General features: G+C 69.2%; 87 protein-coding genes, 1 tRNA gene, 1 rRNA gene, 3 pseudogenes and 1 riboswitch (1 of these 93 running past the window's edge). Of the genes and pseudogenes, 47 read left to right on the forward strand and 45 right to left on the reverse strand.

All coding sequences use genetic code 11. From position 1 onward, the window contains the following. Positions 1-138 precede the first annotated feature (138 nt). The 3 genes and pseudogenes from rrf (at position 139) to ACTZQ5_RS11580 (ending at position 1,851) form a co-directional block, all read left to right on the forward strand. Positions 139-253: ribosomal RNA gene (gene rrf / locus ACTZQ5_RS11570) — 5S ribosomal RNA — on the forward strand. A gap of 117 nt (positions 254-370) precedes the next feature. Next, positions 371-447 (forward strand) — tRNA-Met (locus tag ACTZQ5_RS11575). Between the two features lie 312 nt (positions 448-759). After that, a pseudogene (locus ACTZQ5_RS11580) lies at positions 760-1,851 on the forward strand (IS3 family transposase). 132 nt (positions 1,852-1,983) lie between these two features. Here the strand turns inward: ACTZQ5_RS11580 and ACTZQ5_RS11585 are convergent. The 6 genes from ACTZQ5_RS11585 to pelA form a co-directional block, all read right to left on the reverse strand. Next, positions 1,984-2,721: a PEPxxWA-CTERM sorting domain-containing protein gene (locus ACTZQ5_RS11585; protein ID WP_443585343.1), complete on the reverse strand. Its 738-nt coding sequence runs from the start codon at positions 2,719-2,721 to the stop codon at positions 1,984-1,986. Between the two features lie 756 nt (positions 2,722-3,477). Then, on the reverse strand, positions 3,478-4,491 hold the full coding sequence (locus ACTZQ5_RS11590; RefSeq protein ID WP_443585344.1) for an AI-2E family transporter: 1,014 nt from the start codon (positions 4,489-4,491) through the stop codon (positions 3,478-3,480). Beyond that, positions 4,488-5,306 carry a YihY/virulence factor BrkB family protein gene (locus ACTZQ5_RS11595; RefSeq protein ID WP_443585345.1) on the reverse strand — a complete coding sequence of 273 codons (819 nt, stop codon included), beginning with the start codon at positions 5,304-5,306 and terminating at the stop codon, positions 4,488-4,490. Before ACTZQ5_RS11595 ends, ACTZQ5_RS11590 begins: the two co-directional genes overlap by 4 nt. Before the next feature lie 14 nt (positions 5,307-5,320). Continuing rightward, positions 5,321-5,524: a hypothetical protein gene (locus ACTZQ5_RS11600; RefSeq protein WP_443585346.1), complete on the reverse strand. Its 204-nt coding sequence runs from the start codon at positions 5,522-5,524 to the stop codon at positions 5,321-5,323. A gap of 17 nt (positions 5,525-5,541) precedes the next feature. Further along, positions 5,542-5,889 (reverse strand): lysozyme inhibitor LprI family protein, encoded by a 348-nt coding sequence (locus ACTZQ5_RS11605; RefSeq protein WP_443585347.1) that lies wholly within the window; start codon positions 5,887-5,889, stop codon positions 5,542-5,544. A 215-nt stretch (positions 5,890-6,104) separates the two neighbouring features. Next, positions 6,105-7,385, reverse strand: a complete 1,281-nt coding sequence (gene pelA / locus ACTZQ5_RS11610; RefSeq protein WP_443585348.1) for a pectate lyase — start codon at positions 7,383-7,385, stop codon at positions 6,105-6,107. A gap of 270 nt (positions 7,386-7,655) precedes the next feature. Here pelA and ACTZQ5_RS11615 point away from each other — a divergent pair, with 270 nt between their 5' ends. The 7 genes from ACTZQ5_RS11615 to ACTZQ5_RS11645 all read left to right on the forward strand — a co-directional run bounded on the left by ACTZQ5_RS11615 (position 7,656) and on the right by ACTZQ5_RS11645 (position 21,054). Beyond that, positions 7,656-8,597, forward strand: a complete 942-nt coding sequence (locus ACTZQ5_RS11615) for a pectinesterase family protein (RefSeq protein ID WP_443585349.1) — start codon at positions 7,656-7,658, stop codon at positions 8,595-8,597. Positions 8,598-8,626: 29 nt separating this feature from the next. Next, positions 8,627-12,217 carry a TonB-dependent receptor domain-containing protein gene (locus tag ACTZQ5_RS11620; RefSeq protein WP_443585350.1) on the forward strand — a complete coding sequence of 1,197 codons (3,591 nt, stop codon included), beginning with the start codon at positions 8,627-8,629 and terminating at the stop codon, positions 12,215-12,217. Positions 12,218-12,300: 83 nt separating this feature from the next. Further along, on the forward strand, positions 12,301-13,554 hold the full coding sequence (locus ACTZQ5_RS11625) for a family 43 glycosylhydrolase (protein ID WP_443585351.1): 1,254 nt from the start codon (positions 12,301-12,303) through the stop codon (positions 13,552-13,554). Continuing rightward, on the forward strand, positions 13,551-15,161 hold the full coding sequence (locus tag ACTZQ5_RS11630) for a family 43 glycosylhydrolase (RefSeq protein ID WP_443585352.1): 1,611 nt from the start codon (positions 13,551-13,553) through the stop codon (positions 15,159-15,161). Before ACTZQ5_RS11625 ends, ACTZQ5_RS11630 begins: the two co-directional genes overlap by 4 nt. Further along, entirely contained in the window at positions 15,158-17,770 is a 2,613-nt protein-coding gene (locus ACTZQ5_RS11635; RefSeq protein WP_443585353.1) for a glycoside hydrolase family 3 C-terminal domain-containing protein, read from the forward strand. The genes ACTZQ5_RS11630 and ACTZQ5_RS11635 overlap by 4 nt, the downstream gene beginning before the upstream one ends. A gap of 18 nt (positions 17,771-17,788) precedes the next feature. Next, positions 17,789-18,604 carry a rhamnogalacturonan acetylesterase gene (locus ACTZQ5_RS11640; protein WP_443585354.1) on the forward strand — a complete coding sequence of 272 codons (816 nt, stop codon included), beginning with the start codon at positions 17,789-17,791 and terminating at the stop codon, positions 18,602-18,604. Between the two features lie 14 nt (positions 18,605-18,618). Further along, positions 18,619-21,054, forward strand: coding sequence for a glycoside hydrolase family 95 protein (locus ACTZQ5_RS11645; protein WP_443585355.1), 2,436 nt, complete (start codon positions 18,619-18,621; stop codon positions 21,052-21,054). Positions 21,055-21,141: 87 nt separating this feature from the next. Here the strand turns inward: ACTZQ5_RS11645 and ACTZQ5_RS11650 are convergent, their stop codons facing one another. Continuing rightward, positions 21,142-22,164: a substrate-binding domain-containing protein gene (locus tag ACTZQ5_RS11650; RefSeq protein WP_443585356.1), complete on the reverse strand. Its 1,023-nt coding sequence runs from the start codon at positions 22,162-22,164 to the stop codon at positions 21,142-21,144. 292 nt (positions 22,165-22,456) lie between these two features. Between ACTZQ5_RS11650 and ACTZQ5_RS11655 the strand changes: the two genes are divergently transcribed. Together ACTZQ5_RS11655 and ACTZQ5_RS11660 are read left to right on the forward strand one after the other, a co-directional pair. Next, entirely contained in the window at positions 22,457-25,141 is a 2,685-nt protein-coding gene (locus tag ACTZQ5_RS11655) for a glycoside hydrolase family 31 protein (protein ID WP_443585357.1), read from the forward strand. A gap of 218 nt (positions 25,142-25,359) precedes the next feature. Continuing rightward, positions 25,360-26,877 (forward strand): annotated as a pseudogene (locus tag ACTZQ5_RS11660) (acyl-CoA synthetase). Positions 26,878-27,000: 123 nt separating this feature from the next. Here ACTZQ5_RS11660 and ACTZQ5_RS11665 read toward each other — a convergent pair. Both ACTZQ5_RS11665 and ACTZQ5_RS11670 read right to left on the reverse strand, forming a co-directional pair. Then, positions 27,001-27,687, reverse strand: a complete 687-nt coding sequence (locus tag ACTZQ5_RS11665) for a nitroreductase family protein (protein ID WP_443585358.1) — start codon at positions 27,685-27,687, stop codon at positions 27,001-27,003. Beyond that, positions 27,684-28,592 (reverse strand): annotated as a pseudogene (locus ACTZQ5_RS11670) (NAD(P)/FAD-dependent oxidoreductase). Before ACTZQ5_RS11670 ends, ACTZQ5_RS11665 begins: the two are co-directional and overlap by 4 nt. A 169-nt stretch (positions 28,593-28,761) precedes the next feature. On the opposite strand from ACTZQ5_RS11670, the gene ACTZQ5_RS11675 reads away from it, so the two are divergent. From ACTZQ5_RS11675 to ACTZQ5_RS11690, 4 genes are all read left to right on the forward strand, one after another. Next, complete coding sequence (locus ACTZQ5_RS11675; RefSeq protein ID WP_443585359.1) at positions 28,762-30,993, forward strand: glycoside hydrolase family 3 N-terminal domain-containing protein; 2,232 nt, start codon at positions 28,762-28,764, stop codon at positions 30,991-30,993. Positions 30,994-31,119: 126 nt separating this feature from the next. Further along, entirely contained in the window at positions 31,120-33,777 is a 2,658-nt protein-coding gene (locus tag ACTZQ5_RS11680; protein WP_443585360.1) for a TonB-dependent receptor, read from the forward strand. Between the two features lie 56 nt (positions 33,778-33,833). After that, the gene (locus ACTZQ5_RS11685) at positions 33,834-35,885 is read left to right on the forward strand and encodes a glucosidase family protein (protein ID WP_443585361.1); all 2,052 of its coding nucleotides are present in this window, start codon (positions 33,834-33,836) and stop codon (positions 35,883-35,885) included. Beyond that, positions 35,882-37,366, forward strand: a complete 1,485-nt coding sequence (locus tag ACTZQ5_RS11690) for a tryptophan halogenase family protein (RefSeq protein WP_443585362.1) — start codon at positions 35,882-35,884, stop codon at positions 37,364-37,366. Before ACTZQ5_RS11685 ends, ACTZQ5_RS11690 begins: the two co-directional genes overlap by 4 nt. On the opposite strand, the gene ACTZQ5_RS11695 is transcribed toward ACTZQ5_RS11690, so the two are convergent. From ACTZQ5_RS11695 to ACTZQ5_RS11710, 4 genes are all read right to left on the reverse strand, one after another. Continuing rightward, positions 37,363-38,061: a DUF6445 family protein gene (locus tag ACTZQ5_RS11695; protein WP_443585363.1), complete on the reverse strand. Its 699-nt coding sequence runs from the start codon at positions 38,059-38,061 to the stop codon at positions 37,363-37,365. The two genes, ACTZQ5_RS11690 and ACTZQ5_RS11695, sit on opposite strands and share 4 nt — an antisense overlap. A gap of 107 nt (positions 38,062-38,168) precedes the next feature. Beyond that, positions 38,169-38,918 (reverse strand): PEPxxWA-CTERM sorting domain-containing protein, encoded by a 750-nt coding sequence (locus ACTZQ5_RS11700; RefSeq protein WP_443585364.1) that lies wholly within the window; start codon positions 38,916-38,918, stop codon positions 38,169-38,171. Between the two features lie 37 nt (positions 38,919-38,955). Next, positions 38,956-39,834 (reverse strand): PEPxxWA-CTERM sorting domain-containing protein, encoded by an 879-nt coding sequence (locus tag ACTZQ5_RS11705; RefSeq protein ID WP_443585365.1) that lies wholly within the window; start codon positions 39,832-39,834, stop codon positions 38,956-38,958. A 228-nt stretch (positions 39,835-40,062) separates the two neighbouring features. Then, positions 40,063-40,716, reverse strand: a complete 654-nt coding sequence (locus ACTZQ5_RS11710) for a glycosyltransferase family 2 protein (protein WP_443585366.1) — start codon at positions 40,714-40,716, stop codon at positions 40,063-40,065. 139 nt (positions 40,717-40,855) lie between these two features. On the opposite strand from ACTZQ5_RS11710, the gene ACTZQ5_RS11715 reads away from it, so the two are divergent. Continuing rightward, complete coding sequence (locus tag ACTZQ5_RS11715) at positions 40,856-41,053, forward strand: hypothetical protein (RefSeq protein ID WP_443585367.1); 198 nt, start codon at positions 40,856-40,858, stop codon at positions 41,051-41,053. 28 nt (positions 41,054-41,081) lie between these two features. Further along, entirely contained in the window at positions 41,082-41,750 is a 669-nt protein-coding gene (locus ACTZQ5_RS11720) for a UPF0149 family protein (protein WP_443585368.1), read from the forward strand. Between the two features lie 193 nt (positions 41,751-41,943). Here ACTZQ5_RS11720 and ACTZQ5_RS11725 read toward each other — a convergent pair whose 3' ends face one another. After that, entirely contained in the window at positions 41,944-42,753 is an 810-nt protein-coding gene (locus ACTZQ5_RS11725) for a hypothetical protein (protein ID WP_443585369.1), read from the reverse strand. Between the two features lie 203 nt (positions 42,754-42,956). On the opposite strand from ACTZQ5_RS11725, the gene ACTZQ5_RS11730 reads away from it, so the two are divergent. Genes ACTZQ5_RS11730 through ACTZQ5_RS11755 form a run of 6 tightly spaced genes read left to right on the forward strand, consistent with a single transcriptional unit; the run spans position 42,957 to position 48,965 of the window. Then, positions 42,957-43,628 carry a DUF4129 domain-containing protein gene (locus ACTZQ5_RS11730; RefSeq protein ID WP_443585370.1) on the forward strand — a complete coding sequence of 224 codons (672 nt, stop codon included), beginning with the start codon at positions 42,957-42,959 and terminating at the stop codon, positions 43,626-43,628. Then, on the forward strand, positions 43,625-44,845 hold the full coding sequence (locus ACTZQ5_RS11735) for a hypothetical protein (protein ID WP_443585371.1): 1,221 nt from the start codon (positions 43,625-43,627) through the stop codon (positions 44,843-44,845). The genes ACTZQ5_RS11730 and ACTZQ5_RS11735 overlap by 4 nt, the downstream gene beginning before the upstream one ends. After that, positions 44,842-45,798 carry an AAA family ATPase gene (locus tag ACTZQ5_RS11740; protein WP_443585456.1) on the forward strand — a complete coding sequence of 319 codons (957 nt, stop codon included), beginning with the start codon at positions 44,842-44,844 and terminating at the stop codon, positions 45,796-45,798. Before ACTZQ5_RS11735 ends, ACTZQ5_RS11740 begins: the two co-directional genes overlap by 4 nt. Further along, entirely contained in the window at positions 45,795-47,105 is a 1,311-nt protein-coding gene (locus ACTZQ5_RS11745; protein WP_443585372.1) for a DUF58 domain-containing protein, read from the forward strand. Before ACTZQ5_RS11740 ends, ACTZQ5_RS11745 begins: the two co-directional genes overlap by 4 nt. Beyond that, positions 47,102-48,124 carry a stage II sporulation protein M gene (locus tag ACTZQ5_RS11750; RefSeq protein ID WP_443585373.1) on the forward strand — a complete coding sequence of 341 codons (1,023 nt, stop codon included), beginning with the start codon at positions 47,102-47,104 and terminating at the stop codon, positions 48,122-48,124. The genes ACTZQ5_RS11745 and ACTZQ5_RS11750 overlap by 4 nt, the downstream gene beginning before the upstream one ends. Further along, a complete protein-coding gene (locus ACTZQ5_RS11755) occupies positions 48,102-48,965 on the forward strand; it encodes an RDD family protein (protein WP_443585374.1) in 864 nt (287 codons plus the stop codon). The genes ACTZQ5_RS11750 and ACTZQ5_RS11755 overlap by 23 nt, the downstream gene beginning before the upstream one ends. A 22-nt stretch (positions 48,966-48,987) precedes the next feature. Here the strand turns inward: ACTZQ5_RS11755 and mepK are convergent, their stop codons facing one another. Further along, on the reverse strand, positions 48,988-49,503 hold the full coding sequence (gene mepK, locus ACTZQ5_RS11760; RefSeq protein ID WP_443585375.1) for a peptidoglycan L,D-endopeptidase MepK: 516 nt from the start codon (positions 49,501-49,503) through the stop codon (positions 48,988-48,990). 236 nt (positions 49,504-49,739) lie between these two features. Between mepK and ACTZQ5_RS11765 the strand changes: the two genes are divergently transcribed. Continuing rightward, positions 49,740-51,146, forward strand: coding sequence for a L,D-transpeptidase family protein (locus ACTZQ5_RS11765; protein ID WP_443585376.1), 1,407 nt, complete (start codon positions 49,740-49,742; stop codon positions 51,144-51,146). Between the two features lie 24 nt (positions 51,147-51,170). On the opposite strand, the gene ACTZQ5_RS11770 is transcribed toward ACTZQ5_RS11765, so the two are convergent. Next, complete coding sequence (locus ACTZQ5_RS11770; RefSeq protein ID WP_443585377.1) at positions 51,171-51,656, reverse strand: metallophosphoesterase family protein; 486 nt, start codon at positions 51,654-51,656, stop codon at positions 51,171-51,173. Then, the gene (locus ACTZQ5_RS11775; protein WP_443585378.1) at positions 51,653-52,777 is read right to left on the reverse strand and encodes an SPL family radical SAM protein; all 1,125 of its coding nucleotides are present in this window, start codon (positions 52,775-52,777) and stop codon (positions 51,653-51,655) included. Before ACTZQ5_RS11775 ends, ACTZQ5_RS11770 begins: the two co-directional genes overlap by 4 nt. A 114-nt stretch (positions 52,778-52,891) precedes the next feature. On the opposite strand from ACTZQ5_RS11775, the gene ACTZQ5_RS11780 reads away from it, so the two are divergent. Next, positions 52,892-53,467 carry a GDSL-type esterase/lipase family protein gene (locus tag ACTZQ5_RS11780; protein ID WP_443585379.1) on the forward strand — a complete coding sequence of 192 codons (576 nt, stop codon included), beginning with the start codon at positions 52,892-52,894 and terminating at the stop codon, positions 53,465-53,467. Between the two features lie 60 nt (positions 53,468-53,527). On the opposite strand, the gene ACTZQ5_RS11785 is transcribed toward ACTZQ5_RS11780, so the two are convergent. Next, complete coding sequence (locus tag ACTZQ5_RS11785; RefSeq protein ID WP_443585380.1) at positions 53,528-55,072, reverse strand: tryptophan halogenase family protein; 1,545 nt, start codon at positions 55,070-55,072, stop codon at positions 53,528-53,530. A gap of 262 nt (positions 55,073-55,334) precedes the next feature. Between ACTZQ5_RS11785 and ACTZQ5_RS11790 the strand changes: the two genes are divergently transcribed. Continuing rightward, the gene (locus ACTZQ5_RS11790) at positions 55,335-58,745 is read left to right on the forward strand and encodes a TonB-dependent receptor (RefSeq protein WP_443585381.1); all 3,411 of its coding nucleotides are present in this window, start codon (positions 55,335-55,337) and stop codon (positions 58,743-58,745) included. Positions 58,746-58,811: 66 nt separating this feature from the next. Here ACTZQ5_RS11790 and ACTZQ5_RS11795 read toward each other — a convergent pair whose 3' ends face one another. Continuing rightward, positions 58,812-59,810 (reverse strand): helix-turn-helix domain-containing protein, encoded by a 999-nt coding sequence (locus tag ACTZQ5_RS11795; protein ID WP_443585382.1) that lies wholly within the window; start codon positions 59,808-59,810, stop codon positions 58,812-58,814. Positions 59,811-60,103: 293 nt separating this feature from the next. Next, the gene (locus ACTZQ5_RS11800) at positions 60,104-60,361 is read right to left on the reverse strand and encodes a hypothetical protein (RefSeq protein ID WP_443585383.1); all 258 of its coding nucleotides are present in this window, start codon (positions 60,359-60,361) and stop codon (positions 60,104-60,106) included. A 147-nt stretch (positions 60,362-60,508) separates the two neighbouring features. Between ACTZQ5_RS11800 and ACTZQ5_RS11805 the strand changes: the two genes are divergently transcribed. Beyond that, positions 60,509-62,275: a hypothetical protein gene (locus tag ACTZQ5_RS11805; RefSeq protein ID WP_443585384.1), complete on the forward strand. Its 1,767-nt coding sequence runs from the start codon at positions 60,509-60,511 to the stop codon at positions 62,273-62,275. A 13-nt stretch (positions 62,276-62,288) separates the two neighbouring features. Here the strand turns inward: ACTZQ5_RS11805 and ACTZQ5_RS11810 are convergent, their stop codons facing one another. The 4 genes from ACTZQ5_RS11810 to ACTZQ5_RS11825 form a co-directional block, all read right to left on the reverse strand. Further along, on the reverse strand, positions 62,289-64,631 hold the full coding sequence (locus tag ACTZQ5_RS11810) for a xanthine dehydrogenase family protein molybdopterin-binding subunit (protein ID WP_443585385.1): 2,343 nt from the start codon (positions 64,629-64,631) through the stop codon (positions 62,289-62,291). After that, positions 64,628-65,629, reverse strand: a complete 1,002-nt coding sequence (locus ACTZQ5_RS11815; protein ID WP_443585386.1) for an FAD binding domain-containing protein — start codon at positions 65,627-65,629, stop codon at positions 64,628-64,630. The genes ACTZQ5_RS11810 and ACTZQ5_RS11815 overlap by 4 nt, the downstream gene beginning before the upstream one ends. Next, positions 65,626-66,132, reverse strand: coding sequence for a 2Fe-2S iron-sulfur cluster-binding protein (locus ACTZQ5_RS11820; protein WP_443585387.1), 507 nt, complete (start codon positions 66,130-66,132; stop codon positions 65,626-65,628). The genes ACTZQ5_RS11815 and ACTZQ5_RS11820 overlap by 4 nt, the downstream gene beginning before the upstream one ends. Before the next feature lie 93 nt (positions 66,133-66,225). Beyond that, the gene (locus ACTZQ5_RS11825) at positions 66,226-66,636 is read right to left on the reverse strand and encodes a hypothetical protein (RefSeq protein WP_443585388.1); all 411 of its coding nucleotides are present in this window, start codon (positions 66,634-66,636) and stop codon (positions 66,226-66,228) included. A 105-nt stretch (positions 66,637-66,741) separates the two neighbouring features. On the opposite strand from ACTZQ5_RS11825, the gene ACTZQ5_RS11830 reads away from it, so the two are divergent. Continuing rightward, positions 66,742-67,542, forward strand: a complete 801-nt coding sequence (locus ACTZQ5_RS11830; protein ID WP_443585389.1) for a SirB1 family protein — start codon at positions 66,742-66,744, stop codon at positions 67,540-67,542. A gap of 84 nt (positions 67,543-67,626) precedes the next feature. Continuing rightward, positions 67,627-68,913, forward strand: a complete 1,287-nt coding sequence (locus tag ACTZQ5_RS11835; protein WP_443585390.1) for an Hsp70 family protein — start codon at positions 67,627-67,629, stop codon at positions 68,911-68,913. Positions 68,914-68,956: 43 nt separating this feature from the next. Here the strand turns inward: ACTZQ5_RS11835 and paoC are convergent, their stop codons facing one another. The 10 genes from paoC to ACTZQ5_RS11885 form a co-directional block, all read right to left on the reverse strand. Beyond that, entirely contained in the window at positions 68,957-71,176 is a 2,220-nt protein-coding gene (gene paoC, locus ACTZQ5_RS11840) for an aldehyde oxidoreductase molybdenum-binding subunit PaoC (RefSeq protein WP_443585391.1), read from the reverse strand. Between the two features lie 5 nt (positions 71,177-71,181). After that, a complete protein-coding gene (locus ACTZQ5_RS11845; protein ID WP_443585392.1) occupies positions 71,182-72,132 on the reverse strand; it encodes an FAD binding domain-containing protein in 951 nt (316 codons plus the stop codon). After that, on the reverse strand, positions 72,129-72,767 hold the full coding sequence (gene paoA, locus ACTZQ5_RS11850; protein ID WP_443585393.1) for an aldehyde dehydrogenase iron-sulfur subunit PaoA: 639 nt from the start codon (positions 72,765-72,767) through the stop codon (positions 72,129-72,131). The genes ACTZQ5_RS11845 and paoA overlap by 4 nt, the downstream gene beginning before the upstream one ends. A gap of 72 nt (positions 72,768-72,839) precedes the next feature. After that, a complete protein-coding gene (locus ACTZQ5_RS11855; protein WP_443585394.1) occupies positions 72,840-73,841 on the reverse strand; it encodes an XdhC family protein in 1,002 nt (333 codons plus the stop codon). A gap of 150 nt (positions 73,842-73,991) precedes the next feature. Beyond that, positions 73,992-74,579 carry a nucleotidyltransferase family protein gene (locus ACTZQ5_RS11860; protein WP_443585395.1) on the reverse strand — a complete coding sequence of 196 codons (588 nt, stop codon included), beginning with the start codon at positions 74,577-74,579 and terminating at the stop codon, positions 73,992-73,994. After that, the gene (locus ACTZQ5_RS11865; RefSeq protein WP_443585396.1) at positions 74,576-75,511 is read right to left on the reverse strand and encodes an XdhC family protein; all 936 of its coding nucleotides are present in this window, start codon (positions 75,509-75,511) and stop codon (positions 74,576-74,578) included. The genes ACTZQ5_RS11860 and ACTZQ5_RS11865 overlap by 4 nt, the downstream gene beginning before the upstream one ends. 117 nt (positions 75,512-75,628) lie before the next feature. Then, positions 75,629-77,452 carry an alpha/beta hydrolase family protein gene (locus tag ACTZQ5_RS11870; RefSeq protein WP_443585397.1) on the reverse strand — a complete coding sequence of 608 codons (1,824 nt, stop codon included), beginning with the start codon at positions 77,450-77,452 and terminating at the stop codon, positions 75,629-75,631. An 11-nt stretch (positions 77,453-77,463) separates the two neighbouring features. Further along, positions 77,464-78,375, reverse strand: a complete 912-nt coding sequence (locus ACTZQ5_RS11875; protein ID WP_443585398.1) for an amino acid--[acyl-carrier-protein] ligase — start codon at positions 78,373-78,375, stop codon at positions 77,464-77,466. Position 78,376: 1 nt separating this feature from the next. Beyond that, positions 78,377-79,588: an acyl-CoA dehydrogenase family protein gene (locus tag ACTZQ5_RS11880; RefSeq protein WP_443585399.1), complete on the reverse strand. Its 1,212-nt coding sequence runs from the start codon at positions 79,586-79,588 to the stop codon at positions 78,377-78,379. After that, complete coding sequence (locus ACTZQ5_RS11885) at positions 79,578-79,829, reverse strand: acyl carrier protein (protein ID WP_443585400.1); 252 nt, start codon at positions 79,827-79,829, stop codon at positions 79,578-79,580. Before ACTZQ5_RS11885 ends, ACTZQ5_RS11880 begins: the two co-directional genes overlap by 11 nt. Positions 79,830-79,965: 136 nt before the next feature. On the opposite strand from ACTZQ5_RS11885, the gene ACTZQ5_RS11890 reads away from it, so the two are divergent. Both ACTZQ5_RS11890 and ACTZQ5_RS11895 read left to right on the forward strand, forming a co-directional pair. After that, the gene (locus ACTZQ5_RS11890; protein ID WP_443585401.1) at positions 79,966-81,621 is read left to right on the forward strand and encodes an FAD-dependent oxidoreductase; all 1,656 of its coding nucleotides are present in this window, start codon (positions 79,966-79,968) and stop codon (positions 81,619-81,621) included. Continuing rightward, positions 81,621-82,550, forward strand: a complete 930-nt coding sequence (locus tag ACTZQ5_RS11895; protein ID WP_443585457.1) for an NAD-dependent epimerase/dehydratase family protein — start codon at positions 81,621-81,623, stop codon at positions 82,548-82,550. The genes ACTZQ5_RS11890 and ACTZQ5_RS11895 overlap by 1 nt, the downstream gene beginning before the upstream one ends. Here ACTZQ5_RS11895 and ACTZQ5_RS11900 read toward each other — a convergent pair. The 4 genes from ACTZQ5_RS11900 to ACTZQ5_RS11915 are packed head-to-tail and all read right to left on the reverse strand — an operon-like array spanning position 82,511 to position 87,455. Then, on the reverse strand, positions 82,511-83,803 hold the full coding sequence (locus tag ACTZQ5_RS11900) for a lipopolysaccharide biosynthesis protein (protein WP_443585402.1): 1,293 nt from the start codon (positions 83,801-83,803) through the stop codon (positions 82,511-82,513). The two genes, ACTZQ5_RS11895 and ACTZQ5_RS11900, sit on opposite strands and share 40 nt — an antisense overlap. Positions 83,804-83,816: 13 nt before the next feature. Continuing rightward, positions 83,817-85,460, reverse strand: coding sequence for a glycoside hydrolase family 44 protein (locus ACTZQ5_RS11905; RefSeq protein WP_443585403.1), 1,644 nt, complete (start codon positions 85,458-85,460; stop codon positions 83,817-83,819). Beyond that, the gene (locus ACTZQ5_RS11910) at positions 85,457-86,719 is read right to left on the reverse strand and encodes a hypothetical protein (RefSeq protein ID WP_443585404.1); all 1,263 of its coding nucleotides are present in this window, start codon (positions 86,717-86,719) and stop codon (positions 85,457-85,459) included. The genes ACTZQ5_RS11905 and ACTZQ5_RS11910 overlap by 4 nt, the downstream gene beginning before the upstream one ends. A gap of 1 nt (position 86,720) precedes the next feature. Further along, positions 86,721-87,455 carry a polysaccharide biosynthesis/export family protein gene (locus ACTZQ5_RS11915; protein ID WP_443585405.1) on the reverse strand — a complete coding sequence of 245 codons (735 nt, stop codon included), beginning with the start codon at positions 87,453-87,455 and terminating at the stop codon, positions 86,721-86,723. Between the two features lie 137 nt (positions 87,456-87,592). Here ACTZQ5_RS11915 and ACTZQ5_RS11920 point away from each other — a divergent pair, with 137 nt between their 5' ends. Both ACTZQ5_RS11920 and ACTZQ5_RS11925 read left to right on the forward strand, forming a co-directional pair. Beyond that, the gene (locus ACTZQ5_RS11920; RefSeq protein WP_443585406.1) at positions 87,593-89,626 is read left to right on the forward strand and encodes an exopolysaccharide transport family protein; all 2,034 of its coding nucleotides are present in this window, start codon (positions 87,593-87,595) and stop codon (positions 89,624-89,626) included. An 88-nt stretch (positions 89,627-89,714) separates the two neighbouring features. Beyond that, on the forward strand, positions 89,715-90,725 hold the full coding sequence (locus ACTZQ5_RS11925; RefSeq protein ID WP_443585407.1) for an aldo/keto reductase: 1,011 nt from the start codon (positions 89,715-89,717) through the stop codon (positions 90,723-90,725). Between the two features lie 20 nt (positions 90,726-90,745). Here ACTZQ5_RS11925 and ACTZQ5_RS11930 read toward each other — a convergent pair whose 3' ends face one another. After that, positions 90,746-91,018, reverse strand: a complete 273-nt coding sequence (locus ACTZQ5_RS11930) for a hypothetical protein (RefSeq protein WP_443585408.1) — start codon at positions 91,016-91,018, stop codon at positions 90,746-90,748. 107 nt (positions 91,019-91,125) lie between these two features. Here ACTZQ5_RS11930 and ACTZQ5_RS11935 point away from each other — a divergent pair, with 107 nt between their 5' ends. Together ACTZQ5_RS11935 and ACTZQ5_RS11940 are read left to right on the forward strand one after the other, a co-directional pair. After that, positions 91,126-92,643 (forward strand): tryptophan halogenase family protein, encoded by a 1,518-nt coding sequence (locus ACTZQ5_RS11935; RefSeq protein WP_443585409.1) that lies wholly within the window; start codon positions 91,126-91,128, stop codon positions 92,641-92,643. 431 nt (positions 92,644-93,074) lie between these two features. Continuing rightward, a complete protein-coding gene (locus tag ACTZQ5_RS11940; RefSeq protein ID WP_443585410.1) occupies positions 93,075-95,672 on the forward strand; it encodes a TonB-dependent receptor domain-containing protein in 2,598 nt (865 codons plus the stop codon). Between the two features lie 72 nt (positions 95,673-95,744). Here ACTZQ5_RS11940 and ACTZQ5_RS11945 read toward each other — a convergent pair whose 3' ends face one another. From ACTZQ5_RS11945 to cobU, 5 genes are all read right to left on the reverse strand, one after another. Then, positions 95,745-97,955, reverse strand: coding sequence for an alpha-galactosidase (locus ACTZQ5_RS11945; RefSeq protein ID WP_443585411.1), 2,211 nt, complete (start codon positions 97,953-97,955; stop codon positions 95,745-95,747). Beyond that, the gene (locus tag ACTZQ5_RS11950) at positions 97,952-99,112 is read right to left on the reverse strand and encodes a glycoside hydrolase family 68 protein (protein ID WP_443585412.1); all 1,161 of its coding nucleotides are present in this window, start codon (positions 99,110-99,112) and stop codon (positions 97,952-97,954) included. Before ACTZQ5_RS11950 ends, ACTZQ5_RS11945 begins: the two co-directional genes overlap by 4 nt. Further along, positions 99,109-101,250, reverse strand: a complete 2,142-nt coding sequence (locus tag ACTZQ5_RS11955; RefSeq protein ID WP_443585413.1) for an alpha-galactosidase — start codon at positions 101,248-101,250, stop codon at positions 99,109-99,111. The genes ACTZQ5_RS11950 and ACTZQ5_RS11955 overlap by 4 nt, the downstream gene beginning before the upstream one ends. After that, a complete protein-coding gene (locus ACTZQ5_RS11960; RefSeq protein ID WP_443585414.1) occupies positions 101,247-102,587 on the reverse strand; it encodes an MFS transporter in 1,341 nt (446 codons plus the stop codon). The genes ACTZQ5_RS11955 and ACTZQ5_RS11960 overlap by 4 nt, the downstream gene beginning before the upstream one ends. A 179-nt stretch (positions 102,588-102,766) precedes the next feature. After that, positions 102,767-103,321 (reverse strand): bifunctional adenosylcobinamide kinase/adenosylcobinamide-phosphate guanylyltransferase, encoded by a 555-nt coding sequence (gene cobU / locus ACTZQ5_RS11965; RefSeq protein ID WP_443585415.1) that lies wholly within the window; start codon positions 103,319-103,321, stop codon positions 102,767-102,769. Between the two features lie 25 nt (positions 103,322-103,346). After that, positions 103,347-103,549, forward strand: a riboswitch (cobalamin riboswitch). A 159-nt stretch (positions 103,550-103,708) separates the two neighbouring features. On the opposite strand from cobU, the gene ACTZQ5_RS11970 reads away from it, so the two are divergent. From ACTZQ5_RS11970 to ACTZQ5_RS12020, 11 genes are read left to right on the forward strand one after another with little or no spacing between them, the layout of a single operon-like run. Next, positions 103,709-105,619: a TonB-dependent receptor plug domain-containing protein gene (locus ACTZQ5_RS11970; protein WP_443585458.1), complete on the forward strand. Its 1,911-nt coding sequence runs from the start codon at positions 103,709-103,711 to the stop codon at positions 105,617-105,619. Beyond that, positions 105,619-106,599, forward strand: a complete 981-nt coding sequence (locus ACTZQ5_RS11975) for an aminotransferase class I/II-fold pyridoxal phosphate-dependent enzyme (protein ID WP_443585416.1) — start codon at positions 105,619-105,621, stop codon at positions 106,597-106,599. The genes ACTZQ5_RS11970 and ACTZQ5_RS11975 overlap by 1 nt, the downstream gene beginning before the upstream one ends. Next, a complete protein-coding gene (cobO, locus tag ACTZQ5_RS11980; RefSeq protein ID WP_443585417.1) occupies positions 106,596-107,207 on the forward strand; it encodes a cob(I)yrinic acid a,c-diamide adenosyltransferase in 612 nt (203 codons plus the stop codon). The genes ACTZQ5_RS11975 and cobO overlap by 4 nt, the downstream gene beginning before the upstream one ends. After that, positions 107,207-108,010, forward strand: a complete 804-nt coding sequence (locus ACTZQ5_RS11985) for an ABC transporter substrate-binding protein (RefSeq protein WP_443585418.1) — start codon at positions 107,207-107,209, stop codon at positions 108,008-108,010. The genes cobO and ACTZQ5_RS11985 overlap by 1 nt, the downstream gene beginning before the upstream one ends. Continuing rightward, on the forward strand, positions 108,007-108,969 hold the full coding sequence (locus ACTZQ5_RS11990; RefSeq protein WP_443585419.1) for a FecCD family ABC transporter permease: 963 nt from the start codon (positions 108,007-108,009) through the stop codon (positions 108,967-108,969). Before ACTZQ5_RS11985 ends, ACTZQ5_RS11990 begins: the two co-directional genes overlap by 4 nt. Beyond that, positions 108,966-109,736 (forward strand): ABC transporter ATP-binding protein, encoded by a 771-nt coding sequence (locus ACTZQ5_RS11995; RefSeq protein WP_443585420.1) that lies wholly within the window; start codon positions 108,966-108,968, stop codon positions 109,734-109,736. The genes ACTZQ5_RS11990 and ACTZQ5_RS11995 overlap by 4 nt, the downstream gene beginning before the upstream one ends. Further along, on the forward strand, positions 109,733-110,644 hold the full coding sequence (cbiB, locus tag ACTZQ5_RS12000; RefSeq protein WP_443585421.1) for an adenosylcobinamide-phosphate synthase CbiB: 912 nt from the start codon (positions 109,733-109,735) through the stop codon (positions 110,642-110,644). Before ACTZQ5_RS11995 ends, cbiB begins: the two co-directional genes overlap by 4 nt. Then, a complete protein-coding gene (locus tag ACTZQ5_RS12005; protein WP_443585422.1) occupies positions 110,632-112,092 on the forward strand; it encodes a cobyric acid synthase in 1,461 nt (486 codons plus the stop codon). The genes cbiB and ACTZQ5_RS12005 overlap by 13 nt, the downstream gene beginning before the upstream one ends. Continuing rightward, entirely contained in the window at positions 112,089-113,105 is a 1,017-nt protein-coding gene (gene cobT, locus ACTZQ5_RS12010) for a nicotinate-nucleotide--dimethylbenzimidazole phosphoribosyltransferase (RefSeq protein ID WP_443585423.1), read from the forward strand. Before ACTZQ5_RS12005 ends, cobT begins: the two co-directional genes overlap by 4 nt. Further along, entirely contained in the window at positions 113,102-113,878 is a 777-nt protein-coding gene (locus ACTZQ5_RS12015; RefSeq protein ID WP_443585424.1) for an adenosylcobinamide-GDP ribazoletransferase, read from the forward strand. The genes cobT and ACTZQ5_RS12015 overlap by 4 nt, the downstream gene beginning before the upstream one ends. Then, positions 113,875-114,486 (forward strand): histidine phosphatase family protein, encoded by a 612-nt coding sequence (locus ACTZQ5_RS12020; RefSeq protein ID WP_443585425.1) that lies wholly within the window; start codon positions 113,875-113,877, stop codon positions 114,484-114,486. The genes ACTZQ5_RS12015 and ACTZQ5_RS12020 overlap by 4 nt, the downstream gene beginning before the upstream one ends. On the opposite strand, the gene ACTZQ5_RS12025 is transcribed toward ACTZQ5_RS12020, so the two are convergent. Continuing rightward, positions 114,420-115,343 carry the 3' portion of a phospholipase D-like domain-containing protein gene (locus ACTZQ5_RS12025; protein ID WP_443585426.1) on the reverse strand. It continues 246 nt past the right edge of the window, so only the last 924 of its 1,170 coding nucleotides appear in the window; the start codon falls outside the window, past its right edge — the gene reads right to left on this strand; its stop codon occupies positions 114,420-114,422. The two genes, ACTZQ5_RS12020 and ACTZQ5_RS12025, sit on opposite strands and share 67 nt — an antisense overlap.

Genomic DNA, 115,343 nt, shown 5'->3' on the forward strand with positions numbered 1-115,343 from the left:
GTACGTCAAAAGTGCACGCATCGATTTTGAACCAGACCAAGGTAACCGGAACGCCCGCGAATTCGAGCGGACCGGCCACCACGGTCCAACCGCAGCAAAGTACCACTTTGCTGCGCAACCCCTGCACACGCTTCATTGCCTGGTGGCTATAGCGTCGGTGTCCCACCCGATCCCATCCCGAACTCGGCCGTGAAACCCGACTGCGCCAATGGTACTATCGCCTAAGCGATGGAAGAGTAGGTCGTCGCCAGGCATTGAAGCGATGTGCAGGTAAGAACCCATTCACGATTACCCCGGATACCCCCGGGAAACGCCCAAGCCGTACGTCAGCACGCCCCATACGCTTGCCGCCGTAACGCACAAACCATGACGCGGGGTGGAGCAGCCCGGTAGCTCGTCAGGCTCATAACCTGAAGGTCACAGGTTCAAATCCTGTCCCCGCAACCATTTCGAAAAGCCCGCAAGTCGAATGACTTAGCGGGCTTTTTCGTGTTTTGAATCCGTCGCGTTTGTCGACACGTGCAGCTGTAAAAATAGTCGATTCGAGGCACCGTAAGATCAATGGGTTAGCTACCAGCCTATAAAGCGCCCAGCCTGTCCAATTATTCTTTTCCCGAACATTCGCACCCGATCTGCGCTGCGCCGATCGAACCCGAGGTCAGCGACCAAGAGTAGGATCGTTGACGTCCTCCCTGTTTTTTCATCCATGTTGAGTGATAGTTTCCGGCCCTTTGAAGCCTGCGGGCAAGGAGCTGGGACATGAAGAAGACGAGGCACACCGAGGAGCAGATCGCGTTTGCGCTGAAGCAGGCGGAAACGGGTACGTCGGTGGCGGAGGTGATCCGCCGGATGGGGATCTCGGAGCAGACATTCTACCGCTGGAAGAAGGTGTACGGCGGGCTTGGCGTAGGCGAGCTGCGGCGCCTGAAGCTGCTCGAGGAGGAGAACCGCAAGCTGAAGCAGCTGGTCGCCGACCTGAGCCTGGACAAGCACATCCTGCAGGACGTTCTCGCAAAAAAGCCTGACGCCTGGACGACGGCGCGAGCTGGTTGCGCACGTCCAGGCGTCCCATGGTGTCAGCGAGCGGCGCAGCGGCTCGGCGTTGGGCGTCGACCGGTCGTCGGTGCGCTACGTGTCGCATCGGCCGGATCAGGCGCCGCTCATGCTGCGCATCCGTGATCTGGCCGCGACGCGGACGCGATATGGCTACTTCCGTATCTACATCCTGCTGCGCAGGGGGGCGTGAACCACAAGCGGGTCTACCGGCTTTACCGGGATGATGGACTGAGCCTTCGGCTCAAGAAACCCCGTCGCAACGTCAGTGCTGCCAACCGCGACCGGCAACCTGCGGCTCTGGCAGCAAATGAGATGTGGTCGATGGACTTCGTCTCGGACGCGCTGTCCGATGGCCGTCGGTTGCGGGCGCTCACTGTGGTCGATGCGTTCACCCGCGAGGCGCTGGCGATTGACGTCGACCAGGGCATCAAGGGTGAGCAGGTGGTCGAGGTGATGGCGCGGATCTCATCGATCCGCGGCGCCCCCCGGACCATTCGGGTGGACAACGGGCCGGAGTTTATATCAAAGGCGCTCGATCGCTGGGCCTACGAGAACGGCGTCACGCTGGACTTCAGCCGGCCGGGCAAACCAACGGACAACGCCTTCGTAGAGTCGTTCAACGGCCGTCTTCGGGACGAGTGCTCGAACACGCACTGGTTCCTGTCGCTAGAGGACGCTCGGGCAAAGATCGAGGCCTGGCGGCGCGACTACAACGAGAGCCGTCCTCACACATCGCTTGGCTGGCTGACGCCGGTCGAATATGCTGCTGCCGCGGCCAAGATCGCGGTCGAATGATCGCCGGAAACTCACCCTCTACCTGGATGAGAAACCGGGGGACCCTCACACCTAGACATACCAACAAAGATCTTGAGCGGGAAAACGGGGGCCGCATGCCATCGCATGCGGCCCTTTCCGCGTGGACGCGCCTCAGGCGTAGGCGGCTTTCGACGACTTCCGACGATAACGCATCGCACCGCCCAACATTCCGAAGCCGATGATCATCATCGCCCAGGTCGCCGGTTCCGGCACTGCTGCGGAGAACGAGACATTGTCGAATTCGAACGACTGATTGCCGTTGCCGATGTTGGAGAAGCGGATGCCGTTATAAGCCGTGCCGTTCGTGCCGGTGAAGGTCACGCGGCGATTGATGTCGCTGGTCTGGGCATTGCCGCGCGGCGGCGCTGCGCCGTTCGGGTCGTTGTACATCTGGGTGCCGTCGAACGACTGGATCACGTTGCCGCTGGCATCCAGCAGGTCGACCAGATTGTAATTGTCCAGGGTGCCGACGAAGAAGCTGATGCTCGAGAAGAGCTGTCCACCCATGCCCGCCAGCGTCAGCGACGAGGGCGCCGCACCGACCGCGAAGTAACCGTTGCCGTCATAGGGGGTCGGCGAATACGCGTAAGCGCCGTAGGGCGTGGTGCCGTTCGGGGTGACGACGGTGCGCGAGGCCGAAGGGCCGATGAGGGTCGCGATCAAGCCCTTCGAGTTCGCTTCGAATGCCGTGCCGGCTTCCTGGTCGAAGGTCATGTTCACCGTAGCGCCCGGAACCGCCAGGTGATTGGTGCCGTTCGCCGCAACCGACGTGATGGTCGTGGCAGCAAGCGCAGGGCCCGCGGACAACAGGCCGATCGCTACGCAAACCGCATTACAGACTTTGTTCATCGTCATCCTCCTTTGAATATCCCGTCACTATAAAGCGCCTGGCGCAAAGAGGATCATCAATAAAGCGTTAATATGGATGGATTGGGAGAGTGAAAGGGGTAAGGCGATGAAAAACAGGAAATAAAACTTTTGTCCCAAACTGGGGCAGCAAGCATCGCCTCCGGGTCGCCGGTAAAAACTGGAACGCAATCGATGAAAGAATGGCGGTTCGAGTCGCGCCGAAGCTGTCGGCGGAAATGATCTGCTTCGACGAGCGGTGGTCCTGCCTCGCGAGGCACGGCAAGTTCAAGCTGCATAGCGGGCGGGGCCAAACGGCATCGACTTGCTTCGGTCGCGGCGGGTATCGCTTGCGAGATATATTGGCAAATACCTATAGCAAGTTACTGTGTAATCGAATAAAACATCGATAAAGGTGAGCCTGTTCCACGCGCGTGATAACCGGCTGCGGCGGGCGCCGACCCAACGACGCCGGTGATCGATGCGACCAACCTCACGGCCGAGCACCGCAGTCTGGCGTCACTGCCTGTCAATGCTGGCCGGTCAGACGCGGCGGACGGCTGCCGAGTCGGCCATCGCCACCCGCAAGCTTGCCGAAGGCCGGTCGGTGCCGTGACGCGTGTCGGCGGATGCTTGCGCCGGCCGGCGCTCCCGGTCCGTCCAACCCGCCCGATTTCGCCCGCCCCCACGTGTACCTGAACGCGCATGCGCCTTGGCGGTTCGTGTGGCCTTTCCGCGATCGCGAACGGCGCGACGAATTCAAGCGGACAGCAGTTTCGCGATCCAGCGGCTGCGATCGAACTGGCTGCAGATGATGGCGAGGGCGGCGGTCAGCGGCACCGCGATCAGCGCCCCGGCGATGCCCCACACCCAGCTCCAGAAGGTCATCGCGATGATGATCGCCAGCGGGGACAGCGACAGCTGTTTGCCCTGAAGCAGCGGATAGATGACGTTGCTGATCGTCATCTGCAGGATGACGAAGCCTGCGAACACCAGCGTCGGCATCTGCCACCCGCCGAATTGGACGAAGGCGAAGATCACTGGGGGCACGATGCCGACGATATTGCCGATGACGGGCACGAAGTTGAGCAGGAAGTTGAGGATACCCCAGACCAGCACCAGCTCCAGCCCCGTCATCCACGACCATAATGACGAGGCGACGCCGGTCAGGATGCTGGTGGCGAGCGTGGTGCCGAGATACCGGCGGATCTGTCCCGATATCTCCTCGCCGACCGACAGCATGTCCTGCCGCGCGCCGCCCCCGAACATCTCGTAGAGCTTGCGGCGCAGGCGCGGCACCTCGGGCAGGCCCAGCATCACGACGATGCCGATGAAACCGACATAGGTCACGAAGCCGTAGACGCTGCTCGCCAGCATCTGGACGATCGCCATGATCCGCTGGCGGTCGATCGTACCGGACAGCGGCACGCCCCGTTCCGACGCCCAGTTCGCCAGATGTCCATATCCCGCCTGCAACCGGTCCCATTGCGATGCAAGCGCCGCGATGACCTGCCCGATCGACAGATACACCGCCGCGGCGAACGCCACGAGGATCGCGACGAGCGCGAGCAGCGTGAGCGTATAGGCCAGCCAGGACGGCATGTAGCGCGACAGGCCGCGCTTCAGCGGCCACAGCGCCGCGACGATGATCGCCGCGAAGGCGATCGGCATGATGACCGTATATCCGACCCTGAGCGCGCCGATCAGCAGCAGCGCGGTGACGATGCCGAGCAGACGGTTGCGATAGCGATCCTGGACAGGCACCTCGGTCATGCACGTTCTCCGATCGGATGATCCATCGCCTCGGCGTTGAGCCGCGCGCCGAGCAGGAGCGCCCAGGCCGACATCATCAGCCACAGCATCAGCACGACGACCGCCGACAGCGAGCCGTATGTATCGTCGAACCGCGCGACATGCGCGACATAGGCGCGGAACATCGATGTCGCCGCCACCCACAGGGCCACGCCCGCGATCGTTCCCGGCAAAGCCCGCCGCCATGCGATCGGCGCTGTCGCGGGGGCGTAGCGGTAAATCAGGATCAGCCCGCCGCCCGCCCCCAATGTCAGCGAGCCGAACAGCACGAGGGTCGACGCCAGTCGCGCGCCGGGCAATCCGTCGGGCACATAGCTTTGCAGGAAAGTCAGCACCGACAGCGATACCAGCGCGGTCAGCACCAGTGCCGCACAGCCGAGCACCAGCAGCATGGACACGATCTGCCGGTACAGCCCGCGGCGCGGCTGCGTGACCCGATAGGCGAGGTTGATGCCATGCAACAGCGACCGCCCCGCCCGCCGCGCGCTGAACAACGCGATGGCCAGCGACACGATCAGGGTCGCGACGCCCACCCGATCGAACGCACGCGTGCCGCGCAGACCGCCGGCGACGACGCGCTGTGCGTCGATCGGCAGGATGGCGGTGAGCTTCGCCAGATTGCGTTCCACCGCTGCCGTCGGCACCAGCAGGTCGTAAAGCCCGACCACCAAACCCAGGAGCGGGATCACCGCCAGGAAAGCGGCAAAGGCGATCGAACTCGCCGCAATGCCGAAATCGTCGCGAACCGCGCTGCGGACGGTACGCGCGAGCAGCATGGCCCAGCGGACGATCAATTCGCCCCCAGCCGCTCGGCCGCCGGGATCATCGCAGCGCCGCGTACCGACGGTGGCGACTGGCCGTCGAACCCGGACGTCACCAGCAGATATGCGGTGATCGATATGGTGTGCGGAGGCTGGTGATGAGTGGTCATGGCTGGACGCTGGCCGTAGCAGCCGTCGACCGCGAAGATCCGCTCCGGCTCGACCCACCGCACGGCCCTTCCTGGCATCGTCAACGCAATCGCGTGAGCCAGGTGGTCCGACGCTTGGTTTGTGCGGTGAGGCAGGCAGGATGGTTCATTGTCTCGATGGTTCCCACGCCGTTGCCCGTATCCAGCGGGCAGGCGTGATCGCGCTGGCCGAGCCAGGCTCGCTGCGACGCACGCAGGGCCGATCGACGCAGTGGGGGAAGTCGCTTCATCGTCGATCGATAGACGTCGTTCAGCCGGTCATCGGCACGCCGGTAGTCTGCAACGAAGCACGCCGACATCGCCGAGGTCACGCCCTGCGCCGCCGCACCGGAACCGAGGCAGCGATCGAGGGCGGTCGGTGCAGCAACCATGAGGGCAAGGGCGATCATCGATAACCTCCGTCAGGGGATCAACTCCGCACCACCCGGCTTGTTGCGTGGCTCGGCCAACGGGCTCGGCGTTGCTGCGCTATCGATGAGGCCTGGCGGATGACGGAGCATCTTGCCTGGGGCCTGCCCGGACCGACATCGATCGACGATCCTGGCTCAGGCGAACGATGCCGCGGGCGTGACCGTCCGGGGATCGGTCCAGCGACGGTGCTCCTCTATTCGCGCTGGCGGCTCCGCCACTTGGCATAAGCGGCGGCAACGTTCGCGCCGGTCGCATTGAACCAGGAATAGCCGTTCCGCCGTTCCAGGCTGATCGCGTTCACGTCGTCGTGGATCGATCGGTCGCGGTCGCCGAAGACCGGTTTCTGGGTGACGGGATCGTAGAAGCGTGCCCAGAGCGGCTTGGCACCCGGTTGCTCGACCAGGCGGCGGCCGCCGGGACCGGTCGCATCGGTCCAGGCCCGGTCGCTGACGGCGTGGTTCGCGAACCAGGCCGCGCCGTCGGTGATCGCCTGGCGGATCGCCGGCGAAGGGTCGGGCTGCTGCATCAGGAAGCGCAACACCGCCGCGCTTTCCGCGGTGGCGAGCGCGATCGGTTCGAAATTGCGCGCGCCGACGGGGCGCAGGGTCAGCGGGTCGTATTGCTGCGCCCAGATCGTGCGGCGCCCGCCCTCCACCACCTGCGTGGCGAGCAACGTCGCCACCGATCGTGCCGCCGCCGCACGCGCCTCGGCACGCAGCGCTTCCGGCACGAAGGCATAGTCGCCCGCGCCCGCGGCGGTGCGTTGCAGCAGCGCGGTCGCCTGGATCATGGTATCGTCGTTCAGCGTCAGCGCATCGTGATAGCCGCCCTGCAACGGATAGACCTGCGGCCAGCCGCCGGACGGCAACTCCGCCTGCATCAGATAGCGGATGCCCTTCACGAATGCGGCGCGATAGCGCTCGCCGTCCACGCCGGGGCGGCCCGCCTGCGCCCGCGCCAGGAAGGACAGCTCGGTCGTGGTCGCATCATTGTCCAGCGTCCCGATGAAGCTCCAGCCGCCGGCGAGGTCCGCGGCGGCATAGACGCCCGCCTTGCTGTCGAAGGGGAGGTACATCTGCCCGCGCGCCCGGGGCGGGGCGCTGCGATCCTGGTTCTTGCCCCAGCCGCCGGTCGGCGTCTGATAACTAACGATATTGTCGGCGATGCGCCGGCCTGCGTCGCCGGCATACCAGGCGGCATCGCGATCGAGCGGCATCGTCGCCGTCTTGCCCTCCGGCGGGGGGGCGGGGATCGTCGCCAGCCCCTGCCGCTCGGCGGCCAGCGCCGCCTTGTCGCGCGCCATCGCCGCGGTCGAACGCGCGATGTAATCGGCCCAGGCGCGCCGGGCCGTCGGGGGCAGCGCGCCGAGTCGCTCCACGGTCAGCGATGGCGGCGGCGCCATATGGCCGATTACCGCAGCGACCGCCGGTACCGCGCTCACGGTCATCAGACAGGCCAGGACAAGGCTTCTCATGCTCGATCCTCTTCCCTTTATTATCATTGCGATGCCATCCTGCCTTCAAGTGACACCGGTGGCAATAAAAGCTTGCAGCCTGCCGCGAATCGGCTAGCTTTAGCGCTACCATCAGAGTCCGACAGGACCGCTGGCAGAGGAGGGGGCATGTCGATCGGTTCGGCGGCAAAACAACAGCTTGAGGTTTCGCGCAGGGTCGCGATCGGCGTGTTGGGTGCCGTTGCGACGACCCCGGCATCCGCACTCGCGACGTCTTCGAACCAGCTGCATGTGACCGCTGGTGACACCGGTAGCAGGAACCTTGCCGATGCCCTGCGCCGGGCCGCGTCCCTGCCGGCGCCGGTGACGATCACCATCGCACCCGGCCTGTATCGCGAGAAGCTGCACGTCGCCGTCCCCGGCGTCACCCTAGTCGCGACCGGTCCCGGCGTGGTGATCGCCCATGGCGCGGCCGCCGGCCACATCGCGCCCGACGGCAAGCCCTGGGGCACCGGCCGGTCCGCCACGCTGACCATCGATGCGCCCGGCGTAACGCTGCGCGGCCTGACGATCCGCAACGATTTCGATTACATCGCCGACACCGTCAGCCATGCCAGCGGCGGCGCGCAGGCCGTGGCGCTGTCGATCGCGCGCACCGCCGACCGGGTGCTGGTCGAACGATGCGCGCTCGAAGGCTATCAGGACACGCTCTACGTCGGTGCCCGCGCGCTCTTTCGCCGGTGCAGGATCGCGGGCGGCGTCGACTTCATCTTCGGCGGCGCGGCGGCGCTGTTCCAGAATTGCGACATCGTCACGCGCCACGTGCCCGGCGCCGCCGAAAGCGGCTTCGCCGCCGCGCCGAGCACCCTGGCTGCCGACCGATTCGGCCTCGTTTTCGATCGCTGCCACGTCACCCGCGAAGCCGGCGTGCCGGACGGCTCGACCTGGCTCGGCCGCCCGTGGCGGGCCGGCGGCAACATGGCGATCCTCGGTGCCGCCGCCTTCCTGCGCTGCCGGCTCGATGCGCACATCAAGGCCGCGGGCTGGACCGGCATGGGCTTCACCGATCCCGCCGGCGTCCGCCGCACGCTGACGCCCGAGGAGGCACGACTGTTCGAATGGCGCTCGACCGGCCCCGGTGCCGCCGCGCCGGCAGCGACGCGCAAGCAGCTCACCGACGCGGAGGCTGCGGCCTTCACGCCGGACGCAATTCTACAAGGCTGGGTCCCATGAGGTCACCAGCCACATCCAGGGAGAACATGATGAACTATTCCACGGTGACCCCCTTCCGGCTCGGCGCGTCGCTCGGCGCGCTGGCGCTCGCCAGCCTGTTCGCCATCCCCGCCGGCGCGCAAGACCAGGCCGCCCCGGCCGCGCCCGCCCAGCAACCTGCGCCCGTGGCGGCCGGTTCGGACCCGGCGGTGGACACCAGCGGCAACCCGACGCTGACGCCGGCCGCGGACGGCCCCTCCAGCGTCAACGATACCGGTGCCGACACCACGCAGACCCGCTCCAGCGTCGGCGAACAGAAGGGCGCCAACGCCGACAATTTCGACCCGGCGCAGGACATCGTCGTCACCGGCTTCCGCGGGTCGATCCAGAATTCGCTCAACCAGAAGCGTTTCTCCGACGTGCAGATCGACGCGATCAACGCGCAGGATATCGCCGACTTCCCCGACGCCAACCTCGCCGAATCGCTGCAGCGCCTGCCGGGCGTGTCGATCGACCGCGACAATGGCGAAGGGCGCGGCATCACCGTCCGTGGCCTCGGCGGCGACTTCAACCGCACGCGCCTCAACGGCATCGAGGCGCTGTCGACCGCAGGCTCCAACGATTCCGGCACCAGCCCCAATCGCAGCCGCTCGTTCGACTATTCGACCTTCGCGTCCGAACTGTTCAGCGCGCTGAAGGTGCAGAAGACGCCGTCCGCCGAAACCGACGAAGGCTCACTGGGCGCCACGATCGATCTCGAAACCGGGCGGCCGTTCGATTTCAAGGGCACGCGCATCGGCGGATCGGCGACCGCCAGCTACAACGAGAACAGCAAGAAGGCGAACCCGCGCCTCGCCGGCCTCGCATCCTTCCGCTTCGGCAAGGACAAGCGGATGGGCTTCCTGTTCTCGGGCGCCTACAACAAGACCGAGAACATCATCGACCAGTATAACCGCGGCGTCGGCGCTTCGGATTATCTCTACCGCAGCAGCCAGTTCGTCGGTGAAGGCACGACGCAGCGCGCCGGTTTCTCGGCCCCGGTCGGCACGATCAACTATGCCAATCCCGATGCGACCGCGTTTCAGACCGGGTCGGATCCTGCCGCTTATGCCAAGCTCTATCCCGGCGCGCCCTACAACACGGCCGGCCGGTTCGACGATTCCACCGTCCGCATCCCGGCGCTGCCGGCGCTGACGCACCAGGTCGTCCGCAACCAGCGCCTGGGCCTCACCGGCGCCTATCAGTGGGACGTGACGGACAAGACGCGGATCTCGCTCGACGGCCTCTATTCGCGCTTCCACAACGAGAGCGAAAACGACCAGCTGTCGCCGGTCGGCCTCAACCGCAACAACACCAACGCCGCCTACAACACGGCCGCCGGCCGCCTGACGCCGACGGCGGCGCGCGCCGCCTATCCAGGCCTCTGCACGCCCGCTGCCGGCAGCGCCATCGCGGTGTCGCAGGATTGCGGCCAGTCGCTCTACGGCACGACGCCGGCGTTCGGCACCGCGCTCAACGCGCAGGGGCAATTGGTGCCCTCGGTGCTTGGCAGCGCGGCGGTGGTGCCGGGTGCGACCAGCCCTGCCAACGCCAACATCTTCTCGACCAATCCCTACAATCTCGACCCCTATGATTATTACAACAACCCCAATTCGGTCGGGTACATTCCGTCGAGCAACGGCCTGGCCTATCGCGGCCAGCTGATCGGCCGGCCCAGCGTCGACGTGCTCGATGCCAATGTCACCAACGGGCTTGCCGACTATCTCGTCCTGCGCAACGTCGACATGCGGTCCGCGGTGGATTATGCGGAATACACCACCAAATTCTGGCAGGGCACGTTCCGCCTCGACCAGGAATTTACCGATAATTTCAAGATGACCGCCATCTACGGCCGGTCGAAGTCGGTGAACTATTCCACCGGCCTGCTGGTCGAATTCAACCGCATGGATTCGCCCCAGAACTTCGTGTTCGACGATCGCGCGCACGGCAACATGCCGTTGCTCGACTTCGGCTTCGACGTCGCCGATCCCGCCAACTGGACGACGGTGAAGGGCTTCTCGGCGATCCGCCACTACGAACGCTACGTCCGCAACACCTATGAAGCGATGCGCGCCGATTTCGACTGGCGGGTCAACGACCAGTTCAACATCGGCTTCGGCGGTACGCTGCGCCGCTTCGGCTTCTTCACCTCGCAGGGCGAACGCAACACCGACACGCTCAACCCGACCCTGCTGGAGGCGGGATCGACCACCGCGGCGAACAGCAAGGTCGTGCCGTTCGGTCAGGGGCTGCAGACGCCGGCCGGGACCGTGTCGAGCTTCCTCGTTCCCGACATCGCCAAGTTCAACAACCTGCTCGGCTTCCAGTGCGACTGCATCAACAAATACGGCGATTGGCGCCTCACCACCAAGCGCAACGGCGGGTCGGCGACGTTCGGCGTCGATGAATATGACAAGGGCCTGTATCTCCAATTCGACTTCAACACGGAGATCTTCGGCCGCTCGTTGCGCGGCAATGCGGGGACGCGCGTCGCCTTCACCGACGTGACCTCGAACGGCACGTCGCAGGCCGGGCGCCCGATCGTCGGACGCAACAGCTATACCGACTGGCTGCCCTCGCTGAACCTCAACTACGAGATCGTGCGCAACCTGATCCTGCGCCTCGGCGCATCGAAGGTGATGGCGCGTCCGCTGCTCGGCAACCTTTCGCCGACGATCACCTCCATCTCGATCCCCAGCAACGGCGACAACCAGGGCGCCTCGTTCACCATCGGCAATCCCAAGCTGGCGCCGTTCCGGTCGAGCAACATCGATCTCAGCGCCGAATGGTATTTCACCCGCAGCAGCCTGTTCTCGGTCGCGGTGTTCAAGAAGGACGTCGACAATTTTCCGCAGACGGTGCTGTTCGCGGCGCCCCTGTCGCAGTTCGTCGACGACGCCACCCGCGCCGCGATCCGGGCGCAATATACGAACGTCAACCAACTCGCCTATCTGGATGCCAATTTCCCGTTCATCGCGCGCCAGTATCGCGATGCGCCGGGCGGCTACATCAAGGGGATCGAGGTCAACTTCCAGCAGAACCTCACCTTCCTGCCCTGGGCGTTCCGCAACCTCGGCGTGCTGTTCAACTACACGCACATCAAGTCGGAACTGAACTACATCCTCGATCCCGGCGCGGTCAGCGCGGCGGGCGTGGTGACCCGGCCGCAGGTGCTCGGCAAGGGGCCGTTCCTGGGCGTGTCGCCGGATGCGATCAACGCGACCCTGTTCTACGAAACCAAGGCGTTCCGCGCCCGCGTCTCGGTCGCGCAGCGTGCCGGCTACAGCACCACCTATCCGCTGGCCGCGGGCTCGTGCAGCCCGGGGCTCTCCACCGTCGGCGGCGGGGTCGTGGCGGGTGCGGTCGTCGAGAGCGTCGGCTGCGACAGCCCGCTCATCAACGACTTCGGCTTCAGCCGGGGCACGACCAACGTCGATGCCTCGATCAACATCAACCTGATGAAGGGACTGTCGATCTCGGCCGAGGGGCTGAACCTCACCAACCAGACCAGCAATCGCTATGCCTATGACGGGCAGGAGGCGGTGTCCCAATACGGCAGTTCCGGCCGCGTCTACCGCTTGGGCGCGCGCTTCAGCTTCTGATTACCCCCAACCTCCCCGGGGGCTCCTCCGGCCCCGCGTACCGGTGACGGATCGCGGGGCCGCTTTGAACGAAAGGCGTGGGCATGAAACGACGCGATGTGTTGATCGGCGGCCTGGCCTGCGCAGGCGGTGCGGTCGCCCGGCCGCTGGTGCAGGCAGGGCCTGGCTACGGCCCGGCGCCGCTGCCCGGCACCAAGCGCGCAGGCGATGCCGACGACAGCGGCCGCATCGTGCCGCCGCCGCCCAAGGGCTATTGGCGGTTCAGCGGCGTGAGCGGTCCCGGCCGGCGCGCCACGGCGGCGAGCGCCAGCGGCGGCTGGACCAGCGGCATGCCCGACGTCCGCTACAAGGGGCCGGGCACGCCGCGCTACCCCGTCGCGCCATGGAACGATGCCGATGCGGGAACCGCGGTGAAGGCAGGATTGCTGCCGCGGATCAGGCCGCTGCACGACGTGCATATCCGCGACACGATCGTCTGCCCGGGCGGCGATGGCTATTACTACATGACCGGATCGACCGGCGACAACATCTGGGCGGTCAACGACGGCGTCGAGCTGTGGCGATCCAGGGACCTCGATAGCTGGGACTATCGCGGCCTCGTCTGGTCGATCGAGCGCGACGGCGTGTGGGAAAAGGCGTGGCGGATGCGGGCAGGGGTGCCGTTCCGCGCGCTGTGGGCACCCGAGATCCACTTCATCCGCGGCAATTACTACATTTGCCATTCGATCAGCCGCGCCGGTCTTGCCGTGCTGAAGAGCACCACCGGGCGGCCTGAGGGGCCGTATGTCCATGCCTTTTCGCCGACCGCGCCGATCCGCCGCAGCATCGATGCGACGCTGTTCGACGATGGCAAGGCGGTGTGGCTGACCTACGGCTCCGCCGACGAGATCGTCCGGCTGAAGGATGACCTGTCGGGCCTCGCCGGCGACTGGCAAAAGATGACCGCGACCGAATGGGACAATGATCCGCGGCATCATCGCACCCCCTGCGGCCCCGACGGCTGCCGCAAGCTGGGCTATGAGGGCGCAACCATGTTCCAGCGCGACGGCATCTATTATCTCGGCGTCGTCGATCGCTACGAGGGGCGCTATTCGTTCCGCATCTGGATGAGCGACGCGCCGACCGGCCCGTGGCGCGAACCGCACGAAGGCGCGCCGTGCTGCGGCGGCGGCAACATCTTCCGGGACCGCACGGGCCGCTGGTGGCAGACCTTCTTCGGCAACGACGATGCCAGCCACTTCCGCGAAAAGCCCGGCATCGTCCGCATCGATTTCGACGCGCGTGGCCGTGTCGTCGTCCATCCCGACCAGCCCTTTCTGATCCAGGAGCCTGCATGACCGACTTCAACCGGCGCGACGCCTTCGGACTCGCCGCGCTCGCCAGCGGCGCGGCGTTGATCCCCGGCGGGGCCGCCGCCGCTGCCACCGGACAGGCGGCATCCAGCCCGTCGCCCTGGCGTCGCGGCTATGACGGCCAGCGCATCGCCGACCTCGGCGATGGCCGTTTCCTCAATCCGCTGATCGGCGGCGACCGCCCCGATCCCGCCATCCTCAAGGACGGCGCGGATTATTACATGACCTTTTCCAGCTTCGACAGCTATCCGGGCCTGACGATCTGGCACAGCCGCGACCTCGTCAACTGGCGCCCGCGTGGGCCGGCGCTCACCCGCAACATCGGTTCGGTCTGGGCGGTCAGCCTCGAAAAGCACGGCAACCGCTATTTCCTCTATATCCCGGTCAAGGCGAGCCCGAAGAACGACATCTACGTCATCCACGCCGACAGCATCGACGGTCCGTGGTCCGATCCGGTCAGCCTCGGCCTCCACGACCATATCGATCCCTGCCATGCGGTGGGCGAGGACGGCTCGCGCTGGCTGTTCCTGTCGGGCGGCGACCGCATCCGCCTCGCCGAGGACGGCCTGTCGACGGTCGGCAAGGTCGAGCACGTCTACGATCCGTGGCGCTACCCCGACGATTGGGATGTCGAGGGGTTCAGTCCGGAAGGCCCCAAGATCCACCGCCACGGCGGCTGGTTCTACATGATAACGGCGGTCGGCGGCACCGCCGGGCCGCCGACCGGCCATATGGTGATCGTCGCCCGCTCGCGTTCGATCCACGGCCCCTGGGTCAACGATCCGGGCAACCCGATCGTCCGCACCGTGTCCACGCAAGAGAAATGGTGGTCGCGCGGCCACGCCAGTCTGGTCGAGGCGCCGGACGGCAGCTGGTGGTCGGTCTATCACGGCTATGAGAACGGCTTCTGGACGCTGGGGCGGCAGGTGCTGCTCGATCCGGTGCGCTGGACCGCCGACGGCTGGTTCCGGATGACCGGGGGCGACCTGTCGAAGCCGCTGCCCAAGCCGAAGGGTGGGCAGGGCGGCCCGCACGGCCAGCCCCTGTCGGACGATTTCGGCAAGCCGCTGGCGCTGGGCGCGCGCTGGAACTTCTTCCGCCCCGGCCCGGCCGAGCGCGACCGGGTGCGCGTCGACGGCGGCGTGCTCCATCTCAAGGCGAGCGGCAAGGCGCCGGTCGATTCCTCGCCGCTGCTGCTCATCGCCGGCGATCAGGCCTACGAATTCCAGTGCGATGTCGAGATCGCACCGGGCGGCACCGCGGGGCTCGTCCTCTTCTACGACGACAAGCTCTATTGCGGCCTCGGCTTCGACGAGAAGCGCTTCGTCACCCATCAATATGGCATCGAGCGCGGCCGTCCCGCCAACCCGCACGGCCGGCGGATGATGATCCGGATCGCCAACAAACGGCACATCGTCGCCATCCACACCTCCGGCGACGGCGGCCGGACGTGGCAGCGCTTCGACCGCGGCATGGAGGTGTCGGGCTATCACCACAACGTGCGCGGCGGGTTCCTGATGCTGCGTCCCGGCCTCTATTCGGCGGGGGCGGGCGAGGCGCGCTTCCGCGACTTCCGGTTCCGCGCGCTGTGATCGCCCGCGCCGCCGCCCTCGTGCTCCTCGCCACACCGGGGATCGCCGGTGCCAGCGACCTGCCGTTCCGCGATCCGTCGCAGCCGGCGGAGCGGCGCGCCGCCGACCTCGTCGGCCGGCTGACGCTGGTGGAAAAGGCGGCGCAGCTGAAGGATCTGGCGCCCGCCATCCCGCGGCTCGGCATTCCTGCTTATGCCTGGTGGAGCGAAGGGCTGCACGGCGTCGCCCGTGCGGGCGAGGCCACCGTCTTCCCGCAGGCGATCGGCCTTGCGGCAACCTGGGACGCTGCGCTGGTGCAGGAGGTCGCCGACGTCACGTCGACCGAGTTCCGCGCCAAATATCTCGCTGCCCGGCATCCCGACGGATCGTCCGACAAGTACCGCGGGCTCACCGTCTGGTCGCCCAACGTCAACATCTTCCGCGATCCGCGCTGGGGACGGGGGCAGGAGACGTTCGGTGAAGACCCCTATCTCACCGCACGCATGGGCGTCGCCTTCATCCGCGGGCTACAGGGGCCAGATCCGGCGCATCCGCGCACGATCGCCGCGGTGAAGCATTTCGCGGTGCACAGCGGGCCGGAGGCGGATCGCCACCGCGACGACATACACCCCTCTGCCCACGACCTCGAGGATACCTATCTGCCCGCCTTCCGCGCTGCGGTGGTGGAGGCGGGCGCGCAGGGGCTGATGTGTGCCTATAACGCCGTCGATGGCATCCCCGCCTGCGCCAGTCCGCTGCTCGCCAGCCGGGTGCGCGGGCGCTGGGGCTTCAACGGCCATGTCGTGTCCGATTGCGCCGCGATCGCCGATATCGTGATGCCGGGGTCGCACGGCTATGTGCCGACCTCGCAGGCAGCTGTGGCCGCCGCGCTCAACGCCGGCACCGACCTGTTCTGCGCCGAATTCGGCCTCGGCAAGAGCAGCGATCCGCAGATCGTCGTCGACGCGGTTCGCCAGGGCCTGCTGACACCGGCGGTGCTGGACCGCGCGGTGACCCGCTTGTTCGAGGCGCGCGTCCGCCTCGGTATCCTCGACGCCGCGCCCCCCGCCGACGGCATCGCCGCCACCGACTTCGACACGCCCGCGCATCGCGCCCGTTCGCTCGAGACGGCGCGCAAATCGCTGGTGCTGCTGAAGAACGACGGTCTGCTGCCGATCAAGGGCGAACCCCGCCGGATCGCGGTGATCGGCCCCAATGCCGACAGCGTCGATGCGCTGGTCGGCAATTATGCCGGCACGCCGTCCGCTCCGCTCACCGTGCTCACTGGCCTTCGGCAACGCTATCCGCAGGCCGACGTCCGCTATGTCGAGGGAACGGGGCTGATCGGCGCACCGCTGAAGCCCGTACCCGCCGATGCCGTGTGCGTGGATCGCGCCTGCACCACGCGTGGCCTGCGCGTCGAGGAATTCGCCGGCACCGCGCTCGCCGGCGCACCGGTGCGCACCGCGACCGACGCCGCCGTCCGCTTCGAATGGGGCAAACCCGAACGGCGCGAGCGGACGACTTCGATCCGCTGGACCGGCTATCTGACCGCGGGCGAGACGGGGCCGTACCGCTTCCGTCTCAACGGCGACGGCGGCTATCGCATCCGGGTGAATGGCAGGATCGTGGTCGATGCCTGGGACGCCGCCGATCCCGCCTCGATCGCCGACGGCGAGATCGCCTTGCAGGCCGGCCGGCGCTATCCGCTCGTCGTCGAGGCGATCCAGACCGGCAGCCGCGGCGACCAGAGCCTCGCCTGGAGCAACTTCGGTGCGCGCGGCGAGGCCGCAGTGGCGGCGGCGCACGACGCCGATCTCGTCGTCTTCGTCGGCGGGCTGACCGCCAAGCTGGAGGGCGAGGAGATGCGCGTCCAGGCACCCGGCTTCGTCGGCGGCGATCGTACCAGCCTCGACCTTCCTCGCCCGCAGCAGGACCTGCTCGAACGCGTGGCGGCGACGGGCAAGCCGTTGGTGCTGGTCTTGATGAACGGCAGCGCGCTAGGCGTGGAATGGGCCGACCGTCACGTGCCCGCAATCGTCGAGGCCTGGTATCCGGGTGGCGAGGGCGGGCAGGCGGTTGCCGAACTGATCGCCGGCGATTTCAGCCCGGCGGGTCGCCTGCCGGTGACCTTCTATCGGTCTGCCGATCAGCTGCCGCCGTTCAAGGATTATGCGATGGCGGGGCGCACCTATCGCTATTTCGCAGGCGATCCGCTGTACCGGTTCGGCCACGGCCTCAGCTACACCCGCTTCGCCTATGCCAACGCCCGGCTTGATCGCGCCGGCATCCGGGCCGGTGATCCCGCCGGCCTCAGCGTCCGCGTCACCAACACCGGCCGCATCGACGGGGACGAGGTCGTCCAGCTCTACGGCACGCAGGCCGCGCCCGGCGCGCCGCTGCGCGCGCTGATGGGGTTCCGGCGCATCCACCTCAAGGCCGGCGAGAGCCGGGACGTGCGCTTCGCCATCGACCCGCGGACGATGAGCGTCGTCGATCCGGCCGGCAACCGCGCGGTGGTGGCCGGCACGCTCGACCTGTGGATCGGCGGCGGCCAGCCGGGCGGCCGCGATGCCGCCCCCGGCACCGCCGCACGCCTCACCATCGCCGGCACGCGCCGGCTCGACTGACCGGGAGGATAGACACATATGATCCGATACGTGCTTGCCGCCATGCTGCTCGCTGCTGCCGGTGCGGCGCCTGCGCAGCTGACGCCGCCGCCGGGCAGCCCGCCGGTCAAGCGGATCGAGCCGTCCAAGGTCATCCTGGTCGGCGATTCCACCACGGCCGTGATCGGCGGCTGGGGGCCGGCGTTTTGCGCCGATCACGTCACCTCGTTCCTCGCCTGCGTCAATCTTGCGCGCGGCGGCCGCAGTTCGGGCAATTACCGCTGGGAGGGATCATGGGACGTCGCGCGCAATGAGATGCGTGTATCCGGCTATCGCCGGACGTGGGTGCTGATCCAGTTCGGCCACAACGACCAGCCAGGCAAGCCGGGGCGCTCGACCGACCTTGCGACCGGTTTCCCCGAGAACCTGCGCCGCTACGTACGCGAGGTACGGGCGCTGGGCGCCACGCCGATCCTGGTCACGCCGCTGACCCGCCGGATCTTCGAAGGCGGCACGCTGGTCGACGATCTCGCCCCCTGGGCCGCGGCGACGCGGCAGGTCGCCGCCGAACTGAAGGTGCCGCTGCTCGATCTCCATGCCGACAGCCGCGCCGCGGTGCAGGCGCTCGGTCCTACCGTGTCGCAGATGTTCGCGCAGCTGCCGGCGGGAACGCAGGCCACCGGCCCCGCCGCTGCGCCCGTGGCGACCGAGGTACAGGTGCAGCCGCTGGCGACGCCGAAGCTCTCCTTCGACAACACCCATCTCGGCAAGGCGGGCGCCGCCTTCTTCGCGACGATCGTGACGAAGGAGCTGGCGGAGGCGGTGCCCGAGATGCGGCCGCTGCTGGTCCCATGAGCGAAAGGTCGACGATGCCGGACACCGGATGCGATATCAGCCGCCGCGACGCGCTTGCGGCGCTGTCGGTCGGCGCGAGCCTCGCGGTGCCCGTGGCGGCTGCCGCCCGGCCGGCTTCGGCCGGCGAGCCCGACCCGGCATCGACGCTATTGTGGTATGCGCAGCCCGCCACCAGCTGGGTGGAGGCGCTGCCGGTCGGTAACGGCCGGATCGGCGCGATGGTGCATGGCGGCATCGAACACGAACATATCCAGCTCAACGAAGACACGATGTGGGCGGGCGGTCCGTACGATCCGGTCAGCCCGGAAGCGCTAGCCGCATTGCCCGAGGTGCGGCGGCTGGTGTTCGCCGGTCGCTTTGCCGAAGCGCAGGCGCTGGTTGGCGAAAAGCTGATGGCGCGGCCGGTCCGCCAGATGCCCTACGGCACCATCGGCACGTTGGTCATCGACTCCGCCGGCGCACCTGCCGCGCCCGCGCCCGCCGCAGCGCCCAAGGGGCTGAGAAGCGACGTCACCCCGGCCGAACCGTCGCGGCCGATCGCCGGCTATCGCCGAGAACTCGATCTCGACGCGGCGGTCGCCGCCACCCGCTGGACGGCTGGCGGCATCGCCTATCGGCGGGAGGTGATCGCCTCGCCGGTCGATCAGGTCGTCGCGATCCGGTTGACCGCGGGCCGGGGTGGGACGATCGATGTCGACCTGTCGCTGACCACGCCGGTGAAGCAGGCGCAGGTCGTCGCCGGGCGCGGCGATGGCGAGATCGTGCTGGCCGGCCGCAACGACGCCTCCAACGGCATCGCCGGCGCGCTCCGCTTCGAGGCGCGGGTCAAGGCGGTCGCCACCGGGGGACAGGTCCGCCACGAGGCTGGGCGGCTGAGCGTGCGCGGCGCACGCGAATGCGTCGTGCTGGTGGCGATGGCGACCAGCTACCGCTGCTTCGACGATGTGAGTGGCGATCCGACCGCGATCACCTCCGGGCAGATCGACGCCGCGGCGCGACGCGGCTATGCGCGCATCGCCCGCAATACGACGGCGGCGCATCGCACCTTGTTCCGCCGGGTGTCGCTCGACCTCGGCCGCGGCGAGGGCGCCGCCCGGCCGACCGACCACCGCATCCGCGATGGCGAGGGCGGCGGCGATCCGTCGCTCGCCGCGCTCTACTTCAACTACGCTCGCTACATGCTGATCGCCTGCTCGCGTCCGGGCAGCCAGCCGGCCAACCTCCAGGGCCTCTGGAACGACACGCCCAACCCGCCCTGGGGCGGCAAATATACGATCAACATCAACACCCAGATGAACTATTGGCCGGCCGAGCCGACCGACCTGCCCGAATGCGTCGAACCGCTCGTCGCGATGGTCCGCGACCTCGCCGTCACCGGCGCACGCACGGCGCGGGCGATGTATGGCGCGCGTGGCTGGGTCTGCCATCACAACACCGATCTGTGGCGTGCCACCGCGCCGATCGACGGCCCCGCATTCGGCATGTGGCCGACGGGCGGCGCGTGGCTGTGCACGCATCTGTGGGACCATTACGATTACGGCCGCGATACGGCCTATCTGGCGTCGGTCTATCCGCTGATCCGCGATGCCGCGCTGTTCTTCGTCGACACGCTGCAGCAGGACCCCACAACGGGCTTTCTCGTCACCAACCCGTCGCTGTCGCCCGAAAACAACCATGGCCATGGCTCGTCGATCTGCGCCGGGCCGACGATGGACATGGCGATCATCAGGGACCTGCTCGGTCAGGCCGCTCAGGCGGCGGCGATCCTCGGCACGGATGCCGAACTCGCCCGGCAGTTCCTCGCCACCCGGGAACGGCTCGCCCCGTACAAGATCGGCCAGCAGGGCCAGTTGCAGGAATGGCAGGCCGATTGGGACGGTGATGCCAAGGATATCCATCACCGCCACGTCAGCCACCTGTATGGCGTATTCCCCAGCCGGCAGATCGACGCCGTCGCTACCCCCGCGCTCGCCGCCGCGGCCCGGCGCTCGCTCGACATCCGCGGCGACGAGGCGACCGGCTGGGCGACCGCCTGGCGGATCGCGCTGTGGGCGCGGTTGCGCGACGGCAATCGCGCGCATCGCATCCTGCGCTTCCTGATCGGTCCCAAGCGCACCTACCCCAACATGTTCGACGCCCATCCGCCGTTCCAGATCGACGGCAATTTCGGTGGCGCCGCCGCGATCGCCGAGATGCTGGTGAGCAGCACGCCCGACGAGATCATCCTGCTACCCGCACTGCCCGATGCGTGGCCTTCGGGTGAGGTGAAGGGCCTGCGCGTGCGTGGCGGCCATCGTGTCGCGATGATATGGCGAAACGGGCACCTCGTGTCGGCAACGGTTACACCGGCGATGGCCGGAACGATCAACGTGCGCTCGGGGACGATCACGCGCACGCTGCACGTCGAAGCGTCGCAACCCGTGCGGGTCACGGCCGCCAGCTTCGCGTAAACAGCTCATGGCAACGGGTATGGAGCCGCATCGATCGTGAGCCGTCACCCGCCGCCCACCGGCTTCCGGCACGTCGCGGGTGCGCATTCAGCGCGTGGTTTCGCTATCTCCCGCCACCAGCTGCATCGGCCATAGTTGCTGCACCGGCACGATGTCATCGGGCTTGTCCTCGTCGAGGAGGGGCAGCAGCGCTTTGGCAAGCGCGACGCCGAGATCGCGCAGCGATAAGGCGAAGCAGGTCGGCCGTGGAGAAAGCGCGTCGGTAAACGGATTGGCGCGGGAGCCGATGACCGACACGTCCCTGCCCGGAACGAAGCCGAGTCCCAGAAGCCCCTTGTAGAGCCCGGTGGGCGCGGTTTCCCCCATTGCAAGCAAGGCGGTGGGCGGATCGGTGAGGCCCATCAGCGCGCGCGCGGCTGCTTCGCCGTCGCGTGCGTCGGCAGCACCTTGGTGGATCAGGCGCCGTTCGAACGGAACACCGGCGGCCTCCAACCGGTCGCGATAGGCGTCGATGACGACATAACTGTTGTTGACCGTCGCAGGCGGCGCGACGAGGCCGATACGGCGGTGGCCGGCGTCCAGGAATCGCCTGATCGCCTGGTCCACCAATCCTTCGAAGTCCAGGTCGATCCAGGGTTGCGTGCCACCCGAGGCGCTCCGTCCCAAGGTCGCGAACGGAATGCCGCGATCGAGCAGGAAGTCGATCCGCGCATCATGGCGCTGCGTCGCGGACAATAACCAGCCATCCGCGATCCCGCGAGACACGCTGCGGCGTAGCGAATCGAGCTGATCCTCGCCGTCACGGCCGAGCAGGATGACGAGGTCGATGCCTTTTTCGACGAGCCCGGCCTGAATCCCCTCGAACAGCGCCATGAAGAACGGGTCGCCATGGGCGGCGCTGTCGTGCCGCAGTGTCAGCATGAACCCGACGATCCCGGTGCGACCGCGCCGCAGTGCACGGCCTGACTGGTTCGGAACGTAGCCATGCTCGGCCGCCGCGGCGATCACGCGTTCGCGCGTGACGGGATTGACGTCCTTCTTGCCATTGAGGGCACGCGACACCGTGCCGATCGACAAGTCGAGGTGCCGGGCGAGGGTTCGGATATCCATGACGGCTTCGTCGCTTCCCCGCGTCGATCACGCAAGCGTCTCTTGACAAGCATACCCGATGCAACGATCCATTGTAAACGTTTACGAATGTGATGGATGGGCGGGGACATCGATGGCGGCATGTGGACGATGGTCTGCGCCTTCGCCGACCGGGGCATGACGATCCAAGCCCGGCGGTCCGCCGTTTCGATGTTGGTGTCGTTTGCCGATTTCGTGTCTTGATCCCAAGGTTTATACTGGGCGCGACATGATTAGCTTGCTCCTCTGAAAGTATAAATAAATGTCTGAAAAGATGAAGGATCGTCTCGGCCGGTCGTTGTTCGACGGGGCAACGATATCGGTCGCCTGTCCGATCTCACGCCGCGGGGCGCTGTTCGGTGCGACCGCGATCGGCGCGGTCGGTGCCCTGCCGCTACCGGCTCGCGCAGAGGGACGGCGGGTCGATCTGTCGATTCCGGTAGATGGGGGTACGCTGGAACTGACGGCACTCAGTTCGCGGGCGATTCGCGTACGCTTCGTGCGGCCGTCCGATCGGCCGATCATGACGATGCCCGACATCCTGGCCGATCCCGACCGGCATTACGCCGGAGCGGCGGTCGAACGGGGCGCGACGCCGTCGCTGCGTCTGCCGGCGGTGCGCTGTACGTTCGATCGCGCGGCGGGCGTACTCAGCTTCCACGACGCGGCGGGGCGCCTGCTGCTGCGCGAGACGCCCGGCACGCGTTCGCTGACGGCGGCTTCGCTGCGGGGTCATGCGACGTTGGCCGCGGCACAGGCGTTCGATTCGCCACCCGGCGAAGGGCTGTATGGCACGGGCTGCTTCCAGGACGGAGCCATGAACCTGCGTGGCCTGCCGCGTCGGCTGACGCAGGTGAATACCCAGATCAGCCAGCCGTTCGTCCTGTCCAGCCGCGGTTATGGCCTGCTGTGGCACAATGCCGGGATGAGCGAGTGGAATCCGCCCGCGGGGCGTCTGGTTCTCGACCGCGTCAACACAGATGGGCCGGCGCAGCGAGTCGATGTCACCACCGGCAACGGCACGGTGACGGTGCAGCGGCGCCCGGCGGTGTTCGAGGGGCGACTGACGGTGACGACGCCGGGCGACCATGCGCTGATGCTCGATCTGGGACGCGAGATGGCGTCGCGCCATTATCTGGAGATCGACGGCAAGGTCCTGACCGATCTTGCCAACGAATGGCTGCCGCCGACCGCCAGCATGGTTGCGCCGCTGAGCGCGGGCGAGCACCATGTCCGTGTGCTCGCGCGGAGCGATGACGCGCCGGTGCTGCATTTCGGCCCTGTACGCCCGACCACGGAGTGGCGGTCGCCGGTCGCCGACGCGATCGACTATGTCGTGATCGCCGGACCGTCGGCCGACGAGATCATGCGCGGGTATCGCGACCTGATCGGCACGACCCCGATGATGCCGCGTTGGGCCTATGGCTTCATCCAGTGTCGCGAACGCTACCATACCCAAGCGGAACTGCTGGAGAATGCGCGTGAATTCCGACGTCGCCGGCTGCCGGTGGACGTCATGGTGCAGGACTGGCTGTATTGGGGCAAATATGGTTGGAACGCGATGCGCTTCGATGAAGCGACCTATCCCGATCCCGCGGGGATGGTCCGCGATCTGCACGCGATGGACATGCGGCTCATGCTGTCGGTGTGGTCGAAGATCGGCCGCGAGACGGAGGTCGGCAAACAGGCCGGGGGGCTGGGATATTACATCCCCAACACCGACTGGATCGATTTCTACAATCCGGAAGCGGCGGCATTCTATGCCAGGAACCAGTCGCGGCGCCTGGGGGTGCTGGGCATCGATGCCTGGTGGCAGGATGCGACCGAGCCGGAAAACGACGATCTGGTCGGGCGCGATACGGCCGCCGGTCCCGGCGGCCGGACGCGGCTCACCTACCCGCTGCAGGTATCGCGCACCGTCTATGACGAACAGCGCAGAGCCTTTCCCGACAAGCGGGTGATGATCCTCACCCGCTCCGCGTTCCCGGGGCAGCAGCGTTATGCCGCCGCGACATGGTCGGGCGATATCGGCAACAACTGGGAGACGCTGAAGCGCCAGATCCCCGCCGGCCTGAACATGGCGGCGGCGGGATACCCCTATTGGACGGTCGATGCCGGCGGCTTCTTCCGGCCGGGCAAGTCGCAATATACCGACCCCGCCTATCACGAGCGGTTCCTGCGCTGGCTGCAATATGCGACCTTCCTGCCGCTACAGCGCGTGCATGGGTATCAGACCGATACCGAGCTGTGGCGTTTCGGGGACACCGTGGAGCGGATCGGGCGGCAGTATCTCGAACTGCGTTACCGGCTGATGCCTTATATCTATTCGATGGCGGCGGATTGCTGGCGTACCGGCGCGCCGTTGATGCGGCCCCTCGTCTTCGATTTCCCCGACGACGTCCGCGCACTGGAGCAGGGACACAGCTATATGTTCGGCCGGGCGCTCCACGTCGCACCGGTGCTTGCGGCGGGAGTCGCCGAATGGCCTGTATACCTGCCGCCGACGCAGGGCGGCTGGCACGATTACTGGACCGGAGAGCGGCGCGAGGGCGGCAAGGTGCATCCGGTTCCCGTGCCTATCGAGCGGGTGCCGCTCCACGTCCGTGCCGGCAGCGTCGTAGCGCACGGCCCGGTGACGCAGTCGACAGCCGAAAGCATCCGCAACCGCATCGAACTCCACGTCTACGCCGGCGCGGACGGTGCGGCGGACATCTATGAGGATGGCGGCCTCGACTATCGGTACGAGAAGGGGGATTATGCGATTGCGCAGGCGCGATGGAACGACGCCGCACGCACGCTGACCCTGCACGGCAGCGGTGCGGGAACCAGAGGCGCCTATGCATCCACTCGCTTCCATGTCGTCGTCCACGACGGGAGCGGTCGCGCCACGCAGCCGGTGCTGATGACGCTGGACGCGCGGCCCGTATCGCGCCGTTTCCCCGCCGCCCCTCCCATCTGACGCGGCAGATGGTCGGCCCGACATGCGCAGGACGGGCATCGGTCGGTCGAGCGCGTATCGGCGCGATGAGACAGGGTAGGGGGGCCAGCGAAAGCGGGTAGCGTTGTGCGATCCGCGATTAGCCCGGCACTCGCGCCGCTTTCGACATTTCTTGCGGGCCGGTTGCAGTCGGCCGCCGCTTCATGGTTGGTCGTGCCCGACACAGACGGGGAGAGTCGATGCATCCGGCCGAGCACGCCGTGCGCGATCCAGCGAAACGCGCCATCGTTATGGCGGCAACCGGCGCGGTCCTCACCTTTCGGGACCTGGACGCATCCTCCAATGCCAGCGCCCGGCAGTTGCGCGCCATGGCCTTGCAGCGCGGCGACGTGGTCGCGACGTTATTCGCCAACGCGCCGGAGGTCTTCGTCTTCGGTTGGGCGGCGCAGCGATCCGGCCTGTATCAAACAGCAGTGTCACCGAAGCTGAGCGCCCGTGATATCGCCTATATCCTCCAGGATGCCGGTGCGAAGCTGCTGGTCGTCTCGCCCGAACATGCCGCGCTGGCCCATGCGGCACTCGCCGAACTGCCGCATCTGCCCGCGTTTCGCTGGCACGGGGCGGACGAGCGGCTGGGCGACTGGAGCGCGGCCGCGACGCGCCACCCGACGACGCCGATCGCGGACGAGAGCGCGGGGACCGACCTGCTCTATTCCTCCGGCACGACCGGGCGGCCCAAGGGGGGCATGCCGGCATTGCCGACGGGTGCCATCGATGCCGGCACGCCGCTCACCCGGATGGGCAGCACCCTGTATGGGATGGGCGTGGACACCGTCTACCTATCGACGTCGCCGCTCTATCATGCCGCGCCGCTCCGCTGGGCGATGGCGGTACAGCAGCTGGGTGGCACCGTGATCGTGATGGAACGGTTCGATGCGGAGGCAGCGTTGCAGCTGATCGAGCGGTACCGCGTCACCCATGCGACGTTCGTGCCCACGCATTTCGTCCGCATGCTGAAGCTGCCCGACGCGGTGCGCACCCGCTACGATCTTGCGTCGCTGAAGGCGGTGGTGCACGCCGCGGCGCCCTGTCCGATCCCGATCAAGCAGGCGATGATCGACTGGATCTGCCCGATCGTCCACGAATATCATTCGGGTACCGAAAGCTGCGGGATCACCGCATTGTCCAGCGACGAATGGCTTCGCAAGCGCGGATCGGTCGGGCGCGCGGTGCTCGGCACGCTGCATATCGTCGACGACGATGGTGACGAATTGCCGCCCGGCGCGGTAGGCAACGTCTTCTTCAGCGATGGTCCCGCCTTTCGCTACCTCAACGATCCCGCCAAGACCGCCGAAGCGCATGACGCGCGCGGTTGGGCGACACTGGGCGACATCGGCCACATGGATGCCGACGGCTATCTCTTCCTGTGCGATCGCAAGAGCTTCATGATTATTTCGGGGGGTGTGAACATCTACCCGTAGGAGATCGAGAACCTGCTGGTCACGCATCCCGATGTCGCCGACGCGGCGGTGATCGGGGTGCCGTGCGAGGAGATGGGCGAAACCGTGCTGGCCGTGATCCAGCCGGCCGCCGGCGTAGAGGCGGACACGCAGCTGGCGGAGGCGCTGCAATCCTTTGCGCGGCGCGAACTGGGCGGCGTGAAGACACCCAGGCGCATCGCCTTTGTCGCCGAACTGCCGCGCGAACCGACGGGCAAGCTGATGAAGCGCCTGCTGAAGGATCGCTACGCCGGCTGATGGGCCGGCGGCGGCGCAGGGCAGGGGCGCAGGGCAGGATCGCGGCCCGCGCGCCGGAGCCTCGATCCTATCGGTGCTTCGACACGGCCGGCGCGAACGGCTCGGTGAGTCGTCCATGGCGCCTCAATCGTGGATCGTCAGCCATTCCGTCGCCGGCGCACGATCGCTGCGGGTGCGATTGGCGGCATCGTCCTTGTCCTCCCAGCCGATGGCGACGCCGCAGAACAGCATGCGCTCGGGCGGTGTTCCGAGCAGCCCCTCGACCGTCACCGAATACAGCGCCCAGGCCTCCTGTGCGCAGGTGCCCAGCCCTTCATCCAGCGCGAGCAGCATCAGGCATTGCAGGTACATGCCCAGATCAGCCCATTGCGGTGGTCCCATGCGGCGATCGACGGTGATGAAATAGGCTGCGGGCGCGCCGAACAGCGCGAAGTTGCGGGCGAACCACGCCCGGCGCGCCGCTTTATCCTCCCGCGGGATGCCGAGATGGCCGTACAGCGCTTCTCCCACCGCCCTGCGGCGCTGGTCGTACACACCGTCCAGCGCAGGCGGGTAGATCGCATAGCCCGGCACCTCGACGATACCGTTGGCGATGACATCGGCCATGATCGCCTTCAGCCGCTCCAGCGCCGATCCGGTCACGATGTCGACATGCCATGGCTGCAGGTTGCCGCCGGTCGCGGCGCGGGCCGCCTCGATCGCGATCCGCCGCAGCGTGTCCGTCGCGACCGGCGTCGGCAGGAACCCCCGCACCGATCGCCGATCCGCGATGCCATCGCGCAACGTCATCGCCGCCGGCCCCTGCGTCATCCCTCTCCGCCCTCATCCAGCCGCGGCAACGTCTTGAGCGGTCGCGTCCCGTCGGCAAGGTCGCCCGCCGCGATCCATGCGCCGGCCGCTACCAGCACGCGCCCCTGCACATAGTCCTTCATCGCATTGACGCTGTCCAACGCGATGATGCGGCCGTCGCGCAGATAGATGACGGAAAAGCTGCGTTCGTCGGGGTCGCCGCGGATGACGATCCGGTCGTGGCCCGCCGACAGGCCGACCGTCTGCAGCTTCGGGTCGTATTGGTTGGACCAGAACCAGGGCACCGCATCATAATGCGTCACGCGCCCGGCGATCGTCCGCGCGGCGGTGACTGCCTGGTCGTTGGCGTTCTGGACGGATTCGAGGCGGATCGTCGCGCCTTGCGCAAAGCGGTTGGGATGCGCCGCGCAATCGCCGATTGCGAAGACATGGGGCACGGTCGGCAGTTCGGCGTGCAGGCGGTCGACGTCCACACGGGTGCGGATCGCATGCACGCCGTCCAGATGATGGCCATCGCACGTCAGGCGTCGCGGCTCGCCGCCCGTCGCCCAGATCAGTACGCCGTAGTCGATCACCGCACCGTTCGCGGTCCGCACCGTCCGGGCGGCAGCATCGACGGCCTCCACCCGCGCGCCAAACAACAGGTCGATGCCGCGCTCGGTTCAGAATGACGCGGGCCGGATCAGGATACGCTCGAATGGTTTGTCGCCCGCCAGATAGTCCTTGGAGAGCGGCGGCCGTTCGTAGGGAAGATCGGCTTCGGCGGCGACGATGGCGATCGTGCCGTCGAACGCCTCCTGCCGCAGGGCGATGGCGGCCTGCGCGCCCGCATGGCCGCCGCCGACGATGACGACATGGTAGCGGTGCGTCACGGGATCAGCACGACCTTGACGCACTCGCCGCATGCCTGCGCCGCGATCGCTTCGTTGATCTCGGCGAGCGGGAAACGCTGCACCAGCCGGTCGAAGGGGAAGCGCCCGTCCCGATGCGCGGCGCGCGCTTTGACATCCCTGGGAGGATACGTATCCCTGTGTCCGGCTGGATCCGTCCGGCGCGAGGGAATGCCGTGAACCGATGATCCAGCGCCGGTCGATCCTGCTGCACCTTGCAGCGCTGCCGCTGTGGCCGACGCTGGCGCGGGCGGCGCAGGATCGTATCGAGGATCTGATCGCGCGGATGACGATCGAGGAGAAGGCGGGGCAATTGTCCTGCTTTTCCGATACCGTCCGCCCGCTCGGCCGGCCGACCAACCCCGGCGAGGCGGCGCGTGATGCGGCCGCGATGCTGGCGGCGATCCGTGCCGGACAGGTCGGCATGCTGTTCAACGGCCATGGCGTCGCCGGCGCACGGCGGGCGCAGCGGGCGGCGCTGCGCAGCCGGCTAGGCATCCCGCTGGTCTTCGCCGCCGACGTGATCCACGGCTATGAGACGATCTTTCCCATCCCGCTGGCGGAGGCGGCGGCGTTCGACCCCGACCTGTCGCAGCGGATCGCACGCGCCGTCGCGCGCGAGGCGACGGCGGGCGGGCTGCACTGGACGTTCGCGCCGATGGTCGATGTCGCGCGCGACCAGCGCTGGGGACGGGTGGCGGAAGGGGCAGGGGAGGATGTCCATCTCGGCTGCCTGCTCGCAGCGGCGCGGGTGCGCGGCTTCCAGGGCGACGACCTGTCGGCCGAGGATGCGCTGTGCGCGACACCCAAGCATTTCGCCGGCTACGGGGCGGTGACCGGCGGCATGGAATATGCCGCGGTGGATATGTCCCCCGCGACGCTGCGCAGTGTCCATCTGCCGCCGTTCGCCGCGGCGTTCGCGGCGGGAGCGGGGGCGGTGATGGCGAGCTTCACCGATGTGGACGGCGTGCCCGCCACCGCCAACCGGCCGCTGCTGACCGGCATCCTGCGCGACGCGATGGCGTTTCGCGGTCCCTGCGTGTCCGATTATCAGGCCGATCGCGAGCTGATCGCGCATGGCGCCGCCATCGACGAGGCCGATGCCGCGCGGCGGGCGATCCTGGCCGGCACCGATGTCAGCATGCAGAGCGGGCTCTACAACGCGCATCTGCCGGCGCTGGTCGCGGCGGGGCGGGTGCCGATGGCGCGGGTCGACGCGGCGGTGCGGCGCGTGCTGGCGCTGAAGGCGCGGCTTGGCCTGTTCGAGCGGCCGTTCCGATCGCTCGACCCCGCCGCCGAGCGGACGCGGATCGGCACCGCGCAGACCCGTGCGCTGGCGCGGGAGGCGGCGACGCGCGCGGTGGTGCTGCTGCGCAACGAGGGCGCGCTGCTGCCGCTCGCGAAGACGACGCGGCGGATCGCGCTGATCGGGCCGTTCGGTGCCGATCCGGCGCAGCTCGACGGACCGTGGAGCTTTGCCGGCTATCGCCGCCGCGGCATCGACCTCGCCACCGCGCTGCGCCAACGATTGCCCGCGGCGGCGACGCTGACCGTCGCACCCGGCTGCGGGATCACGGCGGCGGTCGAGGGCGGCATCGCCGCTGCCGTCGCCGCCGCACGCGACGCCGACGTGGTGCTGCTCGCGATCGGCGAGGGCGCCGATATGTCAGGCGAGGCGAACAGCCGGACCGCCATCACCGTACCCGCCGCGCAGCAGGCACTGGCCGACGCGGTCGCGGCGACCGGCACACCGCTGGTCGTGCTGCTCCGCCACGGCCGCGCGCTGGCGCTGGAGGGGGCGGTGGCGGCGGCGCCGGCGATCCTGGCAACGTGGTTCCTGGGCTGCGAGACGGGGCCGGCGCTCGTCGACATCCTGTTCGGCGATGCCGAGCCGACCGGACGGTTGCCGGTCAGCTTCCCCTTCGCGACCGGGCAGGAGCCCTGGTCCTACGATCGCCTGCCGACGGGGCGGCCGCCACCGCCCGAGCCGCAGCCGCAGGGCGGCACCGGGCGGTGGCGCGATGCGCCGGATGCCGCCCGTTACGCCTTCGGCCACGGGCTGGGCTACACCCGCTTCGCGATCGAGGGCGTCGGCGTGCCGCCGGTGCTGGGCGAGACGGGGGAGGTGACCGCCACCGTCCGCAACATCGGGGCGCGGCGGGGCACCCATGTCGTCCAGCTCTACGTCCGCCAGCGGGTGGCGAGTCGCGCACGGCCGGTGCGCCAGCTGAAGGGCTTCGCGCGCGTGACGCTCGATCCCGGCGCCGCCGCGACGCTCTCGCTGCCGCTGGGACGCAACGATCTGGCGATCGTCGATGCGGACGGGCGGTGGGCGGTGGAGCCGGGCGTGGTGGATATCTGGATCGCCTCCAGCGCCGCCGATACGGGCCGGCATGCGGCAACATCATTGGGGTAAATGTGCTCGGAAAGTCACAGCCGCGCGATTGTTTCACCCGTGCAATGGAAGTGCGGAAACCACAGGCGTAATGGACGTTTTCGCGGAACATCCGGCGCAGAGACCGGAGCCGCTGGGGACGATGATATGCTGAACCTTCGACTGTCGATCCGCGCCGCGCTGCTGGCGGGAAGTGCGTCCTTCGCCTGCGCGCCGGCGCTTGCGCAGCAGACGAGTGCCGACCCCTCCGTCGCGACGCCCGCCACCACCGCGCCTGCCAACGACACCGCCGCCGCGGCGCAGACCGCCGCCGAGCCGCGTACGCCACCGGGCGCGCAGCCGCCGGCGAGCGATGGAGCGGACCTCCAGGACATCGTCGTCACCGGCAACACCTCGGGCAAGCGCACCCTGTTCGACAGCTCGTCGAACGTGACGCTGGCAAGCCAGGCGGACATCCAGCGCAAGGCGCCGCGATCGACCGCCGAGACGCTGGAACTGGTGCCCGGCATCTTCGTCGAGGGCACGGCGGGGCCGATCTCCAACAATTATTCGGTGCGCGGCCTGCGCGGCGGCGCGCAGACGTTCGTCACGTTGGAAGAGGACGGCATGCCGATCCTCTACGGCGGCGGCGGCGCCGATTTCTACTTCCAGAACGACATCACCATCGCGCGGATGGAAGCGGTGCAGGGCGGCACGTCGGGCGTGCTGGCACCCAATGGCGCCGGTGCGACGATCAACTTCATCTCGCTGAAGCCGAGCTACGACAAGGCGGTCGCCTCGGCGCGGCTGACCGGCGCCACCTATGGCGATTTCCGGGCCGACGGCTATTTCTCGGCGCCGATCACCGACAGCGTCGCCTGGAGCGTCGGCGGCTACGTCCAGTCGCAGAAGGGCCTGCGGAACACGCCCTTCACCTTCTTCGGCTACAATCTTAAGGCGATGATCGAAAAGCGGTTCGACGACGGCGGCACCGTGCGGCTGACGTACAAGCGCATCGACCAGAACAATCCCTATTACGCCGACATGCCGTTCCGCGTCAGCGCCAGCGGCGATATCAGCAGCGTGCCGGGGCTGGACCTGAAGCGTGACGATGTCGGCGGCCGCTACTTCACCCAGTTCCTCGTCCCCGACGCCGCCGCGACCGGCAATCCGGTGCGGGCGTTCCGTTCGAGCGAGGGCGTCGGCGTCAAGGCGAACACCTATCGCATCGATATCGAGAAGCCGGTGTCGGAAGGCATCAGCCTGTTCGCCCACGCCCGCTATCTCGATGGCAAGTACGACTTCAACGGCATCTTCCCCGGCTCCGGCGCGGGCACCGCGGGGCTGACCTCGGCAGTCAATTACCTCAATCCGGCGGTGTCGCCGCTCGCCGGGCTGACGCCGCTGCGCGCTGCCACCTTCACCTATTTCCAGGTCGCGCAGTTCCGTTTCCCCGGCACCTCGCAATACGGCCTGCGCGATATCCGCACCGGTGCGGTGATCCCGGCGAGCAACACCGCGGCGCTCAACGCGCTGAACGGCAACGGCCTGCTCCAGCAGACGGTGCTGAACCACCAGACGCTGTCGACCAAGGATTTCGGCAGCAACTTCGGCGCGAAATGGGATGCGACGGGCGGCAGCATCCAGAATTCGCTGACCGTCGGCGGGATGTATTACAACGTCCGCCGCAAGAACGACCAGTCGGCGGTCGCCACCGTCATCAACGACGTCACCAACGACAGCCACGTCTACGACATCGTCGCGCTGAATGCGGGCGGACAGGTGCTCGGCTCGCTGACCAACAACGGCATGGTCAATTACGGCAACTGGGGCCAGGGCCTGTTCAAGGACGAGGTCAATTCGATCTCGGGCTATTTCAACGACGAATTGCAGATCGGCGACAACCTGCACATCGACTTCGGTGCGCGTTACGAGCATCAGCACGTCCGCGTCGACGTGGGTCAGCAGGCGACGATCAACGATCCGGTACAGCCCGGCACGCCCGGCATCTACGACAACGTCGGCGCGTCGTTCAACGGCCAGTACGCCCGCGTGTCGGATTCCTACAACAAGCTCGCCTATACCGGCGGTATCAACTACACGCTGACCCGCAACATCGCGCTGTACGTGCGTGGCGCCTATGGCTTCCAGACCAACGGCGGCAATGCGGGCGGCCTCGGCGGCAAGCCGACGGGCCTGACCCTGTACGAAGGCGGTGCACGCTTCCAGTGGCCGGGCTTCAACGCGTCGGTCATCGGATTCCGGACCGAGATCAACGACCTGTCGTACCAGTTCATCAACCCGGCCAACCCGACCCAGCAGGCGAACGCCGTGGCCGACAGCCGCACCAACGGCGTTCAGGTCGACATGGACATCCGGCCGATCACCTTCTTCAGTGTGAACGTCATCGGCGTCTATCAGGACCCCAAGCTGACCAACCTGACGTTCAGCCAGCCGATCCCCGGAGCGTATGACGGCAACGTGCCGGAGCGGACGCCCAAGAAGCTGCTGACGGTGACGCCGTCGTTCATCCTGCCTTCGGGGATGGGCGAGATCTATGGCCGGTGGAAATATGTCGGCAAGATCTTCGCCGATGCCGGCAACGGCATCGCGCTGCCCGACTATAGCGTGTTCTCGGTCGGTGCGAGCTTCAACCTGAGCGACCGGGTGAACATCAACGCGAGCCTCGACAATCTGACCAACGCCAAGGGGTTCACCGAAGGCAACCCGCGGCAGGGGCAGACGCAGACGATCACCAACGGCTATTTCTATGGCCGCGCGATCTACGGGCGCAATGCGATCATCAGCGCGACGATCAAGTTGTGATGCGCCCCGGTCATCGGGCGCTCGCGTCCGATGACCGGTCCTTGTATCGATCGGGGATGACCCGCATGCTTCGATCCGCCGTTCTCGCGCTGCTGGCGCTCCTGCCCGCCGCTTCGGTCGCCGCGCCGCAGGAGGCGGCGGACGTGGGGCCGGCGCGGCGCGAGGGACTGAACCTCAACAGCTTCACCCAGCAGGGGCCGGTGGCGGCGCATGTGCTGCTGCGATCGGGCGACGATCCGCGGCTGATCGTCGCGTTCCCTGCCGGCAACAGCGGGGTCGGCCTGTGGTTCGACCGGGTGCCGGCGCCGGCGGAATGGCAGCTGACGGCGGCGCCGCAGCCGCTGTCCACGAAGGATGCGCGGGGGCGGGCGCTGCACGGCGTCACGTTCCATGCGACGATTCGCGCGCCGCGGCTGACGGTGAAGCGCGCGCTGCTGACCAGCGTGCGGGTGCTGCGCGACTATCAGGCGCTCGGCACCGCGCCTGCGGGGATCGAGGCGCCGCTGCGCACGGATGGCGACACGCTGGCCTGGGCGCGCGATCGGCTGGACGGCGCGGCGGGCTATCGCCTGTCGGTGCGGGTCGATCGCGGTGCGGTGGACGGCAGGACGCTGACCGCGGCGCCGGACGGGACGATCGGCGTGACGGTGACGGCGCTGACCGGCGAGACGCCGCTGACGCCGTTCGCGCCGGGTACGCTGCTGACACCGGCAGCTGCGGCCGATCCCCAGGCCCGTCACGCGCTCCAGTTCCTCAGCTACCACGAGAAGTTCCTTGCCGGTTCGTGGCGGTTCCTCACCTATTTCGGGCGGGATACGCTGATGTCGGTGCGGCTGCTGATGCCGGCGTTGCAGCCGGCGGCGGTGGAGACGGGGCTGCGCTCCGTGCTCGAACGGCTCTCGCCCGACGGCAATGTCGCGCACGAGGAGGATATCGGCGAATTCGCGGTGCTGGATCATCGCCGCGACGGCCAGGGCCTCTCGGCGGCGCCGGTGTACGATTACAAGATGGTCGACAGCCCGTTTCTGCTCGCGCCGGTCGCGCGGGCGTGGCTGATCGACGACGCACGCGGGCGGGCGCGGGCCAAGGCGTTCCTGGCGGAACGGCACGGTGGCCAGCGGCTGGGCGATGCGCTGATGGCGAATGCGCGCTTCGTGGTGGCGCGGGCGGCGCCGTTCGCCCGCGATCCGCGCTGGGCCAATCTCGTCGCGCTGCGCGAGGGGATGGACGCGGGCGAGTGGCGCGACAGCAACGACGGGCTCGGCGGCGGCCGCTATCCCTATGACATCAACGCGGTGCTGGTGCCTGCGGCGCTGCAGTCGATCGGCGAGATGGCGCGCGCCGGCCTGCTCGCGCCCTATGCCAAGCCGGCCGACCGCGCGCTGATCGCCCAGGTGCAGGCAATGGCGGCGACCTGGTCGGCCAGGGCACCCGGGTTGTTCGCGCAGACGGTGGCGTCGCCGACGGCGCGGGCGGCGATCACCCGCTATGCCGCAGCGATGGGCGTGCCGGCGGACCCCGCGCTGCGCGCGGTCGCCGCGGCGCCGGTCCGCTACAATGCCATCGCGCTCGACCGGCAGGGGCGGCCGGTGCCGATTATCCATTCGGACGAAGGCTTTGCGCTGCTGTTCGGCCGCCCGTCCGCCGACACGCTGGGCGTGACCGCGGCGAATATCGCGCAGCCGTTTCCCGCGGGGTTGATGACGGGGATCGGCATGCTGGTCGCCGATCCCGTCTATGCCGATCCGGCGTTGCAGCGGCGCTTCGGGCCGAATGCCTATCATGGCACGGTCGTCTGGTCGTGGCAGCAGGCACTGGTCGCAGCGGGCCTGGCGCGGCAGCTGGCGCGGAGCGATCTGCCGGCGGCGACCTGCACGCGGCTGGCGGCGGTGCAATCCGAACTGTGGCGCGCGATCGACGCCGGGCGCAGCGTGCAGAGTTCGGAGCTGTGGTCGTGGCGCTATGCCGACGGCGGCTATCGCATCGTGCCGTTCGGCGCGAGCGGCGGCGATGCCGACGAATCCAATGCGGCGCAGTTGTGGAGTACCGTCTATCTGGCGGTACAGCGGCCGACGGGCTCGCCCGCCTGCGCCGCGCGCCGGCCGTGACCGATCCCGTCCGCCGCGTCGTCATCCTGGGCGGCGGCACTGCGGGCTGGATGACCGCGGCGGCGCTGGCCAAGGCGCTGGAGCGGACCGGCACCACGATCACCCTGGTGGAATCGGAGGAGATCGGCACCGTCGGCGTCGGCGAAGCGACGATCCCGACGATCCACTGGTTCAACAGCCTGGTCGGCCTGGACGAGGCGCGGTTCATGGCGGACACCGGCGCGACGTGGAAGCTCGGGATCGAGTTCCGCGGCTGGCAGGGGGAGGGAAGCGCCTATTTCCACCCGTTCGGCACCTATGGCGCGCCGGGCGATGCGACCATGGCGCCGCAGCGGCTGACGCGGGCGTGGCTGGCGGGCGACACCGCGCCGATCGAGGATTTTTCGCTGACGACACGGATCGCCCGCCGCCGTGCCTTCGCCAAGCCGGTCGGCGATCTGCGCTCGCCGCTGTCGACGCTCGGCTATGCCTTCCACTTCGATGCGATGCGCTATGCCCGGCACCTGCGGACGCTGGCCGAAAGGCGGGGCGTCGTCCGACACGAGGGCAAGGTCGCGCAGGTCGAGCGGGATGGCGATACCGGCCATGTGCAGGCACTGGTGACCGACCGCGGCGACCGCATCGCGGGCGACCTGTTCGTCGACTGTTCGGGGCTGCGCGGGCTGCTGATCGAGCAGGCGATGCAGGCGGGGTATGACGATTGGTCGCACTGGCTGCCCTGCGACGCGGCGTGGGCGGTGCCCTCGGCGGCGGAGACCGAGCCGACGCCCTATACGCAGGCGATCGCGCAGGAGGCGGGGTGGCGCTGGCGCATCCCGCTCCAGCACCGCGTCGGCAACGGCTACGTCTTCTCGACCCGGTTTCAGGATATCGAGGCGGCGCGAGGGCTGCTGATCGAGCGGATGGCCGCGCCGCCGCTCGCCGAGCCGCGGCTGATCCGCTTTACCCCGGGCCGTCGCCGGCGCGCCTGGGTCGGCAACGTCGTCGCCATCGGCCTGTCGAGCGGCTTTCTGGAGCCGCTGGAATCGACCAGCATCCACCTGATCCAGAGCGGCATCGGCAAGCTGCTGTCGCTGTTCCCGCGCCGCGATGCCGACCCGCTGCTCGCCGAGCAATATAACCGCCTGACCGCGCGCGAGGTCGAGGAGGTGCGGGATTTCGTCATCCTCCATTACCACCTGACGCAGGGACGCGCCGAACCGCTGTGGCGCCATTGCCAGGCGATGCCGATCCCCGACACCTTGCGCTACAAGATCGACCAGTTCCGCCGGTCTGCGCGGATCATGCTGACGCCGGACGAACTGTTTCGCGATGCCAGCTGGTTTGCGGTGATGCACGGGCAGGGGGTGCGGGCGGCGGATTATACGCCGTTGCTCGACACGATGAGCGATGCGGACAACCTGCGGCAACTGGAGGCGGTGCGGCGGATGATCGGCGATGCGGCAGCGCGGGTGCCGCCTTTGCCATCGGGACGCGCCTAGGCCGGGGGCCGCCGCGGTCGGCCGAGGACGAAGAAGTTGGCGGTGAGGCGCCCGACCAGCGGATCGTCGCTCAATGGCATGTCGGGCGGGATGATGCCGGAGTGCAGCAGGCTGCCCTGATAGACGATCACCCGATCGGGCACCGCCGCCACCGTATCGATCTGCTCGAACGAGGGGTTGGAACCGGCGATATAGCCGCTCCAGCTATCCGCTTCGCGCCGGGCGGCGGCGATGAATTCGGGCTGATTCTGCTCGGACACGCGATCGATGCCGGTCGTGCGCTGCCGGTAGAACGACGTGCCGCTGCCTTGCGTCCCGCCCAAATAGTGGAGGATCGCGAGGTAGTGCGGATCGGTCGAATCGAAATGCGGCGCGCGCTGGACCGGGGTGAGCCGGTCGGGGGACGCGGTCACCATCGAAAAGCTGGCGGTCAGCAGGTCGAAGCCGTCGACGTCGAAGGTCGCGTTGATGAGCGGCACCAGCGCCCGGAGCAGGTCGCGGCTATACCCGGCGGCGGCGCGATCCGCCGGAGCGATGAACCGGCGGACGCCGGGATAGGCATTGCCGCGCGCGGGCGGGAACGGGCCGAGCGCGGCGGCGATGCCGGCGATGGCGCCGGCATCGCCGGTCGCCGCCTCGCCGATCAGCAATCGGCCGCCACTGTCCCCGACCGATCGGCTATGGTGATGGATCATGGGCCGTTTCCATCACGGCAGCGCCCCGGCGGCAAGCGCAATCGCCCGGTGCGCCGGGCCGCCACGACGACCGCCGCGCTCGGAGAGAGCGCGACGGTCGTGCAGGGTCAGGCGAAGCGGACGGTGGTGGTGACGCTTGCCTTGCGACGGCGACGCATCGCGAAGCCGACGGCGCCCATGCCGGCGATCATCATCGCCCAGGTGGCGGGTTCCGGCACCGCGGCGGTGACCGTCGCGACGGTGCCGTTGATGCTGAACGGGCTGGCATTGGTGCCCGCATAGTTCTGGACGCGGAAGGTGCCGCCGCCCGCCAGCGTGCCGCCGTTCGCCGCGGTGTTGCTCGTCGCGACGATGCGGAAGACGACGTTGGAGACGCCGGTCAGCGGCGCGAAGGAGAGCACGTTGTTGGCGACATTGTCGCCATTCTGGCCGAAGGTGGCGATCTGTCGGAAGGCGGCGCCATCCACTGCGGCGAGCACGGCAAGGTTGCCGGGGCCAGTGTTCGACGAGCGCGACGAGAAGATCAGCTGGTCGATGCTGGCGGTGTAGCCGGACGCGACGGTGAGGCCGAACGTCAGGTAATCGGTCATGTTGGTGGCGTAAGCGCCCCAGCTGGCCGACGAAAAGGCGTTGGCGCCGCTCGGGGCACTCAATCCGCCGCCGCGGCTGAAGGCGACGCCCGCGACGTTCGCGGCGGCGAACGACGCGGCTTCCGTCACCTCGTTGCCGGCATTGCCGGTGAAGTCATATTGCACCAGCGTCGCCGCGGCGGCCTGCCCGGACAGGGCGAGCATGCCGATGGCCGTGACGCCGAGAAGAGCCGCCTTGGTGCGGCCGAATGCCTTGTGGATCGTCATGGTGTTCTCCCTCGTTGAAATCGTGACGCGGCGCTGGTCAGGCCGGTAAAGCTGCGGTGGATGAGGCGGGGGTCGCGCGACCCCTTGCGCGGCGGCGGGGCGAGCGCATCGCGAAGCCGACCGCGCCCATCCCGAGGATCATCATCGCCCAGGTCGCCGGCTCCGGCACCGCGGCGACCGATGCGGTGAGCCGCAGATCGTCGATACCGAGCCCGTCATCGGAGGTGACGCCGGCCGGATCGATGTCGCCCAGCACCCAGCGGATGCCGAAAGTGCTGCCGGCACCGATCGTCAGACCGTCGATCACGCCGTTCACGGGCGTGCGATAGGCCGCGGCATTGCCGTTGGTCTGGGTGATGCCGAACCGGCTGCCGGTATAGGCGGCGCTGTTCGGCGCGGTGAAATTGAGCGGGGTGAAGGACAGCCAGGTGCCGTCGTTGATGCTGGTGGCATCGAGCGAATATTGGAAGCTCAGGGTCGCGCGATTGTAGCCCTTTTGCCATTGTTCGCCGGTGTAGCCGATGGCGAGCGAATCGATCGCGGTGCCGAGGCCGTTTTCGAAGATCGCGCCGATGTAGATCAGCGACACGTCCGGGCTGGTGTGGCCGCCGAGCGCGCGGTCGGTGCCGAGGCCGAAGCTCCACACGCCGGCCGTGTTGCTGCCCGAGGTGCCGAACTGATAGGTGCGGTTGGCACCCGGCCCGCGTTCGAAGGTCTGCCAGCCGGCGGGCAGGGCGTCGGCCGGCGTCGGATCGGACGTGATCGATTTGAGGCCGTCGAAGGTCTGGGCATAGGCCGTGGTCGTCAGGCGGTAAGGCGCGCCGGTCCCTGCATTCAGCACATCGGCCGCCTGGGCGCCGGTGGCCGTCAGCCCCAGCGCGACGGCGCCGAACGCCAGTATCTGCTTCGCTATCATCGTGTCCCCGCCTGTTCGCTTGGATGCGACGGCCGGGAACATCCCGCCGTCGCGGGCAGGCTGATAGGTCAGCATTGTTACGGTAAAGAGACGTTAACCCTTTGATGGACAACGATCCGGTGGGTCAGGCCATGGCATCTGCCGGCATCCTGCGCGCCAGGTAGGAATCGAAGATCGGATGGGCCTGGACGCGGCGGGCGTTGGAGAGGCCGGCGTCGCTGTCGTGGCTCAGCCGGTTCGCCTCGGCGATGTGGTAGAAGGCGACCACGGTATCGATGCGCGCGAAACGGGCGCCGTTCGCCGCCAGGCGCACGTAGAAATCCCAATCGTTGCAATTGTGGAAGGACGGATCGAAACCGGCGACCGCGATCGCCGCCGGACGATCGACCAGCTCGGACCGATCGCGCCGGTGAGGGCAAGGGCGGAAAGGATGTCGCCGCCGCTCCATCCGCATTCGGGCTCGCCTGCCGAGCCGCAGGGCCACACCCGGCGGAACTGCCCCACGACGACGTCCATGCCGATGGCGGCGGCCAGCATCGCCGCCGCCGCACCCGGAAGCCACGCATCGTCGCTGTCGAGGAAGGCGACCCATTCCTCCCGCACCAACGCCAGCCCGGCATTGCGCGCCGCCGAGGCGCCGACGTTGCGGGGCAGCAGGACGGCGGTGACCGTCGGGTGGCGTTCCTCAAGCGCGCGAAGCACGTCCGCGGTCCCGTCGGTCGAGCCATCGTCGACCAGGATGATTCGCGTCGGTGCCGGGCTCTGCGCCAGCACGCTGTCCACGGCCTGGGTGACGGTGCGTTCGCGGTTGTAGCAGGGGATGACGACGTCATAGGCACCACGGCTCACATCGTGAGCCGGGCAGATCTCGGTTTGCAGCATGGGTTTGATGTAAGGGCGATCAGCGATTTGGGCAATGCGATCAGCCGGTTCGGCGGGTGTGCCAAAATAGACGGGATTGCGGCGCGCTGCGGGTGTGCACGAGGTGCCCAGGCGATCGCAATGCTGCTATCGACTGGTCATGCTCAAGACACGCATCAAGCGGCGGACGGCCGTGGCCGAGCGCGCGGCCGGCCGGCTGACCGATATCCAGGCATCGATCGTGGCGCTGGGCGACGACGACCTGCTCGACCTCGCCGACATTTTCGCCCGCGATACGCACACGGTCCTGTGGGAGCTTGCCTCGGCCGAGATGCGGAAGCGGAACCTCAGCCTGTGACGCGCGCCCTGCCTGCGGCGTGCGGCCGATGAAACAGCTGCCGTCCCGCCTGCGCCGCCTGGACGATGCGCTGGCCGACCTGCCGCTGGACGAGCCGATGCTGCTCACCGAACTGGACGGGTTCCTGCACGGCGTCATCGTCTGCCCCGATCCGATCCCGCCGGCCGAATGGTTGCAGAATGTGTGGGGCGTCGACGATGGGGGCGTGCCCGCGTTCGACGATCCGGCCGATGTGCAATGGTTCGTCGATGCGGTGATGGCACGGTATCAGGAGATCCTGCGCGATCTGGCGCGCGGCAAGCCGCGGCCGATCCTCGACGTGGACGAGCGCAATGGCGACGTGCTGTGGGAATTGTGGATCGACGGCTTTGCCGAGGCGATGGAGCTGCGCGGCGAACATTGGGCGGGGGTGGCGGACGGCGACGATGCCGCGGCCGCCGATGCGCTGGCGCGGCTGGAGTTGATGATCGCGGTGGCGCGCAATGAGAGCGACCTCGACAGCCAGCAGATCAATGCGTTGCAGGATCACGCGCCGGCCGACCTGATGGCGGCGGTGGCGAGCCTGCACGCGGCGCGGGTGCGGGCGGGGGGCGGCGCTGCCCCGGCGGCGGAGGGTGCGCGGGAGAAGATCGGCCGCAACGATCCGTGCCGGTGCGGATCGGGCAAGAAGGCCAAGCGCTGCTGCGGGGCGGACTGACCGCCCCGAATACAAGGGCTATCGCATAGGGGCTGTCCTTGATCCTCCGTCATGCCGGACCAAGTCCGGGGTGACGAAAATATCCGGATGGCATGGTCCTTTCTCCGAAGCCGGCAGCCATCATCGCCATAGGCGATAGCCCTGCCCCGGATAGGAGAGAGAGGGCGTCGCGGGATGCGACGCCTTCCTGCCTTCAGGCGAAGATGTCGGCGAGGCGATCCGCGCTCGGGCCATCCTTCCAGTGGCGCAGCTCGATGAACAGCGCGGCGCCGACCATGGTGAACCAGGTCAGCACCACGGTGGTGACGATCGACTGGAGCAGCTGGACGGGCAGCGACGGCGTCGGCATCGCCCGCACCGCGGCCTCGCCGGTCAGAGCGCCGAAGCTGCCGTAGCCTGCGACGCTGGCGACGCCGACTGCGGCCGATGCGAGCAGGTAGATCACCGTCGCCAGCAGCATGATGCCGAAGACCTGCCAGCGTGCGCCCTTGGTCAGGGCGCGGCTGCGGCCGAAGGCGCCGAACACGCCGGGCCGCTCCGCGACGATCGCGGGCAGGCACACCGACCACATCACCGCCAGCATGATGCCCGGCACAAGCAGGAAAATGCAGCCGAGCCAGACGCCGAGCACGAACAGCAGGTAGACAGCGAACAGCGGCAGCGCGCGCTGGATGCCGGTTCGCAGCACCTCGCCGAGGTCGGCCGTGCGCCCCTCGTCATGCGCGACGGCGGCCTGGACCAGCGCGCCACTGGCGGTGAGCCACAACAGGCCGACGATCAGGCCATAAGCACCGACCGCTGCATACAGGCCGCTTTGCAGACCCTGGATCATTGCGATCCGGCCGCCAAGCTGCCCCAGCACCAGCTGCGGCAGCGCCATGAAGACGAAGGCGACGCCGAGTGTCGCGACCGGATTGGCCTTGATGACGTTCACGCTGCGCGCGAACACGCTGCCCACGGATATGCCGTGGGCAGCGTGTTCGGCGATCGATTGGCTTGCCATGCTGTTCCCCCTTGATCCCCGTTTGCATGATGGTGGCGGGTGAACCGGGCGCTGTCCAGTATGCCTATCGTCCGATATCGACACAGTCGGAAGGGCCGGCACGAATAGCGGATTGCGCGGGGGGGCGATCCGGCTACAGTCCGGCCGGGGCAGCGCGGCGTCGCTGGGAGGGAACCATCGGGGCATCAGCACAAGGTTCGGCGGTGGCGGCCGATCGACTTGCCGCGGCACATGCCGCGCTGCGGGCCGATCCGTCGGTGCAGTTCACCCTGACGCGCCCGCCGCCGCCGCCCGAGCCGCCGGAATGGCTGCGCACGCTGGGGCGCTGGATCGCCGATGCGTTGCGGCCGGTCGGGCGGCTGCTGCGCTGGCTGTCGGACCTGATGCCCGATGCGCCTTATGCCCGCATCCTGTTGTGGATGCTGCTCGCCGGGGTCGCGGTGGCGGCGATCGCGATGATCGTCGAGCGGGTGCGATCGGGCGAATGGCGGCTGCCGGCGCGGCGGCGGCGCGATGCGGCGCCGGCGTCGGACGAGGACAGCTGGGTGCCCGATGCGGCACCGGCGCGCGCCTGGTTGCGCGAGGCGGACCGGCTCGCCGCCGACGGCCGCTTCGCCGAGGCGATCCACTACCTGCTGTTCCATTCGATCGACGATATCGCGCGGCGCCGCCCGGCGCTGCGGCGCCCGTCGCTGACCAGCCGCGAGCTTGCCTCCGCCGGCCTGCTGCCCGCGGCGGTGCGGCCGCTGTTCGCCCGTATCGCGGCGCTGGTGGAACGCAGCCTGTTCGGCGGCCGGCCGGTGGCTGAGGCGGACTGGCAGGAGGCGCGCGCCGCCTATGCCGATCTGGCGTTGCCGCAGCGGTGGCGCGCATGAGCGAGATCGCGCTGGGCGGGCGGGGCACGGCCAATGCCGACAGCGTGTTCTCGCCGCTGACGGTGGCGTTGATGCTGGTCATAGGCATCCTCGGCTTTGCGGGCTCGCTGCTGCTCGGCGCCTATGCGCCCGACCTGCGGTCCGGCCACGATGCCGGTACGCACGCCTTGTCCAACGCCGCCACCGGCTTTTCCGGGATCGTCGACCTGGCGCGGGCGACGGCGCGCAATCCCCGCCTGATCCGCGCGGAAGCGGGCTGGGATACCGAGGATCTGGTGGTCGCCACGCCGGAGCATGGCTCGGTCGACATGAGCCGGTTCATGGCCGCCCGCCGCGGCCGCGCGACGCTGATCGTGCTGCCGAAATGGGCGAGCGTGCCGGACGATGCGGTCGGGGGCTGGGTGGACGTCAGCGGGCTGCTGCCGGCGTATGATCCGGCGGCCGTGCTCGCGCCCGCGACCGTGATGACCGTCAGCCGCCACCCGAGCGGCGCCCGGCCGCTGCACCCGGTGCGCTGGGCGCCGCCGTCGCTGGCGGTGTCGGCGCCGCGGCCGCTCCAGGTGATGACGTCGAAGGCGCTGACGCCGCTGGTGACGGACGAGGCCGGGCGCATCGTGCTGGCGCAGGTGGACGGTTCCAACACCTATCTGCTGTCCGATCCCGACCTGCTCGACAATCACGGCATCCGCCGGCTGGACCGGGCGGGCGCTGCGCTCGACCTGCTCGACTTCGTCAATGCGACCGGGGCGCGCGGCATCGCGTTCGACGTGACGCTGAATGGCCTCGGCCGCGGCCATAGCCCGTTGAAGCTGGCCTTCGAGCCGCCGTTCCTGGCGATGACGCTGGCGATCGTCGTCGCGCTCGCGCTCGTCGGATGGCAGGCGCTGGTCCGCTTCGGGCCGGCACAGCCGCCGGCGCGCGCCATCGCGCTGGGCAAGGCGGCGCTGGTCGACAACAGCGCGCTGATCGTCCGCAAGGCGGGCCGCGAGGGCGGGCTGGGCCCGCGCTATGCCGCGCTGGTCCGCGATCGCGCGCGCGCGATTTTCGGCGTGCCGGCGCGGCTGACCGATGTGGAGGCCGATCGCCATCTCGATCGGCTGCAGGGATCGGCGACGTTCACCGCGCTGGTTGCGGACGCCGCACGCGCGGAGCATCGCGCCGACATGCTGGCGAGCGCCCAGGCGCTGCACCAATGGCAAAGGGAGAAGACACGGTGACGGTCAACGAGGTCCAGGCGTTGGGGCGGGCGATCCGTGCCGAGATCGGCAAGGCGGTGGTCGGCCACGACGCCACCGTCGACCTGCTGCTGGTCGCGCTGTTCGCCGGCGGGCACGTGCTGCTGGAAGGGCCGCCGGGCACCGCCAAGACGCTGCTCGCGCACAGCTTCGCGCAAACGCTGGGGCTGGATTTCGGCCGCATCCAGTTCACTCCCGACCTGATGCCGGGCGACATCATCGGCGCCAACCTGTTCAATTTCCAGACGTCGACCTTCACGCTGACGCGCGGGCCGATCTTCACCGAATTGCTGCTGGCGGACGAGATCAACCGCACCTCGCCCAAGACGCAGGCGGCGCTGCTGGAGGCGATGCAGGAGCGCACCGTCACGATCGACGGCGAGAGCCTCGCCTTGAGCGACCGCTTCACCGTCGTCGCGACGCAGAACCCGATCGAACAGCAGGGCGTCTATCCGCTGCCCGAGGCGCAGCTCGACCGGTTCCTGTTCAAGCAGGTGGTGGCCTATCCCAGCGCCGACGAAGAGCGTCGCATCGTCGCGGGCCACGGCGCACGGCCGGCGGCGATGTCGCCCGCCGATTGGGGCGTCGCGCCCTGTGCCGACGCGGCGACGATCACCGCGGCGGTGGCGACGGTGGCGAACGTCCGGCTGGTCGACGAGGTGATCGACTATATCGTCGCGCTGATCCGCGGCACGCGCGGGGTCGCCGACCTCGAAAGCGGCGCCTCGCCGCGGGCCGGCGCGATGCTGGCGGGCGCGGCGCGGGCGCGGTCGGCGCTCGACGGGCGCGACTTCGTCATTCCCGACGACGTGAAGACGCTGGCGCCGGCGCTGCTTCGCCACCGGCTGATCCTGTCGCCCGCCGCCGAGATCGGCGGGCGGGCGATCGAGGACGTGGTCGCGCAGATCATCGAGACGATCGAGGCGCCGCGTTGATCTATCCGACCCGCATGGCGGTGCTGGCGGCGGCGATCGGGGCTCCGATCGCGCTGCTGGTCGCCATGCTGTTTCCGGCGCGCTGGTATGCCGGGCTCGGCTGGCCGCTCGCCGTGCTGGCGCTGGTGGCGGTCGATGCGCTGCTCGGCCGCGCGCGGGCGAGCGCGACGCTGGCGCTGCCACGCTCCGCCCCGGTCGGCGTCGACCTCAGCGTGCCGATCGCGGTGACGATCGCCGGCCGCCACGTCGGCGGCGCCGCACAGGTGGCGCTGGCGCGCGACCCGCTGGTGACGATGCCGGGCGACGGCCGGCTCGACGTGGCGCTCGAAGCCGGCCGCGGCACGGCGGCGCTGCTGTTGACGCCCTGGCGGCGCGGCACCGCGCGCTTCGCCACGCTCTGGCTGCGCTGGGCGGGGCCGCTCGGCCTCGCCTGGCGCCAGGTGCGCATCGACGGGGATCGTGTGCTGCCGATCCTGCCCGATGTCGAGGCGGTGCGGCGGCACGGCGCGCAGGTGTTCCAGCGCCACGCGGTGCAGGGCCTGCTGGCGCAGAGCGACCGCGGCGACGGCACCGATTTCGATGCCCTGGTCGAGTTCCGGTCGGGGATGGACCGGCGCGCGATCGACTGGAAGCAATCGGCGCGTCACCGCAAGCTCTACGCCAAGGAATATCGCACCGAACGCAACAGCCAGATCGTCTTCGCGATCGATGCCGGGCGGCAGATGTCCGACCCGGTCGGCGGCATCCCGCGGGTCGATCGCGCGGTGTCGGCGGCGCTGCTGACCGGCTGGCTGGCGCTGAAGCTGGGCGATCGCGTGTCGCTCAACGCCTTCGATTCCCGGCCGCGGCTGGCGAGCGGCTTCATCGGCGGGGCGGGTGCCTTCCCGGAATTGCAGCATCTCGCGGCGGGGATCGATTACAGCGGCGACGAAACCAATTACACCTTTGCGCTGACGACGCTCGCGGCGCGGCTGACGCGGCGATCGATGATCGTGCTGTTCACCGAATTCACCGATCCGACCTCCGCCGATTTCCTGGTGCGCGCGGTCGCCCGCCTGCTCAAGACGCATCTCGTGCTGGTCGTCGTGCTGCGCGACGACGAACTGGAGACGATCGTCGATGCCGCGCCCGTGCAGCCTGCCGACGTGACCCGTGCGGTGACCGCGGCCGCGCTGCTGCGCGACCGGCGGCTGGTGCTGACGCGGCTGCGCCATCTGGGCGTGCACGTCATCGAAAGCCCCCACGACGAAGTCGCCGAGCGGCTGGTCGAAGGCTATGTGGACCTCAAGCGCCGGAGCCTGTTGTGAGCGCCTTCGTCGACGCCGCCCCGCCGCTGCTCAACGCCAGCCGCTTCCGCGCGGCGCATGAGGCGGAGTGGACGCGGCTGGATACCCTGCTCGGCCGGATCGAGAAGCGCTCGGTCCGCGTACTGTCGGACGACGACCTGCTCGCGCTGCCGCTGCTCTATCGCGCGACGCTGTCGTCGCTGTCGGTCGCGCGCGAAACGTCGCTGGACCGGGCGCTGATCGCCTATCTGGAGCAATTGTGCGCGCGCGCCTATTTCCAGCTGTACGGCGTGTCGGATTCGGCGTGGCGGGACCTGCGACGCTTCTTCACGCATGGCTGGCCGGGGGCGGTGGCGTCGCTATGGCGCGAGACGCTGGTGATGGCGGTGCTGACGGTGCTGGGCGGCATCGTCGCCTATGCGCTGGTGCGCGCCGACCCGTCCTGGTTCTACGGCATCATCCCCGAAGGATTGGCGGGCGGCCGCGATCCGGCGGCTTCGGCCGAGGCGCTGCGCACCACGCTGTACCATAACAAGGAGGACGGGCTGGGCATCTTCGCCAGCTTCCTGTTCGGGCATAATGCGCAGATCGCGATCTTCGCCTTCGCGCTGGGCTTCGCCTTCGTCGTGCCGACCGCGCTGCTGATCCTCTACAACGGGTTGATGCTGGGGGCGATGATCGCGGTGTTCGCGGACAAGGGACTGGGGCCGAACTTCTGCGCCTGGCTGGCGATCCACGGCACCACGGAGATGTTCGCGATCGTCATCTCGGGCGCGGCGGGGATGCGGATCGGCACCGCCATCGCCTTTCCCGGCCGGCGGACGCGGATGGCGGCGCTGGTCGATGCCGGGCGGACCGCCGCCATTGCGGTGGCGGGCGTGGTGCTGATGCTGGCCGTGGCCGCGATCCTGGAGGGGATCGGAAGGCAGGTGGTGACGAGCGACGGTCTGCGGGCCGGGATCGGCGCGGCGATGCTGGCAGCGTGGATGGTCTATTATTACGGCCTGGGGAGGCGGCATGCGCCACGCCCGTCGGCCTAGGCCGCCCGCAACGCTGCGGCGCAGCTTCGTGACGCCGGAGGGCGTCGACCTGCAGCTCGAACTGGGCGGGGCGGGGACGCGTGCGGCGGCGTTCCTGATCGACGTCGTGATGATGCTGGTCGTGCTGATCGTGGCGACGATCGCGCTGTTCGCTTTCAATCAGGCGACCCGCGCCGACATCGCCGGCATCCTGTGGCTGATCGGCGCCTTTTGCCTGCGCAACGGCTGGTTCGTGCTGTTCGAGATGGGGGAACGCGGGGCGACGCCCGGCAAGCGGCTGATGGGCCTGCGCGTCATCGCCCGCGACGGCGCGCGGCTGACCGCGGGCGCCGTGCTGGCGCGCAATGCGATGCGCGAGATCGAGGTGTTCCTGCCGCTGTCGTTCCTGGGGGCGCAGGCCGCGGCCGGGACGGCCGACGCCTTCCTCACCATCTTCGCGCTGGCGTGGAGCGGCATCTTCCTCTTCTTTCCCCTGTTCAACCGCGATCGGTTGCGGGTCGGCGATCTCGTCGCGGGCACCTGGGTGGTGCAGGCGGTGCGGCGGACGCTGGCCGCCGATCTGGGTGCCCATGCCGACCGGCCGCGCCGGATGTTCCCGGATGCGGCGCTCGCGCTGTACGGCGTCCACGAACTGCATGCGCTGGAGGATGTAATCCGCGGCGGCGACGCGCTGGCGCGCATCACGGTGGCGGCGGCGATCCGGCGCAAGGCGGGGCTGGCCGACGATGGCGACGACGACGGCTTCCTCGCCGATTATTACGCCGCGCTGTGCGCCCGGCTGGAGGGCGGGCTGCTGGTCGGACGCCGCCGGCGCGACAAGTTCAGTGTCGCCGGGCGGTGACGCACCCGGCGCGGGGGAGCGGTCAACTCCAGTGACGAACCGCGCCGGTGTCGACATGCACGAAGCCGTCGTGCGGGTAATAGCCGACGCCGCCACCGCGCAGCGACAAAGCGGCATCGCGCAGCCGGTTCAGCGGCACGCCCTGGATCGCGATGTCGGTGGCCTTGCCCAGCATATGCTGGCTCTTGCTGGCGACGCCGTGCGAGCGGGCGTGGAGCGCACCGTTGGTCTTGGGGCTGCGATAGCCGGACACCAGCTTCAGCGGCGTGCGCGGCGCAACGTCCAGCCGGTCGCGCACCTGCACCAGCAGGTCGAGCAGATGCGGGTCCATCGTCCGCGTCGCGCCGGTGCGCCAGTCGCGCATCGCGTGGTTGAGTTCGGCAAGCCCATCGGCACGGTAGCGTCCGCCGGCAAAGAAGCAGGCATCGTAGCGTTCGCCGTTGTGCGGGTTGACCAGCGACAGCCGCCGTTCGGGCGTGCGGGCGGAGGCACGCTCCGACAGGGCGGCCATGACCAGCGCGGCAGTGCCGCCGCTCATCAAATCGCGGCGTGAGAACAAGGAGTTAGACAAGGGGCACAGATCCGGTGTCAGGGAGAAAGGCTGCCTTAGACCGGCAAAGCTTGAACGTTCCTTGCGCTTCGGTGCGTTCGTCGCACCCTGCGCTCCGTCCGTCGATTGTGAACGTTCCGGCCCCGTGGGAGCCCAGCGCGTATCGGTGCGTTATTCCGATCGATCAGTGGGAGTGGCGTGTGCGTTCGATCTTCGCGAAAACCGTGGTTCTGGGGCTGTTGCTGTCGGCGTGCAACGTGGAGGTGACGCCGAACCGCAACGATACGGCCAATGCGGACGAGGCCGCCCGGCCGGTGCAGTGGAGCGACCAGACCCGCGCGCAGCTGCGCAAGGCGATCGATGCGCGCGCCGTCCACGGACTCGACCATGTCGATTTCGGTGCGCCGTCGGGCGATGACGCGGCGGTGACCGCGCAGGCGCTGCGCTATGCGGCGGCGCTGGCGCGCGGTGCCACCGATCCGACCAAATTGTACGACGTCTATACCGTTCCGCGTCCCGATCCCGACCTGAAGGCCGGGCTGGCCGCCGCCTTGCAGAGCGGCGACCTGACGCGCTGGCTCGACGGCCTGGCGCCGCAGGATGCCAATTACCAGCGGCTGGCCAAGGCCTATGTGGACTTGCGCAAACAGCCGCCGACGCCCGTCGCCGGTATCGCCAGCACCGGCGAGGCGATCGAGCCCGGCGCAAGCGACCCGCGCCTGCCGGCGATCGCACGCGAACTGGCGGTGCTCGATTACCTTCCGGCGAACGCGGCGCCGGGCGACCGCTACACGCCGGCGATGGTCGATGCCGTGCGCCGCATGCAGGCCGATTACGGCATGAAGCCCGACGGCATCATCGGCAGCGAGGCGCTGGCGATCCTCAACATGTCCGACGCCGACCGCGCGCGGGCGATCGCGATCGCGATGGAGCGGCTGCGCTGGCTGGAGCGCAGCCCGCCGGCGACGCGTATCGACGTGAACCTCGCCGCCGCCCGGCTGACCTATTGGCGCGACGGCAAGATCGCCGACAGCCGCAAGGTGGTGGTGGGCGAACCCGATACCGAGACGCCGCAGCTCGGCTCGCCGATCTTCCGCCTGGTGGCCAATCCGACCTGGACAGTGCCGCGATCGATCCAGAAAAAGGAGATCGCGAGCAAGGGCGCGAGCTATCTGAAGGCGCATAACATGGTGTGGAAGGACGGCTGGATCGTACAGCAGCCCGGCCCGCAGAATTCGCTGGGGTTGGTGAAGTTCGACATGCTGAACGACCATGCGATCTACCTGCACGACACGCCCGCCAAGGCGCTGTTCGCGATGGTGCAGCGCCAGCGCAGCCACGGCTGCGTCCGGGTGGAGGATGCGCTGGGCTTCGCCGAGATGCTGGCGAAGGACGAGGGCGTGACCGACCAATGGCATCAGGCGCGCGGCACCGGCAAGGAGACGTTCGTCAAGCTGCCGCGCCAGATCCCCGTCCGCATGCTGTACCAGACGGTGCTGTTCGACGATGCGGGCGAACCGATCGTGCGCAACGATCCCTATGGCTGGGACGACCGGGTCGGCGAGGCGCTGGGCTTCAAGGCGGGCAAGGCGCTGCGTGTGCTGACGGGGGCTGCCGACGTCGGGCCGTGATGGCGCTGCCGGGGCGACGGCCCGTCAGCCTGCGATCAGCTGGCCGAGCGTCACCGGGGTGAAATCCCGCGGGTCGACGCCGACGTCGAACTGCCGCGGCATGGGCTTCAGCCGGCCGTGGCTATGGCCGTGCAGGTTGATCGCGCGGCGGTGTTGGCCGTTCCAGGCGCGAAAGGCGTAATGGCACAGCACGAGGCTGTGGCCGTCGACGACCAGCTCCGCATAATCGCCGACGCTTGCCCAGCCGGCCGCGTCGCAGGTGGCGGGCGGATCGTTGTTGCCGCGCAGCAGGTGCTTGGTCCCGTTCAGCCGGTCGAGCAGCGCTGGCACATCCGCCGGCCGCCGCGCCACGTCGCCCAGGTGCCACACCACGTCACCGGGAGCGACCACGGCGTTCCAGCGCGCGATCAGGCAGGCGTCCATCGCCGCCGTGTCGGCAAAGGGCCGCCGCCATATGTTGATCGTGCGATGATCGCCGAAATGCGTGTCGGCGGTGAAGAAGACGGTCATGTCCAGTAGAGCAGCCGCGCCATCGGCAGCCGGTCGGCCAGCTGGCGTTCGAAGAAGCTGCGCAGCGCGCGCATCGTGTCGGCGTCGTAGACCTGCTTCTCGCCACCGAACTTGGTGCGCTTGGTCGTGCGGTTGGCTCCGGTCATGTCGAGCGCCGAGCCGGGATACCAGCTGTCGAGCACCGCCTTGGACCCGGCGGTGAAGCGATGGGTGATGAGTTCGACGGTGAGGTCGAGGCCGGGCAGCGCCGCCAGCGCCGCGGCGGCATCGGCGAACAGCGCGGCATAGGCCTGTTGCCAGCCCTCCGCCGCGATGATGGGGGCGATGGTGAGGCCGACCGGATAGCCCGCCTCCGCCATGCGACGCACCGCGCGCAGCCGCTCCGCCGTCCGCGCGGTGCCGCCCTCGAACCGCGCAAAGGCGGGAGGGTTCAGCGACGCGCGCATCCGGGTGCGGCCCTGGTGATCGAGCGGCAGCAGGGCTGCGACATCGGCGAACTTGGTGGTGAAGCGCAGCTGTGCATCCGCCTGCCAGCGGCCGAACCAGGCGATGGCAGCGGAGAGCGAACCGGTCAGCGGCTCGAGGGCGAGCGGATCGGTGTAGCAGGACGCCTCGAACGTGGTGCCTTCGCCGGCGCGCGTGCGGCTGCGCGACGTGACGGTGCCCTGGCCGAGATAGCCGGGCAGCGAGTCGAGGATTTCGTCCAGATTGGCATAGACGCGCGTGATCGGCGGCCCCTTGAGCGAACCGGCGAGATAGCAATAGCTGCAATGCGCCGGGCACCCTTCGGCAAGGTCGACCCGCCAGTCCGCGCTCGGCGCGATCGGTTGCAGCCGGCGCTTGGACGGCGGCGCGACGACCACCGCCAGCGTCGCCTTCGCCTCGGCATAGGCGCGGCGGGGATCGTCGATCGCGGGCAGCATCAGCCGGTCGCCGGGCAGCTCGACGATCTCGACGCCCAGCGCCGCCGCCCGCGTCAGGATGGCGCGGCCATGCGCGAAGCTGCGGGCGGCGCGTGTCACCAGCAGCCGGCGCGGTCGCCATGCACGCGCCGGCCGCTCCTCCGCCGCGGTCGGCGACGCGGGGGGCGTTTCGAACAGAGGGCCGGCATTCGTCCGCATCGATCGGCCTCGCCATGGGATCAGAGGACGACAACCGACGGGGAGCACACATGTTCATGTCGTGGCTTTGCCGGGGCTTAAAGCCGGCCGGCGCCATCCTATCTGGCAAAGCGAATGGTGTCCCATCCCCTGATCCTCGCCGTCGGCGACAGTCTGGTCGCCGGCTATGGGCTGGCGGCCGCCGACAGCTTTCCGATGCAGCTCGAACGACGGCTTCGCGCCCGTCATCCTGCCGCGCGGGTGATCGGTGCCGGCCGATCCGGCGATACGGCGGCGGACGTGCTGCGCCGGCTTCCCAGCGTGCTGACGGCGCTGCCAGCCCGGCCCGATGCCGCGATCGTCCAGGTCGGCCCCAACGACGTACTGCGCCAGGTGCCGCCCGCCGCGACGCGCGCCAGCCTCGATACGATCCTGGTCGAGCTGCGCCGCTGCGGCGTGCCCGTCCTCCTCACCACGGTGGCCCCGCCGCCGATCCTGCACGCGCGCGCCGGCCCCTATCTCCACATCCACCAGGAGGTCGCCGCCGCGCATGGTGTCGCGACGGCCCCTTTCTTCCCGCCCGGCGTGCTCGGCCACCCCGCCATGGTCCTCGCCGACCGCGTCCACCCCAACGCCCACGCGATCGCCCTGGTCGCCGAAGCGATGACGCCGGTAGTGGAGGAGATGCTTGGGTTGGGTAGAGCAGGGTAGGCTGCGCGTCGGGTAGGAAAGTGGAGCGCCCGCCTGCCAAGCGTGCACGGTTCATGGCGGTCACGCCTGCGTATTACGCGGATGGGGGGAGGGGGCGATGCGCCTGAGGAAGTCGCCGTGCGTCGGCAGGCGATGTGCGGTATCGAGGTAATTCGCGCGTATTTCGGCAAGAGCGGTCGCGACCCGTTCTTCGTCGAGGGCGTCGACGGCCGGCTCCCAGCGTTCGGGCAGCACCCCTTGCCCGAGACACACGGCGACCCAGCTCGGCCGGCCGAAGAGTTCGCAGCCGTCACGGAACAGCCTGGCCTTGCCACGCCACAGCGCGAGTTTGCGCGCGAGACTATCGGGGATGGGCATGGTGCGCACCCGGTTCCAGAACGGTGAATCCGTACGCCGGGTCGCATGGTAATGAAGGATGACGAAGTCGCGCACGTCCTCGTAGATGGCGTGCATCTGGCTGTTGAACTCGTCTCGCTCCGCCGCCGCGAACCGCATGTCGGGGAACAGGGCGATCAACCGCTGGATGCCGGCCTGGACCAGGTGGATGCTGGTCGATTCGAGCGGCTCCACGAAACCGCTCGACAGGCCGAGCGCAACGACGTTGCGGTTCCAGCTGTCGCGGCGGCGACCGGCGGTGAAGCGCAAGCGGCGTGGAGCGGCGAGCGCCGGCGCCTCCAGGCTTTGCAGCAATTGCGCCTCCGCAGCGTCGTCATCCAGATATTCGCTGCAATAGACCATGCCGTTGCCGAGCCGATGTTGAAGCGGAATGCGCCATTGCCACCCGGCCGTCCGCGCCGTCGCGCGGGTGAAGGGATCGGGTTCGTCCGGATGCGGCAAGGCGCAGGGCACGGCGATGGCTCGATCGCAGGGCAGCCAATGTTGCCAGCTTTCGAAACCCGTCTGTAGCGCCTCCTCGATCAACAGGCCGCGAAAGCCCGAGCAATCGACGAACAACTCTCCTGCGACCCGTCGGCCATCGGCGAGGACGACCGCTTCGACATGGCCATCGCCGGCGCGCAGGACAACATCTTCGATCCGCCCCTCGATCCGCGTCACACCACCGCGTTCGGCATAGTCACGCAGGTGGCGGGCATAGAGGCCCGCGTCGAAGTGGAAGGCATAAAAGAGCTCACGCACCGGCGAGCGGGCCTCGGGTGCGGCGCGGCCGAACCTGCCATTGGCTGCCGCGATCGCACTCATCGACCAGCCGGCGATGTCGGGCATGGGGTCGCCGATGGCCCGGCGCGCGGCTTCGCGCAGGTAGAGCTGATGAAAATGCATGTCCTGGAGGTCGCGGCCATGATGGCCGAACGGATGGAAATATTCCTCGCCGATCTGGCCCCAGTCGCGAAACTCTATGCCGAGCTTGAAGGTGCCCGAGGTGGCGGCCAGAAACGTGTTCTCGTCCAGGCCGAGCATGCGGTTGAAATCGATGATCGGCGGGATCGTCGCTTCGCCGACACCGACGGTGGCAATCTCGTCCGATTCGACCAGCGTCACGCGCGTATAGCCATTGTCGAGGAACCGGGCGCAGGCGGCGGCGGTCATCCAGCCGGCGGTGCCGCCGCCGACGATCACGACGTCGCGGATCGCATGATCGTACATCAACCTTTCCTCTTCTCAACCTCTGCCGTTCCGCAATGCCAGTGCGGGTGGGCGTGCCGGCCCTACCATCCGTTGCACGGAAAGCGCACATCGAGACATAAACGGAAAGATAACAGAAAAGTCACTTGCGTTAATCGCGATGTTAACGCAACCATGGGTCCAGGTCGGCCATAAACGGGATCGGCCATACCAAAGAACGGCGCTGCCTGGCGCCGAACAGGAGGGGGCTCTTATGCGCAAGGCTGCGCCATTCAGGACTGATGTGTCTCGTCTGGGTCGACTGCTCGTCGACGTATCTGCGGGTGCGCTGTGCGTCGCGTGGATCGCCGCGCCGGCGGCAGCGCAATCGAACGGATCGGTGGCCGGCCAGACGTCGCCGACGGGTAGCGCGGCGGGCGAGGGCACGGCAGGGGTGACGTCGCCGACCAGCACCGGCACCGATCCGGCCGCCGTCGATGCGCAAACATCCGACGATTCCGCGGCCAAGCCGGACGATATCGTCGTCACCGGCATTCGCCAGAGCCTGGCGAACGCGCAGAAGATCAAGCGCAACTCCGACACGGTCGTCGACGCGATCACCGCCACCGACATCGGTGCCTTGCCCGATCGCTCGGTGACCGAAGCGCTGCAACGCGTACCGGGCGTCGCGATCAGCCGCTTCGCCGGCAACAACGACCCCGATCACTTTTCCGTGGAAGGATCGGGTGTCAACGTCCGCGGCCTCAATTTCGTCCGCTCGGAGTTCAACGGCCGCGATACGTTCTCGGCCGGGGTCGGCGGGCAGGCGATCAACTTCGCCGACGTGCCGGCCGAATTGCTCGGATCGGTCGAGGTCTACAAGAATGCGACTGCCGAACTGATCGAAGGTGGCCTCGCCGGGACGGTCAACCTCAACACCCGCAAGCCCTTCGACAATCCAGGCTTCCACGTCGGCGTCGACGCCGAGGGGAATTACGGCGATTTCCGCAAGAAATGGTCGCCGACCGGTTCGATCCTGGTCAGCGATACCTGGGATACCGGCATCGGCCGCATCGGCCTGCTCGCCGACGTATCCTATTCTCGGATCTTCAGCCGGGCGGACGGCATCCAGGTCACCAACATCCAGACGCGTGACAATACCAGTGCCATCGCGGCGAATTCGACCACGACCACGGTATGCCGCAATCCCCTGCCCGGAACGACCGATACGACGAGGTTGCCGCCGAACGGCAGCGCCTGCGGTGCGGCGAACGGTGCCGGTGCCGATGGTTTGCTGGACCCCGCAGGATTGCGCTACGCCCCGATCGGCGGGCAGTTCCGCAGCCAGGATTACGACCGCAAGCGCGACGGCATCGCACTGGCCGCCCAGTGGCAAAGCACCGACGAGAAGACGGTGCTGACCGCACAATTCCTGCGGACGCACAGCACCAATTCCTGGGGCGAACATACGTTCGAGACCGCGCCGGACCTGTCGGAATACAACACCTATCCGCTCGGCTGCCGCCAGAACAGCAACGGACCTGCCTCCAACGGCAATGCCACCGTGCGGGCGGAATGCCCGACCGGCTCGACGACCAATTATACCTATGACTCGAACGGTCTGTTCCAGTCGGGTTACATCACCCAGCCCGGATCGGGTTATCGCTCGTCATGCAGCGCCACAGCAGCGACGTGTTTCGTGCCGACGGGCGGCATGCAGCAGTCCTTGTCCCGTCGTCAGGTCTATGACGAGAACGAGGTCAAGGATTTCGGTGTCAATCTGAAAACCCAGCTGAGCGATCATCTGGCGGTGAACATCGACGGCGATTATACCAGGGCGATCCACAACAATCTCGACGTCAGCGTGTTCGGGTCGACGTTCGCCGACGAAGAGCTGAATCTGTCCGGCAAGTTGCCGGTCGTCATCCCCCACAAGCCCAATACACTGGCGGCAACCTGGGCAACCCCCAATCCGGCGCTGGTCGCCGAGAGCGATGCGCAATATTTGAACGACGCCCGTGTCCAGTTCTGGCGCGCGGCGATGGATCACATCGAGCAGAGCGATGGCCGCGAATACGCCTTCAAGGCGGATTTCGATTACAAGTTCGATGAAGGCAGCTTCCTGCGCAACATCAAGGTGGGCGGCCGGTATGCGGACCGTGATCTCGATGTGAAGTACAGCGCCTATAACTGGGGGGTGCTCAGCGAAACCTGGTCGGGCAGCAATCCGGTGTCGATCGCGCAGTCACCCGCGAACAGCGCGTTCTACAATTTCCCGGACTTCTTCCGGGGGGCGACGCCAGGGCCGATCGGTGGTTATTTCTACAACGGCGACCTGATCGATAACTACAATCAGTCGGCCGCGTATTTCCAGCAGATCGCGCAGACGTGGCGGACCGCGAACGGTGCGGGTGCGACGCCCTGGTCGCCAGCGGCATCGCGTGCAGGAGTCGTCGCCGGCACCCCCTTCCTGCCGTCCGAAATCCAGAACGTGTCGCAACAGGACAAGAACGCCTACGCGCAGCTCAACTTCGCGACGCCCGGCAATCTGTTCGGCGACGTTCGCATGAGCGGCAACGTTGGCGTGCGTTACGTGTTGACCGACGTGACCTCGGCGGGCTCCATCGGCGCGCCGACGCGGCAGCAAACCGGAACCATCGACCCATTTTCCGTCCGCTGCGTGACCACGACGACGACCCGACCCGACGGTACGGTGGTCGTCACGCAGCCCGGCGGCGCGTGCCGCCTCGGGGAGGCGGGCTACAATGCGCTGCGCCAGTTCTCCACCGGCCTCACCAGCCCCGACGTGGGTCGCAATCATTACGTATATTGGCTGCCCAGCGCGAACCTGAAGTTCGGGCTGGGGCGCAACCTGATCTTGCGTCTCGCGGCGTCCAAGGTGCTGACCCGGCCCGACCTCGCCAACATCCGGAACTTCATTCAGGTCGGAACCGATCCCAATACCGGTGCGCCGACCGCGACCGCCGGCAATCCTTTCCTGAAGCCGGCTACCGCATGGCAATTCGACGCCACGATGGAATGGTATTTCGGCCGGGTCGGCCAGCTATCGATCGACGGGTTCTACAAATCCATCCACAACTTCTTCTACCAGTCACTCATCAACCGCGACATCAACAGCAACGGCGTGACCCAGACCGTGCAGGTCCGGGGGCCGGCGAATTACGATGGCTATGGCAAGATCAAGGGTGTCGAGGTCACGTATCAGCAGACATTCGATTTCCTGCCGTCGTTCCTCAACGGGTTCGGGACCAATCTGAACTATTCCTATATCGACAGTTCCGGCTTGCCAAATTCGTTCCTGAACGGCGGTTCGCCGTCCGGCGTTTCGAACATCAAGGCCGGCAGCCTGCCGCTCGAAGGATTGTCCAAGCATAATTTCAACGCCACCGTCTTCTATGAGAAAGGGCCGATTTCCCTGCGGGCGGCGTATAACTGGCGCTCCAAGTTCCTGCTGACCGCAGCCGACGTGATCTTCCCCTACACCTCCATCTTCCAGGAGGGCGGCGGCCAATTGGATGCGTCCGCATTCCTGAACCTGACCAAGCAGATCAAGATCGGTGTTCAGGGGGTCAACCTGAACAATCAGGTCACGCGGTTGCAGCAGGCGTACATCAACGGCTCCGATGCCACGGCGCCACGATCCTATTTCGTCAACGACCGCCGCTTCTCGTTCATCCTGCGCGGAAACTTCTGACGACGAAGTTCGCAGGCGAAGAGGGGGTGGCGAAGAGGGGGACTGCCCTCTTCGCCACCCCGCCACTCAATGGCGGAGCGCCGGGTCCCGTGCGCTGGGCAGGGTGCCGAAGCGTTCGCGGTAGCGGCGGGCGAAGTCGCTCATGTGGACGAAGCCCCACAGGCTGGCGATCTGGCGGATGGTCTTGCCTTCGGCGATCTGCAGGTGCGAATGCACGCGATCGAGGCGGCGGCCGATGAGATAGTGCACCGGGCTGCATCCGACGCGCTGCTTGAAGGCGATCTGGAGCGCGCGCACGCTGAGGCCGGCGGCGGCGGCGATATCCTGGATCGCGATCCTGCGGCCGAGATTGCCTTCGATATAATCGACGGCGCGGCGCACGGCCTGTGCGGTGAGATCGGCGGTGCGCGGCGGCGGCGGCGTGCCGGCCGTCGGCCAGCAGCCGACGAGCTGATACAGCAGCACCTCCTCCAGCAGCGGGTTCATCAGGTCCGCTTCGTGCTGGTCCTGCGACAGCGTGTGCTGGAGCGCGAGCATGGTGGCGCGCACCGCGGGCAGGCCGCTGGTGCGCAGATCGACCACCGTGTCGAACTGCGGCAGGATCGGCGCATCGGCACCGCTGAGCGCCCGGCATGCCTCGATCACCGCATCGCGGCGCACCGTCGCGGTGATGGCGGAGAAACCGGGCGTCGCCTGTTCACAGCGCATCGCCTCGAACGACGAGAGCAGCGCCTGGTTGAACCCGACGACAAGGTCGGCGCCGCGCCAGTCGATCCGCGACATCGCACCCTGATCGACGAAGCGGATCGTGACGAGGTCGGCGGCCGATTTGGGCGCGCTGATGAAGCCCTTGGCGCTGTGGGTCTGCCAGACGCTGAGCGTGTCGCTCTGGCTGCCGGCGAAGGCGAGGTGGACGCTGCGGCTCTGCGTCGGCGCGAAGCGGACGGCGATGCCGCCACCATGGTTCAACTGGTCGAGCTGATCCGAATCGACGATGCTGTGGACGAAGCGCTGCTGCGGTCGCCAATCGGCAGCAGCCCGGCGGTCGCCGTCCGCCGGGTTCATCGATACCGGCCCGACGACGGTGCGTCAGGCAAAGACAGGCGCGCTTCCATGGCGCACAATCCTATTGACATGTGGCTATCGCGCAACAGTCCATTTTGGTGGCATACAAGAATTGCGAAGACACGGCGGCTCGCCTTTCGTCAACCCGATACGAAGCCATGGCAGCCGAATAGCAATTTTGCGTAAAATGTCCGTATCGGGCGGGTGTGGCGCGGCGCAACACACCAAAATACTGAAATTATCGAGGGAAAACATATCGTTGGTGCGTTTCCACTGATCTATGATGGCGTTCGTCATTCGATCGGGTTGCGTGCAGCAGGGCGCGTATCCCCTCGAAAGACCAGGTGGAACCCGGGGATCGGGGAGAGGATGGAACGATGCCGACACGACGTGAAGAAGCATTGACCTGCCTGCACAAAGCGCTCCTCCTCATCGATGCCGAGGGCTTGAGCGTGGCCTCCTGCCATGTGCAGCATGCGATCGATCTGGTCGGGGAACAGCAGATGCGGGCGCTCCGGCGGGGATCGCTGCGTCCCGATACCGACATGCATGCCGTGCCCCTGCCCAGGCGGGCGCGATCCTGACGTACGATCAGGCGAGATGAAAATGGCCGGGTTGGTCGCTTTCCGGCTGTTCGCCTGCCGCCATCCGTGATCTGATGGCCCCGGATAGCGCTGACGCGTGAGGGAAGGGGCGTGATGCGGAGGATGCGGTGGATGGGCTGGCCGGCGCTGCTGGCATGGCCCATGATGGCAGGCGCGCAGGTTCCGCCCGCGCCGGGTGGCGATATCGTCGTCGAGGGGCAACGCGCCCGCCCGAGCAATTGGCGCGAGGCGGAGACGCAGCACGTCATCGTGCTGAGCGATGGGCCAGAGCGCGAGGTAACGCAGATCGCGCACAACCTCGAGCGGCTGTATTTCCTGCTGTCCGTGCTGCTCGGCCGCGCCGACCGGACCGACGATACGGCGAAGCTGCGCGTGACGCTGATCGGCGACGTCGCCGAGTTCCAGAGGATGGACCTGCGCAACCTGCGCTGGCAGCAGGGGCCGTTCAACGCCGCGTTCGACGTGCGCCGCTATTACGATCCGCGCGAGGACGGCGCGGTGCTGGCGACGACGCGGATCGACCAGCGGGCGGTGCTGCGCCGGGGCGTGGCGGTCGCCGATGCGCTGATGGGCGTGCAGATCGGGCCGCCGGAATCGATGAGTGCGCAGCCGGGCAGTCCGGGCGGCGTCGGTGCGAACGCGATGGCGACCGGGCAGGCGGGGCTGTTCGGCCTGCAAAGCAGCAACGACCTGATCCGTCCGGTCGGCGAGGAAGCGGTGCCGCTTTCCGCCGACAGCATGATCTATGCGGGGTTCGCGCAGCATTACCTGACCACCTTCTTCCCCGCCGCCTATCCGCGCTGGTATCTGGACGGGTTCGGGCAGCTGTTTTCGACCCTGATGGTGCGGGGCGATACGGTGATGGAATATGGGCGGCCGCCGGCCGGCACGACGGCGGTGCTGCACCGCTTCGGCGACGTGCGCCTCGCCGATATCCTGAGCGGCGCCTATTTGTCGGAATCGCCGGACAAGACGCGCTGGACGCCGGTCCACGCCTGGATGCTGACGCATTTCCTGTTCTTCTCGCCGACGCGAAACGGCCAGTTCCATGCCTATCTGAAGGCGATCGCCGCCGGCACCCCGCCCGCGCAAGCCGCGGCGGTCTTCGGCGATCCGGCGACGCTTGCCGCCGAATTGCGCAAGTATTTCTATGCGAAGAAGCCGTTCGAACGGATGACCTATCCCGCCGACCGGGCGGTGACGCCGATCGTGCGCCGGCTGTCGGTCGGCGAGGCGGCGTTCGTGAAGGGACGGCTGGAACTGGGATCGCGGATCGAGGCGGCGGCGAGCGGCTCCGCCCCGGCGCTGGCGCAGCGCGATGCGTGGCTGGCACGGCTGCACGCGGACGCGGCGAAATTCCCGCGCGACGAGGGCGCGCAGGTGCTGCTCGCCGAAGCGGAATGCCGCAGCGGCCATGCGACGGCCTGTGGCGCGGCCGCCGAGCGCGCGCTGGCACTGGCCCCGGCGAGCAGTGCCGCGCTGACCTGGAGCGGGGTCGCGATGGCGCAGCAGGCGGGCGGGCTGACCGGCGAGGCGCGCGCGGCGTTGCTGCGCAAGGCGCGCGCGACGATCGCCCGCGCCAACCGAGCCGACACCGAGGCGCCGGAACCGCTGATCGCTTATTACCGCAGCTTCGCCGAAGCGGGCGATACGGCACCGGCCATCGCGGTGGATGGCCTCGCCAAGGCGTTGACGGTGGTGCCGAACGCGCCGTCGACGCGGCTGGCGCTCGGCACGGCGCTGGCGGCGCGCGGGGCGCCGACCGCGCGAGCGGTGCTGATGCCGGTCGCCCGCGGCGGGTACGATTCGCCCGAACGCGCCAAGGCGGAGGCGGTGCTGCAGTCGCTCGACGCGCGGTAGCGGGTGGCGGGCGCTACAGCAGCTTGTCGAGCGTGATCGGCAGGTCGCGGATGCGGCGGCCGGTGGCGTTATAGACGGCGTTGGCGACCGCGGCGGCGACGCCGGTGATGCCGATCTCTCCGATGCCGTGCGCACCCATCGGGGTGTGCGGATCGGGGATGTCGGTCCACATCACGTCGATGTCGGGGACGTCCAAGTGCACCGGCACGTGATATTCGGCGAGGCTGGGGTTCATGATCCGCCCGTTGCGCTCGTCGAACTGCGTTTCCTCCATCAGCGCCATGCCGAGGCCCATGATGATGCCGCCGCGGAACTGGCTGGTCGCGGTCTTGGGATTGAGGATGCGGCCGCAATCGAAGGCGCCGAGGAAGCGGGCGATCCGGGTTTCGCCGGTGACGGCGTTGACCCGCACCTCGCAGAACAAGGCGCTGTGCGAATGCATCGACCAGTGCATCAGTTCGAGCGGCTGCGATCCTGCCGCGGTGACCGTGACGCTGTCGCGCTGCGCCCGGGCGAGGATGGAGGCATAGCTTTCGCGCTCGGCCGGCGCGTCGCGGCGGGCAAGGCCGCCGTCACCGCTCGCCACCTCGTCCGCCGAAAGGCCGGCGAGCGGCGAATCGTTGCCGGAGAGCGTCAGCAACTCGTCGACCAACGCATTGTGGGCGGCGATGACGGCAGCGCCGATCGCGGCGGTCTGCTGCGATCCGCCGGCCATGATCGCGCCGGGGATCGCCGAGTCGCCATAGCCGACCGCCACCTGGTCGAGCGGCAGGCCGAGCCGTTCGGCAGCGACCATCGCCGTGGTGGTGGCGGTGCCCATGCCCATTTCCGCCGCGGCGACCTCCACCTCCGCCCGCACCGTGTCGCCGTCGCGGGTGAGGGTGATCCGCGCCTCCGCACCCGGCATCCGGTAATAGGGATAGGTGCCGGTCGCGCAGCCCATACCGATCAGCCATTCGCCCTCGCGACGCGATCCCGGTTCGACGGGGCGGTCGGCCCAGCCGAAGCGCTCCGCCCCCTGCCGCCATGCCGTGACGATATGGCGGGACGAGAAGGGGAGGCCGGAGGTCGGATCCTTCTCCGGCTCGTTTAGGATGCGCAGGTCGACCGGGTCCATGCCCAGGTCCACCGCCAGTTCGTCGATCGCCGATTCGAGCGCGAAGGTGCCGACCGCCTCGCCGGGGGCGCGCATGAACGTGTTGGCGAGCATGTTCATCCGCACCACGTCCACCCCCAACGTGACGTTGGGGCAGGCATAGGCGGCGCGCGTTCCCAGGATGAAGGGTTCGGGCATCGCATTGTGGGGCGTCATGACCGACAGGCCGGTGTGGATCAGCGCCTCGAACCGGCCATCCGCCTGCGCGCCGATCGCGACGCGCTGTTCGGTCAGCGTCCGCCCGCCGACGGTGCGATAGACGCCCTCGCGCGACAGGGCGATGCGCACCGGGCGATCCGCCAGCTTCGCGGCGGCGGCGGCGATGACCTGATGGTCCCACAGTCCCTTGCTGCCGAAGCCGCCGCCGACATAGGGCGAGGTGAGGCGCACGCCGTCGGCGTTCAGGTCGAAGACCTCGCCGATCGTCTGCGCCTGTTGCGTCACCATCTGGCTGGCGTCGTGGATCACCAGCGTGCCGTCGACCCAGGCCAGCGTCGCCGCATGCGGCTCGATCGGGTTATGGTTGTGGCGCGGCGTGTGATAGACGTGGTCGACCGCATGCGGCGCCCCCGCCAGCGCCGCTGCCGCATCGCCGATCTCGTTCTTGAGCGGCTGGCCCATGAACAGGCCCTGTTCGATGCCGTTCGCCTTGGCGCCGGCGAGCGTGGTGGTCGACGGCTCCTCGGCGAAGGTGACGCGCAGCAGCGAGGCGGCGTGATCGGCCTGATCCTGCGTTTCGGCGAGCACGCAGGCGATCGGCTGGCCGTTCCAATGGACGCGGTCGTCCTGCAGGATCGGCAGGTCGGCGGGGCCGACCGCGGTCGGCGACGAGCCGAACACCGCCGGCGTGTTCATGCGCGGCGCGTTGCGATGGGTCATCACCAGCACCACGCCGGGTGCGCTTTCGGCAGCCGCCGTGTCGATGGCGGTGATGCGACCGCGCGGGATGGTGGCATAGCGCAGCGCGGCATAGACCATGCCGTCGAAGCGGAATTCGGCGGCGAAGGGTGCGGCACCCTGCACCTTCAACGGCCCGTCGAGGCGGGAGACGGGCTTTCCCACCAGCCCGTGCTTGCGCGCGATCAGCGGATCGGGGACGCCGCCCGGAATCCAGCTGTCCGGCGCCAGCGGGACCAGTTTCTCCATGGCGCTTTGCATCACGCCCTGCGCGGCCTGTTTTGCGGTATCGACGATGCTCATGCCGCCTCTCCCATGGCGAGTTCGGTCAGCACGGCGGCGAGGGTGCGCGCCGCCAGCGCGGGCTTGAAGGCGTTGTCGCGCAAGGGCTGCGCGTCGGCGAACTCCTCGGCCGCCGCGGCGCGGAAGGCCGCCTCTTCGGCCGGGCCGCCGCGCAGCGCCGCCTCCGCCCGGAGCGCGCGCCACGGTTTATGCGCGACGCCGCCGAAGGCGATGCGGACATCGCCGATCCGGTCGCCGTCCATCTCCAGCGCCGCCGCGACGGAGACGAGGGCGAAGGCGTAGCTCGCCCGGTCGCGCACCTTGCGATAGGTGGAGTGCGCGGCGAGCGGCAGCGGCGGCAATTCGACCGCGGTGATGAGGTCGCCGGGTGCGAGCATCGTATCGAGGTCGGGCCGGTCGCCGGGCAGCCGGTGAAGCTCGCCGAACGGCAGCGTCCGGGCGCCCTGCGGACCCTCGATGTGCACCACCGCGTCGAGCGCGGCGAGCGCGACGCACATATCGGACGGGTGCGTCGCCACGCACGCCTCGGAGGCGCCGAGCACGGCATGGATGCGATTGAACCCGTCGCGCGCGTCGCAGCCGGAGCCGGGTGCGCGCTTGTTGCAGCGTGATCCGTCGGTGTCGTAGAAATAGGTGCAGCGGGTGCGTTGCAGCAGGTTGCCGCCGACCGTCGCCATGTTGCGGATCTGCGCCGAGGCGCCGGCCAGGATCGCCCGCGACAGCAGCGGATAGCGGGTGCGCACGCCGCGATGCTCGGCCAGCGCGGTGTTGCGCACGCCGGCACCGATCAGCAGGCCGCCGCCGTCGGTGTCCTCGATCCGGTCGGACAGGCCGGTGACGTCGACCAGCCGTTCCGGCCGGGCCACGGTTTCGCGCATCAGGTCGACGAGGTTGGTGCCGCCGCCGAGATAGGCGACGACGCCGGGAGAGGCGGCATCGGTGCCGAGCCGCAGCGCCTCGGCCGTGTCGCCCGCGCGCGCGTAGCTGAAGGGGGTCATGCCGCAGCCTCCGTCACCAGGCTGTCGCGGATCGCGTCGATGATCCCGTTATGCGCGCCGCACCGGCACAGGTTGCCGCTCATCCGCTCGCGGATCTCGTCATTGGTCAGGGTGACGTCCGCGGCGAGATCGGCGCTGACGTGGCTGGGTACGCCGCGCCGTGCCTCCGCCGCCATGCCGATCGCCGAACAGATCTGGCCCGGGGTGCAATAGCCGCACTGGAACCCGTCATGTTCGATGAAGGCGGCCTGCACCGGATGGAGCGCGTCGCCATCGGCCAGCCCCTCGATCGTCGTCACCTGCCGCCCGTCATATTGCACCGCCAGCGCAAGGCAGGACAGGATGCGCTCGCCGTCGACCAGCACGGTGCAGGCACCGCAGGCGCCTTGGTTGCAACCCTTCTTGGTACCGGTGAGGTGCAGCGTCTCGCGCAGATGATCGAGTAGCGACACGCGTGGGTCGGCCGGTGGAGCGACCGCCGACCCGTTGATGATGAGCGCCATGCCTGTCTCCGTATCGCCAACCAGCGTATTGGAAACGAAGCGTAACATGGATTGTCCCACGCGGTAGCCGATTTTCCGTGTGGGACCGCCGAATTACGACGCGGCGGGCTTCACGCGGGTATAGGGCACGAACTCGCCTAGCGACACGAAGCCGCGCGGGAAGCGGGCGAGGCGGTCGACCAGCCGGACGGTGTCGATGCTGCACAATTGCGAGCCGAACGTCTGCGTGACCAGGATATCGTCGTCGCGCAACGACGCCGCGCCGGCGCGCGGCCGGTTGACGTAGAGGCGGCCGCCGCTGCGATAGAGGATGGCGGTGCCGTCGATGATCTCGGTCGAGGTGATGTCGGTGAGATTGATGCAATGGGTCGGCCGGCCGGCGACGCGACCGGCGAGCGCCGTGTCGAGCTGCTGGGCCGGCGTGGGGCGGGCGGGGGCCGCGACCGAAGGCGCGGCGGCGGACAGAGCCAGCGTGGCGCCTGCGGTGAGAAGCATCTTGAACATGCCGCAATCCATCGCACGGCGAGGCTGAACCGGTGCTGACCCGCGACGAACCGAAAGGCGCGGCGATGGTCGATTTCGCGTGGCGGCATCCCCATCTGTAGCGGCATGGATGAAGACCTGAACACACTCGGCCTCCTCGACGAGGACGAGATCGACCTTGACGAGGCGGCGCTGTCGCTGGCGCTCCTCGATCACCCAGATACCGATCTGGCGCCGTATCGCGAGCTGATCGATGCGATCGAGGCGCGGCTGGAGATCGTCGGCGGCGATACCGAGACGCCGGCGGAGCGTGCCGATGCGCTTGCCGAGGTGTTGAACGGCGAATTCGGCTTCACCGGCGATGCCGACAGCTATGACGATCCGGCGAATGCCGACCTGATCCGCGTCATCGATCGCCGCCGCGGGCTGCCGGTCAGCCTGTCGATCCTGTGGGTCGCGGTGGCGCGGCGGCTGGGCTGGCAAGCGGCGGCGCTCGACGTGCCGGGGCATGTGCTGGTGCTGATCGGCGAACAGGCCGATCCGGTGATCGTCGATCCCTTCGCCGGCGGTGCCCGCGTCGGGGCCGAGCGCCTGTCCGCGCTGGTCGCCGAATATGCGCAAGACGGCCGCGCCGTCACCCATGTCGCGGCGATGCCCAATCGCGCGGTGCTCGTCCGGCTGCTGCAGAATCAGGCCTCGCGCGCCGAACAGGCGGGCAAGGGACGCCGGGCGCTGACGCTCTATACCCGCATGACGACCATGGCGCCGGCGTTCGTCCACGCCTGGTGGGAACGGGCGCGGCTGGAGCTGGTCGACGGCGAGGTCGCGGCCGCCCGCGCCAGCCTGGGCGCGATCCTGGAGGTGACGCGCGATGCGCCGCTGCGGCAGCGCGTGGCGCAGATGCTGGAGGCGCTGCCGCCGGAATAAGGGCACGCCGCGTGATATTGGCTCTTCGCCGATGCTCATACGGCCTCTAAGGCCGCCGGCCCGCCCGCTGCCCGGACCCGATCGATGACCTTTTCCCCCCGCCGTGCCATCGGCCTCGATTTCGGCACCACCAACACCGTGGCGGCGCAGGCGTCGGGCGTGGGCGACCCGTCCCTCGTCACGCTCGACGATGGCGAGGCGGTGTTCCGCACCGCCTTGTGCTTCTGGCACGACGAGGATGTGCGCGGCGGCCTGGCGGTAGAGGCCGGATCGGCGGCGATCCGCGAATATCTGGAATTTCCCTCCGACAGCCGGTTCCTCCAGTCGTTCAAGTCGGTCGCCGCCAGCGCCTCGTTCGACACGGCGCCGGTGTTCGAGCGGCGGCTGCCGTTCGAGGAATTGGGCCGGCTGTTCCTCGGCAAGCTTGCCGGCCATGCCGGCGGCGCGCTCGACCGGCTCGACCGGATCGTCGTCGGCCGCCCGGTCGCCTGGGCGGGCGCGCGGCCCGACGAGGCGCTGGCGCGGACGCGCTACGATGCGATGTTCGCCGGCATCGCTCGGGAGGTGCATTACGTTTACGAACCGCTCGCCGCCGCGTACGGCCATGCCGCCGGGCTGAACGAGCCTGCGACGCTGCTGGTCGCCGATTTCGGCGGCGGTACCAGCGACTTTTCGGTGGTGCGGGTGGCCGAACCGGGCGCGCCGCGTCGTTGCGTACCGATGGGGCATGCCGGCATCGGCCTGGCCGGCGACCGGTTCGATGCGCGGATCGTCGAACGGCTGGTGCTGCCGTTCCTCGGCAAGGGCAGCCAATACCGCTCGTTCGACAAGGTGCTCGACATTCCCGGCGGCTATTTCGCCGATGTCGCCGACTGGTCGCGGCTGGCGCTGATGCGCAACCGGCGCACCCTCGCCGAACTCGACCGGCTGCGCCGCAGCGCGATCGACCCGCAGGCGATCGGGCGGTTGATCGCGCTGATCGAGAACGAGCTCGGTTTTCCGCTCTACGATGCGGTCGGACGGCTGAAGCGTGCGCTGTCGAGCGCCGACGCGGCGCGGTTCGCGTTCGAAGGGGCAGGGGTGGACATCGCCGCTGAGGTGACGCGCGCCGAATTCGAAGGCTGGATCGCCGACGACGTCGCGCGGATCGCGGCGACGGTCGACAAGGCACTCGCCGCGGCGGGCGTGGACGAGGGGCAGGTCGACTGGGTGTTCCTGACCGGCGGGACCTCGCTCGTCCCCGCCGTGCGATCGATCTTCACCGATCGCTTCGGCGCGACGCTGATCGAGAGCGGCGGCGAACTTACCTCGATCGCACACGGCCTCGCATTGATCGCGCAACAGGACGACGTGGCAGCCTGGGCGGCCTGACCCGCCCCGGAGTACGTCCGGGGCGGGAACGGCCGTCACGCGATCACGCGACCGCGGGCAGCTTTTCCAGGTGCTTGTCGAGGGTGAGCGGATAGTCGCGAATGCGCACGCCGGTCGCATTGTAGACCGCATTGGCCACCGCCGCGCCGACCCCGCACAGGCCGAGTTCGCCGACGCCCTTGGCCTTCATCGGATTGGCCTTGTCGTCCGCCTCGTCGAGGAAGAACACCTCCTGATGCGGGATGTCGGCATGCACCGGCACCTCGTAGGTGGCGAGGTCGTGGTTGATGAACAGGCCGAAGCGCTTGTCCACCGCCAGCTCCTCCATCAGCGCACCGCCGACGCCCATCGTCATCGCCCCGATCACCTGGCTGCGCGCCGATTTGGGATTGAGGATGCGCCCCGCGGCACACACCGCGAGCATGCGGCGGATACGCGTCGCGCCGGTATAGGCATCGACGCCGACTTCGACGAAATGCGCGCCGAAGGTGGACAGCTGCCACTGCTTTTCGAGGTCGCCGAATTCGATCTTGTCCTCGGCGGACAGGTCGCCAGCCTTGGCCGCTTCGGCCAAGGCGGCGGAGCGGTTGCCGCTGGTCACCTTGCCGTCGGCGAACACGGCGTCCGCCGAATTGTAGCCGAGCCGTTGCGCCACCGCCGCGCGCAGCTTGACGCAGGCGGCATAGACGCCGGCGGTGGAGTTGGCGGCGCCGAACTGCCCGCCCGATCCGGCGGATACGGGGAAAGCGGAATTGCCGAGCTTCACCACCACGGCATCGAGCGGCACGCCCATCATTTCCGCCGCCGTCTGCGCGATGATCGTGTAGCTGCCGGTGCCGATATCGGTCATGTCCGTCTCGACCGTCACCACGCCGTCGCGGCCCAGCCGCACGCGGGCGCCCGACGCCATGTTGATATGGTTGCGGAAGGCGGCGGCGACACCCATGCCGACCAGCCAGCGGCCGTCGCGGACCTGCGCGGGCCGCGCATTGCGGCGCGCCCAGCCGAACCGCTCCGCGCCCTCTTGCAGGCAGCGGACCAGCTGGCGTTGCGAGAAGCGGCGTTCGGGCTTTTCGGGATCGACCTGCGTGTCGTTCTTCACGCGAAAGGCGATGGGGTCCATGCCGAGCTTTTCGGCCATTTCGTCCATCGCGATTTCCAGCGCCATCATGCCCGGCGCCTCGCCAGGTGCGCGCATCGCATTGCCTTCGGGCAGGTCGAGCACCGCCAGACGCATCGCCGTCAGGCGGTTGGCGCCGGCATAGAGCAGCTTGGTCTGGTTGACCGCCGTCTCGGGCTCGCCGTTCGGCTGGTCGCCCGATCCGCTTTCGTGCGCGATCGCGGTGATCGTGCCATCCTTGTTCGCGCCGATGCGGATGCGCTGGCGCGTCGCGGGCCGATGCGTGGTGTTGTTGGGGATGAACGGCCGGCTGAGCGCCAGCTTCACCGGCCGCCCCGCCGCCTTGGCGCCGAGCGCCGCCAGCACCGCATCGGTGCGCAGGAAGAGTTTGCCACCGAAACCGCCGCCGACATAGGGCGACATGAAGGTGATCTGTTCCTTGGGGATGCCCAGCGTCTTGGCCAGGTCGCCATGCCCCCAGGCGATCATCTGGTTGGACGTCCACAGCGTCAGGTGATCGCCCTGCCACGATGCGATCGAGGCGAACGGCTCCATCATCGCATGGCTTTGATCGGGCGTGGTGTAATGGCCGTCGAGCTTCACCGGCGCGGCGGCGAACGCCTTTTCGAACGCGCCGGTGCGATCCACCGGCGGCGCGCCGCTGCCCTCGTCGCTGTCGCCGCCGGTGAGCGGCGCCGTCTTCAATGCCTCGTCGAGGTCGAAGCGCCCCTTGCCGCGGGCGTAATCGACACGAACGAGCGCGGCGGCGGCGCGCGCCTGTTCGAACGTGTCGGCGACGACGACGGCGAGCGCCTGGTGGTAGTGATCGACATCGGGGCCGCCGAGCAGCTTCACCGTGTTGAACTTGCCCTTGCCGAGCTTGCCCGCATCGGCGGCGGTGACCACGGCGATGACGCCCGGCGCCGCCTTGGCCGCAGCGGTGTCGATCGCGTTGACCCGGCCCTTGGCGATCGCCGATCCGACGACATAGCCATAGGCGGCGTTCGCCACGTCGGCGTGATGCTCATAGGCGTAGCGCGCCTGCCCCGTCGTCTTGAGCGGGCCGTCGATGCGATCCTGCGCACGGCCGACCACCTGCATGCGGTCGATCGGATTGGCGCCTGCGGGAGTTTCGAACTTCATGGATTTCAGGCCTTCGCTTCGGCGATGACGGCGGCCAGCGCGCGGGTGGCGAGCGGCAGCTTGAACGCATTGTCCCGGGTCGGCGTCGCACCCTGGAAGGCGCGGGCGGTGACGGCGGCGGCGCCCTGCGGCAGCAGCGCCTCAGCCGCCTCCACCCGCCACGGACGGGGCGCGACACCGCCGAAGGCGACGCGGCCGGTGCCGTCGGGCTGGATCACCGCGGCGACCGACACCAGGGCATAGGCGTAGGAGGCACGGTCGCGCACCTTTTCATACAGGTGCTTGCCGCCCAATGGCTTGGGCAGGACCACGGCCGTGATGAGTTCGCCGGGCTTCAACACCGTGTCCTGTTCGGGATGATCGCCCCACAGGCGGTGGAAATCGGCGATCGGGATCGACCGGCGCTGACCGGCGCCGTCCACCGTCTCGATCACCGCATCGAGCACGCGCATCGCCACCGCCATGTCGCCGGGGAAGGTGGCGATGCAGGCGTTGCTGACGCCGATCACGCCCAGCTGCCGCGAATAGCCGCCGATCGCGGCACAGCCCGATCCGGGCTTGCGCTTGTTGCAGGCCATGTTGGTGTCGTAGAAATAGGGGCAGCGGGTGCGCTGCAACAGGTTGCCCGCCGTGGTCGCCTTGTTGCGCAACTGGCCGCTCGCGCCCGCCACGATCGCACGCGTCAGCACGCCGTAATCGCGCCGCACGCGTTCGTCGGCGGCGAGATCGGTGTTGGTGACGAGCGCGCCGATGCGCAGCCCGCCCTCGCGCGTCTTCTCGATCCGGTCGAAGCCCAGGTCCTGCACGTCGACGAGATGCGTCGGCGTTTCCACCTCGATCTTCATCAGGTCGAGCAGGTTGGTGCCGCCCGCGATGAACTTGGCGCCCTGCCGCCCCGAGACGGCGCGGGCCGCGGCGACGGCATCCTTGGCGCGTTCGTAGGTGAAGGCCTTCATGCCTTGGCTCCCGCGACCTCAGCCATCGCCTCTGCGATGTTGGAATAGGCACCGCAGCGGCAGATGTTGCCGCTCATCCGTTCGCGCATCTCGCCATTGGTCGGCTGCGGCTTGGCCATCAGATCGGCCTGGACATGGCTGGGCACGCCGCGCTTGATCTCGTCGAGCACCGCGACGGCGGAGCAGATCTGGCCGGGCGTGCAGTATCCGCACTGATAGCCGTCATGCTTGACGAAGGCGGCCTGCATCGGATGCAGCTTCTCAGGGCTCCCCAGCCCCTCGATCGTGGTGATCGCATCGCCCTCGTGCATCACGGCGAGGCTGAGGCAGGAATTGATCCGCACGCCGTCCACCATCACCGTGCACGCGCCGCACTGGCCGTGGTCGCACCCCTTCTTGGTGCCGGTGAGGTGAAGATGTTCGCGCAAGGCATCGAGCAGCGTCGTGCGCGGGTCGAGCGACAGGTTGCGCGTCTCGCCATTGACCTTGAAGCGCACCGGCATGGTCGGCGCGGCCTGTTCCTGCGCCGGTGGCCGCGGCGTCGCGCTTGCGGGGGCGGCGGCGACGACCGCGGTCGCCGTGCTGCCCGCCAGGACGCCGCGACGCGACACCCCCGTTTCCGATGTTGCTGCCATCGACTCGATCATCCCTGTCTTTCCCATCCGGGCGACCGGCACGCATGTGCCGCCGCGCCCAACTTCACCATATCAAACGCTTGAAGCGCACAATTCGTCGCACGCGCGCTCCACGCCGTCATCGCGACGGTCCGTTACCGCACGTTCGGCGGTGAATGCCTCATAGGCCTCGGCGACCTGCGCCATGATCGAGATGGCGAGCGTCGCCGGATCGCGCGTCGCGTGGATCAGCCCGATCGGCCCGACGATGCGGTCGATCGCCTGCGCCTCGCCGCCCGCTGCGGCCAGCCGCCGCCGCCGTTCGGCCTGGGTGCGCAGGCTGCCCATCGCGCCGATGAAGAAGGGGCGCTGGTCGAGCGCCTGCAGCAGCAGCCCGGTTTCCCAGTCGTGATCGTGGAACAGCGCGACCACCGCGGTCCAGCGATCGATCGCCAGCGCGGGCGAGGGGCCGAGCACGCGGAGCAGCGCGGCGTCGCTGCCGCGTGCCTGCGCCTCGGCGACGATCGCCTCCTGCGGGCTGAGCAGCAGCGTGCCCGCGCCATAAGCCCGCGCGACGTCGAGCAGCGCCAGCGGTTCCGCACCCTGACCGAGGATCGCGACCCGCGGATCGGGATCGTGGCGGACGTGGAAGCCGCCCGCTGCCCAGCCGGTGCCGCGGTCCGCAGCGTCGATATCGATGCCGCCGTCGCGCGTCAGGCGCAGGCCGAGCGGCTCGCGTGCCTCCAGCGTGGCGATGGCGGCGGCGAGCACGGCCGGGTTTGGCCGGGGCGTGAAGAGCAGGTCGATGCCGCCGCCGCACGGCAGCCGGATATCGATGTAGCGCGATCCCGCGCCATAGCGGACCAGCCGCGCCGCACCGTCGGCCAGCGCCTCCTGCGCCTCGGCGATCACCGCCGCCTCGATGCAGCCACCCGAGAACGAACCGATCGCGCTGCCGTCCGCGGCGATCGCCATATGCTCGCCCGGCCGCCGCACCGCGCTGGCGGTGACGTCGGTCAATGTGACCAGCGCCGCCGGCTCGCCACGCTGCGCGCAGGCGCTCAGGAACCGCAGGATGGAGAGCGCCTGCTTCACGGCAGCACCCTGGCCGTCGGGAGGGCATCGAGGAAAGGGAAAGCGGGCAACATCATCTACCTAGGTCGGGCGACCCGGATCGACAATGCGCGCCGGGGTTGATGCGGTGATGAACGCGGCTCAGCAAAGATCGATCATCGCCAGCGCGATTCAGCGGCCGTCGTGGTCGGCCAGCAGGCGTTCGGCGCGGTGCAGATCCTCGATCCGGTCGATGTCGATCAGCGACGGCCCCGGCGCGAGGACGCGATCGGCGCGGTCGAGCAGCACGCGCGCACCGCGGTCGCCGGACAGGCGCTCCAGCGTATCGAACCAGCCGGCGCCGAAGATCGCCGGCGGCATGGCGAGGGTGCCGTCCGACGAGGCGACGATGCCGCCGACCTGCTGCCAGCGGTCGACGAGCGCACCGAAATGGTCCGCGGTGACCAGCGGCATGTCGGCGAGCGCGATCAGCACCGCCTCTACACCAGACGCGCGGGCGGCAGCGACCCCGAGCGCGATCGATCGCGACAGGCCGGCCTCCGGCCGCTCGTTGGCGACCATGGTGAAGCCGGGACAGTCGGGCGCGGCAGGTGCGGGGCCGGTCACCACCACATAAGCGGCAAGCCGCAGCGCCAGCAGCCGGTCCGCCGCGTGCCGCACCAGCGGGCGGCCGCCCAGCTGCGCGGTGACCTTGTCGGCGACACCGAAGCGGGTCGAGCGGCCGGCGGCGAGCAGGACCGCCGCGATGGGCTGGTTCATCCCCGCTCCACCGCGCGCGGCGCGAGTGCCGCCACCATGCCGGCCGCGACCGACAGGGCGATCTCCGCCGCTCCGATCGCGCCGATGTCGATGCCCGCAGGCCCGTGGATCCGGTCGAGATCGGCCGCCGCCACCCCGGCCGCGGCGAGGCGTTCGCGGCGCGCGGCATGGCTGCGCCGCGATCCCAGCGCGGCGACATAGCCGGTCGGCCGCGCCAGCGCCGCGATCAGCGCGGGATCGTCGATCTTGGGATCGTGGCTCAACGTCACCACCGCGCTCGCCGCATCGGGCGCCCAGGCGGCGATCGCCTCGTCCGGCCAGCGATCGTCGAGCGTGACGCCGGGGAAGCGCGCGGGGGTCAGGAAGCGTCCGCGCGGGTCGATGACCACCGGCTGCGCGCCGATCGTGCGGGCGATGGCGGCGAGGCTCTGCGCGATCTGCACCGCGCCGACGATGAACAGGCGGCGCGGCGGCAGGTAGCGGTTGACGAAGGCGGCCGGATCGTCGGCGGTGCCGGCCGTGCTGATCCCGGTCGCAAGGTCGGTCGACACCGCCACCACCTCGCCCTTGCGCCGCCCTTGCGCGATCAGGTCGAACAGCGCGGGCGGAAAGCCGTGGTCGCCGACCGGTTGCACCAGCACCTCGATCGCGCCGCCGCACGGCAGGCCGAGCTCCCAGGCGTCGGCATCGGCGACGGCGGTGCGCAGCCGCTCCGCCGTTCCACCGGCGATGACCTGGGCGGCCAGCGCCAGCACCTCGCTTTCGACGCATCCGCCCGACACCGATCCTTCGAAGCGGCCATCGGCGCCGACCAGCATGTGGCTGCCGCGCGGTCGCGGCGCGGACCCCCAGGTCGATACCACGGTGGCGAGCGCCATGGGCGTATCGCCCCAGGCGCGGTACGCGGCGTCGATCGTGTCGTAATCCTGCATGTCCGCCTCGCCGGTGCCGTCCAGACCCAGGCGATGAACGACGGCGCGCCGGCGGGCAAGCCGGATGCGCCGCCAGTGTACGGTCAGGGGCGGCGTACGGTCAGGGGCGGCGTACGGTCAGGCTGCGGCCCTCGCGGGCGGGGCCATGGCCGGCGCCGTCGGTACGCCATGCTCGGCGGTCACCGTCTGCATCGTCGTGATCGCCAGGTCATAGAAGCGCGTGCGCGCCTCGCGGCCGTTGAAATGATGGTCGGCACGGTCGAGCAGGATCATCCGCGCCGGCGCATAAGCGGCCAGGCGCCGCGCCCGGGCACCGAACTGCATGGTCATTTCGGCAAGGCCCGGATCCTCGTCGCTGAAGATCATCGTCGCATGCACCCGCCGCGCGGCGAGCGCCTGCATCTGTTCGCGGACCAGCGCGGTCTCCGATCCGGGCGCCGGCGGCAGCAGGCTGCGCACCGCGTGGCGGGTGCGTGCCCAGCCGCGCTTGCTCAGCACGCGGGCGATCCCCTTCAAATCCGCTTCGCCGGCGAACATCCGCCGCCATTCGCCCGGATTGCGCATCGCGCGCAGATAGCCCTTCAGCGAGCGCTTGTTGTCGCGCACCGCGACGCGGATGTCGTCGCCGTAATGCCAGATGAACTTCTGGAGGTTGAGGATGACGTGCCCTGCCACGCGCGGGTCGGCGAGCGTCACCTGCAAGGCGGTGTGTGCGCCCGAACACAGGCCGAAGGCGACGACCTTGCCAAAGCCGGCGTCGGCAAGGCGGTCGATCCCCGCCACGCCTTCCGCGATGCGTTCGGGATCGTAGTGCGGATGGCGCGGATTGTCGCCCGCCGGGCTGTCGCCCATCCCGGTGAGATCCATGCGCAGCGAGGCGAACCCCGCCGCGGCGAGCCGCCGGGCGAGTGCGACATAGGCGCGCCCGTTGCCGATATGATGGGTGCTGCCCTCGTGCAGCAGCAGCGCGGCGACCGAGGCCGGCGCCTGCGTACGCGGGCGGCAGAGGATGCCGAACAGCGCCTCGTCCGCGCCGAAGCGCACCGGCTCCTCCACCCAGTCCGTCGCCGCGAGCATCGGCGCCACGGGCACGGCGGGATAGGCGGGAACCGCATGCGCGCCGGCACCCTGTTCGGCCGCCCAGGCGGTGACGGCGGCGAAGGTCGCCTGCGGCGTCTCGTTGGTCGTCGGGTCCTGCATCCAGCCTTCGTAATCGGGGAAGGGCTGCTCGCTCACCGCAGCTCCCGCCGCGCGCCATGCCGCGGCGAGCTTGCCCGGCCGCCGGTCGCCGCGCGCCGGGATCAGCAGGGCGGGGCAGGCGGGAGCGGTGGCGGTGGTGAGGTCGATGCCGGCCACCTCGCGCTGGAAGGCCGCCGACCAGTGGAAGCCGTTGGTATTGAGCGGCAGGTCGCTATCCGCCGCCGGCACGGGATCGAGGCCGGAGAGGCTGGCGATGCTCGCAGAAGCCCGCGTCTCGCGCATGAAGGCCTGCCCCGACAGCACCGGCGCGATCAGCATCAGCGCGGCGACATCCGGGATGCCCGCCGCCGCCTGCATCGCCACCGCCGCCCCCAGCCGCACGCCGCCGAGGATCACCGCGCCGACGCCGCATCGCTCGCGCAGCACCGCCGCGGCATGCACCGTGTCGGTGGCGAGGCCGGCGAGCGTCACCGCCCGGTCGTCGCCGTCGCCGGTGCCGGCATAATCGAAGCGGATCGTCGGCAGCCCGGCGGCGGCAAGCTGGTCGGCAAGCGCCATCATGCCGTAATGCGTGCACACCTCTTCCTGGGCGAAGGCGGAGCACAGCACCACGCCGACCGGGCGTTCGCCGCGCGGGGTGGCGGCGCCGGATGACGGGCCGTCCGCGCCGGCATGCAGCCAGCCGAAGCAGCCGTCGAAATAGATCGGCGTGCGTGTCGTCGCGATGGCTCTCCCTTCCATCGTCGCCCCCCTCAGTCCAGGCCGAGCGTGTCGCGCACGCCCGCCGGCCAGTCGGCAAGGTCGAAACCGTGGTGGCGGAGCAGCGCCAGCACCAGCCGCTCCATCCCGAACGCGCAACAGGCGGTCTGCGCCGGCTGGCCGTCCGGCGTGCGGATGTCCCAGGTGTCGCCGAAATAGCTCATATGGTAGTTGAAGCTGACGCAGGCGGTCGGCCCGGCGCCGTCGTTCACCGGCACCAGCAGCTCGAACTTCAGGTTCTGCATCCGCTGGCTGTCCGCCATCAGCTTGCCCGCGCGACCGAAGAACGGATCGTTGGCGACATCGACCTCGAACGGCAGCGCGAGCGAGCGGGCGAAGGCCTGGCCGCGCTCCATCCAGTCCTGGCGGAAGGCGAGCACCTGTTCGGGCGTGCCGATCCGCACATATTCGCGCATCCGGAACAGCTGCAACCGCGTCGGCTCCAGCGAGGGTTCGTGGCGGAAGCAATAGGAGGCGACATCGACCAGGTGGCCGTCCTCGGCCAGCACGCCGCGCTGCGCGACGATCGGATAGACCGAATAGCAGGCGGCCGGCGTCAACACGAGGTCGGCGGGCTGCTGGTTCCCCATCCAGTCCTCGCCGCGCTCCATCTGGCCCATCAGCTTGTGATGCGCGCGATCGTCGCCGCAGAAGCAATGCACGGTTCCCGCGAAGTGCGGGAAGTTCTTCATGTAGCCGCTCTTTTCGAACGTCTTTTGCGCCATAGCGGGCGGAAAGCGCATCACCTCCGCCCCGTCGGCCAGCCCGGCACGGGTGATCGCGCGGTCGAGGCCGTCGTACACCGCCTCGAACGTGCCGTTGCGACCCCACAGGCCGTCGATGCCGGTCGGGAAGAGGATGCCGTTCGCCACCAGGCGGCTGCGGAAGCTGGTATGCATCTCCATGTCAGATCGTTCCCAGGTCGGTGCGCTGCGCGAGGAGCAGCTGCCCCGTGTTCGCTGCAATGCGGTCGTTGTTGATCATCAGCTGCGCCGACACGATGTCGCGCAGGTGGCGGCCGACGCTGAATTCGGTGCCGTTCTTGTAGCCGGCCATGCCGCAGATGCGCATCGCCTCCATCACCACGTCGCAGGCCGTTTCCGACACGTCGAGCTTCAGCATGTTGAGCGCCGCGGCCCGCGCCATGCCGGTCGGCCAGCCGGCCTCGTCGGGCGTCATCGCCGGGGGACCATCGGTGAGCGGCGAACAGGCGTCGAACTGGGCGATCAGCGGCCCCAGCCGCGCGCGCAGGCCATCGATCTCGCCCGAAGCCCTTACTAGCCGCGCCGCGCCCGGCGGCACGGCGCCGCGACTGCGCCGCGCCTGCGCGCGCAGGAAGCGGCGCGCCCGTGCCAGCGCCTCGATCGCGATGCCGGTCCAGGCGGCGCTCCAGAGGAGGTGCGACACCGGCACCATCGATTCCGCCGAGATCTCGGCAAAGGATGCGGGCAACACCTGGTCGGGGCTGCCGCTCGCCCGGAAGGTGAAGCCGATGCTGCAGGTGCCGCGCATGCCGAGCGCGTCCCAGGTGCCGGTCGGCTCCATCTCCGCCTGATCGCGCGGCACCGTCACCATCACCTGTTCCGAGGCGACCGCATCGGCATGCGCGCGCGCCGTGACCAGGAACACGTCGGCATGCGCGCCGTAGGACACGGTCGGCGCCTGCTTGACCAGCGTCATTTGTCCGTCGGCGATCTCGACCGCGCAGGCGCTCGATCGCGTGTCGCCGCCGATCCCGACTTCGGAGGTGATCGAGGCGAGCAGCAATTGCTCGGCGGCGATCCGCGCGGCGAAGGCGCGGTGCCAATCCTGGTCCAGCCCGTGGCCGACGATGCAGGCAAGCTGGCTGTGATGCATCGCATAGACCATCGCGGTCGAGGCGCACACGCGGCCCAGCGCCTGCGTCTGCCGCGCCAGATCGGCCAGCGAGGCGCCCTGGCCGCCCAGCGAGGTGGGCACCATCGCGCCCAGCAAGCCTTCCTCGCGCAGCGCCTGCACCGCCTCGTGCGGGAAGCGCCCGTCGCGATCCACCGCGTCGGCGAACTCCGCCGCGACGGCGACCACGCGGGCGATGCCGCCGGGCAGCGGCTCGCCCTCGGTCACCGGTTCATGCAGCATGCGCTTCGCCCTTGACCGACGTGATCGCGGCCATCAGCGCATCGATGCTGACGAAGGTGGAACGGACCAGCAGCGAATCGGGGAAGGCGACGTCGAATTCGTCCTCGATCGCCAGCATCACCCCGACCGTCGCGAACGACGTGAGCCCGGCGACGAACAGGTCGTCGCGGGTCGACAGGCTGCCGGCCGGGCGGACGAGGCCGCCGACTTCGTCGAGAATGGCGCGGATGGTAGCTTCCAAGTCAGGTTCCTCGGGACGAGAAGGGATTGGTCGCTGATCTAGGTCACAGGCTTTAAGAATTGGTAGGCGAGGCGGCACGCCGATTGTCGCTGCCGCATTAACTCTCGGGCAGCGCTTTGCTGTTACCGCGACGCTCGTGATTGCCCAGGCCAGCGAACTCGACACCCTTGCCCTGCGTACCGGCGTCTGCATCGTCGGCGGCGGTCCCGTCGGTATTGCCCTGGCCCTGTCGCTTGCCGAGGGCGGACGCGACGTGCTGCTGCTGGAGGCGGGCGATCTCGCCCGCGATCCTGCGGTGCAGGCCTTTTACGAGGGCGCGGTCGCCGATCCGGCGCTGCACAGCCCGACGGTCGAATATCGCGAACGCCGGCTGGGCGGCACCAGCACCGTGTGGGGCGGCCGCTGCATGCCGCTCGATCCGATCGACTACGAGCCGCGCGACTGGGTGCCGGACAGCGGCTGGCCGATCGGCGCCGACGCGCTCGCCGCTTATTATCCGCAGGCGAACCGCCTGTGCGAGGTCGGCGACTTCGACTATCGCGCCGGCACCGCGCTGCCGCCGGGCACGCGGCCGATGATCGCGGGCTTCGCCGGCGATCATTACAGCGACGATTCGCTCGAACGGCTGAGCTGCCCGACGGACTTCGGCGCGCGGTATCGCAATCGGCTGGCGCAGGCGGGCAACGTGCGCGTGCTGCTGCGCGCGGCGGTGCAGTCGATCGACCTCGATCCCGTGGGCGGGCGCGTCGCCGGCCTGTCCGTCCGCGATGCGGGCGGGCGGACGCTGACCGTCACGGCGGACGAGGTCGTGCTGGCGCTCGGCGGCCTCGAAACGCCGCGGCTGATGCTGGCGAGCCGCGCCGTGCACGCCGCCGGCGTCGGCAACGGACACGACGTGGTCGGCCGCTATTACATGAGCCATCTCGCCGGCACGATCGGCACCTTTCGCGCCGCCGCTCCGGGTGCGGTGTGGCACGGCTACGATATCGCCGACGACGGCACCTATTGCCGCCGCCGGCTGGCGCTGAGCGAAGCGGCGCAGCGGCGCCACCGGATCGGCAACGTCGTGCTGCGCCTGCACCATCCGCGCATCGGCGATCCTGCGCATGGCACCGGCATCCTGTCGGCGCTGTTCCTCGGCCGGCTGCTGGTGCCGCGGCACTATCGCGGGCGGCTGGTCGGCAGCGACGCGGGCGGGCCGCTCGGCACGCTGGCCCACGTCCGCAACGTCGCCCGCCAGCCGGCGGCGGTCGCGCGCTTCGCCGCGCAGATGCTGGTCGCCCGGCGGCTCGCCGCGCGCAAATATCCCTCGATCGTGGTCGAGCCGCGCGACGGCGCCTACAGCCTGGACGTGCATGCCGAGCAGCAGCCCAATCGCGACAGCCGCGTCCTGCTGGGCGATGCCCGCGACGCCTACGGCATGCCGCAACTGCTGGTCGACTGGCATTATACCGCGGGCGACATCGAGACGCTGCGCACCGCGCTGGCGCTGCTCGCCGAGGATCTGGCGCGATCGGGCTGCGGCCGGTTCGACTATGATCCGGACGCGGTGGAGGCGGAGATGACGCGCTACGGCGCCTATCCCGGCCATCATATCGGCACGGCGCGCATGGGCGACGATCCGCGGCGCAGCGTCGTGGATCGGCATTGCCGCGTCCATGGCGTCGCCAACCTGCACGTCGCGGGCGCGGCGGTGTTTCCGACATCGAGCCAGGCCAATCCGACGCTGACCGCGGTCGCGCTGGCGCTGCGGCTCGCCGAACGGCTGAAGACGGGGGAGGGACGGGCGTGATGCGGGTATTGGTGCTGGGCGCGGACGGGTTCGTCGGCACGAAGGTGGTGGCGGCGCTTGCAGCGAGCGGCTGGGCGAGCCCGGTCGCCGGTGGCCGGCGCGGCCGGCCCGGCCCGACCGAACGGGTCGTCGTCGATGCGACGGACGCCGCGGCCCTCACCACCGCGCTCGCCGGGATCGACGCCGTCGTCAACTGCGTCGCCGGCAACCCCGACACCATCACCCGCAACGCCGCCGCACTGTTCGCCGCGGCCGGCGATCGGCGCGTCGTGCATCTCAGTTCGATGGCGGTGTACGGCAGCGCCACCGGCCGCGTCGACGAAACCGCACCCGCGCTCGCCGACAGCGGCGCCTATGCCGCGGCCAAGGCTGAGGCGGAGCGCGCCGCCACGGGATCGGACACGGTCATCCTGCGCCCCGGCTGCATCTATGGCGGGGGCAGCCCGCAATGGTCCGACCGGATCGCCACCCTGCTCCGGCAGCGCCGGATCGGCGATCTCGGCGCGGCGGGCGATGGATGCAGCAACATCGTCCATGTCGACGATGTCGTCGCCGCGATCCTGGCGGCGCTCCGCGGCGGCACGGGCGGCGCGGCCTATAACCTCGCCCAGCCCGATGCGCCGGACTGGAACGGCTATTTCCTGGCATTCGCGCGCGCGCTCGGCGCGGTGCCGATCCGGCGTGTGCCCGCCTGGCAGCTGCGGCTGGATAGCAAGGTCATGGCGGTGCCGCTGGTGCTGGCGCGCCGTGTCACCGGCGCGCTGCCGCCGCCGATCCCGCCGTCGCTGGCGCGGCTGTGGCAGCAGGACATCCGCCTCGATCCCGCGCGCGCGACGCGCGGATTGGATATCGCCTGGACGCCGCTGGCGGCAGGCGTCGCCGAGGCGGCTCAGGCCATCGCAGAGCGGCGGCGGCTCAGCGCGGCGTAGAGTTCGCCGATCGGGGTGAACCCCAGCCGGCGCTGCGCGACGATCGAACCGCCGATCGCATTGACCAGCATCGTCGCCGCCGTCGCGATCCCGGCCCCGTCCGCGCCCAGCGACGGTACGAAGCCGACCAGCCCGGCGAGCAGCGTCACCAGCGCCAGCGCGTTGAGCCGCAGCAACGCGCGCGCATAGCCCGTCATGCCGAGCAGTTCGGGCGTGGTGGTGGTGAGCGCCGCGGCGAGCTGGCCGATCAGCAGGATGCGCAGCGTCGACGCGGCAGGCGCGAAATGCGCACCGAACAGCATCAGGATGCGCGTCGGCTCGATCGTCACCAGCGCGATCGGCAGCAGCGCCAGCGCGAGTGCGAAGCCGAGCGCGCGCCGCGCCTCGCGCCGCAGCCCGGCATGGTCGTGCAGCATGTAGAGGCGCGCGAACCGCGGCGACACCAGCGACGCGACGCCGCTGACGAACATGTAGATCACCAGCACCACCCGCCACGCGATCGCATACAGGCCGACGGCGTCGGTGGTCGACAGCGCACCGAGGACGAACGGCGGCGCGGCGCTGATGAGCAATTGCACCAGCTCGACGCTGAACAGCGACAGGCCGATCGACAGCAGCGGCGCCGCGGTGCCGCGCACCGCCGGCCTGGCGGGCAGGTGGTGGAACAGCATCGCCGTGCCGATCACCGCCGCCAGTGCCATGGCGCCGGCGATGGCGAGCAGCGCCAGGGCGACGTCGAGCGGCAGCAGAAAGGCGATGACGCAGAACAGCCCCGGCCACAGCCAGGTGTAGACGATCTGGCTCTCGGTCACGCGGTGCAGGCCGGCGAGCGCGCCCGCGGTCAAACTCGACAGGTTGAGCGGGATGATCGACAGCGCGCCGATCAGGAACAGCGGCGTCATCGCCGGCTTGTCCATGACATGCCGCGCGATCGGCCAGGCGAGCGCGGCGGTGAGGATCGCGAGGCCGACCGACAGCGCCAGCACCAGCGCCAGCGCGCGCCACAGCGCCGCGCGCGCGCTGGCGCTGTCGCCATGCGCCAGCGCCCGCGCCATCTCGCGGGTCAGCGCCCGGTCCACGCCCAGCCGGCCGAGGCCGGAGGCGAGGCTCATCGTCCCGAACACGATGTAGAAGGCGCCGACCTGATCGAGCGGCAGCCGCAGCGCGATCATCAGGTGCATGCCATAGCGGCAGGGGATGTCGATCAGCCGCGTCGCGGTGGTGACCAACGACCCGCCATGACGGGTCCGCATGCGGCCAAGAAGTTCAGCGACCATCGGGATGCAGTTCGAACAGAGTGATGCTTTGCGGCGGCAGGGTCGCCGCCAGGGTGCCGCCGCCGTAGGGCGTGGCGGCGATCTCCGCCAGCCTGCCGTGCGACAGGCGCACGCCGGTGACGCGGCCGCGGACTGCGAAATGGTCGAGTGCGATGCTCACCGGCCGATCGGCGTCCGCGTCCTTGTTGATCGCAACCACCGTCAGCGCACCGTCGCGCGCGCGCAGCGCGGCGAACACGGCGAGGTGATCCGGGTCCGGCGCGCGGGCGGCAACGCTGGTTTCGCCGAAGCCGCGGCCATGGCCGTCGGCGTTGCGATAGAGCTTCATCGCCAGATAGGCCGGGCTGCCCGCCGGCGGCGTCATCCAGCGCGCCGCCATGTCGAGCCCCTCGCGCCCGAAGATGCCGAGCACGTCGGCCTGGGCGGTGGCGCCGTTCATGTGGCGCGGCGCGCCCCAGTCATATTCGGTGATCGCGATCGGCGTGCCCGCCCGATAATAGCGCGCCGTCCAGTCGCGCAGCCGCGGGATCAGCGCCACCGTGTCGGCGATCCAGCTGGTGTCGCGATAGCCGGGGTCCCACAGCAGCCGCGTCGACCGGTTGCGCAAGGCCTGCATCGCCGGCGACACGTCGTCGTCCCCGTCCGCATGGAACTCGCCGCCCTGCGGATAAAAATGGACGCTGACGATATCGACCGGATGGCCGGCGGCGCGCCATTGCGTCAGCAGCCAGGGCAGCAGGTCCATGCCGCCCGTCTCGTGCGTGCGGTCGGGCAGGGCGTCATAGCCGTGCGCGTCGCCCTGTTGCTGGTCGAAGCCGCTGTAGCGATATTCGCCCCAGCCCCAGGCCTCCGGTGCTATCACCTGCGCCGTCGGATCGGCCGCCTTCACCAGCCGCGCATAGGCGATCGTGCGCGCCGCCTGTTCGCGGGCGTGCAGGCCGACGGGGAGCACATCGCGGTGGATGTCGTGCCAGCGCGTCGTCTCGTTATCCATCGCGTAGAAGCGGATGCCGCCGCGCGATGCCGGCCCGAAGCGCGCGACCAGTCCTTGCAGCCACGCGGCTGTTTCCGCCGGCGACACGGGATGCGCTGCATCGCGTGGGTCGTTGCCGGTGACGGGCGTGCCGTCCGACCGCACGCCGTTGCCGGCATCGGGCAGGCCGACGCGATCGTTCGCCTGTTGCGCGCCGTAGCGGGCGATCGAGAAGGCGGCCTGCTTGCCGCCATCGGGCGTCAGCGTCGCGGCCCAGCCGGTCATCGGGACGGTGACGATCGGTTCGGTGCCGCCGGCCCGCGCCCGGGTGACGAAGCGCGCGCCATATTGGGCAGGATCGTCCGCGGCGATCGGCAGGCTTTCGAAGAACCAGTCGCGTCCGGCGCCGCGCGCCTCCGTCCGCCAGTCGTACAGCGACGCGCTATTGCCGCCCGACCGGTTGAGCGCGAGGCCGAGGTCGCGAGCCGCCGCCGGATCGGCGAAACTGGTGCCGTAGATCAGCGGGCTGATCGGATGCCGGTCCGCCGCCGCATCCACCACGATGCGGACCGGCGCGGTGCGCAGGGCGGCGACCGCCGCGATCGACAGCGGCAGCGCGGCGAGCAGGGTCGCGATGGCGATGCGGCGGAAATGCGTCATGCCGCGCGGCCCAGCTGTTCCAGCCGATAGACGCCGATCGCGATGATCGTCGTCAACTCGCCGGGCGCCAGCGTCATCGGCAGCATCTCGGAGATCAGGATCGCGTAGGCGAGGTAATCCCCCAGGGCGGCGACGAACGGATCGTCGCGCCAGCCGCGCACCGTGCGGAAGATCAGCATGCCGCGCGCGGGGATGGCGAGGATCAGGATCGCGCCGACGATGCCGAATTCGAACAGCACGCCCATCCAGGTGATGTCGGCGAGGAAGAAGAAATGGTTGAAATAGGTCATCAGCCCGGCGGGATCGATCGGGCTGATCGTGCCGACGCCGAAGATCCAGCGCAGCGGGTCGGTGCCGAGGAACGCGATCGCCTTCACCGTCGAGATCCAGCGCACGTCGAAGGCGAAGGCTTTGTCGGTGCTGAAGATCGACGCCATATAGGGCACCTGCAACAGCGCACCCAGCGCGAACGGGATCAGCGCCACCAGCACCATCTTCATCCGCGCACTGGCGGCGAGGAAGGCGGTGATCGCCGCCATCAGCGCCATGCCGAGCACATAGGTGCGCATGCGGACGAGCGCGAAGACGAGCAGGAACCCGGTCGCCCACAGCCCCAGCCAGCCGGGCCGCCGCCGCACCAGGAACACGCGCCAGGCATAGAGGATGCCGACGAGGCCGAAGAACATCGGCAGGCGGATGCGATTGCCCCGGCTGTCCGCGGCGAGCAGCGGCGAATCGCCCGCGACGTAATGTTCCGCATAGGCCGATTGCGGCGCCAGCACCCAGATCGCCAGCAGGATGGCAAAGGTCAGCAGCGCGCAGATCGCGAAGGCGACCGCGATTTCGCGGATCGTCGGCCGCAGCCAGCGCAGCAGCGCGAGGAAGGAAAAGGCGTAAAGGATCGGCAGCAGCTTCACCTGCGCGGCGAGCGCGACGAAAAAGGTCTGCTGGAACGTCACCAGCGAGATGAACGTCGGCACCAGCAGCAGCCAGACGAAGGTGACGAGCAGCTGCCGCGCGGCGAGCGGCCGCGGCCCGGCAAGCAGGTACAGGCACAGCGGCAGCGACAGGATCGGAAACGCCTTGGACAGCGCCCACAGCGGCGGCAGCAGCTTGACGTAGTGGAAGCTCTGCCCGAACAGCGGCAGCACCGCGACGAGGCACGCGACCTGTACCCAGCGCACGTCGATCGCACGCAGGCGCGCGATCGGCCCGCCGCGGAAGGGCGACCCGTCGACCGGGGCGGCCGCCGCGATCATGCTAGCGGGTGACGACCGCGTTGGTGTTGCCGATGCTGTAGTTGAGGCTGCGGCTGAACGGCAGCAGCCGGTTGATATGCTGATCGATCCACAGGTCCGCCTCGGCGATCGACGAGCGCGGTACGAACACGATATCCTGCGGTTGCAGCGCGATGCCGGTGGCGATGCCGCGGCGGGTATAGTCGCGCAGGTCGGCATGGCGCTGCACGATGGTGCCTTCGGGCGTGCGGTGGATCACCACCACCTGCCGGGTGCGTGCGGTGTCGAGCATGCCGCCGGCGCTGATGACCGCCTGCATCGGGTCCATCGCCTGGGTCAGCTTCACCGCGCCCGGCTGGCGCACCTCGCCCCCGACGTAGATCACCGCGCCATATTGGCGGATCGCCACCGTCGGCCGCGCATCCTCCACCACGCCCTGCCGGCGCAGGTCGGTGGAGATCAGGCGGGCGACCTCGTCCACCGTCCGCCCGCCGAGCGGCAGGTTGCCGACCAGCGGCATCGCGAATCGACCATCGGGGCCGACCGGGCCGGCATGGTCGAGTTCGGGATTGTAGGGAAAGGTGACGGCCAGCTCATCGCCCGGCGCGATGCGATAGACCTGCTCGACAGGCGGCGGCGGGGCGGCGGCATCGACGCGTGCGAGGCCGGCGCCGCGCGGGGGCGCGGTGGCGCATCCCTGCACCAGCGCGCCCGCCAGCAGCGCCGTCGCCCATCGTATTCCTGCCCGTTTCGACATGGCCGTCGTCCTGATCCCTGTTCGGTGCGCCCTCTCGCTTCCGACTAGCCGACAAGCCTTAATGGAACGGTAAGCGAGCGCGGCGATAAGGGCCGGACCGAACGGGACTTTCCTTCACCCACGCAAGATCGGCGGGCATGCTCGATTTCACCTCTTCCAGTCAGGCGCTCGAAACGTCGCGTACGCCGGCTCCCTTCGCGCTGCGCGACTTGCTGAACGGCGTGTTCTACTATCGGCGCATCGCGCTGATCGTGGCGGGCGTGGTGATCGCGCTCGGCGTGCTGGCCGCGCTGCTGATGCCGCCGACCTACAGCGCGGAGGCACGGCTGCTGCCGCTCAGCACCGGCATCTACGACATGCAGGATACCGGCAACGCGCCGCAGCCGGGCCAGGTGCTCGATCCGGTCGCCGTCGCCAATGTCGAATTGCAGATGCTCGGCAGCCTGGAACTGCACCGCGCCGTGGTGCGCGAGCAGCTGCCGCCCAATGCCGCGCCGGCCGAGATCAACGCCGCGCTGGAGCGATTCGAATCGCACCTTCACGTCACCAAGGCGAACGATGCCAATGTCATCGAGCTGACCTATACGGCGCGCGATCCGCAACAGGCGGCGGCGACGCTGCGGCGGCTGATCGCGCATTATTTCGAAACGCGCGCCAACGTGCTGACCGCGGGCCGCGTGACGTTCCTGGAGCAGCAGCGCGACGCCGTGCGCCGCCAGCTCGACGCCGCCAATGCGCGCATCGTCACCTATCAGCGCGACAACGGCATCGTCGATATCGGCGCGCAGGTGGCCGGCGCGGTCGCGCAGGACGACCTGCTGCGCAAGAACAAGCTCGATGCCGACGCCGCGCTCGCCGACGCCAGCCGCAGCCTGTCCTCGCTGCGCGCCGACACCCGCGGCATGCCGGCGAACGTCGAACTCTATAGCGACAACACCGAAGCCGCCCGCGCCCTGGGCGAGATGCAGGCGTCGCTGCTCACCTTGCAGGCGAAGCGCGCCGATCTCGCCTCGCGCTTCATGAAGGGATCGCCGCAGGTCACGCAGATCGACCGGCAGATCGCCAATGTGCAGGGCACGATCGACCAGCAAAGGCGCAACATGGTGCAGACGCGCCGCACCGGGCGCAACCAGCTGTTCGACACCACGCGCGACCGGGTGGTGCAGACGCAGGCGAGCCTTGCCGGCACCCAGGCGCGCGCCGGTGCCCTCGCCACGCAGATGGCGCAGTCCAAGGCCCGGCTCGATCAGCTCAACGCGATCGGCGACAGGCTGACCGCGATGAAGCTGGAGCGCGACGTGCTCGCCGACAGCTATAAATCGCTCGCCGGCCAGGTCGCGCAGGCGCGGGTGCAGCTCAACCAGGCGTCCGACGCCGGCAGCCCCAGCGTGCGGGTGATCGAGGCGCCGACGCCGCCCGCCAAGCGCAACAATCCGCCGCTGCTGCTGATCGCGGGCAGCATCGTCGCCGCCATCCTGATCGCGGGCACCACCGTGTTCGTGCTCGGCAGCCTGCGCGAGGTGTTCCTGTCGCCGATCGAGGTGGAGCGTGCGCTCGGCCTCACCGTGCTGGCGGCGCCCATGGCGCATGGCGACGGCGTCAATCCGAACGAACAGCGCGATTACGGCCGCCTCGTCGGCGCGATCGACGCGATGGGCGGGCGCGACGGACGTGCGGTGCTGCTCGTGGCGCCGACCGCCAAGATGAGCTTGCAGGAGGCGGCGCTCGGCATCGGCCGCACCATCGTGCGGCGCCGGCGCGGGCGTGTCGTGCTGGTCCGCTTCGCCGATCATGCGCCGGTGCCCGAGCGCGCCGACGCCATCGAGATGGAGGCGTTCGAGGACATGGACACCGCCGTCCTCGGCATCGCCGCCTGTTCGGGCCAGCGGCTCGACCGGCGGCTGATCGGCGAACTCAAGCTGCGCTACGGTTATGTCGTGGTCACCGCCCCGCCGGTCGCCGACGGGTTCGAAGGCGTCGAGCTCGCCCAGTCGGTCGACGGCGTCGTCGCGGTGATCGAGGCGGAGGCGACGCGGCGCCCGGTCGCACGCGCGATGATGGCGCAGCTGCGCGATGCGGCCGCACCCATGCTCGGCGCCGTTCTGCTCGGCCGCCGCTCGCACATCCCGCCGCGCCTCTATCGCCTGCTGTTCGAGCGGCGCCTGCGCTGAGCGTTCGCCAGCGTACGATTGCCGGGGCTGACGGATACCGAACCCGTGCTGCCGTGTTCCCCCTGCTCAACGGCAAGGGTGTTCCCATATGGCTCGGCAGCGTTATCGTCCGCCCCACGACTTCGGCCTCGGCGGCGTGGCGATCGGCAACGAATTCCAGTTCGCGACCGACGAACAGGCCGAGGCGACGCTCGCCGCGGCATGGGATGCGGGCGTGCGCTATTTCGACGTGTCGCCCTGGTATGGCCTGGGGCTCGCCGAACGCCGCTTCGGCCGGTTCCTCGCCCGCAAGCCGCGCCACGAATTCGTCCTCTCGTCCAAGGTCGGCAAGCTGCTCCGCGCCAGCCGCGACCATGACGCCAAGCGCTATTTTCCCTTCACCACCTCTCCCAACACGCCGCATTTCGACTACACCGCCGACGGCGTGCTGCGCTCGATCGAGGACAGCCTGCAACGCTTGGGCCTCGACCGGCTCGACATCGTCTTCGTCCACGACCTCTCGCCGGACAATCCCTACCTGCCCGACGATTGGGAAACGCTGTGGCCGGTGGCGGAGCAGGGCGCTTTCCCGGCGCTGACCCGGCTGCGCGAAGAGGGCGTGATCGACGGCTGGGGGATGGGCGTCAACTGCCCGCAGCCGATCCTGCGCTGCCTGGAGGTCGCCGATAGCGACGTCCACCTGCTCGCCAGCCAATATTCGCTGGTCGATCATGCCAATGCCGTGGAGCAGGTGTTCCCCAGGGCGCGTGAGGCGGGCGTCAGTTTCGTGATGGGATCGGCGCTCAACGCCGGCTTCCTCGGCGGCGCGCCGCGCTATAATTATGGCGAGGAGAACACGCTGATCCCCGCCGACAAGCGCGAACGGATGGAGCGGTTGCGCACGATCGCCGCGCAGCACGGCGTCGATCTGGTCGCCGCCTCGCTCCAGTTCGCGCAGGCGCCGGACGTGGCGGCCTCGCTGATCGTCGGCACCGCCTCGCCGACGCACCTGCTCGCCGATCACGCCGCGCTGCGGGCGAAGATCCCGGCCGCCTTCTGGCAGGCGCTGCGGGCGGATGGGATCCTCCACCCGGATGCGGCGGTGCCGGAGGGGGCGTAGGCCCCTTACCCGACCTGCGCTCAGTCCGCTGCGGTGTGCTCCACCCGGATCGCCGGTTCGGCGGCCACCGCGCCGCCGCTGCCGGCGAGCATCCCGTTCAGCGAACCGCCGCTCATGCCCAGCTCCGCCATGAGCCCGTCGATCAGCGGGCCGCCGACGCGATAGCGCATCGCCGCGGCGACCGCGGGCAGCGCCTCGATGATGCCGATGCCGACCATCACCACGAACGCGATCGCGAACGGCAGATAGGGGGGCGTCAGCAATTGGGCGAACATGGTTGCAAGGGCTATCACGCGCGTTCGGTCCTGTCAGGCGCGTAATGACCGCACCATCGCCCGGCGGACGGCTTGCGGATCGGTTCGCAATGGGCGAACGATAGGTCCATGATGGCGAGGGCAGGATGAGCGATACCGATGCGGCGGCGATCCGCGCCATCCTGATCGTCGGCGGCGGCACCGCGGGGTGGATGACCGCTGCGGCGCTGGCGCACGCCCTGCCGCGCGGGTGCACGATCACCCTGGTCGAATCCGACGACATCGGCACGGTCGGCGTCGGCGAGGCGACGATCCCGCCGATCAAGCTGTTCAACGACACGCTCGGTATCGAGGAAGCCGAATTCCTGCGCGAGACGAAGGGCACCTTCAAGCTCGGCATCGAATTCGTCGACTGGGCGAAGCAGGGCCATCGCTACTTCCACCCCTTCGGCACCTTCGGCAAGCCGTTCGACCTCGTCGCCGTGCACCAGCATTGGCTGGCGGCGCGGGCGGCGGGCGGGCGGGTGCCGCTGGATGATCTGTCGATGGCGTGGGGCGCAGCGAAGCGCGGCCGCTTCGCCGCGCCGATGGCCGATCCGCGCAGCGTCGCCTCGACCTTCGACTATGCCTATCATTTCGATGCCGGCCTCTATGCGCGCTTCCTGCGCCGCTATGCCGAGGCGCGGGGCGTCATCCGCGTCGAGGGGCGGATCGCCGATGTCGCCCGCGACGGGACGAGCGGCGATGTCGCCGGGGTCACGCTCGACGGCGGGCGGCGGCTGGCGGCGGACCTGTTCGTCGATTGCTCGGGCTTTCGCGGCCTGCTGATCGAAGGCGCGCTCGCCACCGGTTACGAGGACTGGACGCACTGGCTGCCCTGCGATCGGGCGGTGGCGGTGCCGTGCGTCACCGGCGGCGACGGGTTGACGCCCTACACCCGCTCGACGGCGCGCGGCGCGGGGTGGCAATGGCGCATCCCATTGCAGCACCGCACCGGCAACGGCTACGTCTATTGCAGCCGCCACCTGTCCGATGACGAGGCGGCGGCGACGCTGATGGCGAATCTCGACGGCGAGGCACTGGCGGAGCCGCGGCACCTGCGCTTCACCACCGGCCGGCGGCGGCTGTTCTGGAACCGCAACGTCGTCGCGATCGGGCTCGCCAGCGGTTTCATGGAGCCGCTCGAATCGACCAGCATCCACCTCATCCAGGCCGGCATCGCCAAGCTGCTCGCCTATTTCCCCAGGGGGCGCAGCGATCCCTTGGCGGCGGCGGAATACAATCGCGTCGCGATCACCGAATATGAGCGCATCCGCGATTTCCTGATCCTGCATTACAAGCTGACTGCGCGCGACGATGCGCCGCTATGGCGCGAATGCGCGGCGATGCCGATCCCCGATACGCTCGCGCTTAAGATCGCCCATTTCCGCGAGGCGGGCCGTCTGCTGGCGCGCGACATGGACCTGTTCGGTCCGGCAAGCTGGCTGGCGGTGCATATCGGCCAGTTCAACATCCCCGCCGCGGTCGATCCTCTGCTCGGCTATGGCGGCGGAGCGGCGGCGAGCGCCACCTTCGTCGACCGTCTGGCAGGTGCGATCGCCGGCATGGCGGAGTCGATGCCGACCCATGCGGCGTATCTCAAGCGCATCGGCGCCGCAGCGTAGCGTATCCTTAGGACCAATCGACATTCACTCCTCCCCCGCCAGGGGGAGGTGGCAGGCGCAGCCTGACGGAGGGGGAGGTAAGCAACGACTAGCGTTGGGAGTCCTCCCCCTCCGTCGCCTTCGGCGCCACCTCCCCCTGGCGGGGAGGATGAAGAGGGTCCCTCATCGTGAATGTCGATCAGCCCTGACAAGGGGCCGTTCCCCAGCCGTTCGTGCTGAGCCAACCCAGGGCTTTCGATGCCCAGTATAAATGGCGGGAGGCGTATGAGGCGATAGCATCTACCCCGACGCCGTCCCCCGCCGATGTTGCAACAAGGCAACAATCTCTCCTCGCTTGCAATCCTTTGCAATCGGATGTTGCAAACGATTGCTGGTCTGATATGGATCAATCGTTAGCCTCCGAAGCGGGGCACCTGAGGAGGAGAGATGCCATGACGATGAAGGTGCTGCTTACCTGCGGCTCGACGATCGCGATGACTGCGATGTTCGCCGCTGCCCCCGTCGCCGCCCAGACGACGACAACGCCGGCTGCGCCCGCGAGCGCCACGACGCCCGCTGCGGATCAGGCGGCTGCGGCCGGTGCGATCCCCGATGCGGCGGCGCAGAGCGAGGACATCGTCGTCACCGCTTCCACCGGCGAACGCTCGCGCTTCCGCAGCTCGATTTCGGTGTCGCAGCTCAGCAATGAAGCCATCCAGAACTTCACGCCGCGCTCGGTCGCCGAAATCCTGCGCAACGTTCCGGGACTCCAGCCGTCCGACACGGCGGGTCCGGGCGGCAACGCCAACATCGGCGTGCGCGGCATTCCGGTGTCGACCGGTGGTTCGGAATATGTCGCGCTACAGGAAGACGGCCTGCCCGACGTGCTGTTCGGCGACATCAACTTCGGCAACAACGACTATTGGATCCGCTTCGACCAGAACGTGAAGACGGTCGAGGCGGTGCGGGGCGGCTCGGCCTCCACCTTCGCCAGCCAGGCGCCGGGCGCGGTCATCAACTTCATCAGCAAGACGGGTGAAAAGGCGGGGGGCGAGGTCGCCTACAGCAACGGCCTGGGCTTCCGCGAACACCGCGTCGACTTCGATTACGGTGCGCCGATCGACGACACGACCCGCTTCCACATCGGCGGCTATGCGCGCAACGGCGGCGGCTACACCAACGAGAATTTCAACATCCTGCGCGGCTATCAGATCAAGGCCAACCTGACCAAGGATCTGCCCGACAACCGCGGCTACATCCGGCTGCTGTTCAAGCGGCTCGACGAACAGGCGCCGACCAACACGACCACGCCGTCGCTGGCGACGGTGAAGGGCAACACGATCAGCAACTTCCAGCCGCTGCCGACCTTCGACGGGCGCGATGGCTCCGCCTATTCGATCTATAACCGCTATTTCCAGTATCTCGATTACGACGGCGGCGGCATCAAGACGGCCGAGATGCAGGGCATCCACCCCCGTGTCACCAGCATCGGCGCGCAGTTCCACTATGACATCAGCGACAATCTGACCCTGGACGACACGATCCGCTATCAGTGGATCAGCGGCAATTTCACGACGCAGTTCATCAACGTCACCAACCGCGTCAACACGGTCGCAGGCGTGTCCTGCGCGGCGACGTCGCCGGGCGCGAACGGCGTGATCGGCTCGTGCGTCAACGGCCAGATCGTCGGCTCGATCCGCTATGCGGCGGGGCCGAACGCGGGGCAGGTCTATACCGGCAGCTACATCAACAACAATCCGAACATCAACACGTTGATGAAGAACATGAACAACTTCGCCAACAACCTGACGTTGAACGGCAAGTTCGACGTCGGCCCCGGCAAGGCGCGGGTGACGGCGGGCGTGTTCGTGATGAAGCAGAACATCGTCCAGGACTGGCACGTCAACCGCCAGTTCAGCGAGCTGAACGGCACCAATGCGGCACCGCTCGATCTGTTCTCGACCACCGGTACGCAGCTGACGGCCGCGGGGCAGGCCGGGTTCAACGACAATTGGGGCAGCTGCTGCGCCCGCCGTGTCGACCTCACCTATACCGATGCCGCACCGTTCCTGCAGGTCGGCTATGAGGTCGGCGGGCTGAACCTCGACGCCAGCGTCCGCTATGACAGCGTGCATGGCGAAGGCACCGCGCAGGGCGGCGTCGCCGGTCCGACGACGCAGGTCCGCGACGCGCTGGGCGTCGCGCTGATCCCGTCGCTGGTGCTCAGCGCCACGCCCGAGAAGATCGATTATACCGACCATTACGTCAGCTGGTCGCTCGGTGCGCTCTATGCGCTCAGCAACAACACCAGCGTCTTCGCCCGCGCCAGCCGCGGCGGCCGCTTCAACGCCGACCGGCGCGTGCTGTCGGGCAATTTCAACGCCGACGGTTCGCTCAATGCGCAGGGGCAGGCGACCTCGGTCAACTTCCTCAACCAGCAGGAAATCGGGCTGAAGCAGCGCGGCGGCGTGCTCGGCGGGTCGTATTCGGTCGAGATCACCGGCTTCCATTCGACGCTGACCGAGAACAACTACGACTTCACCCGCATCAACCAGCCGGCGCCGAACAACAATCCCAACATCTCGAACGGCTATCGGTCCTATGGCGTCGAGTTCTCGAGCCGGTTCAATGCGGGCAACTTCAACCTGGCGGTCGATGCGACCTATGCCGCCTCGAAGATCGTCAGCAGCGCGACCGCGGCGCTGGTCGGCAACAAGCCGGGCGGCCTGCCCGACTTCCTGTTCGTCGTCTCGCCCTCCTACGATGCCGGCCCGGTCGCCTTCGGCGTCAGCGTCAACGGCCAGACGAGCACCAAGTCGGACGATTTCAACCTCTACACGATCAAGGGCTCGACCTTCGTCAACGGCTTCGTGACCGTGCGCCCGACCGAGCGCGTCGAGCTGGGGCTGAACGTCAACAACCTGTTCGACAAGCTCGGCTTCCGCGGCGGCGGCAGCCTGGGGCCGACGGTGTCCTCGACCACCGCCGTCTTCAACAACACCGCGCTCTACGGGCGCACCGTGACGGGCTCGGTCCGCTACCGCTTCTGACGGGTTTCCCCGGTTCTTCCCCGGAACGGGCGGGGCGGCTTCGGCCGCTCCGCCTTTTTCGTTCGCGCGACCCTACAAGGCCTCGAACACGAAGGCCGCACCCGCGAAATCGCCCTTCAGCGGCGCCCGCAGGCCCGTCGCCATCCAATAGGCGCCGCTCGCGCTGGCCGGCACGCCGGCCGGCAGCGCGCCGCCGCCGAGCATCCGCACCGCATAGCGCCGCGCCGGATCGAGCCCCTGGGGCAGGATCGCCGGCGGATTGTCGCGCCACATCGACGAATGCAGCATCTGGAACAGCACCGCCTGCCGCCCGTCCCGGCCGACATACATCGTCGCCGAGGTGGAGGCGGACGCCTCCGGGCTGACGAGGCGGTAGAGATTGCCGCGCTGCACCGTCGCCCGGATCGTCTTGTAGGCGGCGATCCATTTCGATGCGGTGGCGACATCCTCCGCCTGCCACTTCAGCAGATTGGCACCGATGCCAAGCCCGCCCTGCATCGCCGACAGGAACCGATAGTCGAGGCTGGTGACCCGCGTGTTCGCCCAGTTCGGGCTGTCTGTCACCCAGGCCATCATCACCGCCGGCGTATAGGCATGGGTGAAGCCGTCCTGGATCGCCAGCCGGTCGGAGGGATCGGTATTGTCCGACGGCCACACCTCGTCCACCCAGCGCAGCATGCCGAGGTCGACGCGGCCGCCGCCGCCGGCGCAGCCTTCGATCTCCAGCGCCGGATGGCGCCGCCGCAGTTCGGCCAGGATCCAGTAGAGGTTGCGGACGTAATCGACGTACAATCGCTGCTGGTCGGCGGGCGACGCGCCGGGCCAGCCGGGTTCGGTCCAGCGCCGGTTCACGTCCCACTTCAGAAAGGCGATGTCGTTCTCGCTCACCAGCCGGTCGAGCCAGCCGAGGATATGGTCGCGCACATCGGTCCGCGCGAGGTTGAGGACGAGCTGGTTGCGCGCCTCGGTCCGCGGCCGGCCGGGAAAGCCGATCACCCAGTCGGGATGCGTGCGATAGAGGTCGCTGTCCGGATTGACCGATTCGGGTTCGACCCACAGGCCGAAATCCATGCCCAGCCCCTTCACCTTGTCGATCAGCGGCTTGAGGCCATGCGGGAACTTGCGCGGATTGACCGTCCAGTCGCCAAGGCCCGCGCGGTCGCTGTCGCGCGCGCCGAACCAGCCGTCGTCGACGACGAAGCGTTCGGCGCCGATCGCCGCCGCCTTCTCCGCCAGCGCCATCTGGCCCGCCTCGGTGACGTCGAAGGTGGTCGCTTCCCAGCTGTTGTAGAGCACCGGGCGCAGCTTCGCGCGGGCATGTTCGGGCAGGATGTGCGTCAGCTGGAAGGCGTGGAAATCGCGTGACGCCTCGCCCATGCCATGGCCCGAATAGCCGACGTAGAACACTGGCGTCTCCAGCGTCTCGCCGGGTTTCAGGCTCCAGCCGAAGTCATAGGGATTGAAGCCGCCGGCGATGCGCACGCGGCCGAGCACGTCCTGCGCGACGCTGATCCGGAACGATCCCGACCAGGCGAGCCCGCCGTACCAGACGGGGCCGTGCGCCTCGTCCGTCTGCCCGGTCTTGCCGATCGCGAACCACGGATTGTTGGCATGGCCGGTCAGGCCGCGGCGGCTCTCGATCGCGGTCAGCGCCGGGGTGACCGGCACATCCTTCAGCGTCCATTCGGCGGCGTGGCGGCCGGTGAGATAGCTCAGCCGGTAATCGTCGCCGGCGGGCAAGGTGAAGACCGCGGCGGCGATCTGGTCGATGCGCACCGGTCGCTTGCCGCCGTTGCGCACGCTTGCCGAGCGAGCGAGCACGCCGGTCGCCGGGTCGATCGTGTAGCGCAACGTGACGAAGAAGGGCTGGCTGATATCGGCAAGCTCGACCGTCAGCGTCTCGCCATCGACGCGGTGGCTGCGGTATTTCAGCACGAGGTCGCGATTGCCGTCGGCGAAGGCGACCTTGATGCCGGGATCGGTGACCAGGCCTTCGCCCTGACCCGGATATTCCTGCGCGGTGACGGTCGGCGCGGGATCGAAGCTGGAAGGTTCGGCGACGATCGGCGGCGCCAGCGGGTCGCCCTCGGCGACGGCGGCACCCCAGTGGATGGGGCGCAGATAGCCCTTGTCGTCGACCCCCAGCGCATAGGTGACGCCGTTGCCGTCCAGCCGGAACACGCGCGCGCCGGCCGGGGCGGTGACCCGCGCCTCCGCCGTCTGCGCGTGCGTGAGGATGGGCAGCGCGAGGAGGGGAAGGGCGAGCAGCAGGCGATGCCTCATCGCGCCATCTCCACCCGCGCCGCGTCGCCATCGAGGATCAGGCGGAACCACGGCGCCGCGGTGCCGCCGAAATGCGCGCGGCGGGTGGCGGCGGTGTCGGGCACGGCGCCGTTGAGGCCCCAGGCATCGACGAAGCTCAGCACGTCCAGCTCGCCGGTCACCCACCAGCAATAGGCCTGGTACGGCTCCTGGCGCGGATTGGCGGCGACGAGGCCCGATCCGTTGAGCGGCCGCCACGGCCCGGTCATCGCATCGGCCACCATGCCATAGAGGCCGGTCGGCGCATCGATGCCCTGAGCGAAGCGCTTCGCTTGCGTCGACCAGAACAGATAATAGCGGCCATCCCGATGGATGACGTGCGGCCGCTCCAGTTCGCTGTTGACGCCGATCGCCTCGACCAGCGGCGGCGCCAGCGACCAGGGCGCATCGGCACGCGCGCGGCGGGCGACGCCGATCACGCCGTCGTGCACGTCCTCCACCCAACCGGCCGAACCGACGAACAGCAGGTATTCGGCGCCGTCATGGGGATCGCGAAACACGCCGGGATCGCGAAATCCCTTGATCCGCCCGTCGGTCGCCGCCGCCTCGTCGGCGCGCAGATAGGTGTCGCCGTCCGCCGCGACCGACTCGACCGGCACCGTCCAGTCGCTCAGCCGTCCATCCACGAAGCGTCCGCGCGTCTCGAACAGGCGCTGTTCGAAGGTGCGCGGCGCCCCGCGCCGGCCGGCGGCGGTAAAATACATCGTCAAAGTCGTCTCGTCCGCGTCGAGCACCGCCGATCCCGACCATTCCCGGCTGCCCGGTGCGAAGCCGTCGGGAAAGGCATCGCCATGGTCGCGCCAGCCGTCGGCACCGTGGCTCGTCAGCCGGATACGCGCGGCATCGTGGCGATCGTCGGGGTCGTCGAAGCGCGGCGTCGCAAGGAAGAACCACCAGCTGCGGCCCTGATGCAGCATGCTGCGTCCGTCGGCATAGGCGATCTGCCACATGTCCCAGACGTCGTGGCCGGGCAGCACCGGCACGACATCGGCGGCGGCGATGACGGGCAGCGCGGCGGCGGGCTGGTCCGCGGCGCGGCGGGCATCCTCGGCGCGCCAATGGGTGGTGACGGGGGCGGGTGCTGCGGCGAACGCGGCGGAGGGGGCAGGACGGGTCATAGGGTCTCCAGCGCGAAGAGCGCGACGCTCTCCGCCTTCATCGCCGGCAGCGGCAGGCCGGCCTGGGCGAGCCAGTCGCCATCGAACGTCACGCCGCCCCCGCACCCGTGTCCGCGCCCCTGTCCCCACCCATGTCCGCGCATGACGGCGAACAGCGGCGCATCGGGGGCGGGGTGGCCATCCTCGGTGGCGAGGTCGATCAGGCGCACGCGGGTCGCGCCCGCGCCGGCGAGCGGCGGCAGCGTCAGGGCAGGGGGATGGCGCAGACTGGTCGGCGCGATGCGGGTGACGCTCAGCAGCAGGTCGCCGGGTTCGCCGTGCATCTGCCAGACGAGACCGTCCGGCCCTTCGCCCAGCCAGACGCGGCCATGGTGCAGCCGGTCGCGCAGCGCCTTGTAGCGCGCGATCCCGGCGGCCAGCACCTCGGCATCGCGCACGCCCATAGCGGCGGGATCCAGCTCGACGCCAAGATGGCCGGGCAGCGCCACGGCGGTGCGGAACGCCATGCCCTGCCGCCGGCCGGTGGAATGCGCCGGCGAAGCGCCGACGTGCGCGCCCATCATCTCGGGCGGCATGAAATGCAGGAAGCCGCGCTGCATCGCGACGCGGCTCACCGCATCGATACAGTCGCTGGTCCAGAACCGGTGCGTGCGCGCGGCGATGCCGGCATCGATCCGTCCGCCGCCGCCTGCGCACGCCTCGATCTCCAGCGCCGGGTGCGCCGCGCGCAGCCGGTCGAACAGCGCATAGGCGCCCAGCACCTGCGCGTGGTAGCCGGCATGGCCGCGCGCATCGCCGGCCGGGGCGAGATCGCGGTTGTGGTCCCATTTCAGATAGGCGATCGGCAGGTCGCGCAGCAGCGTGTCGATCGCATCGAACAGATGATCGCGCACCGCTTCCCGGCCCATGTCGAGCACCAGCTGGTTGCGCGCCGTCAGCAGCGGCACGCCGTCCAGCTGCAACGCCCAATCGGGATGCGCGCGGGCAAGATCGCTGTCCGGATTGACCATCTCCGGTTCGAGCCACAGGCCGAAACTCAGCCCCAGCCCGGTGACGTGGCGGGCGAGCGGCCCCAGCCCGCGTGGATATTTGCGCGGATCGGCCGTCCAGTCGCCCAGGGCGGCGGTGTCGTCGTCGCGGCCCCGGAACCAGCCGTCGTCGAGCACGAACCGCTCCACGCCCAGGGCGGCGGCCCGATCGGCCAGCGCCATCAGCGCCGCCTCGTCATGGTCGAAGTAGAAGCCTTCCCAGCTGTTCACATGCACCTGCCGCGGCGGCATGCCGTCCGCCGGCCAGGGCGCGCGGGCGCGGACCGCGGCGTGGAAGGCCTGGATCGCGCCGTTGAGGCCCGCGGGCGAGCAGGTCGCCAGCATCTCCGGGCTGTCGTACCGACCGCCGGGTGCCAGCCGGATCTCGCCGGAGGCCAGCGCCTCGCCCATCTGCAACGTCCAGAATCCGTCGTCGTCGCGCTCGACGGCGAGGCGGTGGTTGCCCGACCAGGCGAGCTGCGCGGCATGGACGCGGCCGCCATGCCACCCCGCCTCCGGCCCCATCACGAACAGCCCCGGCGGCCCGGCATGACCGGTGAGGCCGCGGTGGTTCTCACGTAGCCAGCCGTGCGCGGGCATCGGCTCCGCTTGGGGCACGAACTCGGCATTGTGGCGGCCGGTGAAGCTGCGGATGCCGGCGCAATCGGCGGGCAGCGGCAGCGTACCCGCGGCAAGCCATGCGACGTCGAGCATGCCGTCGCCGCGATTGACGACGCTGGCCGACAGCGTCGCCACATCGCCGGCCAGCGCGATCCGCTGTACCAGGGCGACCTCGGCGGCGGCGTCGACCAGGGTGACGGTCACCGCATCGTCTGCCTGTTCGATCGCCTCCACCACGAAACGCTGCGCGAAGGCGCGTCCGCCGCGATGCGCATGCAGCGCCGCGGGGCCGAACCAGCCGGTGCCGAACGCCGGCGCGACGGTCAGCGGCTGGTCGTCGTCGAGCGAAAAGGACGCCGCGGGCCGCACGTCCGCCAGCGGCGGCAGCCCCGCCGCAGCGACGCGCGGCCCCCACCAGCGCCACGCCGGCGGCGCCTCGCCGCGCGGCTCCAGCACCAGGCTGCTCGACGGGCCGTGGAACGCGATCATGCCGCGGTCATGCCGACCGGCAGCCCTTCGGCGTTGCGCGCGCGTACGCTCCACACCGCGGCGGCGGCGGCGAACATCAGCACCCCGCACAGCGTCAGCACGTGCCGCGGATCGCCGCCGAGCAGGGTGTCGTAGAACGCCCACATCGTGGCCGAGAAGATCAGCATCGGAATGACGATCATCATGTTGAAGATCCCCATGTAGACGCCGGTCCGCTCCGGCGGGATCGACCCTGCGAGGATCACATAGGGGTTGCCCATGATGCTCGCCCAGCCGATGCCGACGCCGATCGCGGGCAGGAACAGCATCCATTTTTCGGTGACGTGCGGCAGCCACAGCATGCCGATCCCGGCGAGCACCAGGCAGGCCGCATGCAGGCTCGCCGCGCCGATCCGCTTGGCGAGCGGCACCATCGCAAAGGCGGCGACGAAGGCGACGGCATTGTACCACGCCGCCATCTCGCCATTGGTCAGCACCGCCGAATGGAAGCCGGACGAGGTGGCGACATTGGTGCCGTACACCGACCGGCCGATCGCATAGATGACGTACGCCCAATAGGCCGCCATCGCATACCATTGGAACAGGCTCATCAGAGCCAGCTTGCGCATCGCCACCGGCATGTCGCGGATCGCCGCACCGATCTCGGCGAGCACCGCGCCCGGCGTCTTGGGCTCGGCGGCGATGCGTGCGCGCTCGGCGGTGGTCAGCGGCAGCTCGGGGACCCGGCGGATCGACCAGACGATCGTCCCGAAGCTCAGCGCGGCGCCGACCATGAACGCGATCCGCGCGGTATAGGGGATGTTGTGCGCGTCGACCCAATCCTGGTTCATCCCCGCCCAGACGAGCAGCGACGGGGTCAGGAACGCGAGCATCTGCGCAAGGCCGGTGAACGCCGACTGGGTGAGGAAGCCGATCTGGTGCTGGTTGGCGTTCAGCCGGTCGGACACATAGGCGCGATAGGGCTCCATGGTGATGTTGTTGCCGGCATCGAGGATCCACAGCATCGACACCGCCATCAGCAGCGACGACGACAGCGGCATGCAGAACAGCCCGATCGCGCACAGCACGGCGCCGACCAGGAAATAGGGCGTCCGCCGTCCCCAGCGCGAATCGGTGCGATCGCTCATCGCGCCGATCAGCGGCTGGACGAGCAGGCCCGTGATCGGCCCCGCCAGCTGCAACAGCGGCAGCGATGCCTCCGCTGCGCCCAAGTAGCTGTAGATCGGCGCCATGTTGCCCTGCTGCAGCCCGAAACTGAATTGCAGCCCGAGGAAACCCAGATTCATCTCAAGCACCCGTCCCAACGACAGCTGCGGCTTGGAATCAGGCATGCGCATCGGCGTCCTCTCTGGCGATGGGCCCGTCTCCGGCGAGCTTGCGCGGCATCGTACCATCATCCGCTGCAAACACAACAATCGATTGCAGTTATACTTCCTCTCCCGATGACAGCCGAATGGTGGAGGAGGAGGTCAGCGATGCCATTGGCCGGGCAAGACGTAGCTTGCCTCTCCCTCCGTCACGCCTTCGGCGCGACACCTCCCCCTGGCGGGGGAGGATCGGAGTGATGAAATCGCTGCAACGGCAGCACCAGGCCGGCGACGACCAGATACGTCGCATCCGCCATCCCGGCGACTGCCTGATTGAGGCGCCCCGCGGCATCGCGGAACCGGCGACCGAGCGGGTGGTCGGGGACGATGCCCATGCCGACCTCGTTACTCACCACGTATACCGGCACCGGCGCTCGGGATAAGGCCGTCAGCAGATCGGTGGTGCGCGCCGCGATATCATGCTCGCCGAGCATCAGGTTCGATAGCCACAACGTGAGGCAGTCAACCAGCACCGCGCCTTCGCCGATACCGCCGATCGCCTCGGGCAGCGCCAGCGGACATTCGACCGTCGTCCAGCGTGCATCGCGATCCGCGCGGTGGTGCGCGATGCGCTCACGCATCTCCTCGTCATGCGCCTCTGCCGTAGCGAGATAGTGCAGCGGCCCCGCATGCGCCTCCGCCGCACCTTGCGCCAGCCGGCTCTTGCCGGAGCGTGCGCCGCCCAGGAACACCATCGTCGCCATCTTGCCTTCGTCTCCCCATCGCCCTAGGGGCGCCGACGCGACAGGTTCCCAGAGATGGGATGAAAAGGGAACCCGGAAGCGAGCCGCGCTCGCCATCCGGGGCTGCCCCCGCAACTGTGACCGGCGAGCCTTTGCTCCTTCCGCGCGCCACTGGATGTCACCATCCGGGAAGGCCGGGCAAGGCGACGACCCGGGAGCCAGGAGACCTGCCCGTCGCGGTTGTCCTTCGTGCCGACGGGGTGTGCGGTGCGATCGAGGGGTTTCCTCGCGTGACGACGGTGTTGGGGGCGTTGCGTGGGCGGACCGGTTCCGGCTGCCGCGGCGTCGCGTCCCCGTTGTTGAACGACGATGAGGGAAACCATCGTGACGAAATACTCCTATCTGATCATGCTGCCGTGCATCGCGGCGGCGACGCCTGCATTCGCGCAAAGCGCGCAATCCACCACCGGCCTCGAACAGGCGGCCGATGCGGGCAGCGACATCCTGGTCACCGCCAACCGCGCCGCGCGGCCCGCCGATACCGTCGGCCAGTCCGTGACGGTGCTCGACACGCGGACGATCGAACAGCGCCAGGCGGTGGTCGTCTCCGACCTGCTCCGTCAGACGCCGGGCGTCACCGTGACGCGCAACGGCGGCGTCGGCACCGCGACCTCGGTCAACATCCGCGGTGCGGAGAGCGACCAGACGGTGGCGCTGATCGACGGCATCAAGCTGAACGATCCCTCCTCGCCCGGTGGCGGCTTCAACTTCGGCAACCTGCTGATCGGCAACATCGCGCGCATCGAGGTGCTGCGCGGCGCCCAGTCGGTGCTGTGGGGCAGCCAGGCGATCGGCGGCGTCGTCAACCTCATCACCCGCCAGCCGACCGAACAGCTGAGCGTCAACGCCCGCGCCGAAGGCGGCTGGCACGAAACGGGGCAGGGCTTCGCCAACGTGTCGGGCAAGGCCGGCCCCGTCTCGGCCAGCCTCGGCGGCGGCTATTACACCACGGACGGCATCTCCGCCTATGCGCCGGGCACGGAGCGCGACGGCTATCGCAACTATGCCGCCAACGGCAGCCTCGGCATCGCGCTCGCATCGGCGATATCGGTCGATCTGCGCGGCTTCTACTCGAACGGCCGCACCGATATCGACGGCTTCCCGGCGCCCCGCTTCGTCTTCGGCGACACGCGCGAATATGGCGACAGCGAGCAATGGACGGGCTACGCCGGCCTCAACGCCGCGCTGTTCGACGGACGCCTGCGCAACCGCTTCGGCTATGCGCACACCGACAGCAACCGCCGCAACTACGACCCCGACGGTACGCCGCAGGAAACCTTCTACGGCAAGGGGCGCAACGACCGCATCGAATATCAGGGCACGGCCGACGTCACCTCCGCGGTGTTCGCGACCTTCGGTGCCGAGCGCGAGGTGTCGCGCTTCACCACCTCGAGCTACGGCGGTCCGCAGACGCGCGGCCGGGCGCGCATCTTCAGCGTCTATGGCCAGCTGGCGGTGACGCCGGTCGCCGGGCTGACCGCGACGGGCGGCATCCGTCACGACGACCACAACATCTTCGGCGGCGCCACCACGGTGTCGGCGAGCGGCGTGTGGTCGCCCAACGGCGGCGCCACCGCCTTCCGCGCGAGCTATTCGGAAGGGTTCAAGGCGCCGACGCTCTACCAGTTGCAGAGCGAATACGGCAACGCACGGCTCGACCCGGAACGCTCGCACGGCTGGGACGCGGGCGTGACGCAGAAGGCGCTGGGCGGCGCGGTCGAGGCGAGCGCGACCTATTTCCGGCGGACCTCGTTCGACCTCATCACCTTCGTCTCGTGCACCGCGCCGCTCACCGGCATCTGCGCCGGACGGCCGAACGGCACCTATGACAACGTCGCGCGTGCGCTGGCGCAGGGTGTCGAGGCGACGCTGCTGCTGCGCCCGGTCGAGGCGCTGACCTTCAGCGCCAGCTACACCTATCTCGACGCCAGGAACCGCTCGACCGGCACCGCCAACTTCAACCGCGCCCTGCCGCGGCGACCGGACAACAGCGTCACGGTGAACGCCGACTACCGCTGGCCGTTCGGCCTCACCACGGGCGCGACGATCACCGCGGTCGGCGACAGCTTCGACAACGCCTCCAATGCGCGCCGCCTCGACGGCTACGTCATCACCGACGTGCGCGCCGCCTTCCCGGTCGGCCGCCATGTCGAAGTGTACGGGCGTATCGAGAATGCCTTCAACGAACGCTACCAGACGATCTATCAATATGGGCAGCCGGGGCGCGGTGCCTTTGGCGGCATCCGGCTGACCTATTGATGATCCACGCATCCGTCCTCGCCACCTTCACCGCCCATGGCGGACGGGTGGCGGCGGCGCGCGCGGCTTTCGGCGGCGAGAACTGGATCGACCTGTCGACCGGCATCGCGCCGTGGAGCTGGCCGGCCGAGACGGTGCAGCCGGCGCTCGACCGGCTGCCCGAACCGGATGAGCTCGCCGCGCTGGAAGCGGCGGCGGCACAGGCATTCGGCGTCGCCGATTTCGCATGCGTGGTGGCGGTGCCGGGCACCGACCTCGCGATGCGGCTGCTGGCGCCTTTGCTGGGTGCAACCCGTGCTGCCGTTCTGACGCCGGGCTATGCCGGTCACGCCGCGGCGTGGCCGCATGCGACCGCGATCCCGCACGTCACGCCGGATGCGGTCGCCGGTTGCGATCTCATCGTGCTGGCCTGCCCCGCCAATCCCGATGGCCGCGTCACCGATCCGGCACTGTTGCGCACGCTGGCGCGCGACAGGATCGTGGTGGTCGACGAGGCCTATGCCGATCCCGAACCGGGGCTCGCCGCGCAGGCGTCGGACCGGCTGGTGGTGCTGCGATCGTTCGGCAAATTCTATGGCTTGCCCGGATTGCGGCTGGGCTTCGTCATCGCCGGCCGGGCCGTTGCGGACCGGTTGCGCGCGATGCTGGGCGACTGGCCCGTCACCGCGCCGGCCATCGCGATCGGCACCGCCGCCTATCGCGACGCCGCCTGGCGCGCCAGGCAGCAGGCGCGCATCGTGGAGGCGGGCGCGATGCTCGACCGCCTGCTCGGCGATGCAGGGTTGGCGATCGTCGGCAGCGCGCCGTTGTTCCGGCTGGTCGCACATCCACGCGCGCACGACCTGTTTGCGGCACTGGCGCGGCATGGCATCCTGACCCGTCCCTTCGCCGACGCGCCCGACCGGCTGCGCATCGGCCTGCCACGCGGTGCCGCCGCGCTCGCCCGTCTCGCCGCTGCCCTGGAGTCGTTTTCCCGATGACCGATACGCCCGACGAACACGCCCGCCACAACGCCCGCATGGCGCGCCTTGCCGCCGCCCGTGCCAAGATGCAGGCGCGTCGCACGCTCGAACGCGGGCTGCTGATCGTCCACACCGGCAACGGCAAGGGCAAATCCTCCTCCGCCTTCGGCATGGCGATCAGGAGCATCGGCTGGGGGCTGAAGGTCGCCATCCTGCAATACGTCAAGGGCAAGTGGGAAACCGGCGAACGCACCTTCTTCGAGGCGCACCCCGACCTCGCGACCTTCGAGGTGATGGGAAAGGGCTTCACCTGGGACACGCAGGATCGCGCGCGCGACATCGCCGCCGCGCGGGCGGCGTGGGAACGGTCCAAGGCGATGATCCTCGATCCCGCGTTCGATTTCGTCATCCTCGACGAACTCAACATCGTGCTGCGTGACGACACGCTGCCGATCGACGAGGTGGTGGCGTTCCTGAAGGAGCGGCCGCTCACCAAGCACATCTGCATCACCGGCCGCGGCGCCAAGCCCGCGCTGATCGAGATCGCCGACCTGGTCACCGACTTCACCGAGGTGAAGCACCCCTACCATGCCGGGTTCAAGGCGCAGAAGGGGGTCGAATATTGATGCGCCGCCTGCTCGCTCTTGCCGCGCTGCCCTTGCTCTCCGCCGCGCCGCCGCACCTGCCGCGGATCGTGTCGATCAACCCGTGCATCGACGCCGTGCTGATGCAGGTCGCCGATCCTGAGCAGATCGCCGGCATCAGCCATTATTCGCAAGACCCGCGCGCGACCTCGATCCCGCTTGCCCAGGCGCGCCGCTTTCGCGCCACGTCGGGCACCGCCGAGGAGGTGGTGGCACTCGCCCCCGACATGGTCATCACCGGCCCGCACGTCGAACCGGCGACGATCGCCGCGCTGCAACGGATGCATATCAAGCTGGTGCAATATCGGGTGCCGGATACGGTCGCCGACAGCGAGGCGCAGGTCCGCGACATCGCGCGGATCGCCGGCCACCCCGCCCGCGGCGAGGATCTGGCCGATCGCATCGCGGCGGCCGCCACTCCGGTGCGGGGGGCACGCGTGCCGGCGCTGATCTGGCAATCGGGAGGACTGGTGCCGGGCGGCGGCACCTTGCCCGACGACCTGCTGACCCGCGCCGGCTTCCGCAACATGAGCGCCACCTATGGCCTCAAGAAATGGGACGTGCTGCCGCTCGAATATCTGATCGCCACGCCGCCGCGCGTGCTGCTGTCGGTAGGCGCGGCCGAAATCGGCGAGGACCGGCTGACCTCGCACCCGGCAGTGCGGGCGCTGGGGCAGCGGATCAGGATCGCGCCCTATCCCGCCCGGCTGATGAACTGCGGCGGGCCGACGATCATCGCGGCGATGGCGCGGCTGCGCCAGGTGCGCAAAGGAATGGGAGCATGACCCGGCTCAATCTGTCGCTCGTCGTCCTGCTGTTGCTCGCGGCCGCGCTGTCGGTCGCGGCAGGCAAGGTGTGGGTGCCGTGGGATGCCTGGACCGCCGCCGACCCGCGCTCGATCATCATCGTCGAACTGCGCCTGCCGCGTACCGCGCTGGCGCTGCTGGTCGGCGCCGCGCTCGGCCTGTCGGGGGCGGTGATGCAGGGCTATCTGCGCAATCCGCTGGCCGATCCGGGCCTGTTCGGCGTGTCGTCGGGCGCGGCGCTGGGGGCGGTGCTGTCGCTCTATTTCGGCTATGCGGCGCAGGCCTGGCTGCTGCCCGGCTTTGCGCTTGCGGGTGCCGCCGCGACGATGGCGTTGCTCGCCGTGATCGCCGGCCGATCGGGCAGCCTCATCCTCTTCACCCTCGCCGGCATGATCCTCACCAGCATCACCGGCTCGCTGACCGCGCTCGCGATCAGCCTTGCGCCGACGCCGTTCGTCGCATCGCAGATCGTCACCTGGCTGATGGGCGCGCTGACCGATCGCAGCTGGAACGATGTCGAGGTCGCCCTGCCGCTGATGGCAGTGGGGGCGGTGCTGCTCGGCACCACGGGGCGCTCGCTCGATGCGCTGACGCTGGGCGAACCGGCGGCGCGCTCGATGGGCGTCGATCCGGGCCGCCTGCAAGGCGTGGTGATCGCCGGCGTCGCGCTGACCGTCGGCGCGGCGGTCGCGGCGGCGGGCGTGGTCGGCTTCGTCGGGCTGATGGTGCCGCATCTGGTCCGCCCGCTCGCCGGCAACCGCCCCTCGGCGATCCTGCTGCCCTCCGCCCTGGCCGGCGCGCTGCTGGTGACGATCGCCGACAGCTTGGTGCGGATCGCGCCCACGGTCAGCGAATTGCGGCTCGGCATCGCCATGTCGATGCTCGGCGGCCCCTTCTTCTTCTATCTCTTGATCGCCATGCGCCGGAGGCTCGCATGAGCGTGCTCGCCGCCGAAGGCCTGTGCCTGTCGCTCGGCGGCCGGCCGGTGCTCGACGACGTCAGCTTCGCCTTCCGGCGCGGGCGGGTGACGGCGCTGCTCGGGCCGAACGGCGCGGGCAAGAGCACGCTGCTCGGCTGCCTCGCCGGCCTCCGCGCGCCCGATGGCGGGCGGGCGACGCTGGATGGCGCCGAGGTGCGCGGGCTGGACCGGCGTGCGCGCGGGCGGGCGATCGGCCTGCTGCCGCAAGCCGCCGACGTCCACTGGGACATCGACGTCGCGACCCTGGTCGGCCTCGGCCGCCTGCCGCATCGGGGCCGCTGGGGCGAAACCGATGCCGATCGCGCCGCGGTGGCGCAGGCGCTCGCGGCGACGGACATGACGGCGCTGGCGAGCCGCGGTGTCGAGCGCCTGTCCGGCGGCGAGCGCGGTCGGGCGCTGCTGGCGCGCGTGCTGGCGGGCGAGCCCGACTGGCTGCTCGCCGACGAACCGCTCGCCAGCCTCGACCCTGCGCACCAGCTCGACGTGGCGGACCGGCTGCGCGCCGTCGCGGCTGGGGGGGGCGGCGTCGTGCTGGTGCTGCACGACCTCAACCTCGCCGCGCGCATCGCCGACGATGCGGTGCTGATGCGCGACGGCCGCGTCGTCGCGGCGGGCGCGGCGGCGGAGGTGCTGACCGCGCCGCGCATCGCCGAGGCCTATGGCGTCGCGGTCGAGATCGGCGTCACCCCGGCGGGGCAGCGCTTCATCCTGCCGCTGGCGCGGTGAGCCATGCCGCGCCGCTGCTCGCCATGCTGATCGCGGAGGCCGCGCTCGGCTATCCGCGGGCGTGGCCGCATCCGGTGATGGCCGTCGGCGCGCTGATCGCGGCAGGGGAGCGCGGCTGGAACCACGGCGGCGCGTGGCGGCAGCGGGGCGGGGGCGTGGCGCTGCTCCTGCTGCTGGTCGCGCTGTCGGTCGGGATCGGCCTCGCGATCGAACGCCTGGCGGGCGATGGCTGGGGGCTGATCGCCATCGTCGCGATCGGCACCACCGGCCTGGCCCAGCGCAGCCTCCACGATCATGTCGCGGCCGTGCTGGTGCCGCTCGCGCGCGGCGACCTCCCGGCGGCACGCGCGGCGGTGGCGATGATCGTCGGGCGCGATACCGAGGCGCTGGATGAGGCGGGCGTCGCCACCGCCGCGATCGAGAGTCTGGCGGAAAGCTTTTGCGACGGCGTCGTCGCCCCCGCTTTCTGGTTCCTCGTCGCCGGCCTGCCGGGGCTGTTCGCGGCCAAGGCGATCAATACCGCCGATTCGATGATCGGCCACCGCACGGCGCGCCTCCTGCGCTTCGGCTGGGCGGCGGCGCGCGCCGACGACCTCGTCAACTGGCTGCCGGCGCGCCTGTCGGGCGTGCTGATCTGCTGCGCCGGGCGGGGCGGGTGGCGGACGATGCTGCGCGATGCGCCGCATCACGCATCACCCAACGGCGGCTGGCCGGAGGCGGCGATGGCGGGGGCGCTCGGCCGGCGGCTGGGCGGTCCGGTATGCTATGATGGCGAGCCAGCGGCGCGCGCGATCCTCGGCACCGGTGCCGCGCCCGATGCTGCCGACCTCGCCCGCGCCCTGCGGATCTATCGCATCGCCTGCCTCCTGCTGTGGTGCCTGGTCGGAGCGCTCGCATGGCTGCGGTGATGCTGCAGGGCACGGGATCGGACGTCGGCAAGTCGGTGCTCGTCGCCGGCCTGTGCCGCGCCCTCGCCAATCGCGGCCTCACCGTCCGCCCGTTCAAGGCGCAGAACATGTCGAACAACGCCGCCGTGGCCGCGGACGGCGGCGAGATCGGCCGCGCGCAGGCGTTGCAGGCGATGGCCGCGCGCGTCGCCCCCGGCGTCGACATGAACCCCGTCCTGCTCAAGCCGCAGAGCGACCGCACCGCGCAGCTGGTCGTCGCCGGCCGCGTGCGCGGCACGCTGGCGGCGGGCGACTACCGCCGCCGCAAACCCGAATTGCTCGCCGAGGTGCTCGCCGCCTATCGCCGCCTGTCGCATGCCGCCGATATCGTCGTGGTCGAAGGCGCCGGCTCGCCGGCCGAGATCAACCTGCGCGCCGGCGACATCGCCAACATGGGCTTCGCGCGCGCAGCGGGCGTGCCGGTGGTGCTGATCGGCGATATCGATCGCGGCGGCGTGATCGCCTCGCTGGTCGGCACCCATGCCGTCCTCGACCCCGATGATGCGGCAATGATCCGCGGGTTCCTGGTCAACAAGTTCCGCGGCGATCTCAGCCTGTTCGACGACGGCCTCGCCGCGATCACCGCCCGAACCGGCTGGCCGAACCTCGGCGTCGTCCCCTGGCTGGCCGATGCGGCGCGGCTGCCGGCGGAGGATGCGGTCGCGCTGGGGCGTGACGGCGGCACGGGTGCCGGGCCGCTGATCGCGGTGCCGATGCTGTCGCGCATCGCCAATTTCGATGACATGGATGCGCTCGCCCACGAACCCGGAGTGCGCCTCATGATGATCCCGCCGGGCCAGCCGCTGCCCGGCGACGCGGCGCTCGTCATCCTGCCAGGGACCAAGGCGACGATCCCCGACCTCGCCTTCTTCCGCGCGCAGGGCTGGGATGTCGATCTTGCCGCGCACGTCCGCCGCGGCGGGCGCGTGCTCGGCATCTGCGGCGGCTATCAGATGCTCGGCCGCACGATCGCCGACCCGCTGGGGCTGGAGGGCGCGGCGGAGACGGTCGCCGGGCTCGGCCTGCTGCCGGTCGATACCGTCCTTGCCGCGGCCAAGCAGACGCGCGCGGTGACCGGCCGCCTCGCCGCCTCCGGTGCGCGCATCACCGGCTACGAGATCCACGCCGGTGTCACCATCGTTGCAGACGGCGCAGCGCCGTGGCTGCATCTCGACGACGGGCGCGTCGACGGCACGTCGCTGGACGATGGACGGATCGCCGGCTGCTACCTCCACGGCCTGTTCGACCGCGCGGAGGCCCGCGCGGCGCTGGTCGCGGAACTCGGCGCGGCATCGGACGGGCTCGATCGCGTCACGGTGATCGACGCCGCGCTCGACGCCATCGCCGCGACATTGGACCGCGTGATCGATATCGATGCGGTGATCGCGCTCGCCGGGGAAGCCGCATGACCGAAGACGACATCTGGACGCATCTCGACGCCCTCGCCAAGCCGCGGCGCAGTCTCGGCCGGCTGGAGGCGCTGGCGGTACGACTTGCCCTGACGCAGCAACGGCTCGATCCGCGCACCCGCCCGCGGCGGATCGTGCTGTTCGCGGGCGATCACGGCTGCGTCGCCGACGGCGTGTCGGCCTGGCCGTCCGATGTGACCGGGCTGATGGTCGCGACCATCCTCACCGGCCGCGCCACCAGCAACGCCCTGGCGGCGGCGCACGGTTGCGACCTGCGGCTGGTCGATGTCGGCGTCGCCGCTCCGGCACCCGCCGATCCGCCCGCCTTCTACCGGTCGGCGCGGATAGCGCCGGGAACCGCCAGTCTCGCGCATGGGCCTGCCATGGATGCAGCCGGCTTCGATGCCGCCTGGGGAATCGGCGCGGACGAGGCGGAGCGCGCGGTCGACGATGGGGCCGCCGTGCTGATCGCCGGCGAGATGGGGATCGGCAACACCACCCCCGCCGCGGCGCTGACCGCGCTGCTGGCCGGTGCTCCTGCGGCAGAGGCGGTCGGCAGCGGCGCCGGTGCGGATGCGACCGTCATGGCGATCAAGTCGCGCATCGTCGCGGCCGCGGTCGCGCGCGCGCGTCCGTTGCTCGATCACGAACCCCGCGCCGCCATCGCCGCTGTGGCGGGTTACGAGATCGCGGCGATGGCCGGCTTCTTCGCGCGCGGAGCCGCACGCGGCGCGACGCTGCTGCTCGATGGCTATGTCGCGACCGCCGGAGCGCTGATCGCCGAACGGCTGGCGCCCGGCACCGCACGCGCGATGATCGCCGGCCATCGTTCCGCCGAGCCGGGGCATGGCGCCGCCCTGGCGCATCTCGGGCTCGCGCCGCTGCTCGACTGGGGTATGCGGCTGGGGGAGGGGAGCGGCGCATTGGTGGCGCTGCCCCTGCTCGATGCCGCCGCGGCGCTGCTCGGCGATGTCGCGCGGCTCGATGCGATCGGCGCGGATCGACGCGATTGAGCCTGCGCGCGCCGCTTTGGGCGCCGCCGCTGCTGGCGGTGCAGTTCCTCACCCGGCTGCCGGTGCCGTGGCTCGATCGGCTGTCGGCGGATGCGGCGCGCGACGGCCTGTCGCGGGCGATGGCGTGGTTTCCATTGGTCGGCGCCGGTATCGGCGTCGTCACCGCTACCGTCTTCGCTGTCGCCGGTCTGCTGTGGCCGCCTTTGGTTGCCGTGCTGCTGGCGCTGGCGGTGGAGGCGCTGCTCACCGGCGCATTCCATGAGGACGCGGTTGCCGACTTCTGCGATGCGTTCGGCGGCACCGCGCGCGGCGCGGATGCGCTGCGCATCATGCGCGACAGCCGGATCGGCAGCTATGGCACATTGGGGCTGGTGCTCGCCGTCGGCGTGCGGCTCGCCGCGATCGTCGCGCTGCCGCCCGCATGGGCCTTCGCCGGCATCGTCGCCGCCGCGAGCATGGGACGATTATGGGCGGTGCTGCTCGCCGCGCTGGTGCCGCCGCCGGCGGACGGGGAGGGGCTTGCCGCACGGATCGGCAGCGGCCTGCCGCGCGCACGGGTGGCGCTCGCCGTAGGCCTGACGCTGCCCGGCGTGCTGCCATTGCTCTGGCTGCGGCCCGCGGCGCTGCTGGCGAGCGCGATGATCGGCGCCGTCTTCCTCCTCTGGCTCGCCCGGTTCCTGCGCGCCCGGATCGGCGGCAGCACCGGCGATTGCCTGGGTTTCGCCGCCTATATGGGGCAATTGACGGTGCTGCTCGCCACGGCGGCCGCATGACCGCACGGGTCCTGCTCGTCCGCCACCCGCCGGTGGCCAAGGCATGGGCGGGGCGCTGCTACGGCCGCTCGGACATGGGCTGGAGCCGCGCCGGCACCGTGCTGGCGCGCACGCTCGCGGTCGCGCTCGCTGCGCAGGCGCCGGCGCGCATCGTCCATTCCGGCGCCCGGCGCACGCGGCAGCTGGCGGATCGGGTCGCCGCCCTGGTCGGCTGCCCGATCGCCGCCGATCCACGCTGGCTCGAACGCGATTTCGGGACGTGGGAGGGGCGAAGCTGGGATGCGATCTGGCGCGATACCGGCGACCTGATGGATGGCATGATGACCGATCCCGCGGGTTTCCGTCCCGGCGGCGGTGAAACCGGCGCCGATCTGGCCGCCCGCGTCAAGGCGGCGTGGCAGGCGCTGCCCACGGCGGGTGATACGCTGGTCGTCGCCCATGGCGGCCCGATCGCGGCGATCCGCACCTGGCTCGCCGGCGAACCGCTCGACCAGATGGTGGCGCACATCCCGCAGCTGGGCGAGGTGATCGTGCTGCCCCGTCAGTCGTCGATGCCGAAATTCAATCCGCGCGACACGCTGGGATCGACGACCGCGATCAGCAGGTAGGCGAAGAACTGCCGCACCCGCTGTACCGGGCCGGTATGCGCCTTGTACCACGCCTTGGTGACGGGCTGCGACCGCGCGATTTCACCCTCGACATAGCCGCGGACATGGTCGGCGAAGGCGCGGTCCTGCACGCGGAACATCAGTTCGAGGTTGATGAACAGGCTGCGCATGTCGAAATTCGCCGAACCGACGTGCACCGCATCGTCGATCACGTACAATTTCGTGTGCAGCTTGGTCGGCTGGTATTCGAACAATTGCACGCCCTTGCGCAGCAGCCCGGCATAGGTGAAGCGCGCCGCCGCGATCGTCGCATTGTTGTCCGACTTGGCGGCGGTCACCACCCGCACCTTGGCTCGCCGCCGCCCGGCCCTGTCCAGCCGGCGCAGGATCGTCGGCGATGGCGTGAAATAGGCGGCGATGATGTCGATCCGCTTGCCGCGCTTCAGGTCGTCGCGCACCGCCCGCGCCCAGGGCGACAGCCGCCGCGTCGGCCCGCCGATCAGCCAGCGCGTCGCGCCCTTGCTCTCGCTCCATTGCGCCAGCGCCTTGTTCAGCGGGCGGACGCGGCCCTTGGGGCTCTGCAGCCAGTCGTGCAGCGCGTCGAAATAGCCCGCCAGCCGCCCCGCCGCCGGCCCTTCGATCAGCAGGCCGAGGTCGCGCCACGCTTCCTCGGCCGGCGTGCCGAAATAATCGTCCTCGACGTTGAAGCCGCCGACGATGATCCGCTGCCCCTCGGCCCCGGCGTCCGACAGCGCCAGTTTCTGATGGTTGCGCAGCAGGTAGCGCCGGCCGAACCGCGGCGAGAAGCGGCACACCGATACGCCCGCCGTCCGCAGGGGGGCGTAGAAATCCTCGTC

The organism is Sphingomonas cellulosilytica (genome assembly GCF_052321755.1).
Classification (GTDB): domain Bacteria; phylum Pseudomonadota; class Alphaproteobacteria; order Sphingomonadales; family Sphingomonadaceae; genus Sphingomonas.

Coding starts and splice junctions, on each gene's coding strand:
- pelA (WP_443585348.1), bottom strand. CDS start 7,385: ATGAGAAGCCTTGTCCTGGCCTGTCTGATGACCGTGAGCGCGGTACCG.
- cobU (WP_443585415.1), bottom strand. CDS start 103,321: ATGGCGACGATGGTGTTCCTGGGCGGCGCACGCTCCGGCAAGAGCCGG.
- ACTZQ5_RS11720 (WP_443585368.1), top strand. CDS start 41,082: ATGAAACAGCTGCCGTCCCGCCTGCGCCGCCTGGACGATGCGCTGGCC.
- paoA (WP_443585393.1), bottom strand. CDS start 72,767: ATGGCAGCAACATCGGAAACGGGGGTGTCGCGTCGCGGCGTCCTGGCG.
- cobO (WP_443585417.1), top strand. CDS start 106,596: ATGACCGATACGCCCGACGAACACGCCCGCCACAACGCCCGCATGGCG.
- ACTZQ5_RS11815 (WP_443585386.1), bottom strand. CDS start 65,629: ATGACCCCCTTCAGCTACGCGCGCGCGGGCGACACGGCCGAGGCGCTG.
- ACTZQ5_RS11895 (WP_443585457.1), top strand. CDS start 81,621: ATGCGGGTATTGGTGCTGGGCGCGGACGGGTTCGTCGGCACGAAGGTG.
- ACTZQ5_RS11810 (WP_443585385.1), bottom strand. CDS start 64,631: ATGAGCATCGTCGATACCGCAAAACAGGCCGCGCAGGGCGTGATGCAA.
- ACTZQ5_RS11695 (WP_443585363.1), bottom strand. CDS start 38,061: ATGATCCATCACCATAGCCGATCGGTCGGGGACAGTGGCGGCCGATTG.
- ACTZQ5_RS11990 (WP_443585419.1), top strand. CDS start 108,007: ATGACCCGGCTCAATCTGTCGCTCGTCGTCCTGCTGTTGCTCGCGGCC.
- ACTZQ5_RS11590 (WP_443585344.1), bottom strand. CDS start 4,491: ATGACCGAGGTGCCTGTCCAGGATCGCTATCGCAACCGTCTGCTCGGC.
- ACTZQ5_RS11995 (WP_443585420.1), top strand. CDS start 108,966: ATGAGCGTGCTCGCCGCCGAAGGCCTGTGCCTGTCGCTCGGCGGCCGG.
- paoC (WP_443585391.1), bottom strand. CDS start 71,176: ATGAAGTTCGAAACTCCCGCAGGCGCCAATCCGATCGACCGCATGCAG.
- ACTZQ5_RS11960 (WP_443585414.1), bottom strand. CDS start 102,587: ATGCGCATGCCTGATTCCAAGCCGCAGCTGTCGTTGGGACGGGTGCTT.
- ACTZQ5_RS11630 (WP_443585352.1), top strand. CDS start 13,551: ATGACCGACTTCAACCGGCGCGACGCCTTCGGACTCGCCGCGCTCGCC.
- ACTZQ5_RS11860 (WP_443585395.1), bottom strand. CDS start 74,579: ATGAACCAGCCCATCGCGGCGGTCCTGCTCGCCGCCGGCCGCTCGACC.
- ACTZQ5_RS11955 (WP_443585413.1), bottom strand. CDS start 101,250: ATGATCGCGTTCCACGGCCCGTCGAGCAGCCTGGTGCTGGAGCCGCGC.
- ACTZQ5_RS11725 (WP_443585369.1), bottom strand. CDS start 42,753: ATGGCAAGCCAATCGATCGCCGAACACGCTGCCCACGGCATATCCGTG.
- ACTZQ5_RS11870 (WP_443585397.1), bottom strand. CDS start 77,452: ATGGAAGGGAGAGCCATCGCGACGACACGCACGCCGATCTATTTCGAC.
- ACTZQ5_RS11940 (WP_443585410.1), top strand. CDS start 93,075: ATGACGATGAAGGTGCTGCTTACCTGCGGCTCGACGATCGCGATGACT.
- ACTZQ5_RS11650 (WP_443585356.1), bottom strand. CDS start 22,164: ATGGATATCCGAACCCTCGCCCGGCACCTCGACTTGTCGATCGGCACG.
- ACTZQ5_RS11655 (WP_443585357.1), top strand. CDS start 22,457: ATGAAGGATCGTCTCGGCCGGTCGTTGTTCGACGGGGCAACGATATCG.
- ACTZQ5_RS11685 (WP_443585361.1), top strand. CDS start 33,834: ATGACCCGCATGCTTCGATCCGCCGTTCTCGCGCTGCTGGCGCTCCTG.
- ACTZQ5_RS11825 (WP_443585388.1), bottom strand. CDS start 66,636: ATGTTCAAGATGCTTCTCACCGCAGGCGCCACGCTGGCTCTGTCCGCC.
- ACTZQ5_RS11975 (WP_443585416.1), top strand. CDS start 105,619: ATGATCCACGCATCCGTCCTCGCCACCTTCACCGCCCATGGCGGACGG.
- ACTZQ5_RS11595 (WP_443585345.1), bottom strand. CDS start 5,306: ATGCTGCTCGCGCGTACCGTCCGCAGCGCGGTTCGCGACGATTTCGGC.
- ACTZQ5_RS11775 (WP_443585378.1), bottom strand. CDS start 52,777: ATGCGGACGAATGCCGGCCCTCTGTTCGAAACGCCCCCCGCGTCGCCG.
- ACTZQ5_RS11820 (WP_443585387.1), bottom strand. CDS start 66,132: ATGGCGCTCATCATCAACGGGTCGGCGGTCGCTCCACCGGCCGACCCA.
- ACTZQ5_RS11735 (WP_443585371.1), top strand. CDS start 43,625: ATGAGCGAGATCGCGCTGGGCGGGCGGGGCACGGCCAATGCCGACAGC.
- ACTZQ5_RS11680 (WP_443585360.1), top strand. CDS start 31,120: ATGCTGAACCTTCGACTGTCGATCCGCGCCGCGCTGCTGGCGGGAAGT.
- ACTZQ5_RS11865 (WP_443585396.1), bottom strand. CDS start 75,511: ATGCAGGATTACGACACGATCGACGCCGCGTACCGCGCCTGGGGCGAT.
- ACTZQ5_RS11780 (WP_443585379.1), top strand. CDS start 52,892: ATGGTGTCCCATCCCCTGATCCTCGCCGTCGGCGACAGTCTGGTCGCC.
- ACTZQ5_RS11880 (WP_443585399.1), bottom strand. CDS start 79,588: ATGCTGCATGAACCGGTGACCGAGGGCGAGCCGCTGCCCGGCGGCATC.
- ACTZQ5_RS11925 (WP_443585407.1), top strand. CDS start 89,715: ATGGCTCGGCAGCGTTATCGTCCGCCCCACGACTTCGGCCTCGGCGGC.
- ACTZQ5_RS12005 (WP_443585422.1), top strand. CDS start 110,632: ATGGCTGCGGTGATGCTGCAGGGCACGGGATCGGACGTCGGCAAGTCG.
- ACTZQ5_RS11900 (WP_443585402.1), bottom strand. CDS start 83,803: ATGCGGACCCGTCATGGCGGGTCGTTGGTCACCACCGCGACGCGGCTG.
- ACTZQ5_RS11935 (WP_443585409.1), top strand. CDS start 91,126: ATGAGCGATACCGATGCGGCGGCGATCCGCGCCATCCTGATCGTCGGC.
- ACTZQ5_RS11755 (WP_443585374.1), top strand. CDS start 48,102: ATGCGCCACGCCCGTCGGCCTAGGCCGCCCGCAACGCTGCGGCGCAGC.
- ACTZQ5_RS11605 (WP_443585347.1), bottom strand. CDS start 5,889: ATGATCGCCCTTGCCCTCATGGTTGCTGCACCGACCGCCCTCGATCGC.
- ACTZQ5_RS11645 (WP_443585355.1), top strand. CDS start 18,619: ATGCCGGACACCGGATGCGATATCAGCCGCCGCGACGCGCTTGCGGCG.
- ACTZQ5_RS11585 (WP_443585343.1), bottom strand. CDS start 2,721: ATGAACAAAGTCTGTAATGCGGTTTGCGTAGCGATCGGCCTGTTGTCC.
- ACTZQ5_RS11945 (WP_443585411.1), bottom strand. CDS start 97,955: ATGAGGCATCGCCTGCTGCTCGCCCTTCCCCTCCTCGCGCTGCCCATC.
- ACTZQ5_RS11770 (WP_443585377.1), bottom strand. CDS start 51,656: ATGACCGTCTTCTTCACCGCCGACACGCATTTCGGCGATCATCGCACG.
- ACTZQ5_RS11970 (WP_443585458.1), top strand. CDS start 103,709: ATGCTGCCGTGCATCGCGGCGGCGACGCCTGCATTCGCGCAAAGCGCG.
- ACTZQ5_RS11710 (WP_443585366.1), bottom strand. CDS start 40,716: ATGCTGCAAACCGAGATCTGCCCGGCTCACGATGTGAGCCGTGGTGCC.
- ACTZQ5_RS11705 (WP_443585365.1), bottom strand. CDS start 39,834: ATGATAGCGAAGCAGATACTGGCGTTCGGCGCCGTCGCGCTGGGGCTG.
- ACTZQ5_RS11830 (WP_443585389.1), top strand. CDS start 66,742: ATGGATGAAGACCTGAACACACTCGGCCTCCTCGACGAGGACGAGATC.
- ACTZQ5_RS11700 (WP_443585364.1), bottom strand. CDS start 38,918: ATGACGATCCACAAGGCATTCGGCCGCACCAAGGCGGCTCTTCTCGGC.
- ACTZQ5_RS11640 (WP_443585354.1), top strand. CDS start 17,789: ATGATCCGATACGTGCTTGCCGCCATGCTGCTCGCTGCTGCCGGTGCG.
- mepK (WP_443585375.1), bottom strand. CDS start 49,503: ATGAGCGGCGGCACTGCCGCGCTGGTCATGGCCGCCCTGTCGGAGCGT.
- ACTZQ5_RS11625 (WP_443585351.1), top strand. CDS start 12,301: ATGAAACGACGCGATGTGTTGATCGGCGGCCTGGCCTGCGCAGGCGGT.
- ACTZQ5_RS11950 (WP_443585412.1), bottom strand. CDS start 99,112: ATGACCCGTCCTGCCCCCTCCGCCGCGTTCGCCGCAGCACCCGCCCCC.
- ACTZQ5_RS11800 (WP_443585383.1), bottom strand. CDS start 60,361: ATGCATGTCGGTATCGGGACGCAGCGATCCCCGCCGGAGCGCCCGCAT.
- ACTZQ5_RS11985 (WP_443585418.1), top strand. CDS start 107,207: ATGCGCCGCCTGCTCGCTCTTGCCGCGCTGCCCTTGCTCTCCGCCGCG.
- ACTZQ5_RS11905 (WP_443585403.1), bottom strand. CDS start 85,460: ATGACGCATTTCCGCCGCATCGCCATCGCGACCCTGCTCGCCGCGCTG.
- ACTZQ5_RS11665 (WP_443585358.1), bottom strand. CDS start 27,687: ATGACGCAGGGGCCGGCGGCGATGACGTTGCGCGATGGCATCGCGGAT.
- ACTZQ5_RS11915 (WP_443585405.1), bottom strand. CDS start 87,455: ATGTCGAAACGGGCAGGAATACGATGGGCGACGGCGCTGCTGGCGGGC.
- ACTZQ5_RS11805 (WP_443585384.1), top strand. CDS start 60,509: ATGCGGAGGATGCGGTGGATGGGCTGGCCGGCGCTGCTGGCATGGCCC.
- ACTZQ5_RS11875 (WP_443585398.1), bottom strand. CDS start 78,375: ATGGAGATGCATACCAGCTTCCGCAGCCGCCTGGTGGCGAACGGCATC.
- ACTZQ5_RS11620 (WP_443585350.1), top strand. CDS start 8,627: ATGAACTATTCCACGGTGACCCCCTTCCGGCTCGGCGCGTCGCTCGGC.
- ACTZQ5_RS11920 (WP_443585406.1), top strand. CDS start 87,593: ATGCTCGATTTCACCTCTTCCAGTCAGGCGCTCGAAACGTCGCGTACG.
- cobT (WP_443585423.1), top strand. CDS start 112,089: ATGACCGAAGACGACATCTGGACGCATCTCGACGCCCTCGCCAAGCCG.
- ACTZQ5_RS11675 (WP_443585359.1), top strand. CDS start 28,762: ATGATCCAGCGCCGGTCGATCCTGCTGCACCTTGCAGCGCTGCCGCTG.
- ACTZQ5_RS11835 (WP_443585390.1), top strand. CDS start 67,627: ATGACCTTTTCCCCCCGCCGTGCCATCGGCCTCGATTTCGGCACCACC.
- ACTZQ5_RS11715 (WP_443585367.1), top strand. CDS start 40,856: ATGCTCAAGACACGCATCAAGCGGCGGACGGCCGTGGCCGAGCGCGCG.
- ACTZQ5_RS12020 (WP_443585425.1), top strand. CDS start 113,875: ATGACCGCACGGGTCCTGCTCGTCCGCCACCCGCCGGTGGCCAAGGCA.
- ACTZQ5_RS11795 (WP_443585382.1), bottom strand. CDS start 59,810: ATGAACCCGGCGGACGGCGACCGCCGGGCTGCTGCCGATTGGCGACCG.
- ACTZQ5_RS11910 (WP_443585404.1), bottom strand. CDS start 86,719: ATGATCGCGGCGGCCGCCCCGGTCGACGGGTCGCCCTTCCGCGGCGGG.
- ACTZQ5_RS11785 (WP_443585380.1), bottom strand. CDS start 55,072: ATGTACGATCATGCGATCCGCGACGTCGTGATCGTCGGCGGCGGCACC.
- ACTZQ5_RS11845 (WP_443585392.1), bottom strand. CDS start 72,132: ATGAAGGCCTTCACCTACGAACGCGCCAAGGATGCCGTCGCCGCGGCC.